The sequence below is a fragment of the Bacillus sp. Marseille-Q1617 genome, from assembly GCF_903645295.1.
Lineage (GTDB): Bacteria > Bacillota > Bacilli > Bacillales > Bacillaceae_B > Rossellomorea.
The window spans coordinates 920,684-1,036,026 of sequence record NZ_CAHJXM010000001.1; the positions used below are offsets into that span (position 1 = coordinate 920,684).

The 115,343-nt window shown below is 45.3% G+C and carries 105 protein-coding genes, 1 pseudogene and 1 riboswitch (2 of these 107 running past the window's edge); of the genes and pseudogenes, 75 read left to right on the top strand and 31 right to left on the bottom strand.

Annotation, left to right across the window (positions count from 1 at the left end):
* Both HWX64_RS04605 and HWX64_RS04610 read right to left on the bottom strand, forming a co-directional pair.
* Positions 1-275 carry the 5' end (the start) of a carbohydrate ABC transporter permease gene (locus HWX64_RS04605; protein WP_175987683.1) on the bottom strand. Its footprint begins 625 nt before the window's first position, so 275 of the gene's 900 nt are visible here — the first part of the coding sequence; the start codon lies at positions 273-275; its stop codon lies beyond the left edge, outside the window.
* A gap of 257 nt (positions 276-532) precedes the next feature.
* Positions 533-1,765 (bottom strand): sugar ABC transporter substrate-binding protein, encoded by a 1,233-nt coding sequence (locus HWX64_RS04610; protein ID WP_175987685.1) that lies wholly within the window; start codon positions 1,763-1,765, stop codon positions 533-535.
* A 384-nt stretch (positions 1,766-2,149) separates the two neighbouring features.
* On the opposite strand from HWX64_RS04610, the gene bglX reads away from it, so the two are divergent.
* The 7 genes from bglX (at position 2,150) to hflX (ending at position 14,727) form a co-directional block, all read left to right on the top strand.
* Positions 2,150-4,315 (top strand): beta-glucosidase BglX, encoded by a 2,166-nt coding sequence (bglX, locus tag HWX64_RS04615; protein ID WP_175987687.1) that lies wholly within the window; start codon positions 2,150-2,152, stop codon positions 4,313-4,315.
* Between the two features lie 17 nt (positions 4,316-4,332).
* Complete coding sequence (locus HWX64_RS04620; RefSeq protein ID WP_175987689.1) at positions 4,333-7,662, top strand: GH36-type glycosyl hydrolase domain-containing protein; 3,330 nt, start codon at positions 4,333-4,335, stop codon at positions 7,660-7,662.
* 125 nt (positions 7,663-7,787) lie between these two features.
* Positions 7,788-8,297, top strand: coding sequence for a mismatch-specific DNA-glycosylase (locus HWX64_RS04625; protein WP_175987691.1), 510 nt, complete (start codon positions 7,788-7,790; stop codon positions 8,295-8,297).
* Positions 8,298-8,594: 297 nt separating this feature from the next.
* Positions 8,595-9,974: a DUF2254 domain-containing protein gene (locus HWX64_RS04630; protein ID WP_175987693.1), complete on the top strand. Its 1,380-nt coding sequence runs from the start codon at positions 8,595-8,597 to the stop codon at positions 9,972-9,974.
* Positions 9,975-10,238: 264 nt separating this feature from the next.
* Positions 10,239-11,438, top strand: coding sequence for an iron-containing alcohol dehydrogenase (locus HWX64_RS04635; protein ID WP_175987695.1), 1,200 nt, complete (start codon positions 10,239-10,241; stop codon positions 11,436-11,438).
* A 63-nt stretch (positions 11,439-11,501) separates the two neighbouring features.
* A complete protein-coding gene (locus tag HWX64_RS04640; RefSeq protein WP_175987697.1) occupies positions 11,502-12,959 on the top strand; it encodes a CoA-acylating methylmalonate-semialdehyde dehydrogenase in 1,458 nt (485 codons plus the stop codon).
* Positions 12,960-13,461: 502 nt separating this feature from the next.
* Positions 13,462-14,727 (top strand): GTPase HflX, encoded by a 1,266-nt coding sequence (hflX, locus tag HWX64_RS04645; RefSeq protein WP_175989640.1) that lies wholly within the window; start codon positions 13,462-13,464, stop codon positions 14,725-14,727.
* 350 nt (positions 14,728-15,077) lie between these two features.
* Here the strand turns inward: hflX and HWX64_RS04650 are convergent, their stop codons facing one another.
* Positions 15,078-15,461 carry a DUF2512 family protein gene (locus HWX64_RS04650; protein WP_175987699.1) on the bottom strand — a complete coding sequence of 128 codons (384 nt, stop codon included), beginning with the start codon at positions 15,459-15,461 and terminating at the stop codon, positions 15,078-15,080.
* A gap of 143 nt (positions 15,462-15,604) precedes the next feature.
* Here HWX64_RS04650 and HWX64_RS04655 point away from each other — a divergent pair, with 143 nt between their 5' ends.
* The 12 genes and pseudogenes from HWX64_RS04655 (at position 15,605) to HWX64_RS21860 (ending at position 25,869) form a co-directional block, all read left to right on the top strand.
* Positions 15,605-16,294 carry a response regulator transcription factor gene (locus tag HWX64_RS04655; protein WP_175987702.1) on the top strand — a complete coding sequence of 230 codons (690 nt, stop codon included), beginning with the start codon at positions 15,605-15,607 and terminating at the stop codon, positions 16,292-16,294.
* Positions 16,291-17,295, top strand: coding sequence for a sensor histidine kinase (locus HWX64_RS04660; RefSeq protein WP_175987704.1), 1,005 nt, complete (start codon positions 16,291-16,293; stop codon positions 17,293-17,295). Before HWX64_RS04655 ends, HWX64_RS04660 begins: the two co-directional genes overlap by 4 nt.
* A 101-nt stretch (positions 17,296-17,396) precedes the next feature.
* A complete protein-coding gene (locus tag HWX64_RS04665; RefSeq protein ID WP_175987706.1) occupies positions 17,397-18,158 on the top strand; it encodes an ABC transporter ATP-binding protein in 762 nt (253 codons plus the stop codon).
* Entirely contained in the window at positions 18,148-20,091 is a 1,944-nt protein-coding gene (locus HWX64_RS04670; protein ID WP_175987708.1) for an FtsX-like permease family protein, read from the top strand. The genes HWX64_RS04665 and HWX64_RS04670 overlap by 11 nt, the downstream gene beginning before the upstream one ends.
* A gap of 158 nt (positions 20,092-20,249) precedes the next feature.
* Positions 20,250-21,029: an SDR family oxidoreductase gene (locus HWX64_RS04675; protein WP_175987710.1), complete on the top strand. Its 780-nt coding sequence runs from the start codon at positions 20,250-20,252 to the stop codon at positions 21,027-21,029.
* 288 nt (positions 21,030-21,317) lie between these two features.
* Positions 21,318-21,446, top strand: coding sequence for a hypothetical protein (locus tag HWX64_RS22075; RefSeq protein WP_303049459.1), 129 nt, complete (start codon positions 21,318-21,320; stop codon positions 21,444-21,446).
* Between the two features lie 12 nt (positions 21,447-21,458).
* Positions 21,459-21,929, top strand: coding sequence for a cytochrome c oxidase subunit II (locus tag HWX64_RS04680; RefSeq protein WP_175987712.1), 471 nt, complete (start codon positions 21,459-21,461; stop codon positions 21,927-21,929).
* Between the two features lie 13 nt (positions 21,930-21,942).
* Complete coding sequence (locus tag HWX64_RS04685) at positions 21,943-23,622, top strand: cbb3-type cytochrome c oxidase subunit I (RefSeq protein WP_175989641.1); 1,680 nt, start codon at positions 21,943-21,945, stop codon at positions 23,620-23,622.
* 93 nt (positions 23,623-23,715) lie between these two features.
* Positions 23,716-24,345 carry an SCO family protein gene (locus tag HWX64_RS04690; RefSeq protein WP_175987714.1) on the top strand — a complete coding sequence of 210 codons (630 nt, stop codon included), beginning with the start codon at positions 23,716-23,718 and terminating at the stop codon, positions 24,343-24,345.
* Between the two features lie 10 nt (positions 24,346-24,355).
* Entirely contained in the window at positions 24,356-24,913 is a 558-nt protein-coding gene (locus HWX64_RS04695; protein ID WP_368495565.1) for a hypothetical protein, read from the top strand.
* Between the two features lie 80 nt (positions 24,914-24,993).
* Positions 24,994-25,368 (top strand): globin, encoded by a 375-nt coding sequence (locus HWX64_RS04700; RefSeq protein WP_175987715.1) that lies wholly within the window; start codon positions 24,994-24,996, stop codon positions 25,366-25,368.
* 276 nt (positions 25,369-25,644) lie between these two features.
* Positions 25,645-25,869, top strand: a pseudogene (locus HWX64_RS21860) (hypothetical protein).
* Here the strand turns inward: HWX64_RS21860 and ric are convergent.
* From ric to HWX64_RS04715, 3 genes are all read right to left on the bottom strand, one after another.
* Positions 25,807-26,514: an iron-sulfur cluster repair di-iron protein gene (gene ric, locus HWX64_RS04705; RefSeq protein WP_175987717.1), complete on the bottom strand. Its 708-nt coding sequence runs from the start codon at positions 26,512-26,514 to the stop codon at positions 25,807-25,809. The pseudogene HWX64_RS21860 and the gene ric overlap by 63 nt on opposite strands.
* Before the next feature lie 167 nt (positions 26,515-26,681).
* A complete protein-coding gene (locus HWX64_RS04710; RefSeq protein WP_175987718.1) occupies positions 26,682-27,377 on the bottom strand; it encodes a Crp/Fnr family transcriptional regulator in 696 nt (231 codons plus the stop codon).
* Positions 27,378-27,420: 43 nt separating this feature from the next.
* Positions 27,421-28,536 carry a TIGR04053 family radical SAM/SPASM domain-containing protein gene (locus tag HWX64_RS04715; RefSeq protein ID WP_175987720.1) on the bottom strand — a complete coding sequence of 372 codons (1,116 nt, stop codon included), beginning with the start codon at positions 28,534-28,536 and terminating at the stop codon, positions 27,421-27,423.
* A 144-nt stretch (positions 28,537-28,680) separates the two neighbouring features.
* Between HWX64_RS04715 and HWX64_RS04720 the strand changes: the two genes are divergently transcribed.
* The gene (locus tag HWX64_RS04720; RefSeq protein WP_254871039.1) at positions 28,681-29,403 is read left to right on the top strand and encodes a YwiC-like family protein; all 723 of its coding nucleotides are present in this window, start codon (positions 28,681-28,683) and stop codon (positions 29,401-29,403) included.
* Between the two features lie 46 nt (positions 29,404-29,449).
* On the opposite strand, the gene HWX64_RS04725 is transcribed toward HWX64_RS04720, so the two are convergent.
* On the bottom strand, positions 29,450-30,187 hold the full coding sequence (locus HWX64_RS04725; RefSeq protein ID WP_175987722.1) for an Mrp/NBP35 family ATP-binding protein: 738 nt from the start codon (positions 30,185-30,187) through the stop codon (positions 29,450-29,452).
* A 173-nt stretch (positions 30,188-30,360) separates the two neighbouring features.
* On the opposite strand from HWX64_RS04725, the gene HWX64_RS04730 reads away from it, so the two are divergent.
* From HWX64_RS04730 to HWX64_RS04750, 5 genes are read left to right on the top strand one after another with little or no spacing between them, the layout of a single operon-like run.
* Positions 30,361-31,542 carry an MFS transporter gene (locus HWX64_RS04730; protein ID WP_175987724.1) on the top strand — a complete coding sequence of 394 codons (1,182 nt, stop codon included), beginning with the start codon at positions 30,361-30,363 and terminating at the stop codon, positions 31,540-31,542.
* A complete protein-coding gene (fdhF, locus tag HWX64_RS04735; protein WP_175987726.1) occupies positions 31,539-33,665 on the top strand; it encodes a formate dehydrogenase subunit alpha in 2,127 nt (708 codons plus the stop codon). The genes HWX64_RS04730 and fdhF overlap by 4 nt, the downstream gene beginning before the upstream one ends.
* A gap of 17 nt (positions 33,666-33,682) precedes the next feature.
* Complete coding sequence (locus tag HWX64_RS04740; protein ID WP_071620144.1) at positions 33,683-34,225, top strand: 4Fe-4S dicluster domain-containing protein; 543 nt, start codon at positions 33,683-33,685, stop codon at positions 34,223-34,225.
* Between the two features lie 30 nt (positions 34,226-34,255).
* Complete coding sequence (locus HWX64_RS04745) at positions 34,256-34,789, top strand: ubiquinol-cytochrome c reductase iron-sulfur subunit (RefSeq protein ID WP_175987728.1); 534 nt, start codon at positions 34,256-34,258, stop codon at positions 34,787-34,789.
* A complete protein-coding gene (locus HWX64_RS04750; protein WP_175987730.1) occupies positions 34,779-34,973 on the top strand; it encodes a hypothetical protein in 195 nt (64 codons plus the stop codon). Before HWX64_RS04745 ends, HWX64_RS04750 begins: the two co-directional genes overlap by 11 nt.
* Before the next feature lie 111 nt (positions 34,974-35,084).
* Here HWX64_RS04750 and HWX64_RS04755 read toward each other — a convergent pair whose 3' ends face one another.
* A complete protein-coding gene (locus tag HWX64_RS04755) occupies positions 35,085-35,618 on the bottom strand; it encodes a hypothetical protein (protein WP_175987732.1) in 534 nt (177 codons plus the stop codon).
* A gap of 129 nt (positions 35,619-35,747) precedes the next feature.
* On the opposite strand from HWX64_RS04755, the gene HWX64_RS04760 reads away from it, so the two are divergent.
* From HWX64_RS04760 to moaD, 4 genes are read left to right on the top strand one after another with little or no spacing between them, the layout of a single operon-like run.
* Complete coding sequence (locus HWX64_RS04760) at positions 35,748-36,758, top strand: MoeB/ThiF family adenylyltransferase (protein ID WP_175987734.1); 1,011 nt, start codon at positions 35,748-35,750, stop codon at positions 36,756-36,758.
* A 19-nt stretch (positions 36,759-36,777) separates the two neighbouring features.
* Positions 36,778-38,055 (top strand): gephyrin-like molybdotransferase Glp, encoded by a 1,278-nt coding sequence (glp, locus tag HWX64_RS04765; RefSeq protein WP_175987736.1) that lies wholly within the window; start codon positions 36,778-36,780, stop codon positions 38,053-38,055.
* A 28-nt stretch (positions 38,056-38,083) separates the two neighbouring features.
* Positions 38,084-38,536, top strand: a complete 453-nt coding sequence (locus HWX64_RS04770) for a molybdenum cofactor biosynthesis protein MoaE (protein WP_175989644.1) — start codon at positions 38,084-38,086, stop codon at positions 38,534-38,536.
* Positions 38,537-38,552: 16 nt separating this feature from the next.
* The gene (moaD, locus tag HWX64_RS04775) at positions 38,553-38,786 is read left to right on the top strand and encodes a molybdopterin converting factor subunit 1 (RefSeq protein ID WP_175987737.1); all 234 of its coding nucleotides are present in this window, start codon (positions 38,553-38,555) and stop codon (positions 38,784-38,786) included.
* Between the two features lie 468 nt (positions 38,787-39,254).
* Here the strand turns inward: moaD and HWX64_RS04780 are convergent, their stop codons facing one another.
* Positions 39,255-39,773, bottom strand: a complete 519-nt coding sequence (locus tag HWX64_RS04780; RefSeq protein ID WP_175987738.1) for a hemerythrin domain-containing protein — start codon at positions 39,771-39,773, stop codon at positions 39,255-39,257.
* Positions 39,774-39,982: 209 nt separating this feature from the next.
* Here HWX64_RS04780 and HWX64_RS04785 point away from each other — a divergent pair, with 209 nt between their 5' ends.
* The 3 genes from HWX64_RS04785 to modB are packed head-to-tail and all read left to right on the top strand — an operon-like array spanning position 39,983 to position 41,931.
* Positions 39,983-40,483 carry a molybdenum cofactor biosynthesis protein B gene (locus HWX64_RS04785; protein WP_175987739.1) on the top strand — a complete coding sequence of 167 codons (501 nt, stop codon included), beginning with the start codon at positions 39,983-39,985 and terminating at the stop codon, positions 40,481-40,483.
* 11 nt (positions 40,484-40,494) lie between these two features.
* Entirely contained in the window at positions 40,495-41,244 is a 750-nt protein-coding gene (modA, locus tag HWX64_RS04790) for a molybdate ABC transporter substrate-binding protein (RefSeq protein WP_175987740.1), read from the top strand.
* Positions 41,245-41,262: 18 nt separating this feature from the next.
* On the top strand, positions 41,263-41,931 hold the full coding sequence (gene modB / locus HWX64_RS04795) for a molybdate ABC transporter permease subunit (RefSeq protein ID WP_175987741.1): 669 nt from the start codon (positions 41,263-41,265) through the stop codon (positions 41,929-41,931).
* 51 nt (positions 41,932-41,982) lie between these two features.
* Here the strand turns inward: modB and moaC are convergent, their stop codons facing one another.
* Complete coding sequence (gene moaC / locus HWX64_RS04800; protein WP_175987742.1) at positions 41,983-42,468, bottom strand: cyclic pyranopterin monophosphate synthase MoaC; 486 nt, start codon at positions 42,466-42,468, stop codon at positions 41,983-41,985.
* 87 nt (positions 42,469-42,555) lie between these two features.
* Between moaC and mobB the strand changes: the two genes are divergently transcribed.
* Positions 42,556-43,053 (top strand): molybdopterin-guanine dinucleotide biosynthesis protein B, encoded by a 498-nt coding sequence (gene mobB, locus HWX64_RS04805; protein ID WP_175987743.1) that lies wholly within the window; start codon positions 42,556-42,558, stop codon positions 43,051-43,053.
* A gap of 50 nt (positions 43,054-43,103) precedes the next feature.
* On the opposite strand, the gene HWX64_RS04810 is transcribed toward mobB, so the two are convergent.
* The 3 genes from HWX64_RS04810 to HWX64_RS04820 form a co-directional block, all read right to left on the bottom strand.
* A complete protein-coding gene (locus tag HWX64_RS04810) occupies positions 43,104-44,612 on the bottom strand; it encodes a nitrate/nitrite transporter (protein WP_175987744.1) in 1,509 nt (502 codons plus the stop codon).
* Between the two features lie 121 nt (positions 44,613-44,733).
* A complete protein-coding gene (locus tag HWX64_RS04815) occupies positions 44,734-45,180 on the bottom strand; it encodes a hypothetical protein (protein WP_175987745.1) in 447 nt (148 codons plus the stop codon).
* A 133-nt stretch (positions 45,181-45,313) separates the two neighbouring features.
* Complete coding sequence (locus HWX64_RS04820; protein WP_175987746.1) at positions 45,314-46,030, bottom strand: Crp/Fnr family transcriptional regulator; 717 nt, start codon at positions 46,028-46,030, stop codon at positions 45,314-45,316.
* Positions 46,031-46,177: 147 nt separating this feature from the next.
* On the opposite strand from HWX64_RS04820, the gene HWX64_RS04825 reads away from it, so the two are divergent.
* The 5 genes from HWX64_RS04825 to HWX64_RS04845 all read left to right on the top strand — a co-directional run bounded on the left by HWX64_RS04825 (position 46,178) and on the right by HWX64_RS04845 (position 54,505).
* A complete protein-coding gene (locus HWX64_RS04825; protein WP_175987747.1) occupies positions 46,178-46,807 on the top strand; it encodes a molybdenum cofactor guanylyltransferase in 630 nt (209 codons plus the stop codon).
* Positions 46,808-46,861: 54 nt separating this feature from the next.
* The gene (gene moaA / locus HWX64_RS04830) at positions 46,862-47,869 is read left to right on the top strand and encodes a GTP 3',8-cyclase MoaA (protein ID WP_175987748.1); all 1,008 of its coding nucleotides are present in this window, start codon (positions 46,862-46,864) and stop codon (positions 47,867-47,869) included.
* Positions 47,870-48,072: 203 nt separating this feature from the next.
* Entirely contained in the window at positions 48,073-49,947 is a 1,875-nt protein-coding gene (locus HWX64_RS04835; protein ID WP_175987749.1) for a prenyltransferase/squalene oxidase repeat-containing protein, read from the top strand.
* Positions 49,948-50,541: 594 nt separating this feature from the next.
* Positions 50,542-53,622 carry a GNAT family N-acetyltransferase gene (locus tag HWX64_RS04840; RefSeq protein WP_175987750.1) on the top strand — a complete coding sequence of 1,027 codons (3,081 nt, stop codon included), beginning with the start codon at positions 50,542-50,544 and terminating at the stop codon, positions 53,620-53,622.
* 121 nt (positions 53,623-53,743) lie between these two features.
* Positions 53,744-54,505: a class I SAM-dependent methyltransferase gene (locus HWX64_RS04845; RefSeq protein WP_175987751.1), complete on the top strand. Its 762-nt coding sequence runs from the start codon at positions 53,744-53,746 to the stop codon at positions 54,503-54,505.
* Between the two features lie 179 nt (positions 54,506-54,684).
* On the opposite strand, the gene HWX64_RS04850 is transcribed toward HWX64_RS04845, so the two are convergent.
* Together HWX64_RS04850 and HWX64_RS04855 are read right to left on the bottom strand one after the other, a co-directional pair.
* Entirely contained in the window at positions 54,685-56,301 is a 1,617-nt protein-coding gene (locus HWX64_RS04850) for a sodium:solute symporter (protein ID WP_175987753.1), read from the bottom strand.
* Between the two features lie 103 nt (positions 56,302-56,404).
* Positions 56,405-56,522, bottom strand: a riboswitch (SAM riboswitch).
* A 195-nt stretch (positions 56,523-56,717) separates the two neighbouring features.
* Positions 56,718-58,136 (bottom strand): sodium:alanine symporter family protein, encoded by a 1,419-nt coding sequence (locus HWX64_RS04855; protein WP_175987755.1) that lies wholly within the window; start codon positions 58,134-58,136, stop codon positions 56,718-56,720.
* A gap of 276 nt (positions 58,137-58,412) precedes the next feature.
* Here HWX64_RS04855 and HWX64_RS04860 point away from each other — a divergent pair, with 276 nt between their 5' ends.
* Both HWX64_RS04860 and HWX64_RS04865 read left to right on the top strand, forming a co-directional pair.
* On the top strand, positions 58,413-58,772 hold the full coding sequence (locus HWX64_RS04860) for a DUF805 domain-containing protein (protein WP_175987757.1): 360 nt from the start codon (positions 58,413-58,415) through the stop codon (positions 58,770-58,772).
* Positions 58,773-58,911: 139 nt separating this feature from the next.
* Positions 58,912-59,169 carry a hypothetical protein gene (locus tag HWX64_RS04865; RefSeq protein WP_175987759.1) on the top strand — a complete coding sequence of 86 codons (258 nt, stop codon included), beginning with the start codon at positions 58,912-58,914 and terminating at the stop codon, positions 59,167-59,169.
* 98 nt (positions 59,170-59,267) lie between these two features.
* On the opposite strand, the gene HWX64_RS04870 is transcribed toward HWX64_RS04865, so the two are convergent.
* The 7 genes from HWX64_RS04870 to HWX64_RS04900 form a co-directional block, all read right to left on the bottom strand.
* Positions 59,268-60,686, bottom strand: a complete 1,419-nt coding sequence (locus tag HWX64_RS04870; protein ID WP_175987761.1) for an NAD-dependent succinate-semialdehyde dehydrogenase — start codon at positions 60,684-60,686, stop codon at positions 59,268-59,270.
* A 21-nt stretch (positions 60,687-60,707) separates the two neighbouring features.
* Positions 60,708-62,096 (bottom strand): hypothetical protein, encoded by a 1,389-nt coding sequence (locus HWX64_RS04875; RefSeq protein ID WP_175987763.1) that lies wholly within the window; start codon positions 62,094-62,096, stop codon positions 60,708-60,710.
* Between the two features lie 75 nt (positions 62,097-62,171).
* Positions 62,172-63,320 (bottom strand): iron-containing alcohol dehydrogenase, encoded by a 1,149-nt coding sequence (locus tag HWX64_RS04880; protein WP_175987765.1) that lies wholly within the window; start codon positions 63,318-63,320, stop codon positions 62,172-62,174.
* 185 nt (positions 63,321-63,505) lie between these two features.
* Entirely contained in the window at positions 63,506-65,113 is a 1,608-nt protein-coding gene (locus HWX64_RS04885) for a sigma-54-dependent Fis family transcriptional regulator (RefSeq protein WP_217703487.1), read from the bottom strand.
* A 104-nt stretch (positions 65,114-65,217) separates the two neighbouring features.
* Positions 65,218-66,174, bottom strand: a complete 957-nt coding sequence (locus tag HWX64_RS04890; RefSeq protein WP_175987767.1) for a DUF4003 family protein — start codon at positions 66,172-66,174, stop codon at positions 65,218-65,220.
* A gap of 143 nt (positions 66,175-66,317) precedes the next feature.
* Positions 66,318-66,641, bottom strand: coding sequence for a helix-turn-helix transcriptional regulator (locus HWX64_RS04895; RefSeq protein WP_175987769.1), 324 nt, complete (start codon positions 66,639-66,641; stop codon positions 66,318-66,320).
* Complete coding sequence (locus tag HWX64_RS04900) at positions 66,642-67,064, bottom strand: SRPBCC domain-containing protein (protein WP_175987771.1); 423 nt, start codon at positions 67,062-67,064, stop codon at positions 66,642-66,644.
* Between the two features lie 242 nt (positions 67,065-67,306).
* On the opposite strand from HWX64_RS04900, the gene HWX64_RS22175 reads away from it, so the two are divergent.
* Together HWX64_RS22175 and HWX64_RS04905 are read left to right on the top strand one after the other, a co-directional pair.
* Positions 67,307-67,525, top strand: a complete 219-nt coding sequence (locus tag HWX64_RS22175; RefSeq protein ID WP_368495566.1) for a hypothetical protein — start codon at positions 67,307-67,309, stop codon at positions 67,523-67,525.
* 5 nt (positions 67,526-67,530) lie between these two features.
* The gene (locus HWX64_RS04905) at positions 67,531-68,160 is read left to right on the top strand and encodes an AraC family transcriptional regulator (protein ID WP_368495567.1); all 630 of its coding nucleotides are present in this window, start codon (positions 67,531-67,533) and stop codon (positions 68,158-68,160) included.
* 48 nt (positions 68,161-68,208) lie between these two features.
* Here the strand turns inward: HWX64_RS04905 and HWX64_RS04910 are convergent, their stop codons facing one another.
* Positions 68,209-68,757: a 2'-5' RNA ligase family protein gene (locus HWX64_RS04910; RefSeq protein ID WP_175987773.1), complete on the bottom strand. Its 549-nt coding sequence runs from the start codon at positions 68,755-68,757 to the stop codon at positions 68,209-68,211.
* A gap of 221 nt (positions 68,758-68,978) precedes the next feature.
* On the opposite strand from HWX64_RS04910, the gene HWX64_RS04915 reads away from it, so the two are divergent.
* The 16 genes from HWX64_RS04915 (at position 68,979) to HWX64_RS04990 (ending at position 84,999) form a co-directional block, all read left to right on the top strand.
* Positions 68,979-69,764, top strand: coding sequence for an SRPBCC domain-containing protein (locus tag HWX64_RS04915; RefSeq protein WP_175987775.1), 786 nt, complete (start codon positions 68,979-68,981; stop codon positions 69,762-69,764).
* A 19-nt stretch (positions 69,765-69,783) separates the two neighbouring features.
* Positions 69,784-70,218, top strand: a complete 435-nt coding sequence (locus tag HWX64_RS04920) for an SRPBCC family protein (RefSeq protein ID WP_175987777.1) — start codon at positions 69,784-69,786, stop codon at positions 70,216-70,218.
* Between the two features lie 132 nt (positions 70,219-70,350).
* Positions 70,351-71,070, top strand: coding sequence for a FadR/GntR family transcriptional regulator (locus HWX64_RS04925; RefSeq protein ID WP_175987779.1), 720 nt, complete (start codon positions 70,351-70,353; stop codon positions 71,068-71,070).
* A 194-nt stretch (positions 71,071-71,264) separates the two neighbouring features.
* Complete coding sequence (locus HWX64_RS04930) at positions 71,265-73,049, top strand: L-lactate permease (RefSeq protein ID WP_175987781.1); 1,785 nt, start codon at positions 71,265-71,267, stop codon at positions 73,047-73,049.
* Between the two features lie 239 nt (positions 73,050-73,288).
* Positions 73,289-74,005, top strand: coding sequence for a (Fe-S)-binding protein (locus HWX64_RS04935; protein ID WP_175987783.1), 717 nt, complete (start codon positions 73,289-73,291; stop codon positions 74,003-74,005).
* Positions 74,006-74,026: 21 nt separating this feature from the next.
* Positions 74,027-75,454 (top strand): LutB/LldF family L-lactate oxidation iron-sulfur protein, encoded by a 1,428-nt coding sequence (locus HWX64_RS04940; protein ID WP_175987785.1) that lies wholly within the window; start codon positions 74,027-74,029, stop codon positions 75,452-75,454.
* A complete protein-coding gene (locus tag HWX64_RS04945; RefSeq protein WP_175987787.1) occupies positions 75,454-76,158 on the top strand; it encodes a lactate utilization protein C in 705 nt (234 codons plus the stop codon). Before HWX64_RS04940 ends, HWX64_RS04945 begins: the two co-directional genes overlap by 1 nt.
* Before the next feature lie 489 nt (positions 76,159-76,647).
* Positions 76,648-77,499: a DMT family transporter gene (locus HWX64_RS04950; RefSeq protein ID WP_175987789.1), complete on the top strand. Its 852-nt coding sequence runs from the start codon at positions 76,648-76,650 to the stop codon at positions 77,497-77,499.
* 145 nt (positions 77,500-77,644) lie between these two features.
* Positions 77,645-78,655 carry a hypothetical protein gene (locus tag HWX64_RS04955; protein ID WP_175987791.1) on the top strand — a complete coding sequence of 337 codons (1,011 nt, stop codon included), beginning with the start codon at positions 77,645-77,647 and terminating at the stop codon, positions 78,653-78,655.
* Positions 78,656-78,745: 90 nt separating this feature from the next.
* Positions 78,746-79,438: a sigma factor-like helix-turn-helix DNA-binding protein gene (locus tag HWX64_RS04960; protein WP_175987793.1), complete on the top strand. Its 693-nt coding sequence runs from the start codon at positions 78,746-78,748 to the stop codon at positions 79,436-79,438.
* A 21-nt stretch (positions 79,439-79,459) separates the two neighbouring features.
* On the top strand, positions 79,460-80,044 hold the full coding sequence (gene clpP, locus HWX64_RS04965; RefSeq protein ID WP_175987795.1) for an ATP-dependent Clp endopeptidase proteolytic subunit ClpP: 585 nt from the start codon (positions 79,460-79,462) through the stop codon (positions 80,042-80,044).
* Between the two features lie 231 nt (positions 80,045-80,275).
* A complete protein-coding gene (locus HWX64_RS04970) occupies positions 80,276-81,190 on the top strand; it encodes an exonuclease domain-containing protein (protein WP_175987797.1) in 915 nt (304 codons plus the stop codon).
* A 28-nt stretch (positions 81,191-81,218) separates the two neighbouring features.
* Positions 81,219-81,746 carry a hypothetical protein gene (locus tag HWX64_RS04975; protein WP_175987799.1) on the top strand — a complete coding sequence of 176 codons (528 nt, stop codon included), beginning with the start codon at positions 81,219-81,221 and terminating at the stop codon, positions 81,744-81,746.
* A 106-nt stretch (positions 81,747-81,852) separates the two neighbouring features.
* Entirely contained in the window at positions 81,853-82,917 is a 1,065-nt protein-coding gene (locus tag HWX64_RS04980; protein ID WP_175987800.1) for a C45 family peptidase, read from the top strand.
* 217 nt (positions 82,918-83,134) lie between these two features.
* Positions 83,135-83,731 carry a helix-turn-helix domain-containing protein gene (locus HWX64_RS04985; protein WP_175987802.1) on the top strand — a complete coding sequence of 199 codons (597 nt, stop codon included), beginning with the start codon at positions 83,135-83,137 and terminating at the stop codon, positions 83,729-83,731.
* An 11-nt stretch (positions 83,732-83,742) separates the two neighbouring features.
* On the top strand, positions 83,743-84,999 hold the full coding sequence (locus tag HWX64_RS04990; protein WP_175987804.1) for an ATP-binding protein: 1,257 nt from the start codon (positions 83,743-83,745) through the stop codon (positions 84,997-84,999).
* Between the two features lie 766 nt (positions 85,000-85,765).
* On the opposite strand, the gene HWX64_RS04995 is transcribed toward HWX64_RS04990, so the two are convergent.
* Positions 85,766-86,440 carry an NAD(P)H-dependent oxidoreductase gene (locus HWX64_RS04995; RefSeq protein ID WP_175987806.1) on the bottom strand — a complete coding sequence of 225 codons (675 nt, stop codon included), beginning with the start codon at positions 86,438-86,440 and terminating at the stop codon, positions 85,766-85,768.
* A gap of 157 nt (positions 86,441-86,597) precedes the next feature.
* On the opposite strand from HWX64_RS04995, the gene HWX64_RS05000 reads away from it, so the two are divergent.
* Both HWX64_RS05000 and HWX64_RS05005 read left to right on the top strand, forming a co-directional pair.
* Entirely contained in the window at positions 86,598-86,888 is a 291-nt protein-coding gene (locus HWX64_RS05000; RefSeq protein ID WP_175987807.1) for a hypothetical protein, read from the top strand.
* 58 nt (positions 86,889-86,946) lie between these two features.
* A complete protein-coding gene (locus HWX64_RS05005; protein ID WP_175987809.1) occupies positions 86,947-87,555 on the top strand; it encodes a methyltransferase in 609 nt (202 codons plus the stop codon).
* A 65-nt stretch (positions 87,556-87,620) separates the two neighbouring features.
* Here HWX64_RS05005 and HWX64_RS05010 read toward each other — a convergent pair whose 3' ends face one another.
* Complete coding sequence (locus HWX64_RS05010) at positions 87,621-88,196, bottom strand: biotin transporter BioY (protein ID WP_175987812.1); 576 nt, start codon at positions 88,194-88,196, stop codon at positions 87,621-87,623.
* Positions 88,197-88,289: 93 nt separating this feature from the next.
* Here HWX64_RS05010 and bioD point away from each other — a divergent pair, with 93 nt between their 5' ends.
* Both bioD and bioA read left to right on the top strand, forming a co-directional pair.
* Positions 88,290-89,015 (top strand): dethiobiotin synthase, encoded by a 726-nt coding sequence (gene bioD / locus HWX64_RS05015; RefSeq protein ID WP_175987813.1) that lies wholly within the window; start codon positions 88,290-88,292, stop codon positions 89,013-89,015.
* Positions 88,993-90,360: an adenosylmethionine--8-amino-7-oxononanoate transaminase gene (gene bioA, locus HWX64_RS05020; protein ID WP_175987815.1), complete on the top strand. Its 1,368-nt coding sequence runs from the start codon at positions 88,993-88,995 to the stop codon at positions 90,358-90,360. The genes bioD and bioA overlap by 23 nt, the downstream gene beginning before the upstream one ends.
* 244 nt (positions 90,361-90,604) lie before the next feature.
* On the opposite strand, the gene HWX64_RS05025 is transcribed toward bioA, so the two are convergent.
* The 6 genes from HWX64_RS05025 to HWX64_RS05050 all read right to left on the bottom strand — a co-directional run bounded on the left by HWX64_RS05025 (position 90,605) and on the right by HWX64_RS05050 (position 97,765).
* Positions 90,605-91,930 carry a (Fe-S)-binding protein gene (locus tag HWX64_RS05025; protein ID WP_175987818.1) on the bottom strand — a complete coding sequence of 442 codons (1,326 nt, stop codon included), beginning with the start codon at positions 91,928-91,930 and terminating at the stop codon, positions 90,605-90,607.
* Complete coding sequence (glcD, locus tag HWX64_RS05030) at positions 91,927-93,339, bottom strand: glycolate oxidase subunit GlcD (RefSeq protein WP_175987819.1); 1,413 nt, start codon at positions 93,337-93,339, stop codon at positions 91,927-91,929. The genes HWX64_RS05025 and glcD overlap by 4 nt, the downstream gene beginning before the upstream one ends.
* 90 nt (positions 93,340-93,429) lie before the next feature.
* Positions 93,430-94,338, bottom strand: coding sequence for an N-acetylmuramic acid 6-phosphate etherase (murQ, locus tag HWX64_RS05035; protein WP_175987821.1), 909 nt, complete (start codon positions 94,336-94,338; stop codon positions 93,430-93,432).
* Positions 94,335-95,405, bottom strand: coding sequence for a DUF871 domain-containing protein (locus tag HWX64_RS05040; protein ID WP_175987823.1), 1,071 nt, complete (start codon positions 95,403-95,405; stop codon positions 94,335-94,337). The genes murQ and HWX64_RS05040 overlap by 4 nt, the downstream gene beginning before the upstream one ends.
* 77 nt (positions 95,406-95,482) lie before the next feature.
* Positions 95,483-96,862 carry a PTS transporter subunit EIIC gene (locus HWX64_RS05045; protein WP_175987826.1) on the bottom strand — a complete coding sequence of 460 codons (1,380 nt, stop codon included), beginning with the start codon at positions 96,860-96,862 and terminating at the stop codon, positions 95,483-95,485.
* 174 nt (positions 96,863-97,036) lie between these two features.
* Positions 97,037-97,765, bottom strand: coding sequence for a GntR family transcriptional regulator (locus tag HWX64_RS05050; protein ID WP_175989646.1), 729 nt, complete (start codon positions 97,763-97,765; stop codon positions 97,037-97,039).
* 237 nt (positions 97,766-98,002) lie between these two features.
* Between HWX64_RS05050 and nagA the strand changes: the two genes are divergently transcribed.
* The 13 genes from nagA to HWX64_RS05115 all read left to right on the top strand — a co-directional run.
* Positions 98,003-99,202 carry an N-acetylglucosamine-6-phosphate deacetylase gene (gene nagA / locus HWX64_RS05055; RefSeq protein WP_368495568.1) on the top strand — a complete coding sequence of 400 codons (1,200 nt, stop codon included), beginning with the start codon at positions 98,003-98,005 and terminating at the stop codon, positions 99,200-99,202.
* The gene (gene nagB, locus HWX64_RS05060) at positions 99,199-99,924 is read left to right on the top strand and encodes a glucosamine-6-phosphate deaminase (RefSeq protein WP_175987828.1); all 726 of its coding nucleotides are present in this window, start codon (positions 99,199-99,201) and stop codon (positions 99,922-99,924) included. Before nagA ends, nagB begins: the two co-directional genes overlap by 4 nt.
* Before the next feature lie 567 nt (positions 99,925-100,491).
* On the top strand, positions 100,492-101,538 hold the full coding sequence (gene mnmH / locus HWX64_RS05065) for a tRNA 2-selenouridine(34) synthase MnmH (protein ID WP_175987830.1): 1,047 nt from the start codon (positions 100,492-100,494) through the stop codon (positions 101,536-101,538).
* Between the two features lie 137 nt (positions 101,539-101,675).
* Positions 101,676-102,026, top strand: coding sequence for a MerR family transcriptional regulator (locus tag HWX64_RS05070; protein WP_175987832.1), 351 nt, complete (start codon positions 101,676-101,678; stop codon positions 102,024-102,026).
* Positions 102,019-102,483, top strand: coding sequence for an SRPBCC family protein (locus tag HWX64_RS05075; RefSeq protein WP_175987834.1), 465 nt, complete (start codon positions 102,019-102,021; stop codon positions 102,481-102,483). Before HWX64_RS05070 ends, HWX64_RS05075 begins: the two co-directional genes overlap by 8 nt.
* A gap of 460 nt (positions 102,484-102,943) precedes the next feature.
* Positions 102,944-107,530, top strand: a complete 4,587-nt coding sequence (gltB, locus tag HWX64_RS05080; protein WP_175987837.1) for a glutamate synthase large subunit — start codon at positions 102,944-102,946, stop codon at positions 107,528-107,530.
* A gap of 298 nt (positions 107,531-107,828) precedes the next feature.
* Positions 107,829-109,316 carry a glutamate synthase subunit beta gene (locus HWX64_RS05085; protein ID WP_175987839.1) on the top strand — a complete coding sequence of 496 codons (1,488 nt, stop codon included), beginning with the start codon at positions 107,829-107,831 and terminating at the stop codon, positions 109,314-109,316.
* Positions 109,317-109,676: 360 nt separating this feature from the next.
* Positions 109,677-111,128, top strand: a complete 1,452-nt coding sequence (nagE, locus tag HWX64_RS05090) for an N-acetylglucosamine-specific PTS transporter subunit IIBC (protein ID WP_175987841.1) — start codon at positions 109,677-109,679, stop codon at positions 111,126-111,128.
* 512 nt (positions 111,129-111,640) lie between these two features.
* Positions 111,641-112,369: a DUF2161 domain-containing phosphodiesterase gene (locus HWX64_RS05095; RefSeq protein ID WP_175987843.1), complete on the top strand. Its 729-nt coding sequence runs from the start codon at positions 111,641-111,643 to the stop codon at positions 112,367-112,369.
* A gap of 106 nt (positions 112,370-112,475) precedes the next feature.
* Positions 112,476-113,024 (top strand): DUF3231 family protein, encoded by a 549-nt coding sequence (locus HWX64_RS05100; RefSeq protein WP_175987845.1) that lies wholly within the window; start codon positions 112,476-112,478, stop codon positions 113,022-113,024.
* A 524-nt stretch (positions 113,025-113,548) separates the two neighbouring features.
* Positions 113,549-114,499, top strand: a complete 951-nt coding sequence (locus tag HWX64_RS05105; protein WP_175987847.1) for a DUF3445 domain-containing protein — start codon at positions 113,549-113,551, stop codon at positions 114,497-114,499.
* 6 nt (positions 114,500-114,505) lie between these two features.
* The gene (locus HWX64_RS05110) at positions 114,506-114,964 is read left to right on the top strand and encodes a dimethylamine monooxygenase subunit DmmA family protein (RefSeq protein WP_175987849.1); all 459 of its coding nucleotides are present in this window, start codon (positions 114,506-114,508) and stop codon (positions 114,962-114,964) included.
* A 15-nt stretch (positions 114,965-114,979) separates the two neighbouring features.
* Positions 114,980-115,343 carry the 5' portion of a PDR/VanB family oxidoreductase gene (locus HWX64_RS05115; RefSeq protein WP_175987851.1) on the top strand. 593 nt of this gene lie beyond the right edge of the window, so only the first 364 of its 957 coding nucleotides appear in the window; the start codon lies at positions 114,980-114,982; the stop codon falls past the right edge of the window.

Sequence of the window (115,343 nt, forward strand, 5' to 3'; positions counted from 1 at the left end):
ACAATGACAAGGGGAACCCCGATGATGACATAGAAGAACGTGTTGTAAATCGACTTATGGAACAGATCATCCGATATCAATTTAGAGTAGTTTTCCATACCGACAAAGTTCACATTCGACCAGTTGGCCAGTCCTGCCAAATCCAGATCCGTAAAGCTGATCAGAAAGGCCACTATGATCGGAACAATGCTGAAGACAGTCAAAATGACCACTGCAGGAGCAATAAACACGTATGGATGCTTATTTGTTCTGAAACCTTTTAATCCATTGCTCATGATATCCCACCTAACTAAAACACCGCGCAAGGTTTATTTTAAAAATGGAGTTCAGGCAATCCCGGAAGGGGATGTGCCTGTAACTCCAACTTTCTTCCTTATAGAGCGAATGCTTTTTCTTATTTTAAAAAATGTCCATCTCGGCGGCCTGGGACTCGAGGTCATAAGTCAAGTCAGCCAAAAAGGCCAAAAACGCCTTTCGGGCTTACTCGCCTTATGCTTGTTGTCCCAGGGCGAGCCGCCTCCGCTTTTCTAATTTACTCAACTATTTCATTTGCCTTCTTATTGAATTGCTCTAACTCTTTATCGATATCAGCACCGCCGACAGTGATTCTTTCAATGGAAGAAAGGAATTCCTGTGCGATCTTTTCAAATTCTTTAATTTGAGGTGATGCTTTCGTGTTTTCAAGCTGCTTACCAAAAACAGATAGTAAAGGATCTTCTTTTAACTTAGGCTCTTCCCAAGCTTCTGTGCGTGAAGGAAGTGTGTTTGACATTTCCAGCCATTCCATTTGTGTGTCCACTTCGTTCATATAAGAGATGAATTTAAGAGATTCATCAACATTTTCAGAGTTGTGGAAGATCGACAGGTTCGATCCGCCCATGCTTGATGTGTTTGTTTCTTTCTTCGGCATTTCCGCTACTGCCCATTTGTCTTTAAGGTCAGGAGCCTGGTCGTTGATGATGTTGATCATCCAAGGACCGCTGAAGAACATCGGTTTCGAACCGCTCTTGAATGCTTGTACAATATCGATTCCTTCAGCAGTAGGGCTCAGGCCTTCCTGGAAGTAGCTTGCATAGTACTCGATCGCTCCCTTGAATTCAGGGCTGTCGAAGTTCATTTTGTCCTTGCCTTCGAACTCGTATCCATTTTGCCATGCAAAGATGAATGGAGTGATTTGGTCATTACGGTCGATATCAAGTCCGTACATGTCGTCACCGCGAGCGTTCAGCTTTTCAGCTGCATCTTTCATTTCATCCCAAGTTGCAGGAGCCTTGTCGTATCCGGCTTCTTTCAATAGATCTGTACGGTAGTATAGAACGCGTGTATCGATGTACCAAGGAACACCAACAATTTTGTCATCATACTTCATGGAAGTAACGGAACCTTCGAAGAAATTCTCAGGCTTGAATTCTGGATAATCTTCTAAGTGAGGAGTCAAATCCAATAGTGCACCTGCGTCAGCAAATTCAGGTACCCAAGTTGTCCCTAATTGAAGTACGTCAGGGCCGTTGCCTGAAGCGACTGCCGTCAGAAGCTTGTCGTGAGCATTGCCCCAAGGAATTGCTTGTACTTTAACCGAGATGTCTTTGTTTTCTTCTTCGAATTTAGAAGCCATTTCTTTAAGTTTTTTTCCTTCTTCACCCATTGCCCAGACGCTGATTTCTGTTTTGCCGTCTTTTGAGTCACCGCCGCCTCCGCATGCTGCCAAAACAGTGGATAATGCCATCATAGCGACTAATAGTAGTGTCCATGATTTCTTTCTCATTCTCCCATCTCCATTCTATTGTTATTATTTTTTTGAAAAATGAAGCATTGCCCGAATGATTCCTTCTGTTATTTGTTAAGAAATGAAAGTCGGAAATCATTCAAACGTTATTGAAACGTTTCGATGACTATATTATAATCAAACGTGAATCCGCTTTCAACCACTTTTTGAAAAATAGTTGATTGTAAAAATTTGTGACTGTTGATAAAGCGTGTAAATACAATTAAATCCTTGTTAAATAGATGATTTTGGTATTTGTTGAGTTTGGGGATCTGTGTTGACTATCAGTAAGAATACCCTTATAATTCGACTCAACTGTTAATTGAAACGTTTCACTAAAATGAAGAATTGCACGATTATATCCTAATCCTTGGAGGTTCCAATATGAATGAACACAAACTTACTTCATTAGTAAAAGAAATGACATTGGATGAAAAGATTGCTCAACTGACTCAGCTTGCCACTCCATTTTTTAAAGGGGCAAGTGACGGAGGGCAGATCACGGGCCCGATGGCCGATATGGGTATCACCGATGACATGATCGAGAACACGGGATCGGTCCTCGGTGCGTCCGGAGCGAAAGAAGTGAAGAACATCCAACGAAAGCATCTGGAAGATAACCGGTTAGGCATTCCTTTATTAGTTATGTCTGATATCGTGCACGGATATAAAACCATTTTTCCGGTACCGCTTGCGATCGGGTGCTCATGGGACCTTGAACTGGCAGAGAAAAGTGCAGAAATTGCGGCAAAAGAAGCATCTGCATCCGGTGTGCATGTCACATTTGCCCCGATGGTCGACCTTGTCCGCGATCCACGCTGGGGCAGGGTGATGGAATCGACAGGAGAAGACCCTTATTTAAATAGTGAGTTTGCCAGGGCATTTGTGCGAGGCTTCCAAGGAAACGACCTGACCAATGAAAAAGACCGCGTCGCTGCATGCGTGAAGCACTTCGCAGCTTACGGGGCAGCGGAAGGAGGCCGTGACTACAACACGGTGGACATGTCCGAACGTGAGCTTCGTGAAATTTATCTTCCAGCTTATAAAGCGGCGCTTGATGAAGGGTGTGAGATGGTGATGACCGCGTTCAATACCGTCTTCGGGATTCCAGCTACCGGAAACAAGAAGCTGATGCGCTCGATTCTCCGCGAAGAAATGGGCTTTGACGGCATACTGATCTCGGACTGGGGTGCAGTGAAGGAAATGATTCCTCACGGCGTTGCCGAGGATGAAAAGGAAGCTGCTTTGAAAGCTCTTACGGCTGGTGTGGATATCGAAATGATGACATCGACATATGTGAAATACCTGCGGGCATTGGTAGAAGAGGGGCAGCTTGATGAATCACTGATTGATGAAGCTGTCCAACGGATCCTGACTCTGAAAGAGAAGCTTGGTTTATTCGAGAATCCATATCGGGGAGCGGATGAAGAGCTAGAGGAAGAACTCGTCATGAGTGCTTCTCACCGTGAAGCTGCAAGGGATCTTGCTGCCAAATCGGCTGTGCTGTTGAAAAATGAAGGCGTTTTACCACTTGATAAGAATCAGAAGATTGCATTGATCGGTCCTTTTGCAGAAAACGGAGATATCCTCGGACCGTGGTCGTGGCTTGGTTCGAAAGAAGATGCCGTGACGGTGAAGGAAGGATTTTTACAAAAAATCGATCCTTCACAGCTGTCTGTCGCAAAAGGCAGTGCTATTGAAACAATTACTGAAGAGCAAATACAAGAAGCGTTGGAAGCGGCAAAAGACGCTGATGTGATCGTCCTTGCACTCGGTGAAGATTCGGAAATGAGCGGTGAAGCAGGCTGCCGCGCGGATATCAAGCTCCTGGGGGCGCAGCTGGAATTGATTCAGCGCATCAAAGAACTCGGCAAGCCTACGGTATCCGTCTTATTCAATGGACGCCCGCTCGATCTGCACGGTGTGTGGGATCAAACGGATGCCGTACTCGAAGCCTGGTATCCGGGCACGGAAGGCGGATCTGCCGTGGCTGACTTGTTATTCGGGGACAGAAATCCATCCGGCCGCCTAACGATGTCCTTCCCTTACAGTTCAGGACAGATTCCGGTTTATTATAATCACTACAATACCGGCCGGCCAAAGGGAGCACCTGATGCACAGGAACGCTATGTATCTCAATACCTCGACATTCCGAACAGTCCGCTGTTCCCGTTCGGTTTCGGTTTGAGTTATACAGAATTTAAGTATGATTGCTTGAAGCTTTCCAATGAAACATTGGGCTATGAGGATTCCTTGGAAATATCTATAACCGTGACAAACAGCGGCAAACTTGCGGGGGAAGAAGTCGTTCAATTGTACGTCCGGGATGTGAGCGGAGAAGTGGTCCGCCCGCTGAAAGAACTAAAGGATTTTAGAAAAATCAGCCTGGAAGCTGGTGAAACGAAGGAAGTGACCTTCGCCCTCAAAGAGGAGCAGCTGCGTTACCATCATTCCGATCTTACGTTTACGAGCGATCCGGGAACATTCATCGCTTATATTGGGGGAAACAGCAAAGAAGTCATGGAGAAATCGTTCACACTAGTAAAATAAAGAAATGAGGGGAAAAAATGAATTCAAACATTGCACTTACATCGGGAGAGCTGACATTTAACTTTTTACCACGCGGCGACTTGTTTGCTGTTACTCATAAGGACATCATGGTGAACGGACTGATGACCAATGCTATCGACGGTTCATTGAATAATCTATTTTTACGAATCCATGGAGGGGACGGAATCAAGTTCGTACCGATGGTTGGTATAAAGTCAGAAAGCACAGTCGAGTGGGCTGAATCGCAGGTGAAATGGAGTGGTTCATTCGAAGGTGTTTCGTATGAAGTCGTATTCACTTTGACTGATAAAGGAATCTGGTTCTGGGATATCACGGTAGACGGGAAAGACGTTGAAGTTGACCTGATCTACGGACAAGACCTTGGTCTTGCAGATAAAGGCGCGGTCCGCTCAAATGAAGCCTATATGTCACAATACATCGATCACCGAGTTTTTGAAAGTGAAGAAAAAGGATATGTCGTCTGCTCCAGGCAAAATCAGCCGCAGTCCAGTGGATTCCCTTATCTTCAGCAGGGGGCCCTTGGGAAAGCGGCAGGCTATTCCACTGACGGCTTTCAATTCTTCGGGTTGTCTTATAAAGAATGCGATGAGCCGGAAATCCTCACGAAAGAGTCGCTTGCGAATGAAGTGTATCAGTATGAATTCGCATATACGGCTCTTGGGTCTCCGAAAGTCGCATTGAATGGCAAAGAACGCTTTACGTTCTACGGGGTGTTCAAAGAAGACCATGCAGAGGCGATCGAATCGCTTGAATATGAAGATGAAATTGCAGCAGCTTGGGAAGAAGCACAAGGGATCGTTTCAGCATTCGGAACTTCAGGCGATGCCGTCAGGTTAAGACCTGAAATCGGCAAGCCGCTGCACACTCTTTCGATGACTGAAAGTGAGGTGGAGGACCGGTTTGCAGCCCGTCATAATGAAGAGCGGGAAGGCGATGCGCTTCTATCCTTCTTCACGGATACACATGAGCATGTCGTGTTGAAAGAGAAGGAATTGATGGTGGAAAGGCCTCACGGGCATATTCTGATGTCGGGTGAAAACCACCGCCTGAAGGATAATACCATCACGACGACATCGTTCATGTACGGATTGTTCAACTCGCAGCTTGTGGTAGGAAATACTTCCTTTAATAAAATGCTGACGAATCAGCGCAGCCACTTGAATGTCATGAAGACTTCGGGGCAGCGTATTTACGTAGAGGTGGACGGTGAGTACCGTCTGCTGACGATGCCATCGATGTTCGAGGTAGGCTTCAACTACGCCCGCTGGTACTACAAGACTGAGGACGATATGATCGTCGTGACGAATTATACCGTGGTCGATTCACCAGAAGTGCAGCTCCATGTGAAATCTGAAAACGGCAGGGCATACCGTTATCTGGTATCGAACCAGGTGACGATGAATAACAATGAATATGAAAGAGAATTCCAACTCAAACAGGAGGGTGACGTGCTGACGGTCACTGCCGATCGGGATTCGGACAGCAGTTCAACTTTCCCTCGTTTATGCTACCGGATGAAGGTGGACGGCGCAGAAGTCGTGGTCGGCCGTGAAGAAAAGCTAGCAGAACATGCAGAAGAAGGGGCAGCTTCCCTGCTCGTACTCGACGTCAGCGCCGCAGCGGAATGGAACCTGACCGTTCAGGGCCTTCTGAATGGAGAAGAGATTGATTTTGTGAAACGCGACATAAATGAAGAGATCGAAAAATACCGCGAATACTATAGAGGGGTCATGAACGGATTCAACCTTTCACAAGGTGAAGGGATGTCTGCGGAGCTTGATAAAGTGAACTCGCTCGCTTGGTGGTATACGCATAACATGCTTGTTCACTACTCAGTGCCGCACGGGTTAGAGCAATATGGCGGAGCAGCGTGGGGTACGCGAGATGTGTGTCAGGGACCGACTGAATACTTCATGGCGACACAGAACTATGAGTCTGTGAAAGAAATCATCAAGACCGTCTACTCCCATCAATACGAAGATAACGGCAACTGGCCGCAATGGTTCATGTTCGATAAATATTACAAGATCCAGCAGGACGACAGCCACGGGGATATCATCGTCTGGCCGCTGAAAGTAGTAAGCGATTATATTGCTGCGACGAATGATTATCGGATTTTACAAGAAGAAATCCCGTATACAGAGCGTGACGGTTTCGGATTCACGAAAGAGAAAGCGACGCTTCTCCATCATATCCGTAAGGAACTTTCCTATATCAAGGAAAACTTCTTGCATGATACATTCCTGTCTTCCTACGGAGACGGGGACTGGGATGATACGCTTCAGCCTGCGAATGCCAACCTGAAGAAATATATGGCGAGCAGCTGGACAGTTGCCTTGACGTATCAAGTGGTCGTGAAGCTGTCCACTGTGCTCAAAGGGGTTTTAGAAGAAGCGCAGGAGTTCCGCGCCCTCGCAGAAGGCATCCAGCAGGATTTCAACAAGTATATCCTGCAAGATGATGTCATTCCTGGATTCGTGTATATGGAAGAAGCGGGGAAACCTGAGTTCATGGTTCATCCGACGGATACGAAAACAGGCATCCATTACCGCCTGCTCCCGATGAACCGAAGCATCATTTCAGAGCTGTTCACTCCTGAACAGGCTGCTTCACACTATAACTTGGTGAAGGAGCACTTATACTGTCCTGACGGTGTCCGTCTCATGAACCGCCCGGCCAAGTATGCAGGAGGAGTCAGCACGCACTTCAAACGCGCCGAACAGGCTTCCAACTTCGGCCGTGAAATCGGTCTGCAATATGTCCATGCCCACATCCGTTACGTGGAAGCGATGGCGAAACTGGGATACACGGATGAAGTGTGGAATGGATTGGAGATCATTAATCCAGTCGGGCTGAAAGATGCTGTTCCAAATGCGGAAAGGCGCCAGAGCAATGCATATTTCAGTTCTTCTGACGGTAAATTCAACACCCGCTATGAAGCACAGGATCGATTCGGGGAGCTGCGTGACGGTTCCGTACCGGTCAAAGGCGGTTGGAGAATCTATTCAAGCGGGCCTGGAATCTACATGAATCAGTTGATTTCAAATGCTCTCGGTGTCCGTCAGGAAGGTGAGGACCTCGTGATCGATCCGGTTCTTCCTGAACACCTCGATGGGCTGACATTTGAATTCAAGTACAACCATCGTCCGGTCACATTTGTCTACCATCTGGGAAGCGCTGATGGCAAACGTGTTGTCGTCAATGGACAGCAAGCCGCCGGCGAAACCGTCTCCAACCGCTACAGAAGCGGAGGGGTGCGCGTGAGAAAAGAAGAACTCGAGCAGCTCCTGAAAGAAGACAGCAATAAAATAGACATCTATATCTAATAGCATCATAGTGGAAAGCCTGCCTCATTACCCTGGGGCAGGTTTTTCTGTTCTCATGAATTTGATTTCACCTTCTTTTCCGATAAAATAGGTGATACCAGCAAACCAAGAGAGAAGGTGAGCATTTGAGTTCAATACCGGATCATTTGCAAGAAGGGCTGCATATCGTATTTATCGGCTTCAATCCAAGCATCATGTCAGGTAAAACGGGGCATCATTATGCCAACCCGACGAACAGGTTCTGGAAAATCCTCCATCAATCGGGCTTGACGCCCCGTTTATACCGGACCGAGGAGGACGGGGATTTGATAGAGCTGGGTTATGGAATGACCAATATCGTGGCACGGCCAACGAAGGATGCTTCTGAAATCACGAAGGATGAATATGAAGAAGGAAGAGTCATCCTGAAAGAGAAACTGGAAACATATAGACCCCGTACTGCCTGTTTTGTCGGCAAAGGAGTCTATCAGCAGTTTGCCAAGAAGAAGAAGGTTCCCTGGGGATGGCAGGAAGAGTCGGTCGTCGAAGGAGTCCGTGACTTCGTAGCCCCGTCATCCAGCGGACTTGTACGGATGAAGGTAGAAGAAATCGCGGATATTTATCGAAAGTTGTTGAGGGAGGAAAGCCCTGTTTGAGGTTGATCAGAAGGATAAATGATGATAATTGGTTACTCCCCTGCTTATGCGGGGGTTTTTTATATGCAGGTCAGGGGATAAAAAATGATGATTAGCAGAATGTAAGAAAGGACCTGGTTTAACCTGCATATATTGAAAGCCATTTTCTCAACTGATTTTTCATCATTCAGGGACGGACATTCCAATTTCTTTACAATCGTCTTACAATCGAGGTTTAAGACATTCTTCACGAGGGAAGAGGACGGAAAAGTTGAACATTTTCAGCTGGATACTTCAGATATACAGGGTGTGAGAGAGATGATCGACATGTTAAAAAAAATACCAGCCGCAGCGAAACGCTACGCAAGAATGACAAAGCGGGAGAAGTGGAATGAGCTGTATTCCAACCTTTGGATGACACCGATGATTTATGCGTTGCTCTCCATCTTACTGGTCTTCATCACCATTTGGGTGGATCTGAAAATGAATATTTATCAGGGGATGCCTTCTTTCCTCAGGGTCGATTACGGACTGACAAAGACGATTTTAAGTACATTGACCGCCGGGATCTTATCGCTGACCACCTTTACTTTTTACGGGGTCCTAGGTGCCTTGTCTACATTCTCAAGCCAGTTCTCCCCAAGGATCCTGAAGAATTTCATGATGAATAAAGTGACTCAGAGAACACTTGGGATTTTCAGCGGAAGCTTTCTATATGTATTATTTTGTTTATTTTTCATCAATGAAGATACCGCTCAGGCATACAGTTTGATTCCAACAACTGCCGTCTTGACCGCGCTCCTGACGATCAGTACGTTCGCTGTTTTCATCAATCATATCGTCACATGGCTGCAAGTGACCAATCTGACCGAGCAGATCAAGCTTGAATCCGTGGATATCATCGAAAGCTCGCTCGTCTATGAACTGAAGCCGCATAAAGCAAAGAATCCCGGTGCCGTCAAAATGCAGGTGCCGGGCGGAGAAGGCACAACGTTGAGGGCAGAACAGTCTGGTTACCTGCAGAAGATTGACTTTGCTGAGCTGATCCGTAAAGCAACCAAAGACAACCTGATCATCCAGTTAGAGAACCGTATAGGAAGCTTTGTCTTCCGGTCGACCCCTTTATTAACATATTGGAATCCTTCAACTGACTTTGAAATAGATGAAGGCAGCTATTTGGAGATGTTTCAGGTAGGTAAAAATCAAACCGAGCTGCAGGACATTGAATTCAGCATCAATAAATTTGTGGAAATCGCGATCAGGGCACTCGGGAATGATGATCCGAAGACGGCGACCAATATTATCTATCAAATCGGCGACCTGCTCATTCAACTCTCGGAAATGGAAGTATTCTCCCCGTACCTCACAGACGATGATGGGAATCTGCGCGTCATCATTAATAATTTGACGTATGCAGACTATCTCTACCGCGGCTTTGCATCGATCAGGCACTATGCGAAAAAAGATGCCGTTATAACAGGGGAATTGCTTTACGTCCTGAATGCCATTGCTCATGCAATCGATGAAAAAGACCATCAGCACGTCTGGGATTTCACCCAATACACTGCCATCGGCTTCGACCATGACCTTCTCTATGACTTGGACATCAATCGATTCAACGACGTCCTGAAGGAGATTGCCGAAACCACTGGAAATACAGACCGTTTTGATGAACTGATGAAGAAAATCAAAAAATAGAGCCAAACGGTCCCGCTTTATCATGATAAAGGCCCGTCCCGCGTCGCTTCACCGTGCTGAAGGCCCGACCCTCAGGCGTTGCAGCGTGACGCGGGACGGGCGTTTTATTTTCTGTTATACTAGACGAATAGTTTAAATATTTTGATTTTTTGTCGTTAAGTGGGGGGTACATACGAGAAGCTTGGACTGCATAAGAGACCCTATCTGTTTTTGGCATGCTTTGATTGAGGGGAAGTGCATTAAAAGATAAAGGGGTGCAAGTCTGTGGAGAAGTTTGCTTGTTTTCGTGTACCGGAGTCCATTTTTTACGGTCGAAAGGCATTTGTGAATGTCGGCAGGGAAGCGGCTAAGCGGGGCGGAAAGGTCCTGATCGTAAGTGATAAGATCATGGACGAACTGGGGTATGTCAGTGAGTGCCGGCAGTATTTACAAGAACAAGGTGTGGAGAGTGCCGTATATCTCGGTGTGGATTCCGAACCGACAGATCAATATGTCTCTGAATCACTGGAAATGCTTGAAAAAGAAAACTGTGATCTGGTCGTGTCCCTTGGCGGGGGAAGCTGCATCGATACGGCCAAGGCGATCGCCGTGCTGGCCACGAACGGCGGTTATATCGGGGAGTATATGGGCGGCAGTCGACTGGCCGATAAAGCGCCGCTTCCTCATATCGCCATTCCGACAACAGCGGGTACGGGTTCGGAAGCAACCGATGTGACGGTCATCACCAATACGAAAAATGACGTTAAAATGATGATCAAGCAGCCTGCGTTTATGCCGGATGTCGCCATCGTCGACCCGCTCTTGACTATTTCTTCGCCGAAAAGTGTGACGGCTGCGACCGGGGTGGATGCGTTAAGCCACGCAGTGGAAGCGTACCTGTCGAAAAAGTCTCACCCGATGACCGATACGGCTGCTCTTGCAGCGATGGAACTGATCGCTGACAACCTGCTCACCGCTTATCATGATGGTGAAAACGTGGATGCACGTGAAGCGATGAGCCTTGCTGCCATGCAGGCGGGCATGGCGTTCTCAAATGCTTCGGTATGCCTCGTTCATGGGATGTCGAGGCCGATCGGTGCTTTATTCCATGTTCCGCACGGGTACTCGAATGCGATGCTTTTGCCGGCTGTCCTCGAATTCAGCAAAGAGCACTGCATCGAACGCCTGGCTGATGTAGGGCGTTTTTTTGAGAAAGAAAACAGTCATCTTTCGAATGAAGAATGCGCTGAAATCGCAGTGAACGCGGTCAAAAAACTTTGTATGCAGCTGAATATCCCGAACCTGAAGGGATGGGGAGTCGATGAAGAAACGTTCCGTAAAGCAGTGGGCAAGATGACGGAGGATGCCTTTATCAGCGGCAGCCCGGCCAATAACCCGCGTGTGCCGGAAAGGGAAGAACTGGAGGCTCTTTATCGTACCTGTTTTGATTATCAGTTTGCTTCAGAGGAAAAGGTGGAAAAGTAGTTTCGCAGACAAAAAAAGATTCAATAACCTATTGAAAACCACTCTTGAAAGGGGAATTCATTCATGGCGACTGCAACGACTAACACATTGAAAAACTTTATTAACGGTAAGTGGGTGGACGCTAAAACCGACCACTACCAATCTGTACCGAATCCTGCTACAGGGGAAGAACTGGCGCAGGTCCCGATTTCATCAAAGCAGGACGTGGATGACGCGGTCAATACTGCAAAAGAAGCGTTCCAATCGTGGAGCAGGACGCCTGTACCCAAACGTGCACGCATTCTATTTAAATACCAGCAGCTGCTTGTCGAAAACTGGGACGAGCTTGCAAAGCTGATCACGGAAGAAAACGGGAAGAGTTTTAAAGAGGCTTATGGTGAAGTCCAGCGCGGAATCGAATGTGTCGAGTTTGCTGCCGGTGCACCGAGCCTGATGATGGGGAAACAGCTTCCGGATATCGCGACGAATATTGAATCGGGCATGTACCGGTATCCTGTCGGCGTAGTCGGGGGCATCACTCCATTCAACTTCCCGATGATGGTGCCTTGCTGGATGTTCCCTCTCGCGATCGCATGCGGGAATACGTTTGTCCTGAAACCTTCCGAGCGGACGCCTCTTCTTGCCAACCGTCTGGCGGAGCTTTTCCAGGAAGCGGGTCTCCCGGATGGGGTGCTGAATGTCGTGCACGGTGCACATGACGTGGTGAACGGTCTTCTTGAGCACAAGGATGTTCCGGCTATTTCCTTCGTAGGGTCGCAGCCGGTGGCGGAGTATATTTATAAAACCGCTGCAGGAAACGGCAAGCGCGTACAGGCGCTTGCAGGAGCGAAAAATCATTCCATCGTGATGCCGAATGCGGATCTTGACGCTGCCGTCAAAGAAATCATCGCTGCTGCATACGGGTCTGCCGGTGAACGATGCATGGCCTGCTCCGTTGTCGTAGCAGTGGGGGACGTTGCGGATACCCTGATCAAGAAACTCAATGAACAGGCGGATGCCATTAAAATCGGCAACGGTATGGATGAAGATGTGTTCCTCGGGCCTGTCATAAGGGATGATCATAAAAAGAAAACAGAAAGCTACATTGAGAGCGGAGTGGATGAAGGAGCGACACTGGTCCGTGATGGCCGTAATGATGAGGCATACAAGGATAATGGCTACTTCATCGGCCCGACCATCTTTGACAATGTCACGTCTTCCATGAAAATCTGGAAGGACGAGATCTTTGCACCGGTGCTGTCGGTTGTGCGCGTGGAAACCCTTGAAGATGCGATCAAACTGACGAATGAATCAGACTTCGGAAATGGAGCCTGCCTGTTCACGAAAGACGGAAGCGACGTCCGTTATTTCCGTGAATTCATTGAGGTCGGCATGCTCGGTGTCAACATCGGCGTACCTGCACCGATGGCATTCTTCCCATTCTCCGGCTGGAAGAACTCCTTCTACGGAGACCTGCATGCGAACGGATCCGATGGAGTCGAATTTTATACTAGACGCAAGATGCTCACTGCACGCTGGTAAACATGAAGGCCCGTCCCTCGCACGTAGAGGGACGGGCCTTCAATAATGGTCTTCCCACAACGGGTATTCTGTGGTAAGATATTCATAACTTACAAGAAATGGAGGTTTTCCCTTTGATCTTAATCAGACTTCGATTCCGCGCTATGAACAGATAATTGAATATGTTCAAAGGCTCTGCCTGTGTGCAGGGTAAATGGAATTGGTCTGCCTATTTTTAAGGGAAACTTCATTTGACGGTGAAGAAGAGGGGACGAAACTCTTCTTTTTTTATGTCTTAAAAATAGAACTGAATAGTGGACTTGGAGTGGATACCCCAAAGTTTTACACCTGGTGTAAAAGGGTACTCCATAGTCATGCCGGCCCCATGCAAGAAAGGAACGCGGACCGCTGTTTTCGAACGAAAATAGTTGCACGTGACCGGTTGACGGATCCATTTACAACAAAACACAGGCAGCGGCCTGTGTTTTTTCAATATTACTAGAATGGGAAGTGAATATATATGATGGAAGAACGTTTAAGAGCCATCGCCCTGGGTGTCAACACAAAGGAACAGGGAGAAGATTTTGAATACAGCATGCTTGAATTAAAGGGACTGGCGGAAGCGCGACACATCGATGTCATGGCAGAAATGACGCAGAACCTGCCGAAGAGAAATCATGTCCACTATATCGGAAAAGGAAAAATCGATGAGCTTCTGCCTTTAATCGAGGAAATGGAAGCGGATGTCCTCCTTGCAAATGACGAGCTTTCGCCGTCACAGATCAGGGTACTCGAAGAAAAACTCGATATCCGGGTGATGGACCGCACCATGCTCATCCTCGATATTTTCGCGGAACGCGCTAAAACGAGAGAGGCACAGCTTCAGGTAGAAGTGGCGCAGCTTCAATACATGCTGCCGAGACTTGTCGGAAGACGGGAATCACTTGGCCGTCAAGGCGGGGGATCGGGTCTTGCGAACAGGGGGGCGGGTGAAACGAAGCTTGAACTTGACCGCCGTCGCATTGAAGATAACATCACGGCGCTCAACAAAGAATTGGAAGCGCTGGTCGAGCTGCGCAAAACACAGCGGAAACAGCGGAAAAAGAGCGGTCTTCCGATCGTATCGCTCGTCGGGTATACGAACGCCGGTAAATCAACGACGATGAATGCACTGATTGAAACATTCAATCCGGGTGAAAGCAAGCAGGTATTTGAAAAAGATATGTTGTTCGCCACATTGGACACATCTGTCAGGAACATCACACTCCCTGACAACAAGGCATTCCTCTTGACCGACACGGTCGGTTTCGTCAACAAGCTGCCTCATCACCTTGTCAAGGCTTTCCGCTCGACGCTTGAGGAAGTGGCAGAAGCAGACCTCATCATCCACGTCGTCGATTATTCCGATCCCCATCATGAAACATTGATGAAGGTCACGAACGAAACGCTCGATGATATCGGAGTCGGGGACATCCCGGTGATCTATGCCTTCAATAAAGCGGAACTGGTCGATGAAGAGAAGGTCGGCAGCGTCGTAAATGACAGAGTCTACCTATCTGCAAAACAACGAAAAGGCATCGATGCTCTGATTGATGTCATCAAGAGCCATGTTTTTAAAGACTATAAGAAATGCGACATGCTCATCCCGTTCAGCCAGGGCCAGCTGATTTCCTACTTCAATGAACATGCCAACGTGCTTCATACGGAATACGAAGAGAATGGAACAAAGCTGACCGTGGAATGCAGGAGCGCTGATTATGAGAAGTACCGGGAGTATGTGGTTCAATAAACCAGGCATAAGAGAAAAGAGGCTGGGACAAAAGTGTTTTAGTCTAAGTAAAACCCGAACTAATTTGTATTCTATTAAGCAAATTAGTTCGGGTTTTTAATTTGTTCAAATGTACATTTAGATTTAGCTCTTTCCAGCGGTTGATTGGAGTGCAAGACGAAGACTCCTGCGGGAAGAGTAGCTTATGTGAGACCCCGCAGGCTTGCTGAGGAGGCTCACGGGCTACTCGCGGAAAGCGAAGTCTTGCACGGAAATCATTAGCGGCATTAAGAAAAATTGTTCGTCTTTATATGGGGTTTTTTAGTTTTGTCCCAGCCTCTTTTTCTATCATATGAATAACTGTTAAAACACTACTTTGACAGATGAATGGACCCGTCGTCCACTGCACCGAGCTTCTCTTTGAGAATATAAAAATGAAAGAAAAACTCTGCTATCCCGATAAGCAAAGCAGAAATGAATGCAGAGGGAAGGGCAACATTTGTGGCCAACCCTTCTATCACGGAAACGACTGCCCAGACCAGAAAGAATGCCATGATGAATTCCGCGGCGGTGGTGATGAAATTATTTGTCTTATGTAAAAAAGCCAAATCCCCCCCACCATAAGATATGGCTCCAAATAGAATGGCGATGATTGCAGTACTTTCAGCAGAAATGCGGAATCCAAGGCTCAGAACGAATGAAAACACAGCCAGGTTCACGAGTCCTTTAATAGCGAACGCCTTTGCATGTTTCAATTTTATCTCCTCCCTAGAGGCTTTCATCGTCGTTTCAACTCTATTTCCCGCCTTGATGTAAAATAAACAATGCCGCTGCATTTCCTAGAAAAATATGCCGCTATCCTATACACTGTAAGTAACTTACAAACGTGGTGATGCATGTGTTTAAGATTTTATTAATCGAAGATGATACAACTCTATTCAATGAAGTGAAAAACCGCTTGTCTCAGTGGTCTTATGACGTTTATGGAATAAAAGATTTCAGTAAAGTGATAGAGGAATTCTCTGAAGTCAAGCCGGATCTGGTGATCATTGATATTCAGCTGCCGAAGTATGACGGCTTTCATTGGTGCAGGATGATCAGGGCTCATTCAAATGTTCCCATCCTGTTCCTGTCGTCCAGGGACCACCCGACAGATATGGTCATGTCGATGCAGCTGGGGGCGGATGATTTCATCCAGAAGCCGTTTCATTTTGATGTTCTGATCGCGAAGGTGCAGGCAACGCTCAGGCGCGTCTATAACTACAATACAGAACAAGTGACTTTGAAGACGTGGTGCGGAGCTGCTGTAGATCATGAGCGTAATACAGTAAAGAATGATAAAGGGACCATCCAGCTTACCAAGAATGAAATGTTCATCCTGAAGCTTTTGATCAGCCAGAAAAATAAAATTGTCACCAGGGACAGCTTGATTCATTCATTATGGGACGATAAACGGTTCATCAGCGACAATACTTTGACGGTCAACGTCAATCGGCTGCGGAAGCGGCTTGATGAAATCGGCTTGGGGAATCAAATTGAAACCAAAGTGGGTCAGGGATACAGGGCTCTGGAAGAGGAACATGTATGATCGGTCAATTTATCAGGGAAAAAATAAGCTGGATTATGCTCTTTATCAGTCTACAGGGACTCCTCATCTTTGTCGCTTACCTTGATACATCCTTGCCGGTTTCATCAACTTTCTATGTGGTCTTCCTTTCGACTCTGATTTTCCTCCTCTTCATCGTGGTCCGCTATCACAAAGAAACCAAATATTATAGAGCGCTGAACGAATGGGACGTGAATCTGCATATAACAGGAATGCCTGAACCCCGAACCCCGTTTGAAAAAGTGGTTCACCAGAGCATGACGTTACAGGCGGAACAGCTGAGGGGGGAAGCCGCTTCGAACAGAAGAATGATCGAACAAGAAAAGGATGAACTCCTAGCTTGGATTCATGAAGTAAAGACCCCATTGACAGCGATGAGCCTGATTATCGAACGACTTAATGACCCCGAGCTCAAAGCATCTTTGAAATATGAATGGCTCCGGATCCATCTGCTCCTCGACCAGCAGCTTCATCATAAAAGAATTGATTTTCTTGAAAACGATCTGTACATAGAGAAGACTGACCTTGAGGAATTGATTTACGGAGAAATTAAAACTGTGCAGTCCTGGTGCATCCAAAAAGGGATCGGATTTGATATTAACCTGAAGGTAGAAGACGTCCTCTCCGACAGCAAGTGGCTTGCCTTCATCCTGCGGCAGCTGTTGACGAACGCCGTCAAATACAGCAAAGAGAGTGATATCGAGATCATGAGCGACCGGGAACATGGACATACTATCCTAAAAATCCGTGACTACGGAAAAGGAATCGACCAGAGAGACTTGCCGCGAATATTTGAAAAAGGTTTTACGTCTACCATCAATCACCAAAACACGGCTTCTACAGGCATGGGCTTGTACCTGACAAAGAAAGTGGCCGGGACACTTCATATTGACGTAAAGACAGAATCCGTCCCGGGGGAAGGGTCTACCTTTACGCTCATCTTCCCTGAGGAGAATGAATTTGTAGACACAAGAGGCATGTGACAAAAATGTCACATGCTTTTCTAATTTGTTCGGCTAATAAAAGGAAAAAGACTTTCCTGTTTTTTTATAATAAGAGTATCAAATCAAGGGAGTTTTTAAGTATGACGATTTTAGAAGCAGTGAAACTTCATAAAAGTTACGGGAACAAGTTCAATAAGCAGGAGGTGCTGAAAGGGATCGACCTTCAAATTACCAAGGGTGAATTTGTCGGCATCATGGGTCCGTCAGGTTCAGGGAAGACCACCCTCCTCAATGTTCTTTCTTCCATTGATAAGGTGAGTGAAGGTTCCATCAAGATCGAGAATAATGAAATGACGCGGATGAAAGAGAAGAAGCTTGCGGAGTTCAGGAAGAATCACCTCGGTTTCATTTTCCAGGATTACAATCTGCTCGACACCCTGACGGTAAAAGAAAACATCCTGCTTCCGCTTTCAATCACGAAAACACCTAAGAAAGAAGCGGAAAGTAAGTTCGATACCTTGGCGAGCCAGCTTGGGATCCTGGAGCTCAAAGATAAATACCCGAATGAAATTTCAGGGGGACAAAAACAGCGCACATCTGCCGCCCGGGCATTCATCCACGAACCAAGCATCATTTTTGCCGATGAGCCAACAGGGGCGCTTGATTCCAAATCGGCATCCGACTTATTGAATAAACTGGGGGAACTAAACGTCCAACTTGAATCGACGATCGTCATGGTCACACATGATCCCGTCGCTGCCAGCTACTGCAGCAGGGTCATCTTCATCAAAGACGGGCGAATCTATACCCAGCTGAATAAAGGTGACCAATCAAGACAGGCATTTTTCAAGGATGTCATGAAAACACAGGGTGTATTGGGCGGTGTCCAGAATGAACGTTAATACACTCATCTTCAGGAATCTGAAGAAGAACCTCAAAAATTATTACCTATATGTATTTGCACTCGTATTCAGTGTCGCTCTTTATTTTGCGTTTGTTACCCTTCAATATGATCCATCGATGGATGCAGCGAAGGGATCAATCAAAGGAGGGGCTGCCATCAAAGCGGGGTCGGTTCTCCTAGTAGCCATCGTTTGTATTTTTCTGCTTTATGCGAATACTATCTTCATCAAAAGGAGAAGCAAAGAAATCGGTCTATTCCAGCTGATTGGGATGACAAAAAGGAAGATTTTCTGGATCCTTACCGTTGAGAATTTTCTTTTGTATTTCGGCTCACTGGTTCTTGGTATCCTGATTGGCTTTTCATTTTCCAAGTTGATCATCATGATCATGTTCAACATTACTGGTGTTGATGCGATTGCAGAACTTCATTTCTCAACGCGGGCCTTGATTCAGACTGTCATCGTCTTCAGCGCGATCTATATCCTGATCATGCTGATGAACTTCTTTTTTATCAAGAGACAGAGCATTCTGGCACTTTTCAGGGTGCGTTCTTCCACCGAAACAAAAGTGAAGAAAGTGTCGGGGTGGGTCATGATGTTCGGGATCCTTGGGATGGTCCTGATCGCTGCCGGCTACTATGTTTCCTCCAAGCTATTTGAAGGAGACTTTCAAACGATGCAGGAGCTTTTCGCCGCGATGATCTTTATCCTGGCATCGGTCATCATCGGGACGTATCTGTTTTATAAAGGCTCCGTCAGCTTCATTTTTCAGATGATCAGGAAAAAGAAAGGCGGTTACCTGAACATTAACGAGGTGATGTCCCTTTCATCCGTCATGTTCAGGATGAAATCGAATGCATTGCTGCTGACCATCATCACTACGGTATCGGCACTGGCCATCGGTTTGCTGTCATTAAGCTACATCTCTTACTACTCTGCAGAAAAATTGGCAGAGGATAATGTTCCATCCGATTTCACTTTCACATCTGAAAAAGCTTTTATAAAGTTCAAAGATAAACTGGAACAAAACAACATCGAGTTCAGCAAAGAGGAAATGGACGTGATCATGGTTGCTGCCGACCTTGAAGACATCACCGAATCTGATTTTGCTGTAAATGGCACACTTAAAGCCATGCCGACTTCCTTCATCAGTGAAAATGAAATCGAAGGGGTCGATGTAGAGAGAGACGAAGTCCTGTTCAGTGGATACAGCGATCTGCTGGATAAAGTACTGCCGCTCGCCGATTCAGGTAAGATCGTATTAAAGGGGAAGACTGAATCGTTCGAACAGGAATATCTGGGTATGCGGGATGATTACCCAATTTCATGGTATTACACAGCAGGAGGTTCACCAGTTGGAGTCGTGGATGACGCCACTTTTGAGGAGTTGAAACAAGATCTTGATCCTTCGATCCAGAAAGGATCGAACATCTATATCGGTGTCGATATCGATAGTGACGAAAAACTGGATGAAGCAAATGATCTTTTCCATGAGCTCGGTTTTTCTGAAGGGTTCGAACATGATTCACAACAGGTTCTGGAAGGTGAACAGAAAAGGAATATTGGTCTCATTATGTTCATCGTCGGGTTCCTGGGGCTGACCTTCCTTATTACATCAGGCTGCATCCTTTATTTCAAGCAAATGGATGAAAGTGAAGACGAGAAGCCGAATTATACGATCCTTCGAAAGCTGGGCTTCACCCGATCCGATCTGATCAAGGGTATCAGGGCCAAACAGCTCTTCAATTTCGGCATTCCGCTTATGGTCGGACTGCTTCATAGTTATTTTGCCGTCAAGTCGGGCTGGTTTTTATTCGGCGGGGAATTCGACATTCCGATGGTCATCGTCATGGTCCTGTATGCCGCCTTATATTCGATATTCGGCTTCCTGTCTGTGCTCTATTACAAAAAGGTGATCAGTGAGGCATTATAAGAGTGAAAAGCTCCTGTTTGATGAAAGTTGGAGCTTTTCTCATTTCTATTAAATTGGTAAAATACATCATTATAGACGAAAGCAGGGATCATGATGGTTACGATTCAATAGATGAAACTCTATCAAACAAACAGCATAATGAAATGGAGGGAATCTATATGAATTCATTACAAGGAAAAACAGCCATCGTAACCGGTGCAAGCCGTTCAAACGGGATCGGTTCGGCCGCCTGCCTGGCGCTTGCAGAGGCGGGAGCAGACATTTTCTTCACCCACTGGACACCATTCGATGAAACGGCTGGGAACGGTGTTGAGAAGGATTGGCCAGGAATGTTAGAGGAGAAGTTGATCGAGATGGGGGTCCGCGCCGCCCATATGGAAGCAGATCTTGAAGATGATGGGACCCCTCAGAGGATTCTTGATGCCGTCAAGGAATCTCTCGGGACGCCGGAAATCCTTATCAACAATGCAACGTACTGTGCACCTTCGAATTTCCGCACCTTGGATACAGCCATTCTTGACAAGCATTATAACGTGAACAACCGCGGTACGCTCATGCTTTCAATGGAATTCGCCAAAGCATTCGAGAAGGCGAATCCGGAGGGCGGAGAAGGACGCATCATCCATATGGTTTCAGGGGGACCTGATCCGGATAACCTTGCTTATATTGCCACCAAAGGCGCGTTGAAAGCCATCACGCCGCCGCTTGCCACTGGACTTGCACCACTCGGAATCACCGTCAATTCCGTCGATCCGGGTCCGACCGATTCAGGATGGATCGACGAAGATCTCTCAAAGGCATTTTTGCCGATGTTTCCAATGGGGCGTCTTGGTCTGCCGGAGGATGCAGCAAAACTGATCCGCTTCCTTGCAAGCGGCGAGTCACAATGGATCACCGGTCAGATCATGGAATCCAACGGAGGATTTTTGGGTAAATAAGTGTAGCAGCCTGCTGAAATTTCAGCAGGCTTTTTTATGTGGAAATTGTCGAATATAGCCCGGGAAATATAGGGGAAATAGGCGGATATTGTCGCTTGTCTCCCCGGTCTATGGAAAGTGAGAACAGCCGCCAGTTGATTCAGCAGGCTGTTTTTAATTGTGTCTAAAAAAGCACTAAAATAGTTTCCTTCCATTTAACCCCTCAAGTTGTGATTTAGACCACTCCAAACACAATTGTCATTGAGTATGATGACAGTAAGTTCAATAAGTGAAAGGGGATTGAGGGAATTGGAGAAGAAGATGGAAGGGAAATCGAAAGAGGTTCAATGGGGTACATGGTTCTCGGTTGGAATCGTCGGACTGGTCATTTTTTTAACATATCTATTACTTTTTGGTTTTTATTTTTCAAGAGTATAGGAGGTTTACAGGATGAAGCTGAGTAGAGGAGAAGAAGTTTGGCTGATTGCAAGTTTTGGAATGATTCTCATTTTTATGTTCATTACCGGATATCAAACATTTGCCCTCGGAATGGGACCGCCGAGTCACCAGGAAACAATCGATCCACAGCAGGTGGATGAAACGGCTCCGTTTGATAACCCAGGCGTAAAGAAAATCGCTGACAATGAATACGAAGTTGTCATGACTCTTCAACTATTTAATTTTACTCCAGGTGAAATTGAAGTTCCTGCAGGGTCTACTGTTCATTTCGTCTTAACTTCGAAGGATGTCACACATGGATTTCAGGTTGCTGATACAAATATAAATGCAATGGTGATGCCGGGGTATATTCAGAAAATCACTCAAACGTTTGATGAACCTGGAAGTTATCTTGTACTGTGCAATGAATATTGCGGAGCTGGGCATCAGGCAATGAGCACGACCATCAAGGTGACAGAATAAGGAGGGACGGATGATGGAGCTGGTTAGAAAAATGGAAATGAACGTGAAGAAAAATGTGAGCCTGGGGGTATCTCCACAGGATGCGAAACTTTCGAAGACGTACTTATTAGTAGCATTTATTGCCCTCCTTCTGGGAGGGATACTCGGGCTGTTACAAGGACTCAACCGTGCCGGCCTGCTTCAATTACCGCCATGGTTAAATTACTATCAAGTGCTGACTGCACATGGTGTTCTGCTTGTTTTAGTATTGACTGCGTTCTTTACAATCGGATATTTTTACGCGGCTTTGTCCCATACTCTAGGTGGACTGCTTCCAAAGGTCCGGAAAATGGCATGGATCGGGTTTTACATGAAGACGGCGGGGCTCGTCATGGCGGTTATTCCAATTTTGAAAAATGACGCATCGGTCCTGTATACCTTTTATCCTCCGATGGCGGCATCACCCCTGTTCTATATCGGATTGGTCTTTATCGTTTTGGGTGTGTGGATGTGCGCTTTCGGTTCATTCATTTCAGTCGCCAACTGGAGGAAGCAGCACAAGGGTGAACATATCCCGATTCTTGCTTTCTTTGCCACGGGAGTGTTTGTCCTGCTGTTCTTTGGAAGTATTCCTGTGGCCCTGGAAGTGTTCATCATTATTCCTTGGGCCTTCGGCTGGATTGATACGATCAATGTCATGTTGAGCAGGACGCTGTTCTGGGCTTTCGGACACACATTGGTGAACATTTGGTATCTGACGGCCGTTTCGGCATGGTACGTCATCGTTCCTAAAATCATTGGCGGTAAACGATTCAGTGACACGTTGACAAGGGTTGTCATTATCTTATTGGTCATAATGAACATTCCTGGAGGGTTCCATCATCAGATCGTTGACCCTGGTATCTCAGAGGAAATTAAATATATGCATGTGTTTATGAGTCTGGCCATTTCTTTCCCTTCTTTAATGACGGCTTATGCTATGTTTGCTGTTTTTGAACGGACCGGGCGGAAGAAAGGCGGAAGAGGACTCTTTGGCTGGTTGAAAAAATTACCGTGGGGAGATGTAAGATTCCTTGCTCCGATGATCGCGATGATTGCGTTTATCATCGGGGGAGCGGGTGGAATTGCACAAACTACGAATCAACTGAATCAAGTCGTCCATAACACGATGTGGGTCGTAGGGCATTTTCATATAACAGTGGGAACTTCCGTCATTCTTACTTTCTTCGGAATCAGTTACTGGCTGGTACCTCTGGTTTCAAAACGGACCCTGACACAAAAGATGAATAGGCTCGGAATTATTCAAACCATCATTTGGACAGTCGGTATGATTTTCATGGCTATTTCCATGCATTGGATCGGCTTACTTGGTTCTCCACGCAGAACGTCCTATACAACATACGGCGATCATGCAGCAGCATTAAGCTGGGATCCATACTTGTTTCTCATCGCAATTGGCGGCACCCTTCTGTTCATCGGAGTTCTGCTGCAGGTGTATATAGTCTTGAATCTCATGTTCTGGGCACCAAAAGGCGAAACGGAATTTCCTATAGCAGACAGCGATCCCAAGGACGGGAAAACCCCTTATTGGACGGAAAAGTGGGGCCGCTGGATTGTCATCATGCTGCTATTGGTCGCAATGGGGTATGTCATTCCGATCGTGGACTTCATCATGAATGCACCACCGGGTTCCCCTCCATTCAGAACATGGTAATGATCTGAAAGAGAGAGCTGTCCAAGGGTTTGGTGCGGGCGGCTCTCTTTCACATCTTTCAAAAATGACAGGACGAAATGTGGAGGTCATAAAATGAATACAATAAACCGAAACCTTCTCTCGACCACAATCGTTTTACTATTCGGATTTGGTTTGTTTTTCAGCGGAACAGACGGATTTAAAGCTTTCACAGCTGAAGAAGCCAGATTACTAAAGCTTCAGGAAGAAAAACCTGAAGTACCTGATCTCGTGCTGGAAGACAGCAAGGGATCTTCTTACACATGGGATGAGTTTCGCGGGAAATATGTCTTTATCACTTTCTTTTATACTGCCTGCACGACCGTTTGTCCGCAGCTGGAAACGAATATGGCAAAGGTTTATGAGCACGTGCCGAGGGAGTCTCTCGGGGAAGACATCGTGTTCCTGAGTATCAGCTTTGCTCCTGATCAGGATACACCGGCAGCTTTAACGAAATATAAAGCCTATTTCGGTAGTGATGGAGAAAAATGGAGAATGGCCAGAATCACTGAGGAAGGAGAGTTGAATGCCCTTCTTGAAGCCTTCGGCGTAATTGTTATACCTGATAACAATGGAAATTTCACTCATAACTCTGCTTTCTATCTGGTAAATCGGGAGGGGCGGCTCCAGGAAGTGCTGGATTATAGAGACATAGATGGAGCGGCGGCTGTTGTGGATTCTTATCTCAAAATGGAAGCCAATTAAAGGAGGGGAAATGATGAAATCTTTTTACTACGGAAGCTTATTATTCATCTTTCTTATTCTGCCTCCAGTAGCCGAGCTGCTTGAATCGGTTATGATTGTCCACATGCATATGCAAATGCCGCTCTTGATCATTGCAGGGATGCTGATGGCACCTTTATTTCAAAAAAACTCTTTCTTGAGGAGATGGAATGAAAATGGCCAGCCGGGAATTCTTCTTTTTATGTTGATCTTTTCTTATTGGCTGCTGCCGAGAACGATGGATGAGGCGCTTTCTTCCTTGTGGATGGAAGGATTTAAGTTTATCAGTTTACCATTTTTGGCCGGCGTTCCCCTCAGGGACAGCTGGACGAAAGTAAGCAATGGAACGAAGAGGGTTGTCCTTATCATTATTACACTTTTATCCGCCCTCATGGGATGGATCTATATCTTTTCTCCAAACCAGCTCTGTAACAACTATTTGATTGTGGAACAGGTTACACTTGGCTGGGGTTTCTGGACGATGGGGCTTTGCATCAGTATTTATATCGTGTATGACATGTTCAGTGAAAAATGGGAAGAATCTTATTAAAGCCTGTGATGATCGTCACAAAAGGCAAGGTTACTCTTTGATATAGTGAAGAAAGAGTGACGAAGCAAGGAGGGGTACAATTGAAATTTCAATCTCTATACGATGAAATCGGTCCTGACCGGATACAGGCACTGGTGGACGCATTTTATCCCAAGGTCTACAGAGATCCAGATCTGAGGCCGTTGTTTGAAGGTGAAATGTCGGAAATCATGAGGAAACAATACATGTTTCTCACCCAGTTTCTCGGAGGTCCGCCATTATACAGTGAAGAATTCGGTCCGCCTGCCATGAAAGCAAGGCATCTCCCTTTCGAAATCACTCCAGAGAGGGCAAGGTGCTGGCTGCACTGCATGAAAGAAGCATTCGAAGAAACAGGTTTGAACGACCTTCCTGAGGGCGAGGTATTCTATACAAGGCTCACCCAAGTGGCAGCAATCATGATTAACACAAAATAATATAGAAGACAGATAAGAGAGGCTGGGACATGAGTGTTTTAGTCTAAGTAAAACCCGAACTAATATGTCCTCTAAGAGGCTTATTAGTTCAGGTTTTTAATAGTTTAGATGTTCAAGTAGATTTTAGCTATTTCCAGCGGTTGATTGGAGTGCAAGACGAAGACTCCTGCGGGAAGAGTAGCTTATAAGAAAAGCGGAAGGGCTTTGAAGAGAGGTGGGGGGCATAAGACGAATCGGCCTGGAAGGCGCTCTTTGCCTTCTTGGTCGGTTTGGCTTATGACCTGTGCCTCTAAGCCCTGCAGCTAGACATGTGAGACCCCGCAGGCTTGCCGAGGAGGCTCACGGGCTACCCGCGGAAAGCGAAGTCTTGCACGGAAATCAATAGCGGCATTAAGAGTCTATACTGAAATTGTTCGTCTTTACTCTTTTTGTTCTAAATCAAATCTTCTGTACCGCACGAGGGAAAAGAATATTATTTTCCAAGTGGATATGCTCGAATAAATCGGATTCCAGTTCTTCCAGCCGCTGATAAACAAGGCGGTAGGTTCCGCATGCACCCAGAGGAGGGGTGAAATCATTTGTGACCTTTCGGATTTCTTTTATGATATCCCCTGCATGTTGATGCTCGTCTTCCAACGCCGAAAGAATGGTCAATAATCTCTCTTTGTTTTCAGGCTTTGGATCTTCTTCGAATGCAATAAGTGCCGGGAAGTCTTCCATTTCTTCCTTGATCGTATGCTGCTCAAGATCAGCCTTCAACTGATGGAACAGTTTATGAATCTGTGCTAAATGGGGGTGCTGTGCCCCATGAACGCGAAGTACCTTCGTCACATAAGGAGTCAGTTTCGGCAGTTCTTCATTTAAGTAACGGTGGTGTTTACCGACGATATATTGAATCAACTCCGTGGATGAAGCCTGTTCCCAGTTGATGGTGGATTCGCTCAATCTCTTCGCTTCATCATACAGTGCATTTAACTCCGTGAGGATTTCTTCTGAAGAAAGATTCCTTTCTTCGATCGCTTCAATTAAAGGGCGATTTCCTCCGCAGCAAAAGTCGATTCGATTCGCCTTGAAAAAGTCGCTTGCTTTCGGAAATTCTGTGACGATATTCCCTATTATGGATGACTCTGTGAATGTTTGTGTCATTGTAATCCCTCCATATTGTTGTGTTACTTGTATAACTGTCTTTATCATATCAACAACTGAACGAGAGTTTTGTGATACATATCACAGATCGGAATGAAGTTCATCACTGGTTAACTTCATTTCTGACAGCCATTCTCTGCGACAAAGTCACCCGTCCATATCCGCGATCAGTGAATGATTTCCTCTTTCAGTTTGTCAGGGTCGATGACATAGAAGCCTGAGGTATCAAGCTCGATAAGATCTTTTTTCCTTAGCTGGTTAAGGGTTCTGCTGACTGTTTCACGCGAGGTGCCGATCATGTTGGCGAGTTCTCTGTTCGTAAAATGGGTGGTGATTTTATACAGGTTTTCTTGCTTCACACCATTGGACTTTGATAGACGCAGTAGAAGCATAATGACCTGTTCATACGTATTGTGGAGAATTTTCTCTTCCAAGCGGCTTTGAAGATCGACAATTTTACCCCCTAGAACCCGGAATAACTTAATGCAAAGCTCTGGGTGTTGAATCAGGATTTTCTCGAAATCTTTAATGGGGGTGACGATGAGCTGGGCCTTTTTTATGACCTCGGCGTTAGCAGGAAAAGTCCCCTGCCTGAAAAAACCGGCGTGAGGGAACATTTCACCATCCTCGAGTACCGATACGATCTGTTCTTTTCCGGTTGCATCAGTTTTATAAATTTTCACGATGCCGGAGTGGATGAAGAAGACGCGGTCGAGAGGTTCTTCCTGCATGAAAATAATCGAACGGGCATTATATATTCTTGACGACGAAATCGATATGATCGGCTGCAGCTCCTCGTCAGACAGCTCCTTGAATAATGGAACGGTTTGCAGATGCTTTTTAATCTCTTCTTTTTTTAACATGGAGGACTCCTTTCTGTGTTTGAACTATCATCACTATCACCATCTAAACACTCTTTTTCCTCATGCTCTTCGGTATATACACACATGCTGGTTCGCTTTCCATGTAATCGCCTGTCAGCGCATAGGCTCTTGAGCGGGAACCTCCGCAGACGTAGCGGAATTCGCATTGTCCGCATTTCCCTTTATATTTATCAGGATTTCTCAGGTCTTTAAAAATAGGTGAGTGCCGGTAAATTTCTGATAGCGGCTGCTGTCTTACATTCCCGGCTTTGATGGGGAGAAGTCCGCTGGGATAGACGTCCCCGATATGGGAAATGAAGACAAATCCATTCCCGTCATTTATTCCTCTCGGTGCCCGTCCCAGACCATCAAATTGACCAGTTTTGCCTGAGTGTAAAGCATCCTGGTATTGGATCTTTTTTTGTTTATCTTTATTTTGTCTCATTTTTTCTGAGATGACCACACGGCGGTAATGCTGCGCGGCAGTGGTTTTTATATCGAAAGGCACCCGGAGGCTTAATTGATTCAGCCAGCGGAATACGTTTTCGTGCTCCACGGGTGAAATCATGTCTGCTTCTTTACCTCTTCCGATTGGCACAAGGAAGAAGACACTCCACAACACGCAATTTAACTCCTCTACCAATTCGGCCATTTCTTCAAGCATGTCGACATTATAGCGGGAGATGACGGTGTTGATTTGAAGAGGAAGTTCAAGTTCGTGAATGTAGTTGATCGCATTCATGGTCAAGTCGAATGAACCGGATGTTCCCCTGAAATGGTCATGTACTTCTGCTGTCGGTCCGTCCAGACTGAACGCCCAGCGAGCAAGACCTACTTCTTTCGCTTTCTCAATGGATTCCTTGGTAACATTGGGTGTTGCGCTTGGTGTCATGGAGACACGCACTCCTTTTTGAATCGCATAGGATGCAATGTCATATACGTCAGGCCGCATGAGCGGATCTCCGCCTGTGAACACCAGCATGGGGTTATTCATTTCATAGATGTCATCTATCAGTTTTTTTCCTTCTTCGAAATCCAATTCAAGCGGATGGCGTTTGTACTGTGCTTCTGCCCTGCAGTGAAGACAGTGAAGCTCACACGCTCTTGTTAATTCCCAGATGACGATAAATGGGTTTTCGTCGAAATTCATATCAAACATCTTATTTCCTCCCATCTTGCAATGATTGAAAGATTGATATGTTTAATGATATAGAAGGATGAGAGAGTAGTAAGTGAATTACATCACACACTTTCTTTTCTCTAAGGAGTAAGATAAAGGCATCATCGATAGGAAAGCAGGTGTATGATTGTGATAATGGTCCTTCCCAAACAACATGGTGCCTGGGCTATGCTATTGATTCCTTATATCCTGGGGATCTCTGCAAGCACCTTTCACCTTATTCACATTCCTTTGTTTATTGGCTGGTTCTTACTGTATCTTGCCACTTATCCTTTGATCCTGGTCGTGAAGGGGAAAAAGGTGTCCTTCTATAGTAAATGGGCATTCGGTTATTTAGCCGCGTCATTCGTTTTTTTAACAATCGTTTTGGTTTATGACTGGCAAATGGTCTTCTTCGGCTTAGCAATGATTCCTTTCTTTCTATTAAACATCTACTTTGTAAAGACAAAAAATGAGCGGGCACTTGCGAATGATCTATTCGCCATTTGTGTATTTTGTATTGGGGGGCTTGCCAGTTTTTACGTGAGTACAGGCAGTCTGACTGTTGAAGGGTGGAATATTGCTCTGTTGTCATTCTTGTATTTTGCAGGTAGTACATTTTTTATTAAATCAATGATAAGAGAAAAGAAAAACACAAGGTTCAAATGGTGGTCATGGGGCTATCATGCATTTGTCATTTTCCTGCTATTCCTTTGGAAGGAATCCTGGATGTGGACGCTGCCATACGTTCCAAGCTTGATCCGGGCCATTTCCCTTCACGGTAAAAAATTGACAATCATGCAGCTGGGAATCATAGAAATCATAAACTCTTTCTTTTTCCTTCTACTTACAACCATCTTGCTATAAAATCCCGTCCCCCGCTGCTGATTTAAAGGAGCGGGGGACGGGATTTTCATTTGAATTTCTGGTCTATGGCTTCTGCCAGCTGGCTGTAGTGATGAAATAAGCTGGTATCTTCGCAGTAAATGGATGGAGTTTCAGACGTTTCGATTGGTTCTTCGATTGGGAGTTTTGCCAAAACGTCTGTATCTAATCGCTCTGCTAACAGATCCCCTCCGCCTTTTCCGAACAAGAAATATTTTTCACTGCTTTCTTTCGGCTGAAAGTACGACATATTTTCAATGACGCCTAAAATATCGTGCTTCGCTTTCAGTGCCATAGTTCCTGCTCTTTCAGCTACAATCGAAGCTGTTTGATGAGGAGTGGTGACAATGATTTCTTTGCTTTGCGGAATGTTCAGGTGCATATCGAGAGCGATGTCCCCGGTGCCTGGAGGCATATCGAGAATGCAGTAATCCAGCTCTCCCCACATCACATCCTTACTGAAATGCTCGACCATCTTTCCTAACATCGGTCCGCGCCAGACGACAGGGTCGTTATTTTTTATAAGAAATCCCATCGACATGATTTTTACCCCGTGAGACTCCACAGGAATGATCTTTCCGTTGAAAGTTTTGGGGCGGCTGTCCACATTCATCATTTTCGGGATGCTGAAGCCGTAAATATCCAAATCGATCAAAGCGACGCTTTTTCCTTGTCTTGCGAGAGATACAGCGAGATTCGTTGATACCGTCGATTTTCCTACTCCGCCTTTTCCACTTGTTATAGCGATTACATTACCTGATAGCATGTTCACACCTCTTTCACAAATTTTAGGTAAATTTCCATCGTGTGACGTACTTCACAGTCTGAAAAATAGTCTTTCTGTACAATGATTACAAGTTGAAAAATTAATCAACGTAATCAATTTACCAAATATACAACTGCGTTGATGTTAAAAAAGTCACATGGAGGTTGGGCAAGATGAGAAAGACGCTCGAACGCTCGTTTTATTCAAAAACCAGTCAAAAATCATTTTTCATTATCCTTTTTTTGATTTTCACATCATGGATCGGGACCGAACAGTTTTTACATTTTGATATGGCTTTAATGGGGTATTTTATTTCTTCCTTAATATTTGCCATCGGATTGACGATACGGATGTCTTCCTGGCTCATCCGGCCGGCGACCCATCAGGTTATCAAACGGAGTCTCTCGAATTTGAAAACCAGTTCAAGGAAAAAACGTAATTTAATTTCAATCGGTAAAACCGCATTTGAGAATATCTTTTTACAGAAATTCATTTTTAAAAGAGGGATCTACCGTGGTGTACAGCATTTCCTTATTGCCTGGGGGTGCATAGGATCCTTTGCGATTACATTCGGTCTGACGTTCGGCTGGATGCACTTCGAACTTGTCGATCCCGAAACCTACACCATTGTTGTGATGGGAGTAGAGACGATTTCGATGGCCGCTCATGGATTATTCGCAGAAATGGTATATAACGGCTTAAACATCACCGCCACGATGGTGCTGATCGGTGTCACCATGGCACTTGCAAGAAGGATTGCGAGTCAGGACGTGAAAGTGACACAGCGTGCGGAATTTGATTTATTTCCTTTATATTTACTGCTTTCGGTAACGGGTACAGGACTTTTACTTACTGTTTCATATGCACTGTTAGATGGTTGGATGCACCATTACATGACACTGATCCATCAGGTTACCGTGGTCGTCTTACTCGTATACTTCCCATTCGGCAAACTGTTCCACCTGCCGATCCGCCCGCTGACAACAGCTGTACCGTTGAATTATCAGGAACAGATAAAAGTGGATACGAGACCATGTCTGAGATGCGGAACCACCTATAGCAACGATGATCAAATCAGTGATGTAAAAGACATTCTGGCTGTTCAAAACTTTGATCTCCAGCTTGAAGACGGAAGTTATCTTTCTGACTACTGCCTGCCGTGCCGCCGCAGAATCAGGGTGATGAAACAACTGAATGCAAAGCCGCATTTAAAGAGCAGCGATCCGATATCAACACTGAATGGGATTCAAATGGGCGGATTCAGTAAAAAGAGAACAGACGATTATTACAAATTCCCTGAAGATGTCCAAAAAGAAATCGATCAGTACAAGGAAAAAGGAGGCAGTCAAAAATGAGTCAGTATATCGCAAAAGAAGGAGTAAAGAACCTTCACAAACCAGGCGAAGAGCTCATTACGACCCACTGCTGCTATTGCGGCATGCAGTGCGGGATGCATATACGTGTAAATAAGAAGTCGGGTCAGGTAGTTGGAGTTGAACCGCGCTATGACTGGCCTGTCACTAAAGGGAAAATGTGTCCGAAAGGTGTAACGGCCTATCAGACAATCGAACATGAAGAGCGAATTCTGACGCCGCTGATCAAGAAAAACGGAGAGTTCGTGAAAGCAAGCTGGAACGAAGCACTCGACTTGATTGAAAAGAACTACAAACGACTGCAAGCTGAAAGCGGGAAGGACGCCTTGTCTGTATTCGGGGGTGTCTCGATGACAAACGAAAAGTGCTATTTGGTTGGAAAATACGCGCGAGTCGGACTGGGCACTAGATTCATTGATTATAACGGCCGCTTCTGTATGAGTTCAGCTGCAGGAGGATTTCTGAAAACGCTGGGTATTGACAGGGGATCGACGCTCCCATGGCCGGAACTTGAACATACCGATTGTTTCTTTATCGCTGGTTCCAATACCGCGGAATGCCATCCTACAAGCATACAATGGCTGTGGAAAGCGAAAGACAAAGGGGCGAAGCTGATAGTGGCTGACCCGAGGGAAACGCCGACAGCCCGTGTGGCAGATGTTCATTTGGATTTGAAACCCGGTACGGATTCAGCACTTGCGAACGGAATGCTTCATCTCCTAATAAAAAACAATTACGTCGACCATGAATACGTTAAAAAAAGATGCAATAACTTTGAAGAACTAAAGAAAGCAGTTGAGAAATTCACACCGGAGCATACGGCCAGCATTACGGGCGTATCCGTTGAAAAAATCTTGAAAGCTGCACATATTTTCGGATTATCTCCTCGTTCAGTCGTCATGTTTGCCAGAGGGGTGGAACAGCAGTCTAAAGGGGTGGATAATGTTTCCCTCTATACATCAATGGCACTTCTCAGAGGACAAATTGGAAAGTTTGCCTCTGGCGTAGCCACTTTCACCGGGCAAGGAAACGGTCAGGGAGGAAGGGAGCACGGTCAAAAAGCCGATCTTCTGCCGGGATACCGCAAATTGACGGATCCGGAGGCAGTCAAATATATATCCAAAGTATGGGGGATCAAACCCGAGGAAATGCCGAAACCTGGTGTATCAGCTTATGAAATGTTTGATGAAATTCAAAAAGGCACCATTCGAGCTATGCATGTCGTTTGCAGTAACCCTGCCGTATCAGCCCCGAATCTGGAACACATCTGGAACGGCTTCAGAAAACTTGATTTCCTTGTGGTAAGTGACTTCTTCCTATCCGAAACCGCACAATTTGCGGATGTCGTCCTGCCTGCTGCAACATGGGCAGAAGATGAAGGGACGACCACGAACCTTGAAGGCCGTGTCATCAGGATCCGTAAAGTGCGGGAGCCTTTAGGTGAATCAAAACCTGACTGGGAAATCCTCAGTCTCATTGCCAAACGAATGGGCAAAGGGAAGCATTTCAATTACAAAAATGCAGGAGAAATCTTCGAAGAATTCCGCTTGGCATCAAAAGGCGGAAAAGCAGATTATTACGGTATCACCTGGGACCGTATCGATAAAGAAAGCGGAGTCTTCTGGCCTTGTCCTTCTGAAGATCATCCGGGTACCCCGACAATGTTTACAGAGAAGTTTGGAACGCCTGATGGGAAGGCGAACCTGCCAAGTGTTGCATGGAAAGAGGCAGGAGAAATTCCCACTAAGGAATATCCATTATTTTTAACTACCGGACGTGTCGTGTTCCACTATTTATCCGGGGCCCAAACGAGAAGGGTCAAATTCCTGATGGAGCAATGTCCTGAACCATATGCAGAAATGCACCCGGCACTTGCAAGTAAATACGGATTAGAGGATGGGGATTTGGTGAAATTGATCACCCCCCGCTCACATATGATTGTAAAAACCAAATTAACCAAGGCGACGAGAAGGGATACAGTATTTGTCCCGTATCACTGGGGGAAGGAATTAGCGGTCAATCAGCTGACGAATCCATGTTTAGACCCCATTTCTAGAATGCCAGAATTTAAAGTGTGCGCCTTGAAGCTTGAGAAACAACATTAAGAAAGGAGTCGGGATGAATGAATAAAATCATGTATCTGGAATTTGAACGGTGCATTGGCTGCCGGGCCTGCCAAGCGGCTTGCCGCGAGTGCGGTGATCATGATGCAAAAGAAAGAAACTATGTGGAATATGTTGATTTCATGGAAAGCCGCCAGACGTATCCAATGCTCTGTATGCAATGTAAAGATCCCGCTTGTGCGCGTGTCTGTCCGGCAAATGCCATCCAAATAACAGAAGAAGGGGTCGTTCTTTCAGCAATGGAAGAAAAATGCATCGGCTGCCGTAATTGTACTTTTGGATGTCCATTCGGAATACCGAAGTTTGATTTTGAAGAAAACAAAATGTACAAATGCGATATGTGCTACGATCGCTCAAAACATGATATTGCCCCGATGTGTGCATCTGTTTGTCCGAGTGACGCAATTCGCTTTATCGATTTTGATGAAATGCAGCAGCTTCGCAGAAAGCGATCCCAGATGAACCTCGTAGAAGGGAAGAAACCACAGGAAGGAAACAAGTGGGATTACGTTCCGGAATTCTTTGGAGTATATACAGATTAAGTCAAGATAAGGCGAAAGGAGACGTCACCTATGCCTCAAGATCATAAAAACAAACGCAACAGTAAAGATACCAAGGATGAAATGATTCATCTAATCGATAACCTGAACCGTGATGATGACCTGAAATACAATCGTCGGGCTTTCCTGAAGTCTGCAGTGGGGGCATCGATCACGCTGGGGTTAGCGACTCTTCCGTTTTCAGCGATTGCCCTGAATAGAGAAGAAGACGACACGAACCGGAAGATGATTACACAATTAAAAGATCTGCCAAAAGACAGTTCAATGAATTTTAATTATCCGACTGATGATGAGCCTGCAATCCTGGTTCATACCAAAGAAGGAAAACTGAAAGCATACAATAATAAATGCACACATCTTCAGTGCCCGGTGTTTTATGAAAAAGAAGAATCCGTCCTGCTCTGTCCTTGTCACCGGGGGTTTTTCAGTGTGGATAACGGCCAGCCTTTAGCGGGTCCGCCTCAGCGTGAACTGCCTCTGATCGAACTGGAAGTAAAAGATGGAGTGGTGTATGCAGTCGGAAGGAAAGTCCGTCATGGGGAGTAAAAAATATTGGATCATCATCTTTCTGACATTAGCCGTAAACGTTGTGATGCTCCAATGGACAATCGAGTCGTTCTACGGCGAAGAGTATGAGCACGTATGGCTGTATACAGCAATCGGGACTACTTCCTCACTCGTCTGTTTCCTCACGTATTGGCAATGGAGAAAACAAGAGTACAATAAATAAGCTTTGCCTCAATGATTAAAATTTAAAAATCAAAAGTTGATATAAAATTCAAAAGTAAAAAGAGCATCCCGAAAGTTTAAAAGCTCTCGGGATGCTCTTTTATTATTGAGGCTACCATTCATTTGTAGCCTCAACCTTCAAATTGTCGCCTTTATATGTTCTTTCACCAAACAGAGTGATGACGGTGCACTCCTTTATGTTTGAAGAGACATCAGCACTATAGTTCACAAACATTCCGGCAGCAAGCTCTTTGCCTGCTTCATCCAGCACCCTTACTTTTTTACCTTCCAGGGTACGGAACTTGGCTTCCTGAAGAAAGGAGATCCACTGCTCCCAGTTGGTCAATATATAAGCCCCGGTCCCTTCCGAGAGGTAACCCAATAGGCTTCCGGAATCATCATACTGAGCGTCGAGCTCTTTAATGAGTTCAATAAACAGAAGATGAACCGTCTTGTATTCTTCCAGATTCAATTGGGGGGAGAAGCTGATTTCTATGGTTCTATTTATAAAATCGGCCTCTGCCTCTAAATGTATTTTGCTATTCTTGCATATATAGTTTCCTCCGTGTTTTTTAAAACCTAGCTTCACTAATGCCTGTTCTATCGAGTGATCTGCAGTAATGGAATGCAGCTTGATTGATAACATGATGATTTTCCCCTCCTGTGAACTTTGTCACTTACTATCGTATCGTTACCATTTATTATAGTAGATAAAGAAGAGAAGCACTGTGACATTTATTACGCCAGAAGGCTTTTTTAAAAAGGGGAGTATGCAATGAATGACCGTTATTCAAGACAGGAGTTGTTTCCGGCCATTGGCGAAAAAGGGCAGAAGCAATTAACCAAGAAACATGTGCTTGTCATAGGTGCAGGCGCGTTGGGTTCAGCAAGCTCTGAAGCGTTGGTTAGGAGCGGGATTGGAAAACTGACGATTGTGGACCATGACTATGTGGAGTGGAGCAATTTGCAGCGGCAGCAGCTGTATACGGAAAAAGATGTGACAGCACAGATGCCTAAGGCCGTTGCTGCCCAGAACAGACTAACTGAAATCAATAGCTCAGTCACAATTAATGGCCGCGTAATGGAGGCAACCGCAGAAACCCTTCTCCCGTACCTCCACGATGTGGATTTGATTATAGATGCAACTGATAACTTTGATACACGAATGATGATCAACGATCTTTCTCAGAAATATAACATTCCCTGGATCTTCGGATCATGTGTGGGAAGTACAGGGATGAGTTATACGGTCATCCCCGGAAAAACCGCATGTATGAACTGTTTACTGGACCGCCTGCCGATGGGGGGCGCAACATGCGATGCGTCCGGTATCATCGCACCAGCTGTCGGAATGGTGGCCGCATATCAAGTCACAGAAGCGTTCAAGCTCCTGGTGGGTGATGTAGAAGCCCTCAGGGGGAGTTTGATTACATTTGACTTGTGGAATAACCAGCAATACAGCATGAAAACGAAAAAAGCCAAGAAGTCTGACTGCCCTTCCTGCGGACAGCATCCAACCTATCCATACTTACAATATGAAAACCAAACGAAGTCCATGGTGCTATGCGGAAGAAATACAGTGCTGATCCGGTCACCTCAAGAACGGAACCTTAGTGAACTTCAGAAAACGATTCAATCTTTAGGGGAAACAAAAATAAATCCTTACTTGCTATCTCTTCAATATGAAGGATACCGGTTTGTATTTTTTAAAGAGGGAAGGACCTTGGTCCATGGAACAAACTCAATGGAAGAAGCAAAGAAAATGTATTATAAAATTATCGGATAAGAACGGGGGATTTACTGGAATGGTAGAGAAACGGACGCCTATTAAGGTAACGGATGCTGTGCAGAGGGTGATGAAGCGGTCACCGGCAGGAGAAGTGGAAAGGGTGGATATCGAGCACGTATATGGACGATATCTAGGGGAGGATTTAACGGCAAAACACGATGTCCCCCACTTTGACAAGTCTCCTTACGATGGATTTGCTTTAAAGGCAATCGATACGAAGACAGCTTCAAGACAAACGCCGGTCACACTTGAAGTAATCGCAGAAATAGGAGCTGGAAGTGTACATAAAGGAGTCGTACAGCGGGGGGAAGCAGTTCGGATCATGACCGGGGCCAAGATACCTGCCGGGTGTGATGTCGTGGTCATGCTCGAGCTTGCGGAATCTTTCAGCCTGGAGGGAAGAGATTTCGTCAGGATCAACCGTGGCTGCAATGAAGGAGATAATATTTCGCGCAGAGGCGAAGATACTCAAAAGGGAACGGTGCTTGCTAAAAAAGGAACGTATATCAACCCCGGGATTGCAGCTCTCCTTGCAACGTTCGGATACAAGGAAGTACCTGTCAGCGTCAAACCGAGAGTCGGTGTGCTGGCAACGGGGAGTGAGTTATTGGAAGTAGGCGATGAATTAGAACCTGGTAAAATACGAAACAGTAACACTTATATGATTCTTTCTCAAATAGAAAGGGCAGGAGGAGAAGCTGTTTATTTCGGTCAATTCGCTGATGAATTCGAGGTCTGCTACCAGCAGGTGGTGTCCGCTCTCCAACAGGTGGATATGCTCATCACGACAGGGGGCGTGTCAGTCGGTGATTATGATTATTTGCCTGAGATTTATGAGGAGATGGAAGCGGGGGTGCTCTTTAATAAAATCGGCATGCGGCCCGGCAGCGTCACGACAGTCGCGGAAAAAGACGGGAAGCTTTTGTTCGGATTATCGGGTAATCCTTCAGCTTGTTATGTAGGATTTGAGCTCCTCACAAGACCTGTCATCAGAAAGTTTCTTCATAGTCCAGCACCATTTCTTCAGTCTGTGACAGGGATCTTGGGCAGCGATTTCAAAAAGCCTAATCCATTTACCCGCTTCGTCCGGGGAAGTATCAGATTTGAAAATGGCAGAATCATGGCTTATCCCTCGGGACTTGATAAATCAAGCGCTGTCGCTTCACTCGCTGACACGAATGCACTGATCGTCTTACCTGGAGGAACAAGGGGTTATGAAGAAGGCATGACAGTCCAAATCCTCCTCGTGGAAAATCAAGAAGGCCAATCTCGGATGTTAATAGATAAAGAGTAAAGCAGAGTTCATTGGAGGAGTGAAAATGATGGAGTTATTTGAAGTGAAATCAGAGCCGCTTTCTTTAGAAGAAATCACAAAAAAAGTAGAACGCAGAGAAGCCGGTGCCATTACTACATTTATCGGTACCGTAAGAGAGTGGACCAAAGACAAACGTACTCTCTACCTGGAATATCAGGCTTATGAACCGATGGCAGCCAAGATGCTTGCCCAAATAGGAAAAGAAGCGGAAGAGAAGTGGCCAGGGACGAAAATGGCGATTTCCCACCGTATCGGCAGATTGGAAATTTCCGATATTGCCGTGATCATCGCCGTCTCTTCGCCGCATCGTAAAGCTGCCTATGAAGCAAATGAGTATGCCATCGAACGAATTAAAGATATCGTTCCAATTTGGAAAAAAGAACATTGGGAATCCGGGGAGGAATGGATCGGAAACCAAAAGGAAACCGTACCGTATCCATCAGGCCGGCCTCATCTTTAAAAAGGGAGAGAATGCAATGATCAAGATTCTATTATTTGCTGGATTACGTGAAGAAACAGGGAAGAGTGAGATAGAGATAGAAGCTGACAATCTTTCTATTTCAGGTCTTAAACAGGAGCTGCGGGAAACATATCACTCTCTCAGTCTTAACGGTGCAATGATCGCCGTTAACGAGGAGTATGCAACAGAAGACACAGTGGTTAAAAGCGGCGATGTCGTAGCGTTTATTCCTCCAGTAAGCGGTGGGTGAAAATAAGGGGATGGGACAAAACTAAAAAGCTGCAACAAACAGAAGAACAATTTCAGTAAAGCTTCTTAATACCGCTAATGATTTCCGTGCAAGACTTCGCTTTCCTCGGGTAGCCCGTGAGCCTCCTCGGCTTCGCCTGCGGGGTCTCACCTGTCCAGCTGCAGGGCTTAGAGGCACATGACATAAGTCAAACCGGCCAAGAAGGCAAAGAACGCCTTCGTGGCCGATTCGCCTTATGCCACCCGCCTCTATTCAAAGCCCTTCCGCTTTTCTTATAAGCTACTCTTCCCGCAGGAGTCTTCGTCTTGCACTCCAATCAACCGCTGGAAAGAGTTAAAATCCAGATGTATATTTGAACAAGTAAAAACCCTGCCTAATTTGACTCTTAGAGGGCTAATTAGATAGGGTTTTACTTAGACTTAGACACTTTTGCCCTAGCCTCTTTCATGATCGCTACAACTGCCCAGCCTATTTAGACACCTCTCTAACAGCCTCTAATAATCTCTCTTTTTCATCCTCGGACAATAGGTTTTGTGCCATTGGAAACAATATCTGTTCTTCCTTCATAAAGTGCGAAGTGAGTACATGGTGTGCTTCAATGACCAGCTTGCATGTTTCGTGCACGAATTCCCGATCGCCGCTCATCACTTCCGTTTCCTTGAGGAAAGCTGAGATTAATTCCTTCGCCTGATCATGTTCCATTTCCATCACGACAATTGGACCGTGGCTGCGGCCAATATATGAAGCCATTAATTCAAACAAGTGTCCTTCTTCCTTTTGGGAATGAGGCTCGAGTGCTTTCATAAAGGCTTTGACTTTACTGCGCAGCTCTGTCAGTTTTTCCATGCGTTTTTCGGGTGAACTTTCTTTCATGAGGCCGCCGGCTTCTTCAAATAAATCCAGCTTTTGCTCATTTAACTGTATATGTTCATTTCTTAACATCTGTAAGGCTTCGCATAGTTCTTCTGGCTGATGGTTCGTAGACATGTGATGGCATCCAAGCATTGGTTTTCTCCTCCTTCAAGTGGTTAAAGCTTACTTTAAGCTTACAAAATAAGAATGGGGGAGGATGTGATGCGCCTCACTTTTTTTAAGAACATTCCGTGAAAAATCGAAAGGCTTTCCCGTGATGTTTTTCACAAGTGAAAACGAATCATCATGATACAATAAAGAAAAATCGCAGGAGGGGAATCGGCATGAAGTCTGCAGCAGAGAAAAAGATAAATGTCATGATCATTACGGTAAGTGATACCCGCACCGAGGAAACAGATAAGAGCGGCGATTGTATGATACAAATGTTGGAACAATCTGGTCATCCTATTGTTCAACGGGAAATCGTGAAAGATGAGGAACTGTTGATCGGGGAAGCGATAAAGCGGGGTTTGGCAAATGATGAAGTGCAGGCCATTTTATTGAACGGGGGAACCGGTATTTCAATGAGAGATGTGACGATCGAAGTGGTTCGCTCATTTCTGCAGAAAGAATTACCGGGGTTTGGAGAAATCTTCAGGGCTCTCAGCTATTTTGAAGATATCGGATCTCCGGCCATTCTTTCCCGGGCCATTGCAGGAGTGGTGGATGAGAAAGCAATCTTTTCCGTCCCAGGTTCCACCGGTGCTGTAAAACTTGCAATGGAAAAGTTGATCCTCCCTGAAATGGACCATATTCTTCATGAGTTACGTAAACATAAATCATGAAGAAGAAAATCTTGCAATATCTCTTTTTGATCATCCTGTTTGCCGGAGCGGCAGGATGCCAGTCAGACGAGAAAGACGATACGGTTATAACGATTGGTGCGGCAGCGAGTCTGAAAAGCAGTCTGCTGGAATTGCAGCACCAGTTTGAAAGAGAGCATAAAGAAGTCAAATTATCATTTCATTTCGGTTCTACCGGTGCGATTCGAAAACAAGTAGAACAGGGTGCCCCGATCGATGTCTTCCTGGCTGCTTCTCAGGACGATTATGAATCCCTTTATCGGGATGGACTGGTTGATAGAGGCGATAGATTAGTAGGGAATAGAGTAGTGGCTGTCACGAACAAACCAGAAAAGATTAAGTCACTTAAGGATGTCTGGAAGTCGGATGAAAAAGTAGTCATCGGAAACCCTGCCACAGTACCTGTCGGAAGATATGCGAAAGAACTACTGGTACAGAGCGGGCAATGGGAGGAAGCAGAGTCGCGTCTTATTTATGGAAAGGATGCGAGTCACCTGCTTATGCTTATGGATCAAGGGGCGGCTTCTGTAGGATTCATCTATAACAGTGATGTTGAATTTCAACAGGATTTACGCATAATTGATTTTTTTGAAGAGTATCCACAAGAAGATACAGGCTACTACGGGGCAAGGGTGAAACGAAGTAAGCATCAAGATGTCTCAGATGAATTTCTCGACTTTTTAGAGAGAAAGGAAGCGAAGGAGATATTTAAGAAAGAAGGATTTATCAATATCGGAGAATAAGAGGAGCAGGTGTTATAAGTGAACGGTGATTTTTTCTTTCCTATCCAATTGTCTATACTGGTTGCTTGCATAGCGGCGGCTGTTTCATTAATACTTGCTGTTTTGGCAGCCTATCGAACTGTCATGACAGACGGCAGGGGCAGCAGTGTTTTGGAGACTGTGTATCTTTTGCCGCTTGTTCTTCCTCCTTCTGTACTTGGTTTTTTGTTACTGTTTATATTCGGGATGAATAGTCCAGTGGGACGGACGGTCGAACTGCTTCTCGGACAAACCATCCTTTTTTCTAAGTCTGCAGCAGTCATAGCTGCCGTGATTGTGTCGTTTCCGCTTATGTATCAGTCTGTGAAAACAGGATTTGCAGAAGTGAATCGTGACATTGTCGGGGCTTCAAAAGTAGATGGCGCTTCCAATTGGAAAGCATTTTACCACGTCGTTCTGCCGCTTGCCAAACGATCGATCGTCATGGGGGTCATTCTCGGCTTTACAAGAGCATTGGGGGAGTTCGGGGCGACTCTCATGTTTGCAGGGAATATACCTGGAAAAACGCAGACGATCTCAACGGCCATTTACGTAGCCATCGAATCAGGGGAAAGTCATTTAGCCTGGAAGTATGCAGGAGTAAGCATCGGTTTGTCTTTTCTATTATTGTTTCTGGTGAAAGGGCTGGATGGACGTAAGGAGATATAGGTCAAAAAACCCCAGAGGAGTTTGGAACAACCTGTGGGGTACTTCAACATATCAGGACTCTCTTAAAAAGTCACCGCTTTTTCCGCCGGATTTCTCAAGAAGATAGGTTTCTCCGATAACCATTCCTTTATCGACAGCTTTGCACATATCGTAGATTGTCAAGGCGGTAACGGATGCAGCCGTTAATGCCTCCATTTCCACACCTGTACTGCCTTTCGTTTTTACTTCGGTGGTGATCACCAGCTCGTAGTGCGGGTTTTTTTCTTTCCAGTCAAAGGAGATATCCACACCGCTGATCGGAATGGGGTGGCACATCGGAATGATGGAGGAAGTCTGTTTAGCCCCCATAATCCCAGCAACCTGTGCGACTGATAGTACATCTCCTTTTTTAAAATCATCGTTTACGATTTTGTCGTAAATCTCTTTCGTTACTGTAATGCTCGATCGTGCTTTTGCATAACGGCTGCTTTCATTTTTAGCGGTGATGTCCACCATCTTGGCGCGGCCCTGTCCATTGAAATGTGTAAATTCACTCATATTTTGACACCTCTTAGATTTTATATTGAGTTGATTCCTGTGTATTCGTTATCGTAACATAAATGGTTTAGAAAGGAGCTGACGTGTATGAAAGTGATTCAAGTTGTCGGATTTAAAAACAGCGGAAAGACTACGGTTTCTTCGAATGTGATTACTTATGCAGCCAGCAAAGGAATAAAGACCGGATCGGTAAAGCATCATAGCCACGGTGCACCGGATGTTGTACCGGGGACGGATAGTGACCGTCATCTAAAATCTGGAGCCACTCTTGCCGGAGTTGAAGGGGGCGGTATTTTCAGCGTATCTCTCCAGCTGGGAGACTATGATTTCGATGATATCCTTCGAATCTATGAATTAATTAAGGTTGAAGTGCTGGTGGTTGAAGGATACAAAGAAAAAAATTATCCCAAAATCGTTTGTATACGAAATCAAGAAGACTTTTCCCTTCTTGACTCTCTGGAAAATGTTCAAGCGGTCTTTTTGCATTCACACCTTTCCTTGCCGCCCGGCTATCACCTTCCTGCATTCACTGCTGAAAGACTGGATGCCTTCGAACAATGGATCGATTCGTTCATCAACCTTTGATCAAGTAAAGAGAAGCTGTTCCCTGTTGATAGGGAACAGCTTCAATGAAGCTAGTTGATTTTTCTTTTGCTTTCCGAAATATCGCTGAACTGTCCCACATAATACTTTACATCGCCGGCATCATTGCAAACCTCTGATATAGTCAGCCACTCTAAATAGACTTCTCCATTTTTTCGTTTATTCCAGATTTTACCTTGCCAATATCCTTGATCTTTTAATTCATTCCACAGAGCTGAATAAAAATGCTGATCATGCCGGCCGGATTGAAGAATACTTGGTTTCTGTCCAACGGCTTCTTCTTTTTCATAGCCGGTTACTTTAGTGAAAGCCTGATTTACCCGTTCGATGACCCCCTCTTCGTTTGTGACCATCATTCCCTGGGCAGTGTTTTCAAGTACTTTATTTTCCAGCTTTAATTTTTCACGGAACGTCATCCATAATACGATGACAAAACTGAGAAGGGCGAATTCGGATAAAGCCATGAATCCGATGGCATAGTGCCCCGTCAAACTGAAGACGGTTGTTAACACTAATGGAGGGAAGAATCCTCCCAGACCTCCCATGGCCGCCACAAGACCATTTACGATACCCGCCTGTTTGGTGAAATAGAGCGGGACCAGTTTGAAGATCGTTCCATTCCCAATCCCCGCGCAGGCCGCGACTGTCAATACACCAGTGGTATATAACTCAATCGTAGGAGAGAAAGATAATAATACACCTGAAAATGTTAATCCCCCGAAGACAAACAACAGGATGAAATACGGATTGAATTTATCAGACAGCCATCCGCCGATCGGGCGCATAAATGTTGATAAAGCGATGAAGCCTGCCGTACGTAAACCAGCGTCAACCGGTGTTAAATTAAATTCATTCACCAAGAAGTTTGGTAAATAAATGGTGAATGCGACAAAAGATCCAAAAGTGATGAAGTAAAATAAACATAACGCCCATAACGTTGAATTCCGGTATACTTCTTTTACCTGTTTAACGATTGAAACATTCACTTTCTTTTCTTTGCGATCACCAAATACAAAGTTTAAAATAGCAAAAGCTAACAGTAAGACAAGATAGAAGCGGACCGTTGTCACCCATCCAAATGAGCTGGCGAGGACAGGGGCGGCAAATGCGGTTACCGCAGTACCGATATTACCCGATCCATATATTCCGTTAATGAATCCGTGCTTGCTTGAAGGATAATATTTAGGTAGAGAGGTTACCCCTATTGAAAAAGTCGCTCCTCCTATCCCTATCAAGAGACCTCCAATGACTAAATCCGAGAGTGAGTCAGCTTGACTGATGTAGAATACAGGGAATAATAACGCGATAAAGCTTAACGTGAAGACTAATCTGGCACCGAAACGATTTGTGTAATATCCGATCGGGATGCGAAGCACACTTCCCAAAATGACCGGGATCGCGGTTACTAAGGCAACTTCTCCGTTCGTTAAATCAATATCCTGACGAATATTCGGCATAAGTGAAGAAATGAGCACCCATACCATAAACCCGGCGATGAGACTTGATGTTTGAAGAGGCAGCTGGATTTTTGTACTCTTCATTGGATGATTCTCCTTTCAATCCTATAAAAATGAAAATCTATATCCATATCCTAACAACGGTGCACGGATAAGGTTGTGAAGTTCATCACACGAGACAAAGAAACTTCACATGAGAAACTCCTCAGCTCATTAAATTCACAATTTCTTCATAAGAGCTTTTCAAGTTTTTATGAAAAGACCGCAATATATTTCTTTGCAGCAACGGATGCTGGTCCGATATGTTGATGATTAATGGAAGAGGGACTTCCATATATATTGTGGTTTCTCTCACCTCGAGACTAATTGAGTCCCCATTCTTATGATATTGAAGAAAGACACTCGGCATAAACATATCATTTGTTGTTAATGACCCCATTTTATATTGAGAATGCTGGGATTCTTTCATGTGAACGTGAAGAGAACCGGATAATATGAGGATCATCGTGTTTCTCTTTTGTAAGCAAATAATGTCATCCTTTTCTTTTTTTATGATGCTTGAAGCTTCCACTATCCTTTTCAGTTGACTATTCCCAATGTCTTGAAACAAGCTGAGACTTTTCAGGTAAAGCAGATAATCCTGCTTATGCATTCTTTCTCCCCCTCTAATCAATGCATTTTCATCATTATAAAAGAATCCCTGAAAAATAACTGTGACACTTTTCACAGTTATTGGAATATAAAAAGGCGGCCTCAACTTTACGTTGAGACCGCCTCATATTCTCTTAATCTATATTGCAAATATCAATTGGACAGTTTTCACAACCGATTTCTTCCCTGAGGTATTCTAGATCCAGGATGATGATCCTGCCGTCAGATGTATAATCAATGATATTCTTTTTCTTTAATTCACTCAGCATGCGGTTCACACTTTCTCTCGTCGCAGCACAAAATTTGGCCAATTCCTGATTGGTGAGATGAATATCGAGAAGAATTCCTTTTTCATTTTTAATCCCATAAGAGTTTGAAATACGGATAATGGTGGAATAAAGGGCGCCTTTTTTTCCGTTCATGACTAAATCACGGATTTTTGATTGGTTTTTTCTAAGATGAGTTGAAATCCATTTCATAAATTCGAAGGTTAGGGGGGCATCGTTGATTAGATTTTTTTCTAACGTATCTCTTTGTATGACGTGAACTTCTCCTTCTTCTAATGTGTATGCACTTAACATGTAAGTGGCATCATCAGAGAAAAGCGTCAATTCTCCAATAAAGTCGTCCTTTTTACATATTCGCATGTTCAATTCCTTGCCTTCAAGACTCAGCTTGCTAATTTGAAAAATCCCGGATTTAATCAGATATAATTCAGCTGCTTCTTCCCCTTCTTGAAATAAAAAAGTCCCTTTTTTTATTTTACGTGGAGTTCCGATTGACTGTAATAAAGAAGCCAAATCCTCTGAAACAGTGGAAAGGTCGCTTTTTCTTTTTTTATTCAATTCCATTAAGGTATCACCACTCCTAAATTTGAGTACCAATAACATTTACTAGATAACATGTATTTTACATGTAACTTTTATCACTATTGCATTTAAAGTAACATGTTATGCTTACGTTTACAACTATATTCTGGAAAGGAAGATTTACACTTTATGGATAGAAAGAACGTGATGGGCGTGATTCTCGCAGGAGGCAAGTCAAGAAGATTTGGTTCAAATAAAGGATTTGCCCTTTATAAAGGAGTTCCTTTTTATGAATGGTCAATAAGAGCGATGAAGAAAGCTGTAGAGAGCTGTGTTTTGGTCACAAATAGGGAACTGGAGAGAGAGTATAAAGCTGTAGCCGGAATGACTGTCATAGTGGATGATGCATCCTTCGAAGAAAGTGGGCCGCTTGGAGGAATGTATACCGCTATGTCAGAAATGGCACCGGTTGAATGGTATGTTCTGCTGCCGATTGATGTTCCTTATATCAATTCCTCCATTATAGAGCAAATCATTGAGGCTGATGGAACAGGGTGCAAAGCGATCATTCCCATCATTGAGGGGAAAAAACAGTTTTTGATTGCAGCGTATCATTATTCTCTCAAAGATGTGATTTATGAGCAGTTGCTTACAGGAAACTACAGGATGCAGTCTTTAGTGGAGAAGATAGATGTTCACTATATTGAGGAAAAAAAGATGGGGAAAAATGCGGGCGTATCCTTTAGAAATGTGAATACAGTCCATGATTTGGAAATCTTTAAAAGGGAGGACTGTGACAAACATCATAATGAGCACTGATTCTTCATGTTAAGATGAACACAAATCGGTACAAAAAGTAAGGAGTGCGAGAAAATGAAGAATGTTCTCGATACCCGAAAACGACCGTTGCGTGATTTAAGAATTTCAGTAACGGATCGTTGTAATTTCAGATGCAGTTACTGCATGCCTAAAGAGATTTTCGGGGCTGATTATCCCTTTATGAAAAAAGATGAAATTCTTTCCTTTGAGGAAATTGTCCGCTTGGCGGAATTATTTGCGGAATATGGAGTGGAGAAGATTCGTTTAACCGGCGGGGAACCGTTGCTGAGAAAAGATCTTCCGGTGTTGGTTAAACGTCTTTCGGCGATGGATGGAATTAAATACGTCACGTTAACAACAAATGGAGTTTTCCTGGCAAAGCATGCGAAAGCGCTGAAAGAAGCAGGCATATGCCGGGTAAATGTCAGTCTTGATTCTCTTGATGATGAAGTGTTCAAAAAAATAAATAATATGAATACGAGTGTCTCGGCTGTTTTGAAGGGAATCTTCGCAGCAAGAGATACCGGGCTTGAAGTCAAGGTGAACATGGTTGTCAAGAAAGGGTTAAATGATCAGGAAATATTGTCGATGGTTCGTTTCTTTAAGGAAGAAAACATTACACTGCGTTTTATTGAATATATGGATGTTGGTTGTACGAATGGCTGGAATTTTAGAGACGTCGTCTCAAAAAAACAGCTGTTTGATATGATTCAGGAGCATTATCAGCTCGAACCTGTTAAGCAGGACTTCTTTGGAGAAGTGGCTAAGAGATATCGCCACAAAGGAACCAATACAGAGGTAGGGTTTATCTCTTCAGTCACGGAAACATTCTGCGGTTCATGTACGAGGGCGCGGTTATCAACAGATGGAAAGCTTTATACCTGTCTGTTCGCCTCAGAAGGATATGACTTAAGAGACATGCTCCGTTCAGGTGCATCTGATGAAGAAATTGCTGCAACGATCCAATCTATTTGGGAAAAGCGGGAGGACCGTTATTCTGAAGTCCGCACCGAAGAAAGCCAGAAGAATCGTAAAATCGAGATGTCGTATATTGGTGGATAAGCTGGATAGACATAAGAAATATTTTAATAAATTGGAATGTCATAAATGCTGAACCTATATGGAATGAGGGTTCGGCATTTTTTTGTGGGATGAATGTATAAGCACGATATCATGTTTTAAGCACCTGCCTATAGGCTACTAACCAGCTCAGCAAAAACATATACATATCAAAGACACCTAACAAGAGGGCGGGAGGACTGCGTGTGAAAAGGGAAATTAAAGAAACAGCCAATAAAATGGTGGAAGAACTTCGGCGGAAACAGAATCCTGACGGCAGCTGGTCGTTTTGTTTTGAAAACAGTCTGCTGACGGATGCCTATATGATCATCTTGATCCGTTCTTTATTTTTGAAGGAAGATGAGCTTGTCTATCAATTGGTCAGAAGACTTCTGAATATGCAGACGGAAGAAGGGACGTGGAAGGTGTTCGTGGATGAGGAAGAAGGGAATCTATCGGCTACGATTGAAGCTTACTTTGCGTTGAGATTCAGTGGCCTTCTAGATGAAAAAGACCCTCGTTTGAAAAAAGCGGAAAGGTTCATCAAGGAGAAAGGGGGACTGGAGGAGGCTCATACGCTTACGAAGCTGATGCTTGCGGTTCATGGTCAGTATGAGTGGCGATATCTGATGCCAATTCCGATTGAAGTCCTGATTATTCCAGGTGCATTTCCTATCAGCTTTTGGGATTTCAGCAGCTATGCAAGGGGGCATATCGCTCCGTTCCTGCTACTCCGGGATGGGCGCTATCATCTGAAGACATCGCGAACGCCAAACATCAGGCATCTGTTCCTGAATACAGGGCGCAGCCAGGAACCTGACCAGAACCGAATGTTTCTTCTGGAGAAACTAAAAGAGGGAATCAAGGAGCTTGCGGGTTTGCCGGATTACCTTCGTACACAGGCCAGGCAGTTTGCACACAATTATATGTTGCAGCGGATAGAGTCAGATGGAACATACTTGAGTTATTTCAGTACTACCTTTTTTATGATTTATGCGTTGATGTCGACAGGAGATAAGGAAGACTCCACTGTCATAAGAAATGCCATAAACGGTTTAAAGGAGATGATCTGTCAAACGGATAACGGGCCTCATGTCCAGAATTCCCCTTCACGCGTATGGGACACCGCACTGATCACCGATGTCCTGCAAGAATCGGGTGTCGGCTTTGAAGGCGAGACGGTAAAGGAGTCTGTCAGTTACTTGTTAAAACAGCAGCATTATAAATTCGGGGATTGGGCCATCGAGATTCCAACCGTTACTCCAGGGGGCTGGGGGTTTTCTGAAAGCAATTCGATTCATCCTGATGTGGATGATACGACAGCTGCGCTTCGCGCCCTCACCTATTCAGCCAGCGAAAGACCTGAGATCCGGCAAGCTTGGGAGAGGGGGGTGGATTGGGTGCTCGGTATGCAGAACCGTGATGGGGGCTGGCCCGCTTTTGAAAAGAATAAGACCAAAGGGATTCTTGCTTCATTTCCGTTGGACGGGGCAGAAGCGGCAGCGATTGATCCTTCTACAGCAGACCTGACAGGAAGGACCCTTGAATTCCTCGGCAGCCGGGCCGGACTGACAAAGGATCACCCAAATATGAAAAGGGGCATTGGGTGGTTGAAGCTGAGTCAGGAAGAGGACGGTTCCTGGCCAGGCAGGTGGGGGATCCACTATATTTATGGAACGTGGGCGGCTGTCACGGGGATGAAGGCTGCAGGAGTGCAGTCAACAGATAAAAGCATCGAGAGGGCAAAGAGTTGGCTCGAAAGCATTCAAAGAAGTGACGGGGGCTGGGGCGAGTCATGCTACAGCGATCAAAAAAACAAGTACGTTCCGCTTTCCTTCAGTACGGCCTCGCAGACAGCGTGGGCACTTGATGCCCTCATCAGTATATCCGACCAAGCCGACGATGCCATTGAAAAAGGAATGAGAAGGCTCTTGGACCTCATCAATAACGAACAGACTTCCCCGGCAGATTCCTACCCGACAGGAGCAGGCCTTAAGGGGAAATTCTATATCCACTACCACAGCTACAAATGGATCTGGCCGCTCCAGACTATGAGCCATTATTTAACTAAATACGACTGAGGGCTTTTCAACGGGCCCTCACCGCTTCCCCCCGCTAAAAGCCCGTCCCTCGCTGCACCAAAGTACTAAAAGCCCGTCCCGCAATACAGCACTGCGCTAAAGAGTTAGAATATTCTTTACTTATCATGCATAACATCTTAAACTGTGGGTGGGAAGTAATTTTTTCCAAGAGGCTCTGACATTAAATTTAATGCGATATTAATTATTCCTAGCTTTTGATTGGAGTACAAGATGAAGACTCCTGCGGGAGAAGCGAGACAGGTAAGACTTGTCCAGCTCCAAGGCTTAGAGGCACATGTCATAAGTCAACTCGTCCAAGAAGGCAAAGAACGCCTTCGTGGCCGATTCGCCTTATGCCACCCGCCTCTGACCAAAGCCTATCCGCTTTTCTAACCCACAGGAGCATAGCGACGAGGAGGCTTACCGGCCGCCCGCGGAAAGCGAAGTCTTGCACGGAAATCAAAAGCGGCAATAAAAGAGCCTTCCAAAATAAAAAAGGAGGAGATCAAAGATGATTAAAATTTTCGACGGAGTTACGAATGCAGTAAAAAAGTGTGAGGTTCGACATATTAAAACGTAGTGTAGGAGGAAGTTATGAAGACAACCTTAGAGAAAGTAAGAATAGTAGAATATCATGAAGGTCTCGCGAAAGGGATCGCGAAGATGTGGAACGAAAGCCGGGAAAACTGGGGCGGGGATTCCACAGTAACAACAGAGCAGGATGTCATAGACAAAGAGGGAAACTCTACGAATCTTCATCTATATCTGGCCATGGTCGATGAAGAGGTGGTCGGGTACTGCGGCTTATCACAATACCGTGAAGATGAAGGTGCGCTGTATATTCCGCTCTTGAATGTCCACCCGGACTATCATGGATTGAAAATCGGGAAGCAGCTCGTCCTGAAAGCACTCGAAAAAACGATTGAATTGAAGTGGCCCCGCCTTGACTTGTTTACGTGGCCCGGCAATACCAAAGCCGTTCCGCTTTATAAGAAGTGCGGGTTCTTCTGGGAAGACAGGGATGATACCACTCATTTAATGAATTTCATTCCTTCTGTATTACAAATCGACTGGCTGAAGCCATTCTTTGATAAACATGACTGGTATAGTGCGAGTCAGCGTGTCATCGAGGTGAAACCGGACGGAATCAAGGATGGGGATCATACTTACTATGAATACAAATGGGAGGCGGGGGACGAGTATGTCCGCGTCCAATTTGAACGGACAGGACGAGGAATCCGCCTGATCGAAACGCAGGATCTTCTCGTGGAAATGAAGCTTCCGGACTTTAAGCTTCTTGAAAAAGAAGACCAGCCCGTTACTTATCGAGTTGTCAACAAAACGGATGCACCAGTCGAAGTTTCCCTTTGGGGCATGTCCACGGAAGTCGTGAATCATAGTTTCATAGGGAAGGAAACGGTGGAAAACGAGTGGGCCGGTGAATATCCTGCTGTCCTCACACTGCCAGAACGGGAACCAAGCCCATGGAAAACACATCCGGCGGTGTCGGCAAATATCGAAATTGACGGCAGATTATTCCCACTAAAAATGGGTGTTTTTCCTAAACAGGCAGGCAGACTGAACTTACGCACCGTAAAAAAGAATTGGCGTCCGAATCAGAAAGCGGTTCTATATGTCGATATCGAAAGCCAGCTTGATGACGATGCACTGTGGACGGTTAAACTGCCGCAAAGTAAGGTCCTGAAGTGGGAACAAAAAGAAGTTACAACTGAATTAAAGAGGAAAAGCAGGGTTTCCGTGCCCATTAAGGCCGAGCTTTTAAAAAATGGTTTTTACTCAGAAGACGTGAATATCGAAGTCAAGAAACAGGACGGCGAATGCTTCGAGTTCCAATCAAAGCTGACACTCGCATTCCCGGGACTCGGCGCACGGTTCGGAGGGGAAACCGACGAGCACTGGGCAGCGTATAACGGTCCTTATTTTGTCGAGATTGAAAAGAGAAATCATTTCGTCAAAATCGGTTCCCTGCACTCCAAACAAAACCCGATGACTCTTTTTACACCAAAACTGGGTAAGCCGTTCAGCGAAGAGTTTTCAAAGAAAGAAGCCACTTCGGTGGAGTACATTGAAACCCCTGAGGCCTTTGTCGTGAAGACCACTTTGGAATCAGTAACTTTTTCATCGGTGATTTTGAATACGTATATGAAGATATACGGGTCCGGAATCTTGGAAATCAAACATGAAGTCGTGAATAAATCCGATGAACCGAAAGAGCGGCTCTATCTGATCCAGCCGCTGCCGATCGAGTTCAAGCGGATGGCCATTCCACAAAAAGATGGCGTGGTCACAGGCGATGAGGCCATGATGCCGTTCATGGACTATATCCGTGATAAGGAAATCTCGGAACGCTGGCTGTTCACCTCGGCAGCGAATGGTGAAACGAAAGGTCTTGCGTGGCCGGAAGGTGCATTGGGGAGAAAAAATGATTGGCATTTTGCGATTGAATATAAGATCGACCATGTCCCTTCCCAGAAGGAAGTATGCCTCGGTCCGATCCAAGTCGGGATCAATTCATCCCCGTCCTGGAAAGAATGGAGGTCATTCGTTCTCGGCGATGATACAGACAGCATGGAAGAATGCCCGCTTTATACTCTTGAAGCGGCTGATGGGAACCTTATTACCCCGGCTCGTGGAAAGGTGAACTATTCTTTCCGGTCTATGCTTACACCTTATCTCGAAGGAAAACTATTCCTTGAGGGTGAAGGGAATAGTGTGGAACAAAGGGTGACGAAAAAGGATGAAGTCACAGAAGTGAATGTGGAACTTTGTCACGGGACACCTGGAGTGAATCGGTTAACAGGCCAATTCCAATCCCGAGGTCAGCAGGCATCACTCGAAACAGCCGCGCTGGTAACAGGTAATAAAGAAATCGGGATGGTAGAGAATGAGGATGGCTGGACCGTGGACAATGGCGTGCTTGCCTTCAAAGCGGCAGCCGGCTATTATCCTGGAATATATTCATTGATTTATAAAAATAAAGAATTCCTTCACCATCAGTATCCGGAACCGGGACCGAAAGCCTGGTGGAATCCGTGGGGAGGAGGGGTGCGTTATACCTTCATGAATGTAAGTCCCTACTCGATGCTGAAAGAGCCGACAACCGTGGAACCTGTCACAAAGCAGGATGAGCACGGAAACAGCTGGAGCGGGCTTTCCGTGACCACGGTGTTCAAAGAGCATGAAACGATGAAGGGGGTCACCCTCCGTCAATATGCGCTTACTCTTCCGGAAGTTCCCGTTCTTGCTTTCTATTGCGAAATCGAACAGAATTCCGGCCGTACGTTTGCGGGAGAGTCGGTGGATCTCGAGGCATTCTTCAAACCTGGTGAAGCATTATCTTCATGCTATGTGAAGCTGCCGTCCCAAGGGAAGTTCGATACGTATTATTCGGGTGTGGAAGAGTTTGTGCTTGGAGACAGCCCATACGTCCATGCAGGTTCAGATGAACGAAAAGAAAAGGCCCTGCTCATCCACCCTGAATCTGCAAAAATGAATGAGGTGTATATGAATCAGGAAGTATTCGTAGCCGCCTCTTCAGAGGAATGGTCAGCTGCTTCTGGTGAATGTGTGAAGGTCAAGCCGACCTTGATGGTCCTGGGTGAGGAAGACTTTTCCGGGTCGTATAAGCAATTCAGAAAAATATCATTTAAGTAATGGGATTTGCCCGCTTCGGCTAACCTGTCGGGCATTCGATCCCTTTAACCGTACGGCAAGAGAGAAGAGGTGCGGCAATCAATCTGCTGCTCTTATTTATATAAACGTGGAGGAAACAAGTATGTCGTTTAGTCACTATGGAAAGCTTTGTACAGAAGTATATGACCTGACAAAAGAAGTAGGACAATCATTCAGTGGGGATATTGAATTTTATCGGGAAAAGTTGAGAGATACAAAAGGCAGGATCCTGGAGGCTATGGTCGGCTCTGGCAGGGTCATGATCCCTTTATTGGCAAACGGTCTTAAGGTGGACGGTATGGATGATTCACCGGAAATGCTCGCCTCATGCAGACACCGTTTGGAAGAGAGGGGGCTTCAGGCGGAGCTTTACGAATCCAATTTACAGACTCTTGATTTGCCTCATCAGTATGAAGCAATCATCATCCCTGGTGGTTCCTTTTTATTGATTGATGACCGTGAAGAATCCATGCACGCGTTAAGGAAACTCCATGATCACCTGGAACCTGGCGGGAGACTTATGATGGATGTGTTTCTTCCTGACGCTCAATTTGAGACCGGCAAGGTGAATACATCCGTCTTCCCGCTTCCGGACGGAGACACCATTACGATGGAGAGCAAGCTCGTCGAAGCGGATTTCTTCTATCAGCGAAAAGTGACTCACCTGAAATACGAAAAATGGAGAAGCGGGAGTCTCATTGAAACAGAGCTCCAGCGTTTTGCCATTCGGTGGTATGGGGTGGAGGAGCTCAGGCTGATCCTGAAGGAAATCGGCTTTTCTAAAATAAACATCTGTGCAGACTTCGTGGAAGGAAAGCAGCCGTCAGGAAGTCATGAAAAGATCATTTATATTGCAGAGAAATAAAGGGTATGATTAATCAGTGCGTGGAGACGATTCCTTAACGGAATAGGCATTCACTGGTCAAAAAACGTGAATAACAGAAGGCCTGCGTCCGTTTGCCGGAAGCAGGCTTTCTTGCTATTAAGGACTTTTTTATTAATCAGAAGCATCGTTAACAATACAGGGGAACGGGTGTTGCTTTTTTAGCTTGTTTTCAAGATTGCGTTTTTGGTTACAGCTGTTTCTTTTTTCTGGATGAAGTTAATACATGTCGTGAATAGTCCCAATACAATAAGTGTCAATACAATGCCGAGCAGCCCTGTTTTATAGAGAAAGCCGAATGTCGAGGCCGCTGTGACAGCAAGCAAAAGAGATACTGCTGCCGAATACGCGCCAATGCTGTTGATAGAACCCATCCATTCCAGCTTGCCGGCATTTTCGATTAAACTGATCGACACGATTGTCAGTATGTTTATAATCATCCCGATCCACACAGGGTGTATATTCTGATAGAAATCATTGATCGCCCAACCTCCCAGATGATACCAGAGCAGCCCTGAAGATGAACCTGTAAAAAGAGAAAGGAGGGCAGCGCGTTTTGTAACGACCGGCCAGAACAAAGCAGCTACAACGGGGGCGAAGGTTGCCGAGTTCCGTGTAACCCAGGCGAGCACATTCCACCAAGCGGATTGTTCAGAACGAATTAAGGCGAAACTAATCATTAATACGGTCAATAACACAAGGGACCACTTCGTATAACGAACCAGCTGCAGCTCTGTAGCTTTAGGGTTGATGGCTTTTCCGGTATCTCTCCCAAGGCTCGTGGCCCCTGAGAATTGACACGGGGCACCCCAGCTGAGGGCAGCAGCCCAGAACCCGAGGAAAAATAATCCGACAAGTGGAGCAGGGAGAGTCTCCATCAGGTAAAGTGGGATCGCTACCAAGCCTTGGGATTGACCCGGAACCACCTGCTGAGCAGCCAGACCGAATAAAACAGCACCTATGATGAGTGGAATGCCCAAAACAGCACCATATAATAATCCTTTTCGGCCCTCCTCAGGAGTTTTACAGGATAACGCCATCTGAAAGGCAGCTTGAGCCAAGATCACATTGAACAAGAAGGTACCGAACCAAGCAAGTATGGTTTGTATTCCTGCTCCATTCCAAGAAGCAAACTGAGGTTTTTCTTTAAATAACGAAGCAATTCCTTCTACTCCGGGGTTGATAAAGAATGCATACGTTCCAATCGCCAGCATGATGAAAAATACGATCACATTACTCAATTGTGTAAAGCCGATTGACCACATTCCCCCAAACTGAAGATAAGCGAGGAGAAGGACCGCAGTAATCGTAACGGACCAAATCAATGAGATTCCGGTAAATACAGACATTGCCGATGCAAAAGCAAGTGCTGTGGCGACCGACCACATTGGGAAGGTAAACGCCGTAATAGCGCCGGCGATCCCTCTGACCTTTTCACCATAACGGTCTCCAAGCAGTCCTGAAATCGTCACAAGGGCTTTTTTTCTAAATGGGGTAATCAGGACCAGAGCAATGATCAACACGTGAATGGTCTCGGCCACCCCGTACCAAATCGCTGATATACCCGTCAAATAGCTCAGTTCGAGTATCGCAATATAGGATGATCCCGAGAATAATCCAGTAATGCAAACTGCTACAAAAAAGGAATTGAATCCCCGTCCGCCAACAAAGAAACCATTCCCATCGACAGCCTTCTTTCTTGAAAACTGACTTACAAAAATAAGAAAGACTGTGTAAAAAAGTGCAAAACCGATAAACCAATAACCAACTTCTGTCATCTTTAACATCCCCTTTTATTGTTTTTATAACGATCTGTTTAGTCAGGAATAAAAGAGGAATTCAATAGAAAAAGCCTCTCCCAGAGGAAGAGGCATCATCTCTTCCTCATCTTCCAGACTGTGTGTCTGTTGGAATTAGCACCTTACTACTTTCAAATAAGAAAATAACAGGTTGCCGCAGGATCACAGGACCAATTTCCTCCCCTGGCTCTCGATAAGGATTATATTCATTTTAAGTTATGTATTACTGTAACGCATTAATGTGATGTCGTCAAATGATTTCGAAAATTAAGAGAAAAGAACCAGAAAGTTATTTCTTCAAATTTCTCAGGGAAGCAGACGGTTTATTTATTAGAGGATATAGATAAATGAGCATGAATAGGAAAACCGCCCCGGTGAACCCGTGACGGTTTTTCTTAACTTGCTTTTCTTTTAGAATAAGACTGCATCTGCCCGGGCAGATACTCATTAAAGTAATGATTTGTTTCCTTCACGATCACCTTATAAAGAAGAAGTAAGGCAATTAAGTTCGGAATCATCATCAGGGCGTTCGACATGTCTGCAAATGCCCAAACCAGTTCAAGATTCGCCACTGCACCCATCCCGGTTGCAACGACATAAATCAAACGGTACGAAGCAATATAGCGATAGCCGGTCAAGTACTCGAAGCACTTCTCACCGTACATATACCAGCCGACAATCGTCGAGAACCCAAAGAAAATGACGGAGAATGAAACGATGTATTCTCCTGCAACCCCGAGGGCATGTCCGAATGCGGCGCTCGTCAATGCACCGCCGTCAAGGTCAGCGGCATGCTGGACACCTGAAATGGCACCGCCGGTCGGATCCCAGAAACCGGTGATAATCAAGACGAGCCCCGTCATTGTACACACGATGATCGTCACGATGAATGTCCCGGTCATTGCAACCAGGGCCTGTTTTACAGGATGATCCGTTTTTGCATTCCCGGCAATCAGCGCGGCCGTACCAAGGCCGGCTTCATTTGAGAAGATTCCGCGTGATACACCGCTGCGGATTGCTTCACTGATGACAATACCGGCAAATCCGCCTGCAGCTGCAACAGGATTAAATGCGTAATGGAAAATCAGTTTGAAAGCTGGAACGATCATGTCATAATTCAGTCCGATGATCAATAGTGACCCGCCGATATAAAGGAAGGCCATGATTGGCACGAAGAATGAAGCCACCGTGCTGATTCGTTGGATACCGCCGAAAATAATCAGTGCAGTAAGCACAGCCAGTACAATCCCGGTTACCCAATTATTAATTGAAAAGCTCGTCGTCATGACATCGGCAATCGTATTCGACTGCACGCTGTTCCCGATTCCAAGTGCGGCGAATGCCCCGAATAGAGCAAAAGCAACAGCGAGCCATTTCCACTTGCTCCCGAGCCCCTTTTCAACGTAATACATCGGTCCGCCTGAATACTCTCCGTTTTTATTTTTCACACGGTATTTCATCGCAAGCAGTGCCTCTGCATATTTCGTCGCCATCCCTAAAAGGCCGACGATCCACATCCAGAAGATGGCCCCTGGTCCCCCGATTGTCAAAGCCGTAGCCACACCTGCGATGTTCCCGTTTCCAATGGTTGCGGATAATGCAGTCATCAATGTTTTAAAGTTACTGATGTCACCTTCAGACTCAGCAGATTCAGATTTCGGTTCCTTCGTAAATGCCAGCTTAAATGCGTAAAATAATTTCTTGAACTGCAAGCCTTTAAGCATGATGGTCAAAAATAAGCCTGTCCCGAACAACAGTACTAAACTTGGTGTCCCCCAAAGAAATGAATTGATCTTGTTTAGTACATCTAACATAAAATCCCCCTCATGATGTAAGCGTTTTCTGATTGTGCCTCTACTATTATATATAGTACCACCCCCTGGCTGTCCAGTGATATGTGAAAGTTTGCCAGAGAATGAGTGGTTTGGACTAGCCTTTAGTGCAGTGAGGGACTGGGCTTGAAGGGTGTCGGCATACTAATAATTCAAGGGGGAAGGGTAAATGATGCCCGCCTTTTTCCGACAGTCTTCGACACTGGTATGTTATACTACTATAAGAATAGTAAACATACATAAAAAAGGAGTAATAGCATGAGCTGGTATTTGAAAGTAATAAAGAACTATGTGAATTTTCGTGATAGAGCAAGAAGAAAAGAGTACTGGATGTTCACGCTCGTCAACTTTCTAATCGCAATGGGGGTCTTCGTGATTGAAATGGCTGCGGGTATAGACGGATGGTTATATGGACTTTATTCCCTGTTTGTCTTCCTGCCGTCACTTGCCGTATCGATCCGCCGTCTTCACGACACTGGCAGGAGCGGCTGGTGGATTTTGATCTCCCTTATCCCGCTCGTTGGAGCCATTGTGATTCTCGTATTCATGTGCCTGGAAGGAGAGAGTCAATCCAATAAATGGGGACAGAATCCTAAATTTGGCGGAGGCTATCTATAAGACGAACACCATTACACCCGGCGTGCCTTTATAATAAGGAAGCCGGGTGTTCTTTTATCCTTTAACGCATCGCGGGACGGGCCTTTAGCTGTATAAAGTATAATCCCAGCAATTCCCACACATACTAATGATGGGTGATATGATGCGAGCGAAAAGTGATGAAACCGAAAAATACAGTGATGCCATCGACAGGATGCAAGAAGGTTTGGAGGCAATGATCGAGCTCTATAATGAGATGGAGGAGGACGCCCCTTTTATTGATCTGGAAGAGGGGGTCCTTGAGGATCTTGAGAAAGCGAAGCGCATTTACGGCGATGAATATGTGAGTAAAAAGGTCAATACAATCCTGAAAGAGGTGTTGACCTGGCTTGATTTAGAGGAAGGTAAGACAAAGTAGCCTGGCTGAATAGAGAGTTGAAAAATAATAAAAAGCCCCTGGCACAATGAATGTGTCAGGGGTTTTCAGGTTCCAAATTTATGAATGGAACAGCTTTCTTACAATCCTACCGATATATACTTAACCTCCAGATATTCCTCGATACCATAATGTCCGCCTTCACGTCCGAGTCCACTCTGCTTGAACCCGCCGAACGGAGCCTGAGGGGTGGAAGGGACGCCGTCATTGAGACCGACGATTCCGTACTCGAGTTGTTCACAAATCTCAATGCCCTTCGTGATATTTTCCGTGAATACATAAGCGGCAAGTCCATAAATGGAGTCGTTTGCACGTTCAATCGCTTCTTCCTGGGTCTTGAACGTCGAGACAGGTGCAAGCGGTCCGAATGTTTCATCCGTCATGCACAGCATATCCTCACTCACATCTGTAAGGACGGTTGGCTCGAAGAATAATCCTTGGCCGGCTTTTCCTCCGACGGCCACTTTGGCTCCTCTACTCACTGCATCGTCGATATGCTTCTGGACTTTCTCCACTGCATCTTCATCGATGAGAGGTCCGATGTCGACGCCTTCTTCAAGACCGTTTCCGACTTTCAGTTCTTTTACTTTTTCCACAAGCCTCTGAGTGAACTCTTCAGCTATATCCTCATGGACATATACACGGTTCGAGCATACGCATGTCTGCCCCGCGTTGCGGAACTTGGAGGCGATGACGCCCTCGACTGCTTTATTGATGTCGCAGTCGTCCATCACGATTGACGGGGCATGTCCGCCGAGCTCAAGGGAAACTTTCTTGATGGTGTCCGCTGATCCCTTCATCAGCTGTCTTCCCACTTCGGTCGAACCGGTGAAGGTCAGCTTGCGCACGCGTGTATCCTCGAGCCATGCGTCACCGATCGCTTTCGAATCACCGGTGACGACATTGATGACGCCTTTCGGGATACCAGCCTTTTCTGCAAGGGCGGCCATTTTCAACGCGGTCAATGGTGTAAGATTGGCCGGCTTGATAACGACGGTACAGCCGGTCGCCAGGGCTGGAGCCACTTTCCGTGTGATCATTGCTGCAGGGAAGTTCCATGGCGTGATGACAGCCACGACCCCGACAGGCTGCTTCGAAACAAACAACCGCTTATTACGCTGCGTGGCAGGAATCTGTTCGCCGTATACACGTTTTCCTTCTTCCGCATACCAGGAAATAAAACCGTTGGCATATTGGATTTCACCAAGTGCCTCTTTCAAAGGTTTACCCTGTTCCATTGTCATGGTACGGGCAAGATCTTCTTTATGTTCATTGATCAGGTCGTACCATTTTCGGATGAGCTCGCTTCTTTCGTAAACAGACTGCCTGGACCAGTCGAGGAATGCATTGTACGCCGCGTCCACAGCACTCACCGCTTCACTTTTCCCTCCTTTGGAGATCGTGGCCACAACCTCTGAAGTCGCCGGATTTGTCACATCCACCTTAGGTAAATCGCTTCCTATTTCTTCACCGTTGATGAGCATATTGTAGTGTTGCATGTTCAGCCTCCTCTTCAAATGTTAAGAAATCCTTTTTATTTCATCTTCTTCTAAATCTTTAGTGAATATTTTATCATTTTCTCCTTTAAAAAACTTCTTTCCATAGATGAGTACACAAAGAATGATCCCGACTGCAAAGCCCCAAGTGGCTCCTTTGGTGGCCAGCACTGCGCCGATGATCCCTGCAATCCCGAGATCTCTATGGCTGCGGGCTTCGAGGATACCTACCCGGACGCTGACGTAGCCCTGTATTAATAGGGTAAGAGCCAGTGCAATTCCAAGTATCGGTTCTACTAGACTCACAATCGGAAGCAATAGAAGGCCGGTGTTGGTCCCCCACCTGAAAGAGCCTGATCCCCCAAAGAGAGAATGCATCGCTTTTTTTCCTTCTTTGAAACGTTCGATTACGACTACCTGCATGGCAGCCCACAGGGGACCTGCCATCGTAACATCAGGACCAAGTATACTCATGATTGTATTCCGTCCCCCGAAAATCATATGAGCGCGGTTTGGGTTATAGTCGATTTTTTCATCCCGTCGTACATCATCCGCTTCCTCAATCAATGCCTTACTCTGCAGGACGTCGCCAAATAAGACAATATAGGCTGCGAGTACTGTCGGTAAAGCACTCACAAATAACATGGCAGAAGGGAAGCCCACCCCAAATACCGTATATTCACTCCAAAGAGTGCCGAAATCCGGATTGATCAGGCCCCATTCAATCGTCGGCCATGGAGCCTCCCCGAATAAAGGGGCAATGATGACTGCTAGAATAATGATAGGGAAAATGCCGAGTTTCCCAATAAGTCCCCATAGAGCGCTCTTATTTTTCAGTTGATTGAAATGCTGGGAAAAAATAATGTAGAACGCAATCCCTACAGCGATTGAGATTGTCCAAGGGAAACTTTCGAAACGGCCGCCAACCTGGAAGACCGAAATGACCGCAGCGAACCCTGCACCCAAAATGACGCCTGATTTAATCGCCGGCGGGACAAATGATACTACTTTCTTTGCAAGGCCCGTCACCCCTAAGAAAATGGAGAAGAGTCCGAGTGTGAGCTGGAAGGCGATCAGTGCGTGCACCCGCTCTTCACCTTCTGGAAACGTTGACACATAAGCCATGATTAATGGGATGGCCGGTGTAATCCAACCCGGAACAACCGGGTCGCCGAGTAAATGATGCGTCAAATAGAGAAGACCATTCAATAACACAACGGCCAAAGCAACTTCAAATGGCATCCCCAGCAGTTCAATCATCAATGGAATGGCGGCTAAGTCAACTGCACACATGAGCAGTCCCTGTAAATAGTCCGGCCACTCGAACTTATAATGGATAAATGGAAGCCTTAATTTGAATGGACCCAATGGAATGTAGGGTGATTCCTCACCATGTTTACGATTTTTCCACATATTATATACCCCTTTTCAACAATAGATATGACTCTTTTCTGAGTTTTTTTATCCCATCCTTCAGATAAAACCAGCCTAGTAGGCAGCCTGATAAATTTGTTCGATTTCTTTTTTTGTCAGCTTGCGAGGGTTATTGTTTAATAGACGTTCAATCTTGCTTGCATCTTCAGCCATTTCCGGAATGTCGCTTTCAGGAATGGAGAAGGCCCGTAATCCAGATGGAATATTCACTGAGCTGCACAATCGTTTCATTGCATGAACGGTTTGATCTGCAGCATCAGCGTCCGATAAATGATTCACTTTTTCACCTAAAGCCGATCCGATATCACGGAAACGCTCCATGCATGAAATCTTATTCCATTCCATCACATAAGGAAGGAGCAGGGCATTGCTTACTCCATGTGGAATATGGTAACGCCCCCCAAGCGGATAGGCGAGGGCATGTACTGCTCCCACTCCTGCGTTTCCAAATGCCATACCTGCCATCAAGCTTGCGGTTGCCATGTTTTCACGTGCTTCCAAATGGGAAGGGTTGGCGTATGCTTTTGGCAGATTTTCAGCGATCATTTTAATGGCATATATCGCCAGTGCATCCGTGATTGGCGATGCGTGCACCGAAATATAGGCCTCAATTGCATGGACAAGTGCATCGACACCGCTTGCAGCCGTAACAGAAGGCGGCATCGTCAAGGTCATCTCAGGCGCCACAATCGCGACATCCGGCAGCAGATAATCACTGACGATTCCTTTTTTCAGTTGAGCTTCCTTATCAGAAAGAATGGAAATATTCGTTACTTCAGATCCAGTCCCCGCTGTAGTGGGAAGAGCGATAATCGGAGCGCCTTTTTTCGGTACAAGGTCTGTCCCTACTAAATCCGTGAGCTTTCCATCAAAGCCTGCATAAGCCGATACACTTTTGGCGATATCGATGGCACTTCCTCCACCAATGGCAATCAGTCCATCATGGGCACCTTCATTGAACATGTTTGTACAATCATGCACTACTGAAAATTCCGGCTCAGGTTTTACTCCGGTAAATATTCCGCAAGTAAGCCCTTTCAGGAATGGGGTGATTTGATCAACGACGCCTGCTTTTTGCAAAATTTCATCCGTTACAATAAGGGGGTTTTTGATATCCAGACGCTGAATTTCATGTGGGATGGTTTCTATGGCACCTTTCCCGGTAATGAGTTTGTTTGCAATTTTAAATGTGGATACTGACATGATGATGTGCTCCTTTCTTATTTATGAAATCGTAGTTAGCTTTCAGAAAAAACTCTTTGTAAGAAGTAATGCAAGTTTTGTGCCAACTTTCAGAAAAGTTAGAATGGAAGGCTCTGAGGAATGTAGGGGGGGAAGGGGTTGATTGGTAAATGAATCAAAAACGGGAGATCTGATTAATTATATAATCAAATCTCCCATTTTTTCATTTTCTGTACGATTGTTGATTGGCTGACTTGTAATACTTCGGCTGCTTTACGTGTTGTTTTGTATTTCTTCAATGCCCTTGTAATTAAATTTCTTTCTACGCTGTCTACCGCTTCTTTTAATGGGATGATCTCCGTATCAGTCGGGAAGCCTTCTTGCTTGTTGCTTATTTCTCCGAGTTCATAAGGCAAATCCCCTGAAGCTATGGTATCGGTAGGGGATGTGACGACTAACCGTTCAATGCAATTTTTCAATTCCCGGATATTTCCCGGCCATTTATATTCATGAAGGATATTCAATGCCTCAATACTTAACCTCTTGCTGAAGCCATACTCTATATTAAATTCCTCAAGAAATTGCTCTGCCAAGGGGATGATTTCTTCCTGTCGATCTCGCAAGGAAGGGATTTCGATTGGTACCACATTTAATCGATAATAAAGGTCTTCCCGAAACTCTCCATTCTTTACGAGCTCTTTAATATTCTTGTGTGAAGCGGCAATGATTCTAACATTGATTTGTTTCAGTTTTGAAGCCCCGATCGGGATGAAAGCCTGGTCTTCGATGACCTTGAGTAATTTCACTTGAAGTTCCAAGGGCAAATCCCCGATTTCATCAAGGAATAAAGTCCCGTTGTCAGCGATTTCCAGCAGCCCTTTTTTTCCTTTTGCCAGAGCTCCTGTGAAAGCCCCGGGTTCATACCCGAATAGTTCAGCTTCGATTAAGCTTGAAGGGAGGGCACTGCAATTCAGCTCCAGAAAGCTTCCAACGGTACGGTTTGAGTGTTCGTGAATATACTTTGCCACCAATGTTTTACCAACACCGGTTTCACCTTGAAGAAGTACCTTTGCATCCGTTTTCGCCACTCGGTCGATGATTTCGAATGTCTTTTTCATTGTTTCACTATGATGGAATGATGATTGTGATGAATCGTTCATGAAGGTTGCTTTTGTACTCTGCCGGAGATTCTTTAATTCTTGCAGCTCTTCAATCCGGAGCTTGAGTTTCAACAGTTCAGTGATGTCCCTCACGCTGTTGATGACATATAGAATCTCCTTTTTTTTATTGAAAATAGGCGTTCCCGATACAATGATCTTCCGGCCGTTATGAATGGTCTGCATCAGTGTAACGGGCTTTTTTTCTTTAATTACCTGGATGGAAGCGGATTTAGAAATATAGCCTTCCTTAATGATTTCCTCCATATGATAACCGATCAGCTGCTGAGGTTTTAAATCAGTAATTCGCTCATATGCTTTATTTATTTTTACGGTTATGCCCGATCCGTCTGTAATGAACACGCCGTCATAAAGAGAGTTCATGATATCAGTGAAAATCTCATTCTCAAGCAGTTCGCTGTATTCGTTCTTTATCGTGGAACTTATATTGGAACTTTGTCTGGTGCCTGACAATTCATGAAAGATTTCACCTACCGTACGATCCAGTTGGACCTTTTGGAATATCTCTTTCATATCATCAAGGGTGAGGACTCCAATTGATTTACCTTTATCATCCTGCACCTCTAAAAACCCTTCTTCAGTAGAAGAAAACAATTCAACTGCACGTTCCAAGTCTTCAGAAACCCGAATCCTCATAACACCAACCTCCTGATAGTAATCGTCATCATTTATCCCATACTATCACACATTAACGCAACGAGGGACGGGCCTTTAACACGTTAAAGGCCCGTCCCTTTCAATCAATTACCGTTATTGGATGCAGCCGCTGCACCGCCGATGGCTGCTATGGTGGCGGATTGCTGTGCTTGAAGGAGTGCTTCGATGGTGGTGGAAAGGTTTGTCTGCAGGAGGGAGGAGTTCTCCATTTGGTCGCTGAGGTGCAGGGTTACGGCCATCATGAAGTTCATATCCTTCTGCCAGCTGATCTCTTTGTTTAGTGAGTCCCATATTTCCTTTACTGCCTCTATGTGGTCTTTCCCATTTGTTAAAAAAGCAAGCATGGCGATTTGGGGATAATACATCGATTTCGGGCGGATGCCTTCTTCTTTTAATTTATCGAAGATCTCCGTGCAGCGTGAAACCAATTCATCCGAATCGACTTCTTCTACGAGCGAAAGGATGTGGCTCATCGTCTGAAGGTCATTTCCTTTGTAGAAACCGGAATGATTCAACTTATCGTAAAAATATTCGATATGGTCAATCAGCAGATCTGTGTCCTGTGTTCTTTGAGCAAGCAGCATGGCAAGCGGATAATCGCTCTGCCCTGTCAAAAAGAAATGCTTTTTCCTCATTCTCTTGTATACTTCCATTGCCCTGGATGAAGAATCCTCAGCGGTTTCACCTGCACTGACGAGAATCATTGCGGAAATATAGGTATACGCTCCCATGGAGAATCCCTCATCCACAAGCGCTTTATATGTTTCGATAAAGGCTTTGAACGTTTCTTCAGGATGTTGAAAACGAGTGACGAGCATGGCAGCAAAAATATATCGCTGATGGGATTGCAGCGTGGTAAAGAATCCTACTTCCTTTTTGATGTAGTCTGCCATTTTCTCAAGGCGGACGCCGTCAAAGGCATGATTGTCGGTCACATAAAGGGAGGCGATCATCATGATGGATCGCTGGTCAGTGACCTTCCAGCTGAGCCTCTTTTTCAAATCACTATATACGTCTTTATATCGTTCGGTTTTGTTCATTTCTATCACTTCCTCATTGGGAGTTTATAGTATAGATACGAACGGGGAATTGGAAAAGTTTCGTTGATTGTGAAATTGAAGAAAGAAAGGCTCTTATTAAGTGTGAACATTTTAAAATGAAAACAGCCTGCCGGGAAAGCAGGCTATTCATCCTCACCATCTTCTACATAATGCTTAAGCATCGACAATTTATTGGACCAGAACCTCTCATAATAGGACAGCCATTCCTTCAGCTCTGTAAGAGGCTCAGGATGAAGACTGAAGATTTTTTCGCGGCCGATTTTTTTTCCGGTGACAAGCTTGGCCTCTGAGAGTATGCCGAGATGCTTCGTGACTGCTGTCCTGCTGATGGAAAAATAGGAAGTGATGTCCGAAATCGGCCGGTCTTTTTCGGCCAGCAGGCGGAGCATCTCCCGCCGGGTCGGGTCTGCAATCGCCTGAAAGACATCGTGTTTGGAAGCTCCCATTTATTCCTCGACAACCTTCCTCAGACGGTCATTCACAAGTCCGGACCAGCCGTTGTTCATGCGGTCACGTATGATGGATGCCTTTTCCCCGGCTTTGGAAATCGTTTCATCCGATTCCTTCCATCCGGCATGTACGACAGTGAATTCTGTTCTATCTCCAAGATCTTTCAAAAGAAACGTCACAACCCAGCCATCGGTATCCCATGAAAAAGAGAGCTTGTTTGGTTCATCGATCTCCAGCACTTTGCAGGGAGAGGGACCGAAAGGGGATTGAATATGAAATTCATGGCCGACCACCGGCTCGAAGTCATTCGGCATGAACCATGCCGAAATCCCATCAGAAGTGGATACGGCATCCCAAACTTTATTGATGGGTGCATTGAAGCTTGTTGTTTGTTCAATATCTTTTACGTGATTTGTCATGTAATCTCCCGCTTTCTTTAAAAATAACACCATATGGTTTCGTTTTTAATATAACACCTTTTGGTTTCGTGTCAAGTGTGGATAAAGGATTCAAAGCGTTCACTGACGAATAATAAAACAAGAATAAATTCAAATACATTGGAATCAAAATATAGGATTGACCTGTCATTTTTACGCACAAATAAACCGGAAGTCTACCAGGGCATGAGCTACACTTAATCATGAAGCAGAGGGAAAATCGCATGGAGATGCTCCAAAGAATGAATGACTGCATCGATTATATTGAAGAGAACCTTCAGGAAAAGATTGAACTGGATGAATTGGCATACATCACCCTGAGCTCGAAATTCCACTTCCAGCGGATGTTTCATATCGTGACAGGATTCACTGTCGCAGATTACATCCGCAGGAGGCGGCTGACACTTGCCGCCCAGGAATTGACGGATACAGGACAAAAGTGATTGATGTGGCATTTCAATTTGGATACGAAACGCCGGAAGCCTTTTCAAAGGCATTTCGCAAAGTTCATGGAGTATCTCCCTCGGCAGTCAGGGAATCAGGGGCATCCCTTAAAGCATTCCCGCGTATCTCTTTTCAAATTCAATTAAAAGGAGAGAAGGAAATGGACTATAAGATTGTAAAGAGGGAGTCATTCAACGTAATTGGAAAAGGGCTGAGGATGAAAACGACCGATGGGGAAAATCATCAGGAAATCCCCAAGTTCTGGAGTGAGGTGAACCATAACGGAACCTCAAAAGCCATCTGCTCTGAAGCAGGGACAGGTGAAATGCTGGGCATCTGTATGGAATTCAATCATCCTGCAGAGGAATTCACCTATTTCATCGGGGCTGAAAGCGAAGACTCAAGCGATGCGTTTGAATCCAAGGAAATTCCGGCAGCCACGTGGGCGGTCTTCACGTCAATCGGGCCGATGCCACATGCCATCCAGCACGTCTGGGAGAGGATCTATTCAGAATGGTTCCCTTCGACCGGCTATGAACATGCGGGAGGACCGGAATTCGAGCTGTATCCTTCCGGTAATGTTAATGATGAAGACTATCGATGTGAAGTGTGGATCCCGATTAAAAAGAAATAACGAGCATAGTAAGAAGCTGGCGGAATACCGCCAGCTTCCTTTTTACGTTTACTTCAGCTTTTTAGAATAAATAAGGGGGGCATGCATCGTATCCCCATCCTGCTTTGCCAATTCAATCAAGCCCACTTCCTCAATCCTGCCCTTTGTGAGGCCAATCCGGTCTACACAGTAATGAAAGGCTTTCGACAACTGATCCGCCTCCAGTTTATTGGCAAGCGTGCAGTGGGGAATCCATTGTCCAGGTTCATATAACTCATTGGCCTCTGTACTGAACGTTTTAAAGTGTTTGTGATGATGTGTATGAAAATCGAGCAACTCCTTCGTGGCCGTGGGGGAAAGAAATAGAGTATTGTAATTCAAGAACGAGCCAATATGATTGAACGTTATATCAAAGCATTTTTTATCATCATAAAAAATGTCCATCTGTTTTATATAGTTTTCCTTATCGAGTTCTTTGTAACTCGCCAGCGTTAAGTGAGGTCTCCCGTCTTGAACCTCATCAATGTAATAAGAAATTGAATGATCACGTAATTCTTTCCAGATCGTTTTTATCAAGTTTTCTGTTTCTTCATCAAACTGAGCAGTAACCCAGAACATGTTGTAACCACCTTATCATCGTATTGCTGAAATCTTCATCAGCTATGTATCTAAATACAAGTTACCCTATAAGGGGAGGGATGAATCTTGTTTAACTTATTTACGTCTAAACGACGAAAAAGTTTCAGAGAAATCGACTTGACGGATAAAAAGAATACATGTTACTGTTTAGTCACATATTACATGTGACCATTTGTTCACATGAGAAAGGATTAATCTTTATGAATGAAGAGGAACTTTCGAGTCTGTTTAAAGCACTCGGTCATCCAATCCGAAGGGACATACTGGATATTCTAAAGCAATCGCCCAAGACAACCGGAGAGTTGAATGAACGTTTCCCAGAGGTAACCCGTTATACCATTATGAAGCACTTGAACATCCTTGAAGAAGGAAATTTGGTCTTGGTCAAACGGGAAGGGAAATACCGAAAGAACTATCTGAATGCCGTTCCGCTGCAGGACATGCATCGCCGCTGGGTAGGAAAATATATGGAGGCTGACGCAAGCTCACTACTGAATTTGCGTGCAATCACTGAGAAAAGAAAAGGAGAGGAAGACATGAATAAAGAACAAAGCCAAGCATTCAAAATCGAGCAGGAAATCAACATTCATGCTCCACGGAAAGAAGTATTTCACGCACTGACAACAAATGCCGAGAATTGGTGGGAATTCAGATTGGCACCAGAAGGGGAAGCATCAACATTTACGTTCGATCCGGTTCCAGGCGGCCAGTTCATAGAGAAGTGGGGCGACAATCAGGGAGCTGTATGGGGAAATGTGTACTATGTCAATGCCCCCGAAGAAATCAGGATTCATGGACATTTAGGCATGCAGGGAGCGGTCCACAGCTCGTATATCTATCGCCTTGAAGAAAAGGATGGGGCAACGGTTCTCCGGTTATCCCATACAGCTTCAGGTATCATTGAGGAAGACTGGGAAGAGAAACACGCAGAAGGGTGGAAGTACCTTCTCGGGACCCGATTAAAAGGCTATGTGGAAAAAGAGTAACGATGATGGAGGGAACATCATGGTAGATATAAAAACAGAGATAACCATTCGATGCCCGATTGAAGAGGTATCATCGTATGCTTCAGATCCTGATCATGCCCCTGAATGGTATGTGAACATCGATTCAGCAGAATGGCTGACAGACAAACCTTTAACCCTGGATTCTCAAATTGCCTTTAAAGCAAATTTCTTGGGAAGAGAACTCGCTTATGTTTATCAAATTGAAGAATTTATCCCAGGTGAAAAATTGGTCCTGAAAACAGCAAATGGCCCATTTCCGATGAAAACAACCTATATATGGGAGAAGCTGGGACAACATGAAACGAAGATGACGCTAAGAAACCAGGGGGAACCCAAAGGATTTTCAAAAGTCCTCACCCCATTCATTGCGAAGCTTATGAAAAAAGCAAATCAGAAAGATTTAAAGAAAATAAAAGAGATACTTGAAAGATAGATGATATGGGCAGCTCCTTTCTTGTAAGAAGGGAGCTTTTTATCATTTGTCAGGGATAAAACCGGCAAATATTGTCCCAAGCCCGACAATACTATAAAATCAAACATAGGAACATTGATGGGGTGAGAATTGTTGAATTATAAACGTATAAAACCGCGTAAGATTTATGAGGAAGTGGCCGAGGCGCTGATCGATATGATCAAGTCCGGTCAATTGAAGAGCGGGGACAAGCTTGAATCGGTTCAGCAGCTGGCTGAAAATTTTCAAGTCGGTCGTTCCGCCGTTCGTGAAGCATTGAGTGCGCTCCGGGCGATGGGGTTAGTGGAAATGCATCAGGGTGAAGGGACGTATGTCCGCGAATTTGACAGTAAAATGCTGTCGCTCCCGGTTTACATAGCTGTATTGATGAAAAAAGATGATGTGAAGAACCTTTTAGAAGTGAGGCGCATCCTTGAAGTGGGAGCGGTCCAGGCGGCTGCGGCAAGAAGAACGGACGAGCAGCTAGCTGAAATAAAGGAAGCACTCGATCAAATGGAAGCTGCCAATGACCAGGAGCTCGGGGAAGAAGCCGATTTCCGCTTTCACATGGCCATCGCCAAGGCGTCTCATAATGAACTGTTGATCGGGCTGATGAACAATGTGTCGGAAATGATGGTCACCACGATGCGTGAAACCCGCAGATTGTGGCTTTACTCAGAAAAGTCGACACTAGAACGGCTCTGGAATGAGCATCAGCAGATTTATCAAGCCATTGAAGCGCAGGATGGAAGCGAAGCACAGAAATTGATGCTCGATCACCTGCAAAGCGTGGAAGAAGTCCTGATGAACTATTTTGATGAGATGAATGAATAACTAGAAGGCCCGTCCCGCACCGCTTTAAAGCAGTGCGGGACGGGCCTTCTTTTGTGGATGTGAGACTATTTTTATAAAATTTAAAAAAATTATTGTTATATGAAAGCGTTTTAATTATACTGTTATTTATGATACAGGTCATCTGATGACCTGTTTACGTGATATCTTACATGTTTTGAAAGGAGATGGAGGGAATGAGTGTTGGTACGCTGGCGTGGATCGCCACTTTACCGATTGTTTCTGTATTCTTGTTCTTGGTTATTTTAAGGTGGCCGGCGAAAAAGGCGATGCCGGTCTCTTTGTTGATCACCGTTGTAATGGCTATGTTTATATGGAAGGTGCCCGGAAATCAGGTCGCAGCAGCCAGTGTGAAGGGAATGGTGACCGCCCTGGAAGTGGGTGTGATCGTATTTGGGGCGATTCTCTTGTTGAACACACTGAAAGAAAGCGGTGCCATTTTTACGATTAGAAAAGGGTTTACCAATATTTCACCGGACCGGCGCGTCCAGACCATCATCGTTTGCTGGCTGTTTGGATCGTTCCTTGAGGGTGCTGCAGGCTGGGGTGCGCCTGCAACAATCGTAGGGCCGCTTTTAGTGGCGATCGGATTCCCGGCAATGGGAGCCGTCATGGTCGCGCTTATTCTTCAATCGACACCCGTATCGTACGGGGCGGTCGGTACACCGATCCTGATCGGGGTAAACTCCGGATTGAAGGATTCCCCGCTTGTCCAAAAATACATCGCTGAGCAGGGAACCACGTTTGACGCTTACATAAATGGAATCGGAGGTCAGGTTGCGCTCATTCATGGAGTCATCGGGATCTTCATCCCACTCTTTATGGTGACGATGCTGACGTATTTCTTTGGTAAAAATAAATCCATTACGGAAGGACTTGCGATTTGGAAGTTTGCTATTTTTGCAGGATTGTCGTTCACCGTTCCTTATGCATTGGTGGCCAATCTGCTGGGACCGGAATTTCCATCCCTCATCGGCGGATTGATCGGACTTGCCATCGTGGTTCCTGCTGCGAAAAAAGGGTGGTTCATTCCTAAGAAGTCATGGGACTTTGATAAAGAATCGAACTGGGACCCGGCTTGGACAGGTACGCTGCAAGTGGATGATAACGATAAGCCGAAGAAGAACGTTTCTTTTGTGAAAGCCTGGATGCCATATCTATTGGTAGCTGTATTGCTGGTTGCCACACGAGTCAGCTATCTTCCATTCTCAGGCTGGCTGCAATCATGGGTCATCAACCTGGAAACGCTGTTCGGTTCGGAAATTACGGTAGCTTCAAAACCTTTGAACCTGCCGGGCACCATCTTTATTCTTGTGTCACTTCTATCAATCTTCATTTATAAAATGAATATGAAGGAATATTCCCGGGCAGTGAAGGATTCGTTTAAGACCATAGTGAGTGCAATGGCCGCATTGATCTTTGCGGTACCAATGGTTCAGGTGTTCATAAACTCCGGCATCAATGCTGCAGACTACACAAGCATGCCGCTTGCGCTGGCAGAGGGTATTTCCAACATATTTGGAAGCTACTGGCCGCTTGCCGCACCGACCATCGGAGCCATCGGAGCATTTGCGGCGGGCAGCAACACGGTCAGCAATATGATGTTCTCCCTGTTCCAATTCGGAGTGGCGGATAACATCATGGCAGCACCGGCCACCATTGTAGCCCTGCAGGCAGTCGGCGGTGCAGCTGGTAACATGATCTGCGTCCATAACGTAGTGGCAGCTTCCTCTTCCGCAGGTCTGATCGGACGGGAAGGGAACCTTATCAGGAAAACCCTGATTCCAATGACCTTTTACGTGATTTTCGCGGGCGCAATAGGCTATGTCGTCATCAACGGCATCGGACTGAATATCGGAACATTCATCCTTGCCCTTGTAGCCGGATTCATCATCACCCTCATTATCAAAGGGGAAAGAAAGAATAGGCATGATAGCAAAAAGCTAAGAAAAACCGCATAAGTGCAAAGCCCGTCCACACTGTTGAAAACACAGCTAAGGACGGGTTTTTGATTTAGTGCATTTAAGTCATCTGATGACCTGTTGACTATTGGGGCAGTTGGCTTTACACTAATACTTAATAGAATAGACAGAAAAATTTCAAACATAGAAATATCGTATTCTACAACAAAAGAAGAACTCAACTATTCCTTCATACTGGAACCAAACAGAGTTTCTTCCGAAAGAAATGGGGAACAATCATGAAAGTCTCATTATTTGTCACATGTTTAATCGACATCTTTCAAACGGACGTCGGCAGGGACACGGTTGAATTACTGGAGCGGCTGGGATGCGAAGTCGATTTTCCCGAGAAACAGACGTGCTGCGGACAGCCTGCTTATAACAGCGGCCATGTCGAAAAAGCGAAAGAATCAATGAAGCATATGATCAGTGTCTTTGAGGAATCGGATTATGTCGTCACTCCATCGGGTTCATGCGGAACGATGTTCAGGGAGTACCCTCATCTGTTCAAGGGGGATCCTCAGTGGGAAGAGCGGGCAAAATCCTTAGCCGGAAAAACCTATGAATTGACTCAGTTCATCGTGGAAGTCCTAGGTGTAGAAGATGTCGGGGCAAAGTTGAACGGGAACGCAACTTATCATACATCCTGCCATATGACCCGGCTGCTCGGTGTGACGGAAGCGCCTATGAAACTATTGAGCAAAGTTGACGGGTTAAAAATGAATCCGCTTCCACACAATTATAATTGCTGTGGATTCGGCGGAACGTTTTCAGTGAAAATGTCGCCGATTTCCGAGCAGATGGTAGATGAAAAGGTTACGAGTGTGGAAGAGACGGGAGCGGACATCTTAATCGGAGCGGATTGCGGCTGCTTGATGAACATCGGAGGCCGGATCGACCGGAAAGGCAAGCCGATCAAAGTGATGCATATTGCATCGGTTTTAAACAGCCAATAGGAAAATCGAGGGGGAAACAAAATGGCTATGAAAATAGGGGATAAATCCTTCAATGACAGAGTCTCGAGCGGAATAGCCGATACATTCATGCGCGGTGCGGTCAGTTCCGCGCAGGGACGATTCCGCAGCGGGCGCCTGAATGCGGCAGAGGAACTCGGGAATTGGGAAGAATGGCGGAAGCTCGGTGAGGAGATCAGGTCCCATACGATCGAGAATCTAGACTATTACCTCGAGCTATTAAGTGAAAATGTCGCAAAACGGGGCGGCCATGTTTTTTTCGCAGAGACGGCTGAAGAAGCGAACGAATACATCACAGAAGTCGTCAAGAAAAAAGAAGGCAAGAAAGTCGTCAAATCGAAATCCATGGTCACAGAAGAAATCAATATGAATGAAGCACTTGAGAAAGCCGGCTGCGACGTCATTGAAACCGATCTGGGCGAATGGATCCTGCAAGTGGATGACCATGACCCGCCTTCCCATATTGTCACACCTGCCCTTCACAAAAATAAAGAGCAGATCAGGGACGTATTCAAGAATAAAATGGGGTACGACAAAACGGAAAAGCCGGAAGAACTTGCACTTTTTGCCCGTGAAAAATTAAGAGAAGAATTCCTTCAGGCGGATATCGGCATCACCGGATGTAATTTTGCCATCGCAGAGTCAGGCACGATCTCCCTGGTTACAAATGAAGGAAACGCACGAATGGTGACTACTGTCCCGAAGACACAAATCACCGTCATGGGAATGGAAAGGATCGTACCTACCTGGGAAGAGATGGAGGTTCTTGTCAGCCTCTTGACGCGGGCGGCGGTCGGTCAGAAACTGACGAGCTATATCACGGCTCTGACAGGACCGAAACAAGAGGGAGAAGTGGACGGTCCCGAGGAATTCCATCTGGTTATTGTGGATAATGGACGTTCTAAAATCCTTGGTACGGCCTTCCAGTCCATCCTCCATTGTATCCGCTGTGCGGCTTGTATCAATGTGTGTCCGGTATACCGCCATGTCGGCGGTCATTCGTACGGATCGATTTATCCGGGTCCTGTCGGGGCAGTATTATCGCCTCTTTTGGGCGGATATGAGGAATACAAAGAGCTTCCTTATGCATCGACTCTATGTGCAGCCTGTACAGAAGCATGCCCGGTAAAGATCCCTCTGCACGAGCATCTTCTTCGCCACCGCCAGGAAATCGTGGAGCGTGAAGGCAAGGCTCCCGTTTTTGAAAATCTATCGATGAAGGCCTTCAGTATGGGAACGGCATCCCCGGCCATGTACAACATCGGCTCGAAACTCGCGCCGACGTCACTGGCTGCTTTTACAAAAGACGGAAGCATTTCGAAAGGACCAGGACCACTTAAGAATTGGACGGATATCCGTGAATTCCCTGCTCCTAAAAAAGAGCGGTTCAGGGACTGGTATAAGAAGAGAAGCAAAGAAGGTGGACAATAATGGCGATTGGACAAATTCAAAACAGGGGATCTTTTTTAGATAACCTGGCAAAAAATCTTGGTCGTGAGCGCCGTTCGGAAGTGATAAAACCTCAGTGGCAGCACAGCCCCCAATGGGAAGTGTATGAGGGGTATTCCCAGGATGAACTGGTCGAGGTATTGAAAAAGCAGTGCGTACTGATTCACACGGAAGTGCATGAGACCGTAACAAGCGAGCTATCCACATTGATTCCCTATCTCATCAAGCAGTACGGCGGGAACTCCGTCGTCACATGGGATGATTCACGTTTTGAAGAGGCGGGGCTTTCAGAGATGGGTGATGAAGACATCACTCATCACGTATGGGACACAGAAGGCGGAGATGAAAATCTTTCGTTTTCTGCAACCGCGGATGTCGGCATTACGTTCAGTGATATGACCCTTGCTGAGTCCGGAACCGTCGTCCTGTACAGCGATAAGGGAAAAGGACGCGCCGTCAGCCTGCTCCCTGCCATCTACATCGCCATCATCCCGAAAAGCACCATCGTCCCGAGGATGACCCAGGCAGCCAAAAGCATCCACGACAAGATCGAAAGTGGAGAACTAGTAGCATCCTGTGTCAATTTCATTTCTGGTCCCAGCAACTCAGCCGATATCGAAATGAATCTGATCGTAGGTGTCCACGGGCCTGTGAAGGCGACTTATGTCATTGTGGATGATTTATAGTATGGTGAACACCTGATTCCTTTATGAGTCAGGTGTTTTATTCTGAATTGGCTCTGTAATAGATTTTTTACAAGTTCCAGCTGTTGTTTGGAGTGAAGACGAAACCCTTTATTGGCTTGGTGTATTTAACAGGGGGATGCAGAGGTGGATTCTTGTCGGAAAATCGGCAGTTCGCACATATATCCTGGATTTCGCACATATAATGAATTTTTCGCACATATATTCGAGATTCCGCACATAAATCCTATCCAAGTACCTAGCGTGGTATAAAGCCAGAGTCCTCTACTACCGTCCGCCCGCGGAAAGCGAAGTCTTGCACGGAAATCAACTGCGGTGTTGAATAGCGAAATGCAACATTTTCTTTTATCTTGGCCGAGCTTATTCCTCCATAAAACACCAAACATTTGTTACACTAACCTAGTTGCATAAAACATCTCATCAATTTAAATACAATAGAGAATACTACAGGAAAGGTTATTGGAGGAGACTATGACGAATCGAAACAAAGGAATCATACTCTTATTATTATCCGCATTCGGGTTTTCGATGATGGCCGCACTTGTGAAACTGTCCGGTGACGTGCCGACGATTCAGAAAACGTTCTTCAGGAATTTTGTTTCAGCCATCATCGCATTCGGATTTGTAAAATATCACGGAGAGCGGCTGTTCGGGAAAAGGGAGAATCAGAAGCTGCTGCTGTTGCGCTCGAGTCTCGGGGCTGCCGGGATTGTGTTGTTCTTCTATGCGATCGACCATCTCGTTCTGTCGGATGCCGATATGCTGAATAAACTCAGTCCATTTTTAACGATCATCTTCGCATCGATCTTCCTTAAAGAGAGAGCACGGATGTTCCAGATCACCGCCATCATCATTGCGTTCATCGGAACGCTGTTCATCATTAAGCCGGCGTTTTCGTATGACACGATCCCGTATATCGCAGGGCTCTTGTCGGCTGTATTTGCAGCCGGGGCGTATACTGTGCTAAGGGTCCTGGGAACAAAAGAAAAATTCTACACCGTTGTCTTTTATTTTTCTTTCTTCACCACGATGATCCTGCTGCCTTTCGTGCTCGCTTTCTATGAGCCGATGAGCTTGAAGCAGTGGGTTTACCTGCTCGGGGCAGGTTTTTTTGCCACCATCGGGCAGTTCGGAATCACCATTGCGTACAAGTTCGCACCGGCAAAAGAAATCTCGATCTTCTTTTACTCAACCGTTGTATACTCCGCACTCATCAGCATCTTCCTGTTTGGACAAATACCTGATTTGTGGAGCATCATCGGCTATGTCATCATTTTTGGAGCGTCGCTCTATATGTTCTTGAAAAACAATAAGGAAGCATAACACTGAGGCCCGTCCCTCGCTGCTTTAAAGCAGCAGGGGACGGGCCTTGTTTTGTACGGAATTTGCCTTTTATTTGTGGATAACTTTTATGGGAAGATAGACTATAATATAAATAAGAAAACTTTTCCAGTGAAGGAGAGGTAATATGGTACTTCGTGAAACGGTTTTTTCCAAGTGGGCGGTCTTACTGCTGGGTCTTGTATTGGTGAGTAATGTGCTATTATATCAGCCTTTCACTCAAGAAACTCTGATGATTGAGCTGGAAAGAGGGGTCATCCTTGGTTCCCTGCTGGATATGGTCGTGGTTTCCCCTATTTTGGTATACGCAGCTTTTAAAGTATCGAAGAAACAAGTTATTGGATTCATGGTTGCCGGGCTCGTACTTGCACGATTTTTGATTCCCGAAGAATTCTTTGCACCGTACACGATGCTGCTTTATGCAGGGGTTGGATTCGAAGCCCTGCTTTTTCTGGTTGAATTGAGCCTGATCGGTTTTCTCGTTTGGAAAATTCCCCAGGTCCGGACTGAAATGAAGAGGGCGGGGGAAGCTGCCGTCTTTTCGATGCTTCCTGCCGCTGAAAAAGCAGTCGGCAGCCATGCCCTGCTCAAAGTCCTTATATCAGAAGCATTGTTATTTTACTATTTGATCTTTTCGTGGCGCAAACAACCACCCTCTCATGATGGATGTATAACGATGCACAAGAAGACGAGCGCACTCGCCATGAATATCATGATCATTCATGCCATCGTTATTGAATCGATCGGTCTCCACTGGTGGCTGCATTCAAAGTGGCCGATCCTCTCCATCGTTTTACTACTCCTGAATGTTTATGGCGTCTTCCTGTTTATCGCTGAGATTGCCGTGATGAGGCTGCACCCCCTTGAGGTCAAGAACGGGAAGCTATATGTCACTCAAGGCTTGATGCAGCGTATAATTGTCCCACTTGAATATATTAAGAAATATGAATGGGGCGCCACACCGGAAGAACAAACGATGACATTTATGTATAATGACTTGGAACAGACAGAGCCGCAAGTAATAATCCACTTCAAAGAACCCGTTGAGGCCACACTTTTCATGGGCAGGAAGAAGTCTGTATCAAGCATCGCTTTGAGAGTCGATGATCCGGGAAAACTCAAGCAGCTTCTTCAATAATAAAAAATTAGAAAAAAACACATTCCACCGGTATCTTTTTTTGAGGCGTATCCGTTATAAGAACGAGAGGATATAAAGGAGTGAAGGAATATGATTCGTGGAACGTTGAGGAAAGAAAGTGAATCGGAGGGGCAGGAACTGCACGAGCTTGTGGATAAGCTTCTACATTACTGTCTGTTCCTGACAAAAAATAAGTGGGACGGGGAGGATCTGTGCCAGGAATCCATCTGCCGGGCGTTGAAGCATTACCCTGACCAGGAGAAATGGACCCCGCCGTTATTGAAGAAGATGGCCTACCATGCTTGGGTCGATAAGGTTCGCAAGCTGAACAGGGAAATGCTTGGCGATGTGCCCGATTTGAGTGGGGAGGAGAATACAGAAAGCGACCGTGATGTTTTAGACATGCTGGTGAAAACACTAACACCAAAACAGTTGATCACACTGGTATTGAAAGAAGCCTTTCAATATAAAATCCATGAAGTCGCTGACCTCCTGGGCATGACGGAGACCTCCATCAAGGCACTGCTCAAACGAACCAGGGCGAGACTTGAAAAACGTTCTGATGATGAAGAATCACGTTCAAATAATGACTACTGGGAAGAGTACTCTCAAGAAGATGTAGTGACACTTCTTCAGGAAAGCATCCAAACCCATGATCCCTCGGATTTGATCGAGCAGCTCCCTGATTTGATTTCCGGACAGTCCGCTCCAAAGATGCTATCGTTCCCGACTGTTACCCGCAGCGTTTCTTCTCCTTCAAGCGTCCTCTCAATGGCAGCTTAACGTTCAAGAGGAGGAATGAAAATGAGTACCATCCCATATGTAATCGAGCAATCAAGCAAAGGTGAGCGTTCCTATGACATTTATTCGAGGTTGTTGAAAGACAGGATCATCATGGTGAGCGATGAGATTAATGATCATATGGCCAACAGCATTGTAGCCCAGCTGCTATTCCTGGCAGCGGATGATCCGGAAAAGGATATTTCCCTCTATATCAACAGCCCTGGCGGTTCAACGTCCGCAGGTTTTGCGATTTTTGACACGATGGAGTATATCAGCCCCGATGTCAGGACGATCTGCACCGGTATGGCCGCTTCCTTTGGGGCGATGCTCCTGCTCGCCGGTACGAAAGGAAAAAGGTTCGCACTTCCGAACAGCGAGATCATGATCCATCAGCCGCTCGGAGGAGCCAGGGGTCAGGCGACAGACCTTGAAATATCGGCTAAAAGGATATTAAAGCTGAGGGAGCATATCAACGAAATCATCTCGGAAAAAACGGGCAAGAGCATCGAAAAGGTCGCCCTCGATACCGACCGTGATTATTTCATGAGTGCACAGGAAGCGATGGAATACGGGATCATCGATGCGATCATTGAAAAGAACAAATAGCGGCACATACTTTTATTGGGGGACAGGTGACTGTCCTTTTTTTGGTTTAATAATACAAATTAATACTAGTGTTTGAGGTCTCAATTTATTGAACGGGTAAGGTGTTTTATGGTAAGAGGGAGAGGGTTATAGTAAAATCAAAATTAGAAAGCTTAATGAATTTTTCACTCTTAATAATGATGTATATACATATCCCTGCTAAAATCGCTTCAAAAGAAAGGGTGACTTGATATGAGGGATTTTATTGCTTTTGACTTTGAGACAGCTAATCGTTCGAGGCACAGTATCTGTTCAGTCGGCATGGTGTTTGTGGAAAATGGGAAAATAGTGGATACGCTTTATGAATTAATTGATCCGGAAGAGGATTTTGATAGGTTTAATATCAATATCCATGGAATCACCCCTCAGGATGTGGAAGGTGCGCAGACGTTTGATGCTTTCTACCATTCAATTAAAGAAAAAATAGAAAATAAGTTGATGGTTGCACATAATCTATCTTTTGATGGCTTTGCCCTGCGTGATAATCTTGCCCGATATGGTGTAAAGCCGGTATACAATCAATTTCTCTGCACCTATCAGATGTCGAGGAAAATGGTCACTGGTCTTCCTGCATACAAGCTTTCTTCAGTGTGTACCCACTTCGGAATAGAATTAGAGAATCATCACCATGCTGCAGATGATGCCGAAGCTTGTGCGCATATCATGCTGAAGCTTGCAGAAGAGTATGGGGTTACAGACTTTGATTCTCTTTACAATAAGACTAGAATCACACCCGGTGAAATATCCGAGGGTATCTATCGTTCTTCTTTAATAAAAAAATATCCGAAAAAACTCGATATGAGACAGTTTGAAGTCTCAAAAGACGCAGATCCAAACCATGATTTTTACGGAAAAAACATCGTATTTACCGGTGAACTTAAATATTTTTCAAGAGCAGAAGCAGCAAAGATGGCTGCCGGGTGTGGAGGGCAGCCGCAGAACAGTGTGACAGCGAAAACCCATTATATCATCCTTGGAAACTATGAAGATGTCATGATAAAAGGTAAAAAGTCTTCTAAAATAATGAAAGCCGAAAAGCTGATCAACGATGGGAAGAAAGTAGAAATCATCAGTGAAGAGGATTTTCTGAAAAAGGTATACGGCTAAACTATACGCAAAAGAAGGGGATGTAACTTTGACACTGACACTCTTGCTTCTCATTCTCGGAGTCATCGCATGGATGATGGCTGGGAAAAAAGGCGATCGCTATCAACTGAAATGGATTCACTCTTTGAAGAACTATTCATGGTTTGCCAATCCGTGGCTCGCGGGATTATGTTTATTCGGTATCAATCTATTCTTGTTCGGCATGACTGGCTTGATTTTGATCGGCCTTTCGTACTTAATGATCCCGTATTTTCATTTGGTGATCATGATGCTTGCAGTCATCGTCAGCATCCTTGTGTGGAAATCGATCGCTTCCGCACGCAGCTGGAAAAAGGGGGAACGGGTGAAGATTGCCGTGACCGGCAGCAGCTTCTATTTATGTATGGCCGTCTTTTTTTATTATCAAATCGTCTCTTATGTCCCCCGGTTTCCCGGAGACGACACATTCATGGCCACCCTTGGATTCATGGTCGGAATCCTCGTGACTGCAGTGGCATTCCTTACATGTTTAAGCATCATTCTCTTCACGAAAGATTCTTTATCGAGGGAAGCATAATCATGGTGCCTGGCTCAACTCACACCTTTGAGCCAGGCACCATTCTTTATTTCTCAAATGCTTTCCATTATCCTATAAGGAAAATGCTTTAAAAAGAGGGACTGTAATGAAAACCATACATAGTGACATCATACAATTCAGGGGAAATCATTATGATTTCGGATACATGCAGGGAGAACGCATCAAGGACTCCATTACGGTCAAAAACCGTGAAAATCAGTGGAAGGTCAGAAAGCCGCGATTTTCAATCGATGTGAATGAAACAAAGGAAGTCATCACGCGGTTTGCCCCCGGCATCTGGGACGAACTGCTCGGCCTCGAGGAAGCACTGGAGTGGCCGATGGAAAAGATCCTTCAGGAGTTCGGCGGCTACAGGGTCGATTACGTTCGTTCCGGCTGTTCGATTCTGACTGGCCAAGACTATATGGTCAGGAATTATGATTATCATCCAAAGACATACGAAGGACGCTACGTTTTTTACCAGCCGACGGATACAGGATATGGCATGATCGGACCCAGCCAGCGGGTGACGGGAAGAATGGACGGCATGAATGAGAAGGGCTTGGCTGTCGGCTATAATTTCATGCACCGGAAGAATCCCGGCGGCGGGTTCATTTGCTGCATGATCGGCAGGCTTATACTTGAGTCGGCGGCTTCAGTGGATGAAGCGGTGGATCTCCTGAAGGAAATTCCTCATCGGCATTCGTTCAGTTATGTTGTACATGATAAGAGCAGCCAAACATTCATCGTTGAAACTTCACCGCGAGGGGTCGAAGTGAGGCAGTCTAACACCTGTACCAACCATTTTGAAATCATGAAAGACGAAAATCGTAATCACTTGGTCGATTCAAAGCGAAGATTAGCCGTGATGGAAAAGAGAAGAGGGGGGCATTCCGGCATTGATGATGCTTTTCGCCTCTTGAACGACAGTGATGGCGGAGTCTTTTCAGACCTTTACGGCAGCTGGGCGGGCACGATTCATACATCTGCTTATCTGCCAAAAGAAATGAAAGCATGGTTCGCATTGGGAGGCGACCGGGATCCGGTTGTGTTTGACTTTGCAGATTGGTTGAAGGGTGACGACGTTGACATGATTCAAATAAATGGTGAAGTAGATACAGATATCTCTTTTGTCCATATGGATGAAGGAGCGGACTGGTTTAAAAGATAATCCCGGCATATATCCGGGATTGTTTTTTTGGATTTTTTTAACGGGAGAGGTTAAAAACAGAAAAAATGCTACCATTAAAAACCTATTTATTACTTTATTATGAAGATTCGCATGACTTTCATCTTAATTTGGTAAACGTGCCAAAATAGGCACATAGCTTTTGAATCCGGTGTCAGTATAATAGAACTAGAAAGGTTGTTTTGCAGGAGGGTTGCTTATGGGTCAAAAGAAAAGAAGCTGGCTTGAAAAGTTAAGGAAAATAAAGGGATTCAGCCAAGAGGAAATTGCAAATCTGGTTCACATAGACCGATCCTATTATTCTAAAATTGAAAGCGGCGTCAGGATTCCAAACGCAACACTAGCAGAAGATCTGGCTGATTTATTGAACTTTCACGTGTCTATCTTTGAATTGGAAGAAGGTCCGTTTTATTTTGCTTTACAGGATGCCCCGATGATTGTGGCACACTTTAACCTTAATTTAGAATATACTTGGATTTTCAATCCTCATCCTGATTTCGATGCAGTTTCCGTCATCGGGATGAACGATGTGGAATTGGATGATAATCCAGGAACCAGACAGTTAATGGAATTGAAGAGAGAAGTTATTGCTGAATGCAAGCCTCTCAGGAAAACGATTCTATTTTCAATGTCCGACGGCCTTTATCATTATGACGTGTCATGCCACCCTTTATTCAATGAGAAAGGGGAACTGATTGGAGGAAGTTCCGCATCAACTGAGCTCAGCAAGGTTGAGAAGATAGAACCATTTGACCGTGAACACTCATCTGAGAACCTCACATTAATAAAAGAATAGGGGTGGAGGATGTGTTTGATTCTGTGTTGACGAATTTATTATTAAACTTTTTCTTCATCATAATCGGTCTATTATTCTTCGCACTTTATTTTGATATCAAGAAAAAAGTACCTTCCAGGTCACTTGTCATCATCATCTCTTCTTTGACCATCTTATTTTGTGTGATATTCAGCTCCAAGCTTGACTCCGGGGTCTATGTAGACCTGCGGAGGATCCCGTTTTTCTTGGCCAGTCTGTATTTCGGTCCTAGGGTATCCTTTATATTGTTGATGATCATCATCATGTTGAGGCTTGCCATAATCGGTGATGGATTTATCATACTGGTCATACTGAATTATGTTAGTACCTTCTTGATTTTAGCCGTGTTGTATAAAGGGTTTCTGAAAGCAGAGAAAAAAGTAAAATTGATGTACTCAGTGGGAATCTGTTTACTCATGACCCTCTATAACGTTTTATTCGGCTATATGTCTGGAGCTGAAATCACGTTTTATGAATATGTCTGCATCGTTCTCATTCCGTTGGGAGCGACGATTCTTTCCGTATTGACTGTTGAGATACTGCGCAAGCTGATGACGATGAGAAGATTATCCACTCAAAATGAAAAGCTTCAGGTCGTTGGACAGTTGGCGGCAAGCATTTCCCATGAAGTCAGAAATCCGTTAACTTCCTCAAAGGGTTTTTTACAATTGATGAAGAATGAAAAAGATCAGGACACCCAGCAGCGGTTCCTCGACTTATCACTGAAGGGCATTGACCAGGCGAATCATGTTATAGAAGAGTATCTTACATTCACAAGTTCCGTACCTGATAGAGTGGAGCAAATCGACGTGAAGGGATCCATTGTTGAACTGATCGAGCTGATGGAGCCATTGGCCTTCCATCATCGTGTGAAAATAAAAACTCAACTAATGGATGACATGTATGTTGAAGGACAAGCCCGAAGCTTCAAGCAATGCGTAATGAATATCATGAAGAATTCGATTGAATCGATGCCTGCCGGAGGAGAACTTAACCTTACTATGACCTTTAAGGAAAAGCTTGTCATTTCCATTTCCGATACAGGGTTTGGGATGACTGATGAGCAGATTCACCGTTTTGGTGAACCATTCTATACAACAAAAAATGAAGGAACGGGACTCGGCATCATGGCTGCCAGCATCATCGTGAATTCCATGAAGGGTAAAATACAGGTAAAAAGCGAATTGAACCGGGGTACGACGGTTTATTTGGAGTTTAATGAAGTGAACAAAGAGCTCCGAAAGCAGTAAAAAAGGAATCTGGACTTTGACAGTAAGTAGTTCAGTGTTGGAGTGCAAAACTAGAAAAAGCAGTCCAAAACGGACTGCTTTTTTACTGTGAATTCGTAATAAAATTCACCTAATAAATTTCATTAATTGAGTTAGTCACCAAAGGAAGGGCAATTAAAATAGCGGAAGATTTTTCCGTTAAACTGCAGAATTTAGCTTGGGAGAGGTAAGTAAGGGAAGAATTTTCCGTTAAACATGCTCAGTCACCCAATTATTCAAGTTTTTTAAGTAAATAGCGGAAAATTTTCCCTCTATTTACCCTATTTTCCCCGCCATTTCTTTCATAAGGGAAATTTCTTCCTTTATGGTATAAGCTTATGGTCTACTGGTTCTTTATTAGTCCTCGCTTTTTTGGTGGAGGGGGGCGAAGAATAGAGAATTGCTTATTGAACAAACGAAGGGCTTAATTTGAAGAATGGATCACTTTTCAATCAGTGAATTTATTAAGTTATTTTAACTCCTATAAGAACGAATTACCCATAATGGATAAAATCCGTTAGTGAATTCGCCCCTTAAATCAAAGAGTACAATATATATGTCAGTGTTGCGGAAACGTCATGCGATTTTAGATGCCAAAACACACTTGAAGGCAAAAGATAAACCGTAGTAGCAATAAAAAACAGCATACGAATAATGGTGCGAATTCGTATGCTAAAAGACATTGGATATTAACATTTTGTACCTCTAAACTGAACTACTTAATTTAACAGCCAGATTCCTTTTCTTCTTATACAAACTTCACAATATCATCAAACGGTCTGCGCGTTTTCGGGGCCGGATCATTTACACGGTATCCGAATGCACACATGACTGAAATGCTGAAATGGCCGTCGTCAAGCAAGCCTTCTTCTTCGAGCAGAGTATTCATCTTATCGATATCGAAGCCCTCGATCGGACAGGAATCCACACCGATTTGAGCGGCTGCCGTCATCATGTTTCCAAGAGCGAGATACGTTTGCTTGCCTGCCCAGTCCAAGAGTGGTCGATCACCGTTCAGAAGGTCGAAGTCCACTTTTTGGAACTGCTCGATTTTCTCAAGGTATTTACTCATATGATCTTCTGGCATGTTTTTGATATTTTTGAAATGATCGAGAAGATAAGCTGAGTCATATTGGGTATCCAATTTCGTACGTGCCAGAATGATGACAAAGTGGCTAGCTTCCGGCAATTTCCCATAAGCTCCCCATGCCGTATTCTTGATTTTGTCACGAAGACCGGGATCTTGGATGACAAGGAATCTCCATGGCTCAAAGCCGAAGGAACTCGGGGATAAACGTCCGGTTTCCATGATGAATTGAAAGTCATCATCGGCTACTTTTTTGTTCGGATCAAATTGCTTTGTTGCATGCCTGAATTCATAGGCATCCAGAATTTCCTGCTTGAGTGCTTCTTTATCCCTCATGTAAACATTCGCTCCTTACTTAAAATAATTGACTTCTCTAAAATATCATAAGTTGTTTGAGGATTCACATAATTTGATTGAAAACAGTCAGTCTCCTGAAACCATTATCTGTTCAAATCGTATATGAGGTAATAGAATAAAAGGAGAGATGCTCATCATGGAAATCATCTTGGCCATCCTGATCGGTGCAGGAATGCTTTTCCTTTTCAATTGGGTCATGGGCTATAGGAAAGGGCATATTCAAATTGATTTTGAAGAACGATATTTCAAGGAGAAGGAACATATCGAAGCAATCAGGACGGAGCTTGAAAAACAAGGAAAAGAAGTCCACTATCAAGGTAACGGCCATTTTACCATAGACGGTAAACCGTATCTGTTCATAGAGCGGACCGTCTCCATGGGTGGAGTACCCATGCAGAGGACCATTCTTAAACCGATTAAAAAGTAAAGGCCCGTCCCTCGCTGCGTTAAAGCACTGAGGAACTTGCCTCGACAGGGAGTTTTTTATGAAAGAACACTATTTTGATGAGCTGCTGAATATAAAGACCGGAAAGGATCAGATGGGGATGCCGAGGTCGATCCATTACCACCGCTACGAGCCAACCCCATACGGGGCCCTTCAGGAATTATTCCAAGTCTATGAGTTAAAGAAGAGCGACCGTGTTGTGGATTTTGGCTGCGGGAAAGGACGGCTCAACTTCTTTATCCATTATTTATTCGAGGCCACCGTCATTGGTATTGAAATGAACGAACAGTTCTATGAGGAAGCAGTCGCGAACAGGGAGAACTATTTAAAAAAGAAGAAGGGAAGAAGGAGTGCGGTTGAATTTCATTGCTGCCTGGCTGAAGAGTATGAAATCCACCCGGGTGATAACGTCTTCTATTTCTTTAATCCTTTTTCCGTGCAAATCTTTATGAAAATCATCAATAACATCCTGTATTCTTTGGAGTTTTCTCCCCGTGACATCGAAATCGTCTTATACTACAGCTCGGATGATTACGTTCATTACCTTGAGAACCATCCATTATTCGAGTTGAAGAAGGAGATCGATCTTTCAGGGGAATATGAGCATAATGTGTATGAGCGGTTTTTGGTTTATGGGATTGTTTATTAACTCAGCAGCTGATTTTAGAGATAATCGGCTGCTGAGTTTTTAATTTATTGTTCTTCTGGTACGTCCTACTTAGATACATACTGCGGCTGCACTGAAGGGACGGCTTTATATAAACGCTGTAAGATCACCATTGAAACAGCGGTGACCCCAAGGTCCAGGGGCAGATAGGCTGCCATCCATCCCCATGCCACTGTATAGCTGAAACCATTCGGTGCCTCCGCCCAGAATGACAGTGCGGCATACATGAAGTTCGTACCGATTATGTAATTCAACACCAACGCCAGGATTCCCGCTCCAGTATATCCTGCTAGCGTACGCTTTTGTTCCAGTACCATTCCGACTGCAAAAGCGACAGCGATGAAAGAAAGCACAAATCCAAAAGTGGGACTCAATAAGCTTGAAGGACCGCCTTTGAACTGTGCAAATACCGGAGCACCGACCAGCCCGAGAGCCAAATAGACCGTCATTGCTTTAGCCCCGGTCCTGCTCCCGAGCATCCCTCCAGCAAGAATCGCAAACATCAATTGAAGGGTGACGGGAACCCCGCCGATCATCAGGAACGGTGAAACATTCGCCCCGACCGCCATCAGTGCGGCAAAGAGGCCGCATAAGACAATTTCCTTTGTTTTACTCATGTCCATTTCATCCTTTCTAAATATGTGGTATGATACCTATTATCAGATATGTTAACTTAAAAGTAAATACGGTTAACACAAATAAAAGGGGGATAAGTGGTGAGCGGTTTTTTTATAACAGGAACTGACACTGAGATTGGCAAGACGATGATGACAGCAGTGCTAACCCGTTATTTTCTTGATAAGGGGGTTGACGTATTTCCTTACAAGCCTGTACAAAGCGGGGCGGAGTGGGAAGGCGGCAGACTGGTTGCACCGGATACCGTTTTTTATGAACGATTAGCGAAAAGGCGATTTGGAGACGAAACCAATACATATCTGCTAAAAACACCAAGTTCTCCTCATTTGGCCGCGGCGGTGGAAGGAAAGAAAATCGAGACTCAGCCGATCATCAATCAAACTCAAAAACTATTAAACTCACATGAGCTTGTTTTCGTAGAAGGAGCAGGCGGGTTGATCGTGCCGTTAAATGAGGAAGAAACAATGATCGATCTGATCGGCCGACTGTCCCTGCCAGTCATTCTGGTAGCAAGAGCGGGGCTTGGAACAATCAATCACACGATTTTATCGGTGATGGCGCTGAAACTGAGAAATATTCAAATTGCAGGGATCATCCTTAATCGCGTAACACCCCGTGAACTGCCTGAAATCGAAGAAGACAATAAAAGAATGCTCGAGAAATTGTCTGGCGTTCCTATCGTGGGAACCTTCCCATTCATAAACGAAGAGGAAATGGAAGAACTGGATGTAGGATATATTCTGGAAAAATGGAACATCAGTGTTTTAGAGGAGGCAATGCAGCATGAATCAAGAAAAGCTTATTGAAAAAAGCAGTCAATATCTATGGCTGCCGTTCACCCAAATGAAAGACTATGATACAGATCCATTGGTGATTGAAAGCGGAGAGGGGGTCTACCTCCGTGATATTTATGGAAACGAGTATCTCGATGGGTATTCATCTCTATGGCTGAATGTTCATGGTCATCGAAATGAAGAAATCAATACTGCCATTAAAGAGCAGCTGGATAAAATCGCCCATTCCACGTTGCTTGGTGCGTCCAACATCCCATCGATCCTTTTGGCAGAAAAGCTGATCGGCCTTGCCCCTGAAAAGCTGAGACGGGTATTCTATTCAGACAGCGGCGCGACCTCGGTTGAAATCGCGATCAAAATGGCCTATCAATATTGGCAGAATATCGGGCGGCCGGAAAAACAGAAATTCATCACCCTTAAAAATGCCTACCATGGAGATACTGTCGGAGCGATCTCCGTGGGGAAAGTGGATATCTTCCACCGCGTCTATAAATCTCTCATGTTCCATTCTCTGGTTGCCCCGTTTCCAGATGTCTATCATCACCCGGAACTGGATGATGCAGATGAAATCCGAGATCGATGCCTTCAAGAGCTGGAGTCGATCTTGGAAGAACATCATCATGAAATTGCCGGGATGACGGTTGAATCCCTCATTCAGGGGGCCGGCGGAATGAACATAATGCCAAAGGGCTATTTCAAAGGGGTAGAAAAGCTCTGCAAAAAATACAATATCCTCTTGATCGTTGACGAAGTGGCAACCGGGTTTGGACGGACAGGTAAAATGTTTGCGGTAGAGCATGAAGGCGTCCAGCCGGATATCATGACGGTGGCCAAAGGGATAACGGGAGGTTACCTGCCGATCGCAGCTACACTGACAACGGAAGAAATCTATGAAGCTTTTTACGATGACTATACGTCTTTAAAAACATTCTTCCATGGCCATTCCTACACTGGAAATCAGCTTGGCTGTGCAGCAGCCCTGGCAAACCTTGAAATCTATGAAAGAGACAATCTGGTTGGGAAGACTCAGGAGAAGACGGAAGTGATTAAAAATCTGCTTGAGCCGTTAAAGAGTCATCCCCACGTCGGGAGCATACGCCAGCTCGGAATGATTTGCGGCATCGAATTGGTAATGGATAAAGACTCGAAAAAGTCTTTCCTATGGGAAGACAGGGTTGGGTACCATACCACCCTCAAAATGAGGGAACTTGGCATGCTTACACGTCCGATCGGGGACACAATCGTCTTCATGCCGCCGCTTGCAGCGAGTGAAGAGGAGCTTGCGCAGATGGTGGAAATCATGAGTGAAGCGATTGAAATGACAACGAAGAAGTACGTCGGGGAAAAAGCCAGATAGCCCTTTGGAGTAGTTTGGAAGGATTATGAGGTAAGGGATTGTACCTGGTACAAAACGAGTGTGGTGTACCAGGTACAAATCACATGCCATGTACCAGGTGCAAATTGCTGAATGGGTGCCAGGTACAAACCCCCTGATTTGAGCCAGGCACAAACCTCTGAATTGAGCCAGGCTCAAACCCCCTGAATTGAACCAGGCACCACCTTCTTCATAAAAAAGACCACCCATAAGGGCGGTCCCATCTTTACTCTTCTACAGCATCCAATAAAAAATCTACAATATGAACAGCACGCACCTTATCCGATAGTCCTTCCCTCTCAATCCCAAGCTTCATCTGAAGCAGGCATCCCGGATTAGCCGTAACGATTGTCACTGCCCCGGTGGCCGCTGCGTTTTCCATCTTGTGATCGAGTATTTTCATGGACATTTCCGATTCAACGATATTGTAGATTCCGGCCGATCCGCAGCAGTGATCGGCTTGTTTCATTTCCTTATACTCTGCACCCTCGACTGATTGAAGCAGGAGTCGGGGTTCCATGAACGTGCGCTGGACGTTTCGGAGGTGGCATGAATCCTGATACGTAATCCGCTCCGCATCCGCCCGCAGTTTTACTTTCTTATGAAACGCCAACTCTACTAAAATAGAAGAAATATCTTTAATTTTACTTTTGAACCTGGCTGCACGTTCTTTCCATTCCGGGTCATCCTTCAGCAGATGGTCATAATCGACAAGAAAGGCTCCGCACCCTCCGGCGTTGGTAATGATATAATCGACACCAGCCTCTTCAAATGCCTCTATATTCCTTTTGGCCAATCCTTTGGCGGCATCCTTTTCCCCGCTGTGGCCATGCAGGGCGCCGCAGCATGTCTGCTGATCCGGGATGACGATATCGCACCCGGCAAGCTGCAGGAGTTTTGTGGTGGCGTTGTTGGTTTCCAGAAACATCGTATCCATCAGGCAACCTGAGAAGAAAGCGACTTTTTTCTTCACTTCACCGATGGAAGGCAGGGAAGAAGGGCGATTCTTCATGTCTTTCAATCTTGGAACCTTTGGCAGCACCCTTTCCATCACAGCCATGCTTTCAGGAAATAGTTTCATCACACCAGCGGCATGGGCAGCCTTCTGAATCCCTGATCTCTGATAGATTCCCAGAAGATGTGTGATCATTCTCATTCTTCCGGGGTGGGGGAATAATCCTTCAAACACCGTCTTCCTAAGAACGCGTACTGGAAGGGAGTGCGTTTTATTCTGATTGATGATGTCCCGTGCTTCTTCCAACAGGTGGCCATAGTTCACTCCTGAAGGACAGACAGGCTCACAGGCCCTGCATCCCAGGCATAAATCCAGCGTTCGTTCGACTTCTTCATCCGGTTCGATTACGCCGTCGGCAACAGCTTTCATCAGAGCGATCCGTCCGCGCGGGGAGTGGGATTCCTTAAATCCTGACTCGATATAGGTGGGGCAGGAGGGAAGGCAGAAGCCGCATCTCATACAATTCAAAAGCTCATCCTGATCCATTCGGGCCTTGAACTCCCCCTGAATCTTTTGTCTTTCCTTGGTTGTCGTCATCTTGTAATCACCACACGTTTTCTTGATTCTTTAGCAAACACTTTATTCGGATTCATGATATTATTCGGATCGAACGATTGCTTGATCATTTTCATCGCCCCGATTCCCTCCGGTCCCAGCTTCCACTCGAGATAAGGTGCTTTCATCATCCCGACTCCGTGTTCACCTGTTATCGTGCCGCCGAGTTCGATGGCATGGGCGAAGATTTCTTCAAAAGCGGCTTCTACGCGCTCCATTTCATCGTGGTCCCTGGCATCGGTGGCAACGGTTGGGTGAAGATTGCCATCACCGGCATGGCCGAACGTACAGATTTTCACTTCATGACGTTCTGCGATTTCATTGATCGCTTTGACCATTTTGGCTATCTCGGAACGGGGAACCGTAGCGTCTTCCAGAATGGTTGTAGGCTTCAGGCGTGCCAGGGCTGACAGGGCAGAACGACGGGCGGTGCGAAGGGCTTCGGCTTCCACTTCTGTCACTGCCAATTGGACGGATACCGCTTCGTTTTCCAAACAAATCTCTTCCATCCGTTTCATATCGCGTACGACCACCTCAGGAGGGCCGTCCTGCTCAATCAAGAGCACTGCTTTGACGTCGGTAGGCAGCCCTATTTTTGCAAAATCCTCTACGACTTCCAACGTAGGCTGGTCCAAAAACTCAAGGGTGGCAGGGATGATCCGGTTCGAAATGATGCTTGAAACGCTCTGGGCCGCTGCTTCGATATCCTGATAAAGAGCGAGCATCGTCTGTTTCGTTTCAGGCATGGGAACGAGCTTCAACGTTGCTTCCGTCATGACACACAGCGTACCTTCCGAACCGACGAACAGGCGCGTAAGGTCATACCCTGCCACATCTTTTGCGAGCTTTCCGCCTGTCCGGATGATATCTCCGTTTGGCAGGACAGCTTCCAAAGCAAGCACATAATCCCGGGTGACACCATACTTCAATCCTCTTAAGCCGCCTGAGTTTTCATTGATATTCCCGCCAATGGTTGATATTTTCATAGAACTTGGATCAGGAGGGTAGAAGAGCCCCCTTGATTCTACTTCTTGAATCAGATCCAGCGTCACGACTCCCGGCTGTACGGTGACCGTCAAGTTCTCTTCATCGACCTCCAAAATGCGGTTCATATGGGTGAAAAGCAGTACCAGGCCGCCTTCCGTCGGGCAGGTGCCTGCACATAGATTCGTGCCGGAACCCCGGGGGACGATGGGGAGACGGTGCTCATTGCATAGTTTCACAATGTCGGAGACTTCACGAGTGTTGCGGGGGACGATGACGGCATCCGGCATCGATTGGAAATTTGGCGTTGCATCATAGGAATAGACGAGTCTCTCGGCAGAGCTGTCGCGATAATTCTCTTCACCGACCAGTTCAATGAATTGTTTTTTTAATGAGGATGAGATCATGGATATACCGCCTTTGTAAAAAAATGTTTGCTGTAATGATGAAAGAAAGGACGACCCTTATAAAAAGAAGTCCGTCCTTTTAACTATGGATTATTTGGAAGAATGAAAAGCTGAAACCGCATCCCGTAAGTGTCCTGAATGCTTTTCTAGCAGCTGGAGTACTTCATTTCCTTTGAGGCCGGTCATGATTTGCAGGATGGCCGCTTTCGTATTGTTTTGCTGCTCACTCAGGGCCGTGCTTGCTTCTTCGTCTGAGGCGCCGGTTGCTGTCTTGACGATGTTTTCAGCCCGCTTGCGCAGCTTTTCATTCGTCATCTGTACATCGACCATGAGATTTCCGTATACTTTTCCGATTTTGATCATGGAAGCCGTGGTCAGCATGTTCAGTACAAGCTTCTGGGCAGTGCCTGCTTTCATACGAGTAGATCCGGTCACCACCTCAGGGCCGACGATCGGTGCAATCGTAAAGGATGAGATTTTCTCCATTTCAGAGTCTTTGCTGCAGACAACGGACACTGATGCAGCACCGATTTCGTTCGCAAATTGTAAGGCTCCGATGGTATAAGGAGTTCTGCCGCTTGCCGCAATCCCTACCACGACATCCTTTTCAGTCAGCCCGATATCGACTAGATCCTGTTTACCTTGTTCATTATCATCTTCAGCACCTTCAATCGCTTCCGTAGTCGCTTCTTTACCGCCGGCAATGATCCCGATAACCATTTCGGGATCCGTTCCGTATGTAGGAGGGCATTCAGATGCATCGAGGATGCCCAGGCGTCCTGATGTCCCTGCACCGGTATAGATCAATCGGCCGCCTTCTTTGAAGGCTTGTACAATCCGATCGACCACTGAGCTGATTACGGGGATTTCCTTTGCAATCGCATTCGGAACAAGAAGATCTTCCTGATTGATGACTGAAACGATTTCTTCTGTCTCCATCAAATCGATGTGTAGCGTTTTAGGGTTCTGCTGCTCTGTGTTTAATTTCGTTAGATTCATTTCTTATCCCCCACTAGTAATTGGAATTTTCCTCCCGCTTTTATCTCCTGAATGAGAGGGAGGTCTTCGTTTATGACTTTGGCGATGACATTCACCTTATCATCGTTCGGTAATTCTCTTTTGACAATCTGCATCTCACCCGAGTATCTCCCGTATAACTCGTTATCGACCGTAACCATTCCAATGCTGCGCCGAACTTGATTGGAGGGTGCGATTGTCTTCCCGATTCGGGCATACGAACGGGATTCCACAGACCGGATCACATCTCGTGCGGGATCCATCCGATTGGTATGTATCCCGTTAAGCAGCGCAGAGTGATCAGCACCATCAAGTAAATCAATTGTTAATGGAAGAATTCCTTTGTCGATACTGCTTAGTTCCTTCAGCGTTTCATCTGTTGCAGAAGGATCACCTATTAATAGTTTATCCGTGTATCCCGAAAATTTTAATTGTGCGGCTGCAAGGGAAGGGGATACATAGCGATGCTGTTCCAGTGTAGGCAGTCCTGCAAAGATCGGACCGCGCAGTGTATCGTCTCCCGGTACAAAGGCCATCGTGGTGATCCCCTTAGATTTCAGCATGACGTTTCTTTCGATTAAAAATCCAATGTCGAGCCCTGTTTCAGGACGTGGATAAAAATTATGCCAGGCTTCGACGTTTTCCACATTTAATCCTTTTTCAATTAGGCTGTCAAGCTCCGATTCCGAAACGGTACTGGCATTGATCCCGGTTTTCATGAGATTCGAAAGGCTCACGATTTCGTCCGGGGAAAAGCCGTAGTCCACCCGGATGCCTGCAAGTCCCCAATCGAGTAACCTGGGGAGGGTGTCCCAATCAAGTCCCAAGTGCCCCAATGACGCCGGTGATACGTCGGCCAGAAGTTCCATGTTATAGGTCCGGGCCAGACTGCCAAGCTCCTGAAGCAAGTCTTTATAAGTGTCTGGATTATCTTCAGGGATATGAAGAGAGGTGAAGATGGACCTGAATCCATAAGCGGAGGTTCTCCTGATCCATTCCGCATTCTTTTCCCTGTTTTCTTCTTTTAGGTAAATTGAAATTCCGAGCATCTTGTATTCTCACTCCTTACATGAAAAAACGTAAAGAAGGAGGAAAATCCTCCTTCTTTACTATTATATGATTCTGCTTAAATATCCTTTGCCATTTCTTCCTTGAACCCGAACATCCAAGTGAAGATGAAGCCGAATACGTAGGCGATCAATACGCCGGCAAGATACAGAAGGATTTGTCCGTCATCCATAAGGAATGCAAGCGGGATTCCGGATACACCAATCGCGATGGTTGCCGTTTTGAAAACTGCCTGGAATGCTCCCCCGACGGCTGCCCCGAGACATGCTGTGATGAACGGGCGTCCAAGCGGAAGCGTTACACCGAAAATGAGCGGTTCGCCAATTCCAAGGATTCCAACAGGAAGTCCGCCTTTGATGACTTTTCTCAATCTCTGATTCTTCGTTTTAAAGTAGATCGCAAATGCAGCACCCACCTGGCCTGCACCACCCATGGCAAGGATCGGAAGCAGCGGGTCATTACCGATAGTATTGATCAGTTCCATATGAACCGGCGTCAGACCTTGATGAAGCCCGGTAACAACCAGTGGCAGGAATGTTCCTGCAAGGATGAGTCCAGCAAAGAAACCGCCCATATCGATCAGGCTAAGTAAACCTTCTGTGATTAAATCTGAAATGAATCCTCCTACAGGCTGAAGGACTACTAACGTCGCAAATCCTGTGATCAATAAGGAAACAGTCGGTGTAATGATGATATCCAAGGCAGAAGGGACCACCTTACGGATTCTCTTCTCAAGGAATGCGATGAAGACGGCAGCAAGCATAACGCCGATCAAACCGCCTCGTCCAGGGACAAGATCTTCACCGAATAATGTGATGTTGGCTAGACCAGGATTGATGATCAGGATACCCGCTGCACCGCCAAGAGCAGGGGAACCGCCAAATTCCTTCGCGGTATTGATACCGACGAACACACCCAAGTAACCAAATAGACCCCAGCCGATCAAGTTAAGGATCTCGATCAGTGTCGATTCAGGGTTTACACCTGAGCGGACAATGACGTTTGTGATCCCTGCGATTAATCCGGAAGCTACGATTGCGGGGATCAGTGGAATGAAGATACTGGCAATTTTTCTTAAAAATAATTTGAATGGTGTAGCATTCTTCTTCTTCAAGTCTGCTTTCGTACGGTCTGCAAGTCCTTCGAATGAAAAGTCCTCGACTTCATCCTCATCCACAGATGAAACGGATTTTCCTGTTAAAGCAGAAACTTCAGAGGCCACTTTCGTCACGATCCCAGGCCCCAATATGATCTGGATGGTTTCAGCTTCGACAACCCCTAATACCCCGTCTATCTTTTTGATGCCGGCTAAATCAACCTTGCTCTCGTCGACTGGCTTTACACGCAGGCGCGTCATACATGATTCCAGCGCGCCGATATTATTCGGACCGCCAAGAAGCTCGGTTATTTCTTTGGCCAATCTTTCTTCCTTCCGCATAAAATTCTCCCCTTTTTAATAAAAATGTAATAATAAAAAATGAATTCGCTTACAAAGTATCATATCAACTATTAGTATAGATGTCTATACCATTTTTGTGAAGAAAAGAACTAGTATTTAAGAATGCGAGAATAAAAAATTCACCCTGGGATCCATCATCCCATGGGTGTTTTTTTATCTTAGCCGTTCAATATTCATCTTGTATTTATATTTGTCGCCACGATAGGTGGACTTCACGAGTTCAAATGGGGTGCCGTCATTTAGGAAGGTTTCGCGCTGGATGAATAAAACAGGTTCCCCGGTCTCCAGCTGCAGATGTCTGGCATCATCTTCTGCTGCAGCGGAAGCCTCGATTGATTGAGAAGCATGGCCGAGCTTCAATCCGATTTCTTCTTCCACGTACTGATAGAGCGAGTTCGAAAGTATCTCCTGACTGAGCCCCGGAATCAGCTTCACAGGGATATAGGTTGTTTCGATGGCCATTGGTTCACCGCTGGCAAGGCGGATCCGTTTAATTTTGTAAACAAGATCATCTTCGTGCAGGGAGAAATGATGAATCAATTCTTCAGTCGCGCTGGAAAGTTCAAAGTGGATGAGCTTGTTGCCGGGTTCAAGCCCACGCCTTCTCATATCCTCGCTGAAGGAGGTCAGTCCGTGGAGTGACTGCTCAAACTTATTGTGCGAAACATATGTACCGCTTCCTTTTTTCCGGTAAAGAAGATTTTTGTTCACAAGATTTGTTATCGCTTGACGAACGGTCATCCTGCTGATGGTGAAAGATTCTGCCAGTTCTCTTTCAGAAGGGAGCACGTCTCCCGGTTTTAGTTCCCCGGAATCGATCATCCCTTTTATATGTTCTTCTATTTGGTAATACAGAGGTAATGGAGACTTTTTATTGACCAATTTCATTGCCACCGTCCTGAGAAATTTATTTGAATCACGTATGAATTTACATCGTTGTTCTTAATTACAAACATCTTACCATTCAAAACTACATGATGTCTATACCAGTAAGAGGTGGGCTGTTATTAATTATAACAATTTAATGGCATTTGTGAGTAATGCGGTTAATTGGTATAGACAACTATAACGTAAAGATGTTAAAGTCACAGTAGATAAAGTTTAAGCGGAAGGGGAAAGATGATGAGCAGCCCTGATACCTATATCATTCGTAATCAGAGAATTTATGCCCAAGATGGGATCATCGAAAATGGTTTTATAAAAATAGAACGTGGAATTATTTCTGAGACAGGTGAAATGTGCTATCTGCAAAATGATGGAGAATACGTCGACATTTCCCTGCCTCAAAAAGCATCTGTCATTCCCGGCATGATCGATGTCCACATCCACGGTGTGAATGGTGCAGATACGATGGATGCGACAAAAGAGGCTCTCGACACCATGACAGAAGCATTACCGAAGGAAGGGACGACAAGCTTCCTGGCAACGACGATGACAGAGTCGAAAGAAAAAATAGAAAAGGCTCTCATCAATACTGGAAAATATGTCGAAAACCATCAGGAAGCCGGAAAGGCAGAAATCCTGGGCATCCATTTGGAAGGGCCGTTCATCAATAGCGGAAAAGCAGGGGCCCAGCCGCTGCATCACATTGAAGAGCCGTGTGTGAAGACATTTGACAGCTGGCAGAAGGCGTCCCAAAATCATATCAAGCTCGTTACGGTCGCTCCTGAAACGGATGAAGGACATATATTGATTCAGCATCTTAAGGAAAATGGAGTTATCGCTTCAGCCGGGCATTCCAATGCAACGTATGATGAAATGTGCAAAGCGATCGACAGCGGTGTCTGTCACGTGACGCATCTGTTCAACCAGATGTCAGGCTTTCATCACCGTGAACCGGGAATTGTAGGAGCTGCGTTCAACCGTAAAGAAATAATGGTGGAGCTGATCGCTGACGGGATTCATGTCAGACCGGAAGCGGTCGATATTGCCTTTCAGCAAATCACCGATGAACGGATGATCCTCATCACTGACTCCATGCGGGCCAAGTGTCTGAAAAACGGTCAGTACGATCTCGGCGGTCAGATGGTGACGGTAAAAGACGGCATGGCGCTATTAGATGAAGATACACTTGCAGGAAGTGTGCTAGAGATGAAAACGGCATTCCAACATATCCAAGAGTATACCGGCTGCTCGATTCAACAAGCGATCAAGATCACTTCTGAAAACCCCGCAAGACAGCTGGGGATTTTCGACAGGAAAGGAAGCATCGCTTCAGGGAAAGATGCCGATCTAGTCATCCTGGATGAACAGATGGATGTGTTTATGACCTTTTGTAAAGGGAAAATCGCTTATGTAAGAGGAGATGGTGACGAGTGAGAATCATTGAAGTGTCTGACTATAAGCAGATGAGTGAAAAAGCTGCACACCATGTGATCGGGAAAATCAGAAGCTCGGATTGTATGACCCTTGGACTTGCGACCGGTGGAACACCAGAAGGGCTCTATGGAGAACTCATAGAAGATCACCATGTGAACAGAACATCCTACAAATGTGTCAAAACCTTTAATCTGGACGAATATATCGGACTTTCAAAGGATGATCCGAATAGTTATTTTCAATATATGTGCTCAAATCTCTTTTCACATATAGATATTTCACTCAACAACACTCATATCCCGGCGGGGATGGCAGCAGACCTTGGGAAGGAATGCGAACGCTATGAAAATCTGATAGAAGAAGCAGGAGGCATCGACCTTCAAATCCTCGGTATCGGAGCAAATGGGCATATCGGCTTTAACGAACCCGGAACTTCCTTTCAATCGGGTACACATATTGTGGAGCTGGCTGCATCGACCCGGGAAGCAAACGCCCGTTATTTTCATTCGATTGAAGAAGTTCCCCGGCAGGCAATCACAATGGGCATCTCAAGCATTATGAAAAGCAGGGAAATCCTCCTGCTTGTATCAGGAAAATCAAAACAGGAAGCCATGAAAAATCTTGTGGAAAATGCAGTGAGTGAAAACTTCCCGGCTTCCATTCTTAAAGAACATCCCAATGTCACGATCATTGCCGACAGTGATGCGCTGAAATTGATCTAAGAGGCTGGGACAAAGTGTTTTAGTCTAAGTAAAACCCGAACTAATTTGCGTTATAGGAGACAAATTAGTTCGGGTTTTTAATTTGATCAAATGGACATTTTGATTTAGCGATCTACAGCGGTTGATTGGAGTGCAAGACGAAGACTCCTGCGGGAAGAGTAGCTAATTAGAAAAGCGGAAGGGCTTTGCTCAGAGGCGTGTGGCATAAGACGAATCGGCCACGAAGGCGTTCTTTGCCTTCTTGGTCGGTTTGGCTTATGACATGTGCCTCTAAGCCCTGCAGCTAGACATGTCAGACCCCGCAGGAACGCATGTGACGAGGAGGCTCACGGGCTACCCGCGGAAAGCGAAGTCTTGCACGGAAATCATTAGCGGTATTAAAAGACTACGCTGAAATTGTTCGTCTTTATGTGGTGGTTTTTTAGTTTTTTCCCAGCATCTTTTTATTTTTATCAGGTGATAGTAAACTGCGATTGAATAGATTACTATAAAAATAAGTTCTTTACATATTAACTTCCTTTTATTTTGACCATACTGGAATCAAGTTTCTAAAAGAGGTGAAGCAGTTTGTTCAAAGATATTTCGATTGATGTATTAATGTCCTGCCCAGATGACTTAGTCTTTATCGATGTTCGTTCCCCTTCAGAATATAAAGAAATGACTATACCCGGAAGCTTCAATATCCCAGTCTTCGATGACGAAGAAAGAGCGGAGGTTGGAACGCTCTACAAGCAAGTGAGTAAAGAGGCGGCCACGGACAGGGGACTTGAAATTTTCTCCGCAAAGCTTCCTTCCTTCATTAAACAATTTAAAGAACTGCCTGGAAAAAAAGTGGTCTACTGCTGGCGAGGCGGTATGAGAAGTAAAGCAGCCGCAACATTCCTGGATTTGATGGGAATCAACACATACAGGATCAAAGGGGGAGTGCGCGCTTATCGAAAGTGGGTCGTGAACCAGCTTGAATCTCTTGAAATTGAGCCGAAAGCATTTGTCCTGAATGGGGGAACCGGCACTGGGAAAACGGCTATCCTTCACGAGCTGAAAAATCAGGGACTGCCGATCCTTGATATTGAAGGACTTGCTGATCACCGCGGCTCAGTGTTTGGTGCAATCGGCCTGACCCCTGTTAATCAGAAGACATTCGATTCACTTCTAGTAGAAGAAGTCAAAGCTCTTCAGCAAGCACCGTTTGTCATGTTCGAAGCTGAAAGTAAACGGATCGGTAAAATCCTGCTTCCTCCTTTCCTGCTGAAGAAAAAAGAAGCAGCAACCCATATCTTCATCGATCTGCCAATTGAAGAAAGAATCGACCACATCATGAAAGAATACAAGCTTCATAAGTATCATGAAGAATTTACCCAAGCATTCAGACAAATCAAGCGGCGTATCCACAGCCCGGTCGCCAATACGATTGAAGAAGAACTGAAAAGCCGCAATTATGAAGCTGTACTGGAATTGCTTCTCGAATACTATTATGACCCGAGATATTTACATACCGCAGAAAATTACCGGGATGCTCAGAAAATCATCCTGAAAGTAAAAACTATTGAGGAAGCGGTGGAAGAAGTGAAAGGGATTGTATCAGGAAAAAAGGGACTAGTCCCGAGTAACTGACATCATAATTAAGAATCAATAGTGTTGTCGAAAAATTACCCAATATTTCCCGGAAAATGTCGAGAAAAAGAGTCTAAAAAAACCATTGACCATGTAGTGCACTACATAGTTTATCATCGTAGTGAGAGGTGGCCAGAATGTACAAAGTGAGTGAGTTTTCAAAAATGACCGGTCTAAGCAGAGAGACACTCCGCTATTATGCTGACATCGGATTATTGGAGCCGGTTCATATCGATCCCAACAATAAATACCGCTATTATGATAACGGCTCATATCTTGTCGCCAGGTTACTGGTATACTTGAGGCGCTTCAACTTCAGCATCCAGGAAATGTTTGAGGTAGTACATGATGAGTCATTTGAAAACCTGGAAGGATTAATCCGGGAAAAGAAAAAAGCGTTAGAAGTAAAAGTGGCAAGACTGCAGGGAATCATTGAAGATATGGATGATTTTTTTGAACTTGGAATAGGAGAGGATATGGATGATTAAATGGCACGAAGAACGGGTCATCCCTGTGAATATTGAAGTGATCTGGAGCTTGTTCGAACTTGAAAACATTCAGCGAATCATGCCCAATGTAATTGAAAACAAGGTACTGGAGAGAAAAGAAGGCGTGGTCGGATCAAAGTATCAACAAAAATACAAAGAAGGAAAGCGGATCGAGACTTATATAGTAGAAGACCTTGAATATGAAAATACGACTGAAAGAAAACACAATAAAATCGGATTCACCTTAGCAAAAGCATTTGAAGTCGAAGCCAGCTTCACCCTAGTTAAATTAAATGAAGAAGAAACAAACTTCATCTACACCGGTCAGAATAAAGGACTGAACTTCCTGGGGAAAGTACTCCTGAAACTAGGGGGAGAGAAAAACAACAAAAAAGTCGTCACGGACTTCATGGACCGGGTAGAAAGAGAAGCGCTTATAGAACAAAGCAAAAAATAACCTCATATCCAGAGAGGTTATTTTTTTGTCTTCTGCAAAGTTTGAAATACACCCAATCCGGCTATATAAGATTACATGTAAAAAACCTCATCTATTACAAAAAATCGGAAAATCACCACTGGAATTTCGCCTCTCAAAAAAATTTTTTTAAAGAAAAAAATCACATAAAAATTCAAAAAAATCTATAACTATGTAACCCGGGAAATAAGATTTTTGTAAACGATTTCTTTATTGAAATAACAAGGTTTTAAAGTTTTTGAAAATTTAGTCAAATAATAAATTTTTCTTCTTATTTTCTTTCCGATATTCTCCAAATAACGGGTTTAAAAGGGCTGAAACCATTAACTAAATTTTTCGTTTTTTCTAAAATTCATGATATACTAACAAAAATTAAGAAAATTCCATTAAAAGATTTTATTATCTTTCAATAATAGTAGTTAAGAAGAGGGGGACGTTATGAATGAAAAATAATCTTCCTGTGGCGCAGGGATTGTATGATCCGGCGCATGAACATGAAGCATGCGGTATTGGGATGATTGCCAATATAGATGGCAAAAAGTCACACAATATCGTCCAAAACGCCATTAATATCCTTTGTAACCTTGAACACCGCGGAGGACAATCCGCCGATACAAGCACTGGTGACGGTGCAGGTATCCTTACCCAGATTCCTCACAGATTTTTCAAAAAACAATGTGAAAAAGAAGATATCCATCTGCCTGGTGAAGGCGAATACGGAGTAGGGATGGTCTTCCTTCCCGAACATTATGACTCCCGGATGCAGAGTAAAGAATTGTTTGAACGCATCATTGAAGAAGAAGGACAGAAGACGCTTGGATGGAGACCAGTACCAATCAATGATTCCTTCGTAGGGAAAGTCGCTTCAAAATCGAAGCCGTTTATCAGACAAGTGTTCATAGGTGCATCTGATGACATGCAGACCCGGATGGATTTTGAAAGAAAGCTCTATGTCATCCGAAAACGTATCGAGAAAGAAACATCACAGATTGAGGAATTAAAGGATGTATACTTGTGCAGCTTGTCTTCCACAACCATAGTATACAAAGGAATGCTCATTCCCGAGCAGCTGGACTCCTTTTACATCGACCTCAATCACCCTGAGTTCCAATCCGCACTGGCACTGGTGCATTCCCGCTTCAGTACGAATACATTTCCGAGCTGGCAGCGATCACACCCTAACCGATATACCATCCACAATGGAGAATTTAATACACTGAGAGGAAACGTCAATTGGATGAGAGCGCGTGAACAACTGTGCCATTCCTCGGCCTTCAGTGAAGAAGACCTGGAGAAAATCCTCCCGGTCATCGATGAGACGGGCAGTGACTCATCCATGTTCGATAACGCATTTGAATTTCTTCATCTGTCCGGAAGGTCGCTCGCTCATACAGCGATGATGATGGTGCCGGAACCTTGGGAAAATGATGATACGATCCATCCGAAGAAAAAGGATTTCTACGAATATCACAGCTGCCTGATGGAGCCGTGGGACGGACCGGCGGCACTTGTGTTCACTGACGGTAAACAAATAGGTGCATGCCTTGACCGTAACGGCCTGAGACCTGCAAGGTATTATGTCACGAAAAATGGCATGATTGTCCTTGGTTCTGAAGTAGGGGCCCTCGATATCTTTGCTGATGATATCGTCTACAAAGATCGCCTTCAGCCTGGAAAGATGCTCCTTGTCGATTTGGAAAAAGGAAGAATGATCCCGGATGAAGAGATCAAACTGAGAGTGGCAAACGAGCAGCCGTACAGACATTGGCTGAACAACCATAAAAAAGAATTGAAGGATCTGCCTGAAGCGCCATACGGTTCGGAGATCTACACTTCTGAGGAAGTGCTCGTCCAGCAGCAGGCATTTGGTTATACCACAGAGGAAATCAATAAAATCATCAAACCGATGGTGACGGATGGAAAAGATCCGGTCGGATCGATGGGGTACGATTCTCCTCTTGCTGTCCTGTCGAAAAAGCCGCAGCTTCTTTTTAACTATTTCAAGCAGCTGTTTGCTCAGGTAACCAATCCGCCGATCGATGCGATACGCGAACAGATCGTTACGTCTGTCGGAACAACCATCGGAGCGGAAGGGAATCTGGTCGATCCCGGTCCTGAAAGCTGCAGGCATATCCGTCTGGAAACGCCTGTCCTTACTACAGAAGAGCTTGAAAGACTGCGTTATCAGAATGAAGATGGATTCAAGGCGGTCACTTTATCGACCTTGTTTAACGTTACGGAAGAAGAAGACCAGCTTGAAGGCGCGTTGGATAAGTTATTCGCCAGAGCTGACATTGCCATCAAAGAAGGAGCCACCCTGCTGATCTTATCTGACAGAGGGGTGACGCAAGAGCGTGCAGCCATCCCTGCCCTCCTTGCGGTTTCCGGTCTGCACCAGCACCTTATCCGTCAGCGAATACGAACCAAGGTCAGCCTTCTCGTTGAATCCGGAGAGCCTAGGGAAGTTCATCACTTTGCTACACTCCTCGGATACGGGGCCGAAGCCATCACTCCTTACTTGGCTTATGAATCCCTGCGTGACCTTGTCAATAAAGGGGAGCTTCAGCAAACGACACATAGAGAAGCTGTTAAGACATATGTGAAGGCTGCGACAGATGGCGTCATGAAGGTACTTTCTAAAATGGGAATTTCAACGATCCAGAGTTACCGAGGTGCCCAGATCTTTGAAGCCATCGGTATTCACAAGGAAGTAATCGATAAATACTTCACGCGCACAGCTTCAAGATTAGGCGGAATCAAGCTCGATATCATTGAAAAAGAAGTGCTGATGAGACACCGAAAGGCATTTGTAGACAGGAAGGATCACAACCGTTCGCTTGAATCAGGTGACGAGTTCCAATACCGTAAAAATGGTGAAGATCACCAATATAATCCAAATACGATTCATACCCTTCAGCATGCATGCAGAACGAACAATTTCGAAACGTTCAAGAAATATTCCAAGATGCTGACGGATGAAAAACAAAACCTCCAATCTCTGCGCGGACTGCTTTCCTTTAAAGAAAGGCAGCCGGTTCCATTAGAGGAAGTTGAATCGGTGGAAGAGATCTGTAAGAGATTCAAGACAGGTGCGATGTCATTCGGTTCAATCAGTCAGGAAGCCCACGAAGCCCTGGCGATTGCCATGAACCGCATCGGAGGTCGAAGCAACTCGGGTGAAGGCGGAGAGCATCCTAACCGTTTCACGCGTGATGAAAATGGAGACCTGCGCCGCAGCTCGATCAAGCAGGTTGCATCAGGACGATTCGGTGTGACGAGCCACTACCTTGTCAACGCAGATGAAATCCAGATAAAAGTCGCTCAAGGCGCGAAGCCCGGCGAAGGCGGACATCTGCCTGGTAAAAAGGTTTACCCGTGGGTAGCAGAGGTGCGGGGATCGACTCCTGGCGTAGAGCTTATTTCACCGCCTCCTCACCATGACATCTATTCAATCGAGGATCTTGCAGAATTGATTCATAATTTGAAAAACGCAAATCCACAAGCGCGGATCAGCGTGAAACTGGTTTCGGCTGTAGGGGTTGGGACGATTGCTGCAGGTGTCGCAAAAGGCCGTGCGGATGTTGTGCTTATTTCTGGATATGATGGAGGAACGGGTGCTGCCCCAAGAACGAGCTTGAAACATACCGGCCTCCCATGGGAAATCGGACTGGCAGAAGCCCATCAAACCCTGCTGTTAAACCGACTTCGTGACCGTATTGTCGTTGAGACAGACGGGAAAATGATGACGGGACGTGATGTGGTTGTAGCTTCCCTCTTGGGAGCGGAAGAATTCGGTTTTTCAACTGCACCGCTTGTTGTCCTTGGCTGCGTCATGATGCGTGTCTGTCATATGAATACGTGTCCTGTCGGCATTGCAACACAGGACCCTGAGCTTCGCAAGAAATACATGGGGGACCCTGAGCATGTGGCGAATTTCATGCGATTTGTTGCACAGGAAGCGAGAGAGCTGATGGCAGAGCTAGGTTTCAGAACGATCAATGAAATGATTGGAAGAACCGATGTATTGCAAACGAATGAGGCAATCGATCATTGGAAAGCGAAAGGACTCGATCTGTCTGCACTTCTTTATCAGCCGGATGTACCTGAGAAAGTAAGCAGATATGCAGTCAGAGCACAGGATCATGAGCTTGAGAAGACTTTTGATTACCAAGAACTGATCCCTAGATGCCGTAAAGCGATTGAAAACAAGGAGCCGATTGAAGTATCGACTGCCATCCGAAACATCAACCGTGTAACGGGTACGATGCTTGGGAGTGAAATAACCAAGCGTTACGGGTCTGAAGGTCTTCCGGAAGATACAATCCGTCTGAAGTTTACGGGTTCTGCAGGTCAGAGTTTCGGTGCCTATATCCCGAAAGGTTTGACTCTTCGTCTTGTCGGGGATGCAAATGATTTCGTAGGAAAAGGATTGTCCGGCGGTAAGATCATCGTCCATCCTGATCCGACATCAACATTTGTCCCGGAACGCAATACAATCATCGGAAACGTATCATTCTACGGTGCTTCAGCTGGTGAAGCATACATCTACGGAATTGCCGGTGAACGCTTCTGTGTAAGAAACAGCGGTGCGAATGTAGTCGTAGAAGGCGTCGGCGACCATGGGTGCGAATACATGACAGGCGGAAAGGTTGTCATCCTGGGACGTACAGGGCGGAATTTTGCGGCAGGAATGTCCGGCGGGACCGCTTATGTGCTGGATGAGGACGGATCGTTCAATTCCCGCTGTAATAAGGAGCTTGTCCTCCTGCAGCCATTATTCGACCCGGAAGAAACGAAGGAAGTATATGACCTTATACAAAACTACGTTAACTATACAAACAGTGCGAATGGTAAAAAAATATTGGCTAATTGGGATGCGTATGTGTCCAAATTTGTACGAGTGATTCCTAAATCCTACCTGAAAATGAAAGAGAGAATTTCAGAGCTTGAAAGCAGTGGATTAGAGAAATACGAAGCTGAGATGACAGCCTTCGAAGAAAGTACAAAAATTTTAGAGCCAGTTAAATAAGAAAAGCGGAAGGGCTTTGAACAGAGGCGGGTGGCATAAGGCGAATTGGCCATGAAGGCGTTCATTGCCTTCCTGGCCGATTTGACTTATGACATGTGCCTCTAAGCCCTGAAGCTGGACAATAAGAAAAGCGAAAGGGCCTTGCTCAGCCCCGACCAACGCTTCAAGGCCGACCGGTGAAGTCGTTCTTTGACTTCATTGGGCGGACCGAAACGTCTTGGGGGCTAGACGGTGAAGCTGGACAATTCTCGAGGTTGAATTTTAATCTCTATAAATAAAAAAAAGAAGGGGGATATGAATGGGAAAAGCAACTGGTTTCATGGAGTACAAGAGACAATCACTAGATGAAAGGAATCCTTCCGAACGTACTAAAGACTGGAATGATTACACACTTCCGCTTTCAGAGGAAGAAGTCAGGAAACAAGGGGCACGCTGCATGGACTGCGGCGTCCCTACCTGCCAGTCCGGTATGGAGCTTGCAGGGGTCACGACGGGCTGCCCTGTTTATCATCTGATTCCAGAATGGAATGACCTGGTGTATCAAGGACAATGGAAAGAAGCACTCAAACGGGAGCATGAAATGAATAACTTCCCCGAGTTCACAGGCTTTGCCTGTCCTGCACCTTGTGAAGGGGCATGTGTCCTTGGCATCAATGAACCTCCTGTCGCAATCCGAACGGTGGAAAGGTCCATTATCGAGAAAGGATTTGAAGAAGGCTGGGTCGTACCTCAGCCTCCTGAGATCCGTACTGGAAAAAGGGTGGCAGTAGTCGGCTCCGGTCCGGCGGGATTGGCTGCGGCTGCCCAGCTCAACAAAGCAGGTCATCTCGTAACGGTATTTGAAAGAAATGACCGTGTTGGAGGTCTATTGACCTATGGGATCCCTGAAATGAAGCTTCCATACTCTATTGTAAAGAGACGTGTGGATATTCTGGAAAAAGAGGGCATTAAATTTGTAACGAATACTGAAGTCGGCAAGGATGTTTCCTCTTCAGAACTAAAGAGTGAATTCGATGCAGTCATCCTCTGCGGGGGCGCAACGGTTCACCGCAACCTTGAGGTGGAAGGAAGAAATTTAAAAGGGGTCCATTATGCAATGGATTTCCTGCATGCGAACACAAAGAGCTTATTGGATTCCAATTTTGAAGATGGAAACTATCTTTCTGCAGCAGGTAAAAATGTGATTGTCATCGGAGGAGGAGATACAGGTACAGATTGCCTGGCGACTTCGATCAGACATAACTGCAAGAGCCTGACTCAATTTGATATCTATGCGAAAAAAGGGGCCATCCGCGATGAAGTGGGGAACCCTTGGCCGCAGTATCCAATCATCCATCGTGTGGAATACGGGCAGAAGGAAGCGGAAGAAGTATTCGGCCATGACCCGCGTGCCTACGCGGTCATGACGAAGAAATTCGTCGGCGATGAAGAAGGACATATCAAAGAAGTCCATACGGTGAACGTTTCATTGAAGATCGATGAAAACGGCAATCGTATACGTGAAGAGCTTCCAGGTACAGAAAAAGTTTGGCCGGCCGACCTTGTTCTCCTTGCAATCGGCTTTAGCGGTCCTGAACAAGGCCTGTTGAAGGAGCTTGAAATCGAAACGAAAAGTAACTCCACCGTTGATGCCGAGTATGATAAGTACATGACTAATGTCGAAGGCGTTTTTGCAGCTGGAGACATGAGACGCGGTCAAAGCCTGATCGTCTGGGCCATCAACGAAGGACGCGGGGCAGCACGAGAATGCGACCGCTTCTTAATGGGTACAACTGAACTGCCATAATCAAAGACAGATCTCCAATGATATCGCTTGGAGGTCTGTTTTTTTTACATAATCGTCATAAGGACTTATTAACATGTGGATAAAAACCATGTTTGTAATTATTTACTAATACTATTCTACTAAGTCATTAGTCTCTTTTCTACTGCACTCATTAAGGAGAAAATAAATGAAAGGGTTTTCATTGGTATATACAAATGATTCTAAACTGGTCCACTTATGAATAGTTTCTACTAGAGGAGTTTTGTCCATATGCAGTTAAAAACTCCAGCACCCAGAAAGACAGGAAGTGATGTCACGTCTATTGATGAGAGGGTCTAAGAGGAATCAACGGAGAACTCACAAGATAGGGGGAAAAGAAAAATGATGAACTATTTACAAAGAATCGGGCGGTCATTGATGCTGCCGGTTGCGGTTCTGCCGGCAGCGGCGATCCTGATGGGGATTGGGTATTGGATCGATCCAACAGGCTGGGGAGCAGATAGTCCTGTTGCGGCTTTCTTGATCAAAGCCGGTGCCTCAATTATTGATAACATGTCCATTTTATTCGCTGTCGGGGTTGCCTTGGGGATGGCGAAAGCTAGGGATGGGTCCGCTGCCCTCAGTGGATTGGTCGCTTATCTAGTGATTACCACACTGCTTTCAAGCGGTTCTGTGGCAATGCTTCAAGGAGTGGAAGCAGAAGCTGTAAATCCCGCTTTTGCTAAGATTGGAAATCAATTTGTCGGGATCCTTTCAGGACTTGTAGCAGCAAGCATGTATAACCGGTTCAGTCATGTAAAATTGCCGGATGCCCTCGCATTCTTCAGCGGTAAACGATTAGTGCCGATCATGTCCGCTGTAGCGATGCTGGTTGTATCCGGTATCATGCTATTCGTATGGCCGGTTATTTATACTGCGCTTGTTTCATTCGGAAAAGAAATCAGTGCCTTAAGCTTCACGGGCGCAGGTCTGTATGGATTCTTCAACCGCTTATTGATCCCGACAGGTCTTCACCATGCCCTGAACTCAGTATTCTGGTTCGATGTGGCAGGAATCAATGATATCGGAAACTTCTGGTCCGGCAACGGTGAAAAAGGTGTTACCGGAATGTATCAGGCTGGGTTCTTCCCGGTCATGATGTTCGGACTTCCGGCGGCTGCACTTGCGATGTATCATGCGGCTAAACCTGCCAAGAAGAAACAGGTTGCTTCCCTTATGCTTGCAGCTGGTTTTGCTTCCTTCTTTACTGGAGTAACAGAACCACTTGAATTCGCATTTATGTTCGTAGCTCCTGCTCTTTATTTAGCTCATGCAGTGTTAACAGGTTTATCCCTTGCCATTGCGTCATTCTTCCAATGGACGGCAGGGTTCGGATTCAGTGCAGGTTTCGTCGACTTTGTATTGAGCTCGAGACTTCCACTGGCAAATATGCCTTTTATGCTCCTTGTACAGGGGATCGTGTTTGCACTAATTTATTACTTCCTGTTCCGCTTCCTGATTGCCAAGTTCAATCTGATGACGCCTGGGCGTGAAGAAGATACGGAGGAGGGAGCGATTGCCGAACCGGTCTCTCAGAAAGATCGATTTGCGGCAATGGCAGCGGAGATCTATGCAGGTCTTGGCGGAGATATGAATGTAACATCCGTCGACAACTGCATCACCCGCCTGCGTGTGGAAGTGAAGAATATGGATGCAGTCGATCAACAAAGAATAAAAGCGACCGGAGTGCCGGGAATCAAAATCACAGGTGCAAACTCCATCCAGGTCGTGGTTGGCACATCCGTCCAATTCGTAGCAGATGAAGTTGAGAAGCTTCGGAATAAAAGTGCATAAGAAAAAGACTTGATGAAAAATGTGCTGGTTTTTATTGAACAGCTAACACTAGTGAGAGGTTTAAGCCTGTTGCTGCTTGTTCTAGCATTTGATTGGAGTGCAAGACGAAGATTCCTGCGGGAAAAGCGACCAATGTGAGACTTGTCCAGCTGCGGGGCTTAGAGGCACATGTCATAAGTCAAATCGACCAAGAAGGCAAAGAACGCCTTCGTGGACGATTCGTCTTATGCCAACCGCCTCTAAGCAAAGCCCCTCCGCTTTTCTTCCCACAGGCGCAGAGCGCCGAGGAGGCTCCCCGCTCGCCCGCGGAAAGCGAAGTCTTGCACGGAAATCAAATGCGGTGTTTAATGTTGAATAATCATATACTATTTTCATTCAAATACTGATAGTCATAAAGGGACGGACCCCGCATATGGGTCCGTCCCTCTTCTAATCTATAAATCCCCCTTACAAACCAACTCAAATGGTCTATACTTTTAATAAAGAGATTTTCAATAAAGAAGGTTTTACATATGACAGAGAAAAAAAGAAAAGAAGCCGACCTCTATCAACCCATCCAAAAACACTTCACAAAACTGGGTTACAAAGTCAATGGTGAAGTGAAGGACTGCGACCTTACTGCGGTGAAGGGAGAAGAACTCATTATTGTTGAGTTGAAACTTTCATTGACGGTCGATTTATTGATCCAGGCAGCAAAACGGCAGCGTCTGACAGAGATGGTTTATATTGCGATCCCTAAGCCGAAACGAACCCGCTCGAAAAGGTGGAATGACATCTGTCACCTTGTGAAAAGATTGGAATTGGGCTTGATTACGGTTTCTTTAACCAAAAGGCCAAAGGTTGAATTTACAGCCCATCCCCAGCCGTTCGACCGCAAGAAAGTCATGACATACAGCAAACGCAAAAGGACTGCCCTGATAAAAGAAATTGAAGGACGAAGCGCTGACTATAATACCGGCGGGAGCAATAAGACGAAAATTATGACGGCTTATAAAGAAAGCTGCATCCACATCGCTTGCTGCCTCGAGAATTATGGACCGTTGTCCCCAAAAGCATTAAAAGAAATCGGGACCGGGGATAAAACGCCTTCCATTTTACAAAAGAATTATTATAAATGGTTCGACCGGGTGCAGAGAGGCGTCTACCAACTAAATGAAAATGGAAAAAAAGAGTTGGCAGATTATCCAGAGTTGGTGACTTATTATGTGGAAAAGATGAAAGAGCGTCCGGAAAGCAGATGAGTTGGAGTAATCACGCTGGTTCAAAATTCGACTTTGTAAAAGTAAGAGTAATCATCCAATTTCAGGATATCCTATTCTTAATAACAATTTCGATGAGGTGATTTCTGTGCCTAATACGTTTGAAGCATTGTTTGATTATCTTAAAACACGGTTCGATGATGAACCTAAGCCCCGTCCGCATGTCGGTGAAGCCATGGGCTTCTGGTTATATTACACAGCCATTGCGGAAGAGATTCCAGTCCTTGAAGCAGCTATGAATACAACGACGGATAAAGACCTGGTTCACCTCTTGGAGGATACAAAAAAACTCGCTCTTCATCAAATGCAGACAACAGAGGAGTTTATGTTGAAAGAAGGGATCCCTCTGCCGGATACTTCTGAAAAGAAACCGGTGTCCGATCCAAATAGTGTTCCTCTCGGGGTAAAAGCGACAGACTCTGAGATTGCCAACCTGATTTCAGCAAAAATTGCAACAAATATTGTCATGTGCGCCACCAATAACAGCCAAAGCGTAAGAAGTGACATCGGCTTGATTTGGATGCGATTCCAATCGGAAAAATCTGTATTGGGAATGGAATTGAAAACGAAAATGAAGGAGCGCGGCTGGCTGAAAATCCCGCCTGCTTATATGCCGCCGGGTGCCCCAGTCAATTAATTATACTTGAGGTTGGGACAAAAGTATTTTAGTCAAGGAAAACCCGAACTAATTTGTGATATAAGAGACAAATTAGTTCGGGTTTTTAATTTTTTCCTAATGAACATTTGATTTAGTGCTTTCCAGCGGTTGATTGAAGTGCAAGACGAAGACTCCTGCGGGAGAAGTGGCCAATGTGAGACTTGTCTAGCTGCGGGGCTTAGAAGCACATGTCATAAGTCAAATCGACCAAGAAGGCAAAGAACGCCTTCGTGGTCGATTCGTCTTATGCCAACCGCCTCTAAGCAAAGCCCCTCCGCTTTTCTTCCCGCAGGCGAAGCCGAGGAGGCTCACGGGTCACCCGCGGAAAGCGTAGTCTTGCACGGAAATCATTAGCGGTATTAAGAGACTACTCTGAAATTGTTTGTTTTTGTGTAGTGGTTTTTAGTTTTGTCCTAGCTTCATTTTTTATATGGTTTACCCTTCAAAACATATCCATTTTCCTATAAAATAAAAGAAAGAATTTTCGGAAAAAGGATGATCGTATGAAGAAAGCTTCAGTACTGAGAGACTTCCCATATCCATTCAAAGATCAAGTTTACCGCTATTCCAATAACTCCATTCCATTACATACGCCAAACTGCATCGAAGTCACCTCTACGTATATAGAAGAAATGCGATTAAAACGAACACTTCTTGAGAACCATCCTGAACGCTGCTTCCAATCACTTCCTCATAGTGTTCATGCCCAGTGGGAGGTGGTGGACACGGTGATCGATCACCTGGTTACCTATTACCCCCAGCACTTTTCAGTTGAAAGAAACGGTCGGCATTGGACATTCCGCAACAACATTCTAAAAGATAATAACACCTTTATATATGGCGACGAATCCAGTCTTCCTTGTCAGCCGCTGGATTTTATCGGGAGGCACATCCAGGAAGATCTGATCCTTATGATGCAGCGGGACGGTGATCTATATCTGGACGCGGGCCAGCTTTGTTTTCCTGCGAATTGTTCGCTTGCATTTAATGCCGGCATGAATTTCAAAGAAATTCATAGACCGATTCCGGGATTTAAAGAGGAGGGAATGGATGGGCGGATTCTTACCTTTTTACTGAAGATGGAAGCAGGGGATCCGTGGGTACGCAGGAACTGGTCACTGATGGCGGGGAATCGTTTGGATACTTCACTTGAAACCTTCGATCAATGGGGCGCCGACAGAAGAAAGGTCACAAAAGAGAATGCAGGGGAATTTGTTCATTTCAGGGTTGAAGTCCAGAAGCTCTTCAGGATGCCTGGTTCGAATGGAATTCTTTTTACCATTCATACTCATTTGCTGTCCCTCGAAACATTTGCCTCGAATCCTGATTGGCTTCACCAGTTTTATCAGATCCTTGGGGAATTGCCGGAACACATTACTGAGTATAAGGGGATCTCCCTTTATAAAGAGTCTGTACTGGATTATTTGAAAGCTAGAATGACTGAAAGCGGGTGAATCATTTTGGATAACAATGAACACTTCACCTTTATTCCTGGAAGGAGAATGTACTTATTTTGCGGGGATAAAGAAGGGATAAATAGACTTCAGCCGATCATCAACGAAGTGATTGACCGAAACCTCCCGTTTGAAAGCGTAGAAGTGGAGTCAACGGAGCTGGATACATGGCTGCACCGGCAGAAGATGGGAAGTTATTTATATGTATCTGCGTCCTGGGGGCAGGTCCGGGATATTAAAGTACTGGCAGAAAATATAGGCTTTACTGAAGAAGAAGCGCAGTACATAGGACGCGGTGAGAGGATCATGAATGTTTTTTGCTGCCGATGCCATGGTTTGACTCCTGCTCAGGAGTCGAAATCGAATCGCCACATAAGCTGTTCACATTGCCAATTACCCCTTGCCATTTCGGATCATTATTCTTCACTGCGGGATGCATTTCTGGGTTATGCTGCGGAGAAATGAAAGGGTTGAAGAAACATGAAAAGACACAATACGATACCTGTTTCAGTTGCATCGATCAAACAAGAGTGCAAAGACGTCAAAGTGTTTACATTACGCCCGGAAAAAGGGAGCGTTTTACCACCGTTCGGCGGTGGTGCACATATTACAACGTATATCGAAAAAGAAGAGGAAGTCATCGCCAGATCCTATTCGTTGACGAATCATGCAGATGATCGTGAGTATCGAATCGCCATTCGGTTGAACGAACATTCCAGAGGGGGATCAGCCTGCTGGCATCATCACATAAAGACAGGGGACAGGTTACGGATCAGTTTTCCTAAGAATTACTTCCCCCTTAGTTTCAGAGCGAAGCATCATGTTTTATATGCGGCAGGAATCG

Excerpts from the sequence above, each read along its gene's own strand:
- moaD (WP_175987737.1), top strand. The coding sequence starts at position 38,553 with ATGATCAAGATTCTATTATTTGCTGGATTACGTGAAGAAACAGGGAAG.
- HWX64_RS04985 (WP_175987802.1), top strand. The coding sequence starts at position 83,135 with ATGGGTCAAAAGAAAAGAAGCTGGCTTGAAAAGTTAAGGAAAATAAAG.
- HWX64_RS04725 (WP_175987722.1), bottom strand. The coding sequence starts at position 30,187 with ATGCTATCAGGTAATGTAATCGCTATAACAAGTGGAAAAGGCGGAGTA.
- gltB (WP_175987837.1), top strand. The coding sequence starts at position 102,944 with ATGAAAAATAATCTTCCTGTGGCGCAGGGATTGTATGATCCGGCGCAT.
- nagE (WP_175987841.1), top strand. The coding sequence starts at position 109,677 with ATGATGAACTATTTACAAAGAATCGGGCGGTCATTGATGCTGCCGGTT.
- HWX64_RS04880 (WP_175987765.1), bottom strand. The coding sequence starts at position 63,320 with ATGTCAGTATCCACATTTAAAATTGCAAACAAACTCATTACCGGGAAA.
- HWX64_RS04845 (WP_175987751.1), top strand. The coding sequence starts at position 53,744 with ATGTCGTTTAGTCACTATGGAAAGCTTTGTACAGAAGTATATGACCTG.
- hflX (WP_175989640.1), top strand. The coding sequence starts at position 13,462 with ATGGAAGAACGTTTAAGAGCCATCGCCCTGGGTGTCAACACAAAGGAA.
- HWX64_RS05045 (WP_175987826.1), bottom strand. The coding sequence starts at position 96,862 with ATGCGGAAGGAAGAAAGATTGGCCAAAGAAATAACCGAGCTTCTTGGC.
- HWX64_RS04895 (WP_175987769.1), bottom strand. The coding sequence starts at position 66,641 with ATGGGAGCTTCCAAACACGATGTCTTTCAGGCGATTGCAGACCCGACC.
- HWX64_RS04920 (WP_175987777.1), top strand. The coding sequence starts at position 69,784 with ATGGTAGATATAAAAACAGAGATAACCATTCGATGCCCGATTGAAGAG.
- moaC (WP_175987742.1), bottom strand. The coding sequence starts at position 42,468 with ATGAGTGAATTTACACATTTCAATGGACAGGGCCGCGCCAAGATGGTG.
- HWX64_RS04950 (WP_175987789.1), top strand. The coding sequence starts at position 76,648 with ATGACGAATCGAAACAAAGGAATCATACTCTTATTATTATCCGCATTC.
- HWX64_RS05075 (WP_175987834.1), top strand. The coding sequence starts at position 102,019 with ATGATTAAATGGCACGAAGAACGGGTCATCCCTGTGAATATTGAAGTG.
- HWX64_RS04910 (WP_175987773.1), bottom strand. The coding sequence starts at position 68,757 with ATGTTCTGGGTTACTGCTCAGTTTGATGAAGAAACAGAAAACTTGATA.
- HWX64_RS05005 (WP_175987809.1), top strand. The coding sequence starts at position 86,947 with ATGAAAGAACACTATTTTGATGAGCTGCTGAATATAAAGACCGGAAAG.
- HWX64_RS04715 (WP_175987720.1), bottom strand. The coding sequence starts at position 28,536 with ATGTTTGATATGAATTTCGACGAAAACCCATTTATCGTCATCTGGGAA.
- HWX64_RS04695 (WP_368495565.1), top strand. The coding sequence starts at position 24,356 with ATGATGAAATCTTTTTACTACGGAAGCTTATTATTCATCTTTCTTATT.
- HWX64_RS04820 (WP_175987746.1), bottom strand. The coding sequence starts at position 46,030 with ATGGAATTGAATAAAAAAAGAAAAAGCGACCTTTCCACTGTTTCAGAG.
- HWX64_RS05095 (WP_175987843.1), top strand. The coding sequence starts at position 111,641 with ATGACAGAGAAAAAAAGAAAAGAAGCCGACCTCTATCAACCCATCCAA.
- HWX64_RS04685 (WP_175989641.1), top strand. The coding sequence starts at position 21,943 with ATGGAGCTGGTTAGAAAAATGGAAATGAACGTGAAGAAAAATGTGAGC.
- HWX64_RS04875 (WP_175987763.1), bottom strand. The coding sequence starts at position 62,096 with ATGTGGAAAAATCGTAAACATGGTGAGGAATCACCCTACATTCCATTG.
- HWX64_RS04750 (WP_175987730.1), top strand. The coding sequence starts at position 34,779 with ATGGGGAGTAAAAAATATTGGATCATCATCTTTCTGACATTAGCCGTA.
- HWX64_RS04955 (WP_175987791.1), top strand. The coding sequence starts at position 77,645 with ATGGTACTTCGTGAAACGGTTTTTTCCAAGTGGGCGGTCTTACTGCTG.
- mobB (WP_175987743.1), top strand. The coding sequence starts at position 42,556 with ATGAAAGTGATTCAAGTTGTCGGATTTAAAAACAGCGGAAAGACTACG.
- HWX64_RS04960 (WP_175987793.1), top strand. The coding sequence starts at position 78,746 with ATGATTCGTGGAACGTTGAGGAAAGAAAGTGAATCGGAGGGGCAGGAA.
- HWX64_RS05040 (WP_175987823.1), bottom strand. The coding sequence starts at position 95,405 with ATGCTCGGAATTTCAATTTACCTAAAAGAAGAAAACAGGGAAAAGAAT.
- HWX64_RS04785 (WP_175987739.1), top strand. The coding sequence starts at position 39,983 with ATGAAGTCTGCAGCAGAGAAAAAGATAAATGTCATGATCATTACGGTA.
- HWX64_RS05070 (WP_175987832.1), top strand. The coding sequence starts at position 101,676 with ATGTACAAAGTGAGTGAGTTTTCAAAAATGACCGGTCTAAGCAGAGAG.
- HWX64_RS04690 (WP_175987714.1), top strand. The coding sequence starts at position 23,716 with ATGAATACAATAAACCGAAACCTTCTCTCGACCACAATCGTTTTACTA.
- bglX (WP_175987687.1), top strand. The coding sequence starts at position 2,150 with ATGAATGAACACAAACTTACTTCATTAGTAAAAGAAATGACATTGGAT.
- HWX64_RS04865 (WP_175987759.1), top strand. The coding sequence starts at position 58,912 with ATGATGCGAGCGAAAAGTGATGAAACCGAAAAATACAGTGATGCCATC.
- HWX64_RS04730 (WP_175987724.1), top strand. The coding sequence starts at position 30,361 with ATGAGAAAGACGCTCGAACGCTCGTTTTATTCAAAAACCAGTCAAAAA.
- HWX64_RS04890 (WP_175987767.1), bottom strand. The coding sequence starts at position 66,174 with ATGAACAAAACCGAACGATATAAAGACGTATATAGTGATTTGAAAAAG.
- HWX64_RS04630 (WP_175987693.1), top strand. The coding sequence starts at position 8,595 with ATGATCGACATGTTAAAAAAAATACCAGCCGCAGCGAAACGCTACGCA.
- clpP (WP_175987795.1), top strand. The coding sequence starts at position 79,460 with ATGAGTACCATCCCATATGTAATCGAGCAATCAAGCAAAGGTGAGCGT.
- glp (WP_175987736.1), top strand. The coding sequence starts at position 36,778 with ATGGTAGAGAAACGGACGCCTATTAAGGTAACGGATGCTGTGCAGAGG.
- HWX64_RS04620 (WP_175987689.1), top strand. The coding sequence starts at position 4,333 with ATGAATTCAAACATTGCACTTACATCGGGAGAGCTGACATTTAACTTT.
- HWX64_RS04860 (WP_175987757.1), top strand. The coding sequence starts at position 58,413 with ATGAGCTGGTATTTGAAAGTAATAAAGAACTATGTGAATTTTCGTGAT.
- HWX64_RS04675 (WP_175987710.1), top strand. The coding sequence starts at position 20,250 with ATGAATTCATTACAAGGAAAAACAGCCATCGTAACCGGTGCAAGCCGT.
- HWX64_RS04980 (WP_175987800.1), top strand. The coding sequence starts at position 81,853 with ATGAAAACCATACATAGTGACATCATACAATTCAGGGGAAATCATTAT.
- HWX64_RS22175 (WP_368495566.1), top strand. The coding sequence starts at position 67,307 with ATGGAGATGCTCCAAAGAATGAATGACTGCATCGATTATATTGAAGAG.
- HWX64_RS04945 (WP_175987787.1), top strand. The coding sequence starts at position 75,454 with ATGGCGATTGGACAAATTCAAAACAGGGGATCTTTTTTAGATAACCTG.
- HWX64_RS04850 (WP_175987753.1), bottom strand. The coding sequence starts at position 56,301 with ATGACAGAAGTTGGTTATTGGTTTATCGGTTTTGCACTTTTTTACACA.
- HWX64_RS05105 (WP_175987847.1), top strand. The coding sequence starts at position 113,549 with ATGAAGAAAGCTTCAGTACTGAGAGACTTCCCATATCCATTCAAAGAT.
- HWX64_RS04720 (WP_254871039.1), top strand. The coding sequence starts at position 28,681 with ATGATTGTGATAATGGTCCTTCCCAAACAACATGGTGCCTGGGCTATG.
- HWX64_RS04825 (WP_175987747.1), top strand. The coding sequence starts at position 46,178 with ATGGATAGAAAGAACGTGATGGGCGTGATTCTCGCAGGAGGCAAGTCA.
- HWX64_RS04935 (WP_175987783.1), top strand. The coding sequence starts at position 73,289 with ATGAAAGTCTCATTATTTGTCACATGTTTAATCGACATCTTTCAAACG.
- bioA (WP_175987815.1), top strand. The coding sequence starts at position 88,993 with ATGAATCAAGAAAAGCTTATTGAAAAAAGCAGTCAATATCTATGGCTG.
- HWX64_RS04660 (WP_175987704.1), top strand. The coding sequence starts at position 16,291 with ATGATCGGTCAATTTATCAGGGAAAAAATAAGCTGGATTATGCTCTTT.
- HWX64_RS04680 (WP_175987712.1), top strand. The coding sequence starts at position 21,459 with ATGAAGCTGAGTAGAGGAGAAGAAGTTTGGCTGATTGCAAGTTTTGGA.
- fdhF (WP_175987726.1), top strand. The coding sequence starts at position 31,539 with ATGAGTCAGTATATCGCAAAAGAAGGAGTAAAGAACCTTCACAAACCA.
- nagA (WP_368495568.1), top strand. The coding sequence starts at position 98,003 with ATGATGAGCAGCCCTGATACCTATATCATTCGTAATCAGAGAATTTAT.
- HWX64_RS04970 (WP_175987797.1), top strand. The coding sequence starts at position 80,276 with ATGAGGGATTTTATTGCTTTTGACTTTGAGACAGCTAATCGTTCGAGG.
- HWX64_RS04780 (WP_175987738.1), bottom strand. The coding sequence starts at position 39,773 with ATGTCTACGAACCATCAGCCAGAAGAACTATGCGAAGCCTTACAGATG.
- HWX64_RS05025 (WP_175987818.1), bottom strand. The coding sequence starts at position 91,930 with ATGACGACAACCAAGGAAAGACAAAAGATTCAGGGGGAGTTCAAGGCC.
- HWX64_RS05000 (WP_175987807.1), top strand. The coding sequence starts at position 86,598 with ATGGAAATCATCTTGGCCATCCTGATCGGTGCAGGAATGCTTTTCCTT.
- HWX64_RS04870 (WP_175987761.1), bottom strand. The coding sequence starts at position 60,686 with ATGCAACACTACAATATGCTCATCAACGGTGAAGAAATAGGAAGCGAT.
- HWX64_RS04900 (WP_175987771.1), bottom strand. The coding sequence starts at position 67,064 with ATGACAAATCACGTAAAAGATATTGAACAAACAACAAGCTTCAATGCA.
- HWX64_RS04810 (WP_175987744.1), bottom strand. The coding sequence starts at position 44,612 with ATGAAGAGTACAAAAATCCAGCTGCCTCTTCAAACATCAAGTCTCATC.
- HWX64_RS04840 (WP_175987750.1), top strand. The coding sequence starts at position 50,542 with ATGAAGACAACCTTAGAGAAAGTAAGAATAGTAGAATATCATGAAGGT.
- glcD (WP_175987819.1), bottom strand. The coding sequence starts at position 93,339 with ATGATCTCATCCTCATTAAAAAAACAATTCATTGAACTGGTCGGTGAA.
- HWX64_RS04610 (WP_175987685.1), bottom strand. The coding sequence starts at position 1,765 with ATGAGAAAGAAATCATGGACACTACTATTAGTCGCTATGATGGCATTA.
- murQ (WP_175987821.1), bottom strand. The coding sequence starts at position 94,338 with ATGAATCTAACGAAATTAAACACAGAGCAGCAGAACCCTAAAACGCTA.
- HWX64_RS04710 (WP_175987718.1), bottom strand. The coding sequence starts at position 27,377 with ATGTTAAAAAAAGAAGAGATTAAAAAGCATCTGCAAACCGTTCCATTA.
- HWX64_RS04855 (WP_175987755.1), bottom strand. The coding sequence starts at position 58,136 with ATGTTAGATGTACTAAACAAGATCAATTCATTTCTTTGGGGGACACCA.
- HWX64_RS04885 (WP_217703487.1), bottom strand. The coding sequence starts at position 65,113 with ATGAGGATTCGGGTTTCTGAAGACTTGGAACGTGCAGTTGAATTGTTT.
- HWX64_RS04760 (WP_175987734.1), top strand. The coding sequence starts at position 35,748 with ATGAATGACCGTTATTCAAGACAGGAGTTGTTTCCGGCCATTGGCGAA.
- HWX64_RS04915 (WP_175987775.1), top strand. The coding sequence starts at position 68,979 with ATGAATGAAGAGGAACTTTCGAGTCTGTTTAAAGCACTCGGTCATCCA.
- HWX64_RS04640 (WP_175987697.1), top strand. The coding sequence starts at position 11,502 with ATGGCGACTGCAACGACTAACACATTGAAAAACTTTATTAACGGTAAG.
- HWX64_RS04665 (WP_175987706.1), top strand. The coding sequence starts at position 17,397 with ATGACGATTTTAGAAGCAGTGAAACTTCATAAAAGTTACGGGAACAAG.
- HWX64_RS05010 (WP_175987812.1), bottom strand. The coding sequence starts at position 88,196 with ATGGACATGAGTAAAACAAAGGAAATTGTCTTATGCGGCCTCTTTGCC.
- HWX64_RS04670 (WP_175987708.1), top strand. The coding sequence starts at position 18,148 with ATGAACGTTAATACACTCATCTTCAGGAATCTGAAGAAGAACCTCAAA.
- HWX64_RS04995 (WP_175987806.1), bottom strand. The coding sequence starts at position 86,440 with ATGAGGGATAAAGAAGCACTCAAGCAGGAAATTCTGGATGCCTATGAA.
- HWX64_RS04815 (WP_175987745.1), bottom strand. The coding sequence starts at position 45,180 with ATGCATAAGCAGGATTATCTGCTTTACCTGAAAAGTCTCAGCTTGTTT.
- HWX64_RS04770 (WP_175989644.1), top strand. The coding sequence starts at position 38,084 with ATGGAGTTATTTGAAGTGAAATCAGAGCCGCTTTCTTTAGAAGAAATC.
- HWX64_RS05085 (WP_175987839.1), top strand. The coding sequence starts at position 107,829 with ATGGGAAAAGCAACTGGTTTCATGGAGTACAAGAGACAATCACTAGAT.
- ric (WP_175987717.1), bottom strand. The coding sequence starts at position 26,514 with ATGACACAAACATTCACAGAGTCATCCATAATAGGGAATATCGTCACA.
- HWX64_RS04755 (WP_175987732.1), bottom strand. The coding sequence starts at position 35,618 with ATGTTATCAATCAAGCTGCATTCCATTACTGCAGATCACTCGATAGAA.
- moaA (WP_175987748.1), top strand. The coding sequence starts at position 46,862 with ATGAAGAATGTTCTCGATACCCGAAAACGACCGTTGCGTGATTTAAGA.
- HWX64_RS04745 (WP_175987728.1), top strand. The coding sequence starts at position 34,256 with ATGCCTCAAGATCATAAAAACAAACGCAACAGTAAAGATACCAAGGAT.
- HWX64_RS04930 (WP_175987781.1), top strand. The coding sequence starts at position 71,265 with ATGAGTGTTGGTACGCTGGCGTGGATCGCCACTTTACCGATTGTTTCT.
- HWX64_RS04740 (WP_071620144.1), top strand. The coding sequence starts at position 33,683 with ATGAATAAAATCATGTATCTGGAATTTGAACGGTGCATTGGCTGCCGG.
- HWX64_RS04940 (WP_175987785.1), top strand. The coding sequence starts at position 74,027 with ATGGCTATGAAAATAGGGGATAAATCCTTCAATGACAGAGTCTCGAGC.